General features: G+C 71.6%; 103 protein-coding genes and 3 pseudogenes (2 of these 106 cut by a window edge). 60 read left to right on the forward strand and 46 right to left on the reverse strand.

All coding sequences use genetic code 11. The annotated features are described in order from the left end of the window. The 3 genes from F4556_RS21955 to F4556_RS21965 all read right to left on the reverse strand — a co-directional run. A protein-coding gene (locus F4556_RS21955) for a hypothetical protein (protein ID WP_184918752.1) crosses the window boundary here: on the reverse strand, positions 1–96 show its beginning. Its footprint begins 192 nt before the window's first position; the window shows 96 of its 288 coding nt (coding positions 1–96); it begins with the start codon at positions 94–96; its stop codon lies beyond the left edge, outside the window. 176 nt (positions 97–272) lie between these two features. Then, entirely contained in the window at positions 273–1,481 is a 1,209-nt protein-coding gene (locus F4556_RS21960; RefSeq protein WP_184915846.1) for an IS701 family transposase, read from the reverse strand. Positions 1,482–1,584: 103 nt separating this feature from the next. Further along, entirely contained in the window at positions 1,585–2,169 is a 585-nt protein-coding gene (locus tag F4556_RS21965; RefSeq protein WP_184918754.1) for a hypothetical protein, read from the reverse strand. Between the two features lie 278 nt (positions 2,170–2,447). Between F4556_RS21965 and F4556_RS21970 the strand changes: the two genes are divergently transcribed. Beyond that, positions 2,448–4,382: a DUF8189 domain-containing protein gene (locus F4556_RS21970; RefSeq protein WP_184918756.1), complete on the forward strand. Its 1,935-nt coding sequence runs from the start codon at positions 2,448–2,450 to the stop codon at positions 4,380–4,382. Positions 4,383–4,478: 96 nt separating this feature from the next. Here the strand turns inward: F4556_RS21970 and F4556_RS21975 are convergent, their stop codons facing one another. Beyond that, positions 4,479–5,597, reverse strand: coding sequence for a glycoside hydrolase family protein (locus F4556_RS21975; RefSeq protein WP_184918759.1), 1,119 nt, complete (start codon positions 5,595–5,597; stop codon positions 4,479–4,481). Positions 5,598–5,728: 131 nt separating this feature from the next. Next, positions 5,729–6,946 (reverse strand): MFS transporter, encoded by a 1,218-nt coding sequence (locus F4556_RS21980; protein ID WP_376775736.1) that lies wholly within the window; start codon positions 6,944–6,946, stop codon positions 5,729–5,731. A 94-nt stretch (positions 6,947–7,040) separates the two neighbouring features. Here F4556_RS21980 and F4556_RS21985 point away from each other — a divergent pair, with 94 nt between their 5' ends. From F4556_RS21985 to F4556_RS22005, 5 genes are all read left to right on the forward strand, one after another. After that, the gene (locus F4556_RS21985; RefSeq protein ID WP_313069239.1) at positions 7,041–7,490 is read left to right on the forward strand and encodes a MarR family winged helix-turn-helix transcriptional regulator; all 450 of its coding nucleotides are present in this window, start codon (positions 7,041–7,043) and stop codon (positions 7,488–7,490) included. A 170-nt stretch (positions 7,491–7,660) separates the two neighbouring features. After that, positions 7,661–8,623 (forward strand): polysaccharide deacetylase family protein, encoded by a 963-nt coding sequence (locus F4556_RS21990; RefSeq protein ID WP_184918763.1) that lies wholly within the window; start codon positions 7,661–7,663, stop codon positions 8,621–8,623. A gap of 15 nt (positions 8,624–8,638) precedes the next feature. Further along, entirely contained in the window at positions 8,639–9,664 is a 1,026-nt protein-coding gene (locus tag F4556_RS21995) for a GNAT family N-acetyltransferase (protein WP_184918765.1), read from the forward strand. Between the two features lie 103 nt (positions 9,665–9,767). Beyond that, positions 9,768–10,928 (forward strand): adenosine deaminase, encoded by a 1,161-nt coding sequence (locus F4556_RS22000; RefSeq protein ID WP_184918768.1) that lies wholly within the window; start codon positions 9,768–9,770, stop codon positions 10,926–10,928. A gap of 209 nt (positions 10,929–11,137) precedes the next feature. Further along, the gene (locus tag F4556_RS22005) at positions 11,138–11,605 is read left to right on the forward strand and encodes a hypothetical protein (RefSeq protein WP_184918770.1); all 468 of its coding nucleotides are present in this window, start codon (positions 11,138–11,140) and stop codon (positions 11,603–11,605) included. Between the two features lie 97 nt (positions 11,606–11,702). On the opposite strand, the gene F4556_RS22010 is transcribed toward F4556_RS22005, so the two are convergent. The 5 genes from F4556_RS22010 to F4556_RS22030 form a co-directional block, all read right to left on the reverse strand. Next, entirely contained in the window at positions 11,703–11,885 is a 183-nt protein-coding gene (locus F4556_RS22010) for a PspC domain-containing protein (protein WP_184918772.1), read from the reverse strand. Between the two features lie 186 nt (positions 11,886–12,071). After that, positions 12,072–12,635 carry a VanZ family protein gene (locus F4556_RS22015; protein WP_184918774.1) on the reverse strand — a complete coding sequence of 188 codons (564 nt, stop codon included), beginning with the start codon at positions 12,633–12,635 and terminating at the stop codon, positions 12,072–12,074. A 49-nt stretch (positions 12,636–12,684) separates the two neighbouring features. Beyond that, the gene (locus F4556_RS22020) at positions 12,685–13,014 is read right to left on the reverse strand and encodes a hypothetical protein (protein WP_184918776.1); all 330 of its coding nucleotides are present in this window, start codon (positions 13,012–13,014) and stop codon (positions 12,685–12,687) included. After that, on the reverse strand, positions 13,011–14,507 hold the full coding sequence (locus F4556_RS22025; RefSeq protein ID WP_184918778.1) for an ATP-binding protein: 1,497 nt from the start codon (positions 14,505–14,507) through the stop codon (positions 13,011–13,013). The genes F4556_RS22020 and F4556_RS22025 overlap by 4 nt, the downstream gene beginning before the upstream one ends. Positions 14,508–14,539: 32 nt before the next feature. Continuing rightward, a complete protein-coding gene (locus F4556_RS22030; protein ID WP_184918780.1) occupies positions 14,540–15,217 on the reverse strand; it encodes a response regulator in 678 nt (225 codons plus the stop codon). Between the two features lie 235 nt (positions 15,218–15,452). On the opposite strand from F4556_RS22030, the gene F4556_RS22035 reads away from it, so the two are divergent. Next, positions 15,453–16,361 carry a SigE family RNA polymerase sigma factor gene (locus F4556_RS22035; RefSeq protein ID WP_184918782.1) on the forward strand — a complete coding sequence of 303 codons (909 nt, stop codon included), beginning with the start codon at positions 15,453–15,455 and terminating at the stop codon, positions 16,359–16,361. A gap of 159 nt (positions 16,362–16,520) precedes the next feature. Here the strand turns inward: F4556_RS22035 and F4556_RS22040 are convergent, their stop codons facing one another. The 7 genes from F4556_RS22040 to F4556_RS22070 form a co-directional block, all read right to left on the reverse strand. Next, complete coding sequence (locus tag F4556_RS22040; protein ID WP_184924948.1) at positions 16,521–17,144, reverse strand: ATP-binding protein; 624 nt, start codon at positions 17,142–17,144, stop codon at positions 16,521–16,523. 64 nt (positions 17,145–17,208) lie between these two features. Next, positions 17,209–17,601, reverse strand: coding sequence for a hypothetical protein (locus F4556_RS22045; RefSeq protein ID WP_184918784.1), 393 nt, complete (start codon positions 17,599–17,601; stop codon positions 17,209–17,211). Between the two features lie 212 nt (positions 17,602–17,813). Next, positions 17,814–18,710, reverse strand: a complete 897-nt coding sequence (locus F4556_RS22050) for an aldehyde dehydrogenase family protein (RefSeq protein WP_184918787.1) — start codon at positions 18,708–18,710, stop codon at positions 17,814–17,816. Beyond that, positions 18,703–20,202 (reverse strand): aldehyde dehydrogenase family protein, encoded by a 1,500-nt coding sequence (locus F4556_RS22055; protein WP_246511061.1) that lies wholly within the window; start codon positions 20,200–20,202, stop codon positions 18,703–18,705. Before F4556_RS22055 ends, F4556_RS22050 begins: the two co-directional genes overlap by 8 nt. Positions 20,203–20,207: 5 nt before the next feature. Further along, positions 20,208–21,194, reverse strand: coding sequence for a deoxyribose-phosphate aldolase (gene deoC, locus F4556_RS22060; protein WP_184918789.1), 987 nt, complete (start codon positions 21,192–21,194; stop codon positions 20,208–20,210). 480 nt (positions 21,195–21,674) lie between these two features. Further along, positions 21,675–23,561, reverse strand: a complete 1,887-nt coding sequence (locus F4556_RS22065) for a S1 family peptidase (protein ID WP_184918791.1) — start codon at positions 23,559–23,561, stop codon at positions 21,675–21,677. 58 nt (positions 23,562–23,619) lie between these two features. Further along, entirely contained in the window at positions 23,620–24,078 is a 459-nt protein-coding gene (locus tag F4556_RS22070; RefSeq protein WP_184918793.1) for a hypothetical protein, read from the reverse strand. Between the two features lie 330 nt (positions 24,079–24,408). Here F4556_RS22070 and F4556_RS22075 point away from each other — a divergent pair, with 330 nt between their 5' ends. From F4556_RS22075 to F4556_RS22115, 10 genes are all read left to right on the forward strand, one after another. Then, on the forward strand, positions 24,409–28,098 hold the full coding sequence (locus tag F4556_RS22075; protein WP_184918795.1) for an ALF repeat-containing protein: 3,690 nt from the start codon (positions 24,409–24,411) through the stop codon (positions 28,096–28,098). Then, complete coding sequence (locus F4556_RS22080) at positions 28,089–28,988, forward strand: hypothetical protein (RefSeq protein WP_184918797.1); 900 nt, start codon at positions 28,089–28,091, stop codon at positions 28,986–28,988. The genes F4556_RS22075 and F4556_RS22080 overlap by 10 nt, the downstream gene beginning before the upstream one ends. Before the next feature lie 481 nt (positions 28,989–29,469). Next, entirely contained in the window at positions 29,470–29,784 is a 315-nt protein-coding gene (locus F4556_RS38425) for a transposase family protein (protein ID WP_313069240.1), read from the forward strand. Continuing rightward, positions 29,781–30,482: an ISAs1 family transposase gene (locus tag F4556_RS22085; protein ID WP_246511063.1), complete on the forward strand. Its 702-nt coding sequence runs from the start codon at positions 29,781–29,783 to the stop codon at positions 30,480–30,482. Before F4556_RS38425 ends, F4556_RS22085 begins: the two co-directional genes overlap by 4 nt. A gap of 304 nt (positions 30,483–30,786) precedes the next feature. Beyond that, positions 30,787–31,065, forward strand: coding sequence for an IS3 family transposase (locus tag F4556_RS39750; protein ID WP_376775796.1), 279 nt, complete (start codon positions 30,787–30,789; stop codon positions 31,063–31,065). A 128-nt stretch (positions 31,066–31,193) separates the two neighbouring features. Beyond that, a complete protein-coding gene (locus F4556_RS22095) occupies positions 31,194–31,814 on the forward strand; it encodes a TetR/AcrR family transcriptional regulator (RefSeq protein ID WP_313068476.1) in 621 nt (206 codons plus the stop codon). After that, positions 31,814–32,533 carry a leucine-rich repeat domain-containing protein gene (locus F4556_RS22100; protein ID WP_184918801.1) on the forward strand — a complete coding sequence of 240 codons (720 nt, stop codon included), beginning with the start codon at positions 31,814–31,816 and terminating at the stop codon, positions 32,531–32,533. Before F4556_RS22095 ends, F4556_RS22100 begins: the two co-directional genes overlap by 1 nt. A 59-nt stretch (positions 32,534–32,592) precedes the next feature. After that, entirely contained in the window at positions 32,593–33,324 is a 732-nt protein-coding gene (locus F4556_RS22105) for an ABC transporter ATP-binding protein (RefSeq protein WP_184918803.1), read from the forward strand. Next, on the forward strand, positions 33,321–34,058 hold the full coding sequence (locus tag F4556_RS22110) for an ABC transporter permease (protein ID WP_184918805.1): 738 nt from the start codon (positions 33,321–33,323) through the stop codon (positions 34,056–34,058). Before F4556_RS22105 ends, F4556_RS22110 begins: the two co-directional genes overlap by 4 nt. A gap of 81 nt (positions 34,059–34,139) precedes the next feature. After that, positions 34,140–34,820 carry a PH domain-containing protein gene (locus F4556_RS22115; RefSeq protein ID WP_184918807.1) on the forward strand — a complete coding sequence of 227 codons (681 nt, stop codon included), beginning with the start codon at positions 34,140–34,142 and terminating at the stop codon, positions 34,818–34,820. Between the two features lie 64 nt (positions 34,821–34,884). On the opposite strand, the gene F4556_RS22120 is transcribed toward F4556_RS22115, so the two are convergent. From F4556_RS22120 to F4556_RS22130, 3 genes are all read right to left on the reverse strand, one after another. Further along, the gene (locus F4556_RS22120; RefSeq protein ID WP_184918809.1) at positions 34,885–36,570 is read right to left on the reverse strand and encodes a phospho-sugar mutase; all 1,686 of its coding nucleotides are present in this window, start codon (positions 36,568–36,570) and stop codon (positions 34,885–34,887) included. A gap of 103 nt (positions 36,571–36,673) precedes the next feature. Further along, positions 36,674–37,495, reverse strand: a complete 822-nt coding sequence (locus F4556_RS22125; RefSeq protein ID WP_184918811.1) for a purine-nucleoside phosphorylase — start codon at positions 37,493–37,495, stop codon at positions 36,674–36,676. A 140-nt stretch (positions 37,496–37,635) separates the two neighbouring features. Next, entirely contained in the window at positions 37,636–38,073 is a 438-nt protein-coding gene (locus tag F4556_RS22130) for a gamma-glutamylcyclotransferase family protein (RefSeq protein WP_184918813.1), read from the reverse strand. Positions 38,074–38,233: 160 nt separating this feature from the next. Here F4556_RS22130 and F4556_RS22135 point away from each other — a divergent pair, with 160 nt between their 5' ends. Together F4556_RS22135 and F4556_RS22140 are read left to right on the forward strand one after the other, a co-directional pair. After that, on the forward strand, positions 38,234–39,688 hold the full coding sequence (locus F4556_RS22135) for an NAD(P)H-quinone dehydrogenase (protein WP_184918815.1): 1,455 nt from the start codon (positions 38,234–38,236) through the stop codon (positions 39,686–39,688). Between the two features lie 187 nt (positions 39,689–39,875). Beyond that, a complete protein-coding gene (locus tag F4556_RS22140; RefSeq protein ID WP_184918817.1) occupies positions 39,876–40,802 on the forward strand; it encodes a DeoR/GlpR family DNA-binding transcription regulator in 927 nt (308 codons plus the stop codon). Positions 40,803–40,953: 151 nt separating this feature from the next. Here F4556_RS22140 and F4556_RS22145 read toward each other — a convergent pair whose 3' ends face one another. Both F4556_RS22145 and F4556_RS22150 read right to left on the reverse strand, forming a co-directional pair. Beyond that, positions 40,954–42,729 carry an acetyl/propionyl/methylcrotonyl-CoA carboxylase subunit alpha gene (locus F4556_RS22145; RefSeq protein WP_184918819.1) on the reverse strand — a complete coding sequence of 592 codons (1,776 nt, stop codon included), beginning with the start codon at positions 42,727–42,729 and terminating at the stop codon, positions 40,954–40,956. 237 nt (positions 42,730–42,966) lie between these two features. Then, positions 42,967–43,695 carry a hypothetical protein gene (locus F4556_RS22150; RefSeq protein ID WP_184918821.1) on the reverse strand — a complete coding sequence of 243 codons (729 nt, stop codon included), beginning with the start codon at positions 43,693–43,695 and terminating at the stop codon, positions 42,967–42,969. Between the two features lie 269 nt (positions 43,696–43,964). On the opposite strand from F4556_RS22150, the gene F4556_RS22155 reads away from it, so the two are divergent. Continuing rightward, positions 43,965–44,705 carry an alpha/beta hydrolase family protein gene (locus tag F4556_RS22155; protein ID WP_184918823.1) on the forward strand — a complete coding sequence of 247 codons (741 nt, stop codon included), beginning with the start codon at positions 43,965–43,967 and terminating at the stop codon, positions 44,703–44,705. Here F4556_RS22155 and F4556_RS22160 read toward each other — a convergent pair. The 4 genes from F4556_RS22160 to F4556_RS22170 form a co-directional block, all read right to left on the reverse strand. Beyond that, positions 44,702–45,298, reverse strand: a complete 597-nt coding sequence (locus tag F4556_RS22160) for a nucleoside triphosphate pyrophosphatase (RefSeq protein WP_184918825.1) — start codon at positions 45,296–45,298, stop codon at positions 44,702–44,704. The two genes, F4556_RS22155 and F4556_RS22160, sit on opposite strands and share 4 nt — an antisense overlap. Before the next feature lie 169 nt (positions 45,299–45,467). Next, positions 45,468–45,593: a morphogenic membrane protein MmpB gene (gene mmpB / locus F4556_RS39755; RefSeq protein ID WP_376775737.1), complete on the reverse strand. Its 126-nt coding sequence runs from the start codon at positions 45,591–45,593 to the stop codon at positions 45,468–45,470. A gap of 53 nt (positions 45,594–45,646) precedes the next feature. Next, on the reverse strand, positions 45,647–45,868 hold the full coding sequence (locus tag F4556_RS22165; RefSeq protein WP_057240907.1) for an acyl-CoA carboxylase subunit epsilon: 222 nt from the start codon (positions 45,866–45,868) through the stop codon (positions 45,647–45,649). Between the two features lie 25 nt (positions 45,869–45,893). Then, the gene (locus F4556_RS22170) at positions 45,894–47,486 is read right to left on the reverse strand and encodes an acyl-CoA carboxylase subunit beta (protein ID WP_184918827.1); all 1,593 of its coding nucleotides are present in this window, start codon (positions 47,484–47,486) and stop codon (positions 45,894–45,896) included. A 274-nt stretch (positions 47,487–47,760) separates the two neighbouring features. Between F4556_RS22170 and F4556_RS22175 the strand changes: the two genes are divergently transcribed. The 5 genes and pseudogenes from F4556_RS22175 (at position 47,761) to F4556_RS22195 (ending at position 52,799) form a co-directional block, all read left to right on the forward strand. Then, positions 47,761–48,195: a nuclear transport factor 2 family protein gene (locus F4556_RS22175; RefSeq protein ID WP_184918829.1), complete on the forward strand. Its 435-nt coding sequence runs from the start codon at positions 47,761–47,763 to the stop codon at positions 48,193–48,195. A 70-nt stretch (positions 48,196–48,265) separates the two neighbouring features. Continuing rightward, entirely contained in the window at positions 48,266–49,126 is an 861-nt protein-coding gene (locus F4556_RS22180) for a biotin--[acetyl-CoA-carboxylase] ligase (RefSeq protein WP_184924957.1), read from the forward strand. A gap of 133 nt (positions 49,127–49,259) precedes the next feature. Beyond that, complete coding sequence (locus F4556_RS22185; protein ID WP_184918831.1) at positions 49,260–50,369, forward strand: adenylate/guanylate cyclase domain-containing protein; 1,110 nt, start codon at positions 49,260–49,262, stop codon at positions 50,367–50,369. Between the two features lie 161 nt (positions 50,370–50,530). Then, a pseudogene (locus F4556_RS38430) lies at positions 50,531–51,754 on the forward strand (GGDEF domain-containing protein); the annotation flags it as partial. 736 nt (positions 51,755–52,490) lie between these two features. Continuing rightward, positions 52,491–52,799, forward strand: coding sequence for a hypothetical protein (locus F4556_RS22195; RefSeq protein ID WP_184918833.1), 309 nt, complete (start codon positions 52,491–52,493; stop codon positions 52,797–52,799). Positions 52,800–52,806: 7 nt separating this feature from the next. Here the strand turns inward: F4556_RS22195 and F4556_RS22200 are convergent, their stop codons facing one another. Next, positions 52,807–53,400, reverse strand: a complete 594-nt coding sequence (locus F4556_RS22200) for a TetR/AcrR family transcriptional regulator (protein ID WP_184918834.1) — start codon at positions 53,398–53,400, stop codon at positions 52,807–52,809. Positions 53,401–53,517: 117 nt separating this feature from the next. On the opposite strand from F4556_RS22200, the gene F4556_RS22205 reads away from it, so the two are divergent. Beyond that, a complete protein-coding gene (locus F4556_RS22205; protein ID WP_184924963.1) occupies positions 53,518–54,696 on the forward strand; it encodes a macrolide family glycosyltransferase in 1,179 nt (392 codons plus the stop codon). A gap of 13 nt (positions 54,697–54,709) precedes the next feature. Here F4556_RS22205 and F4556_RS22210 read toward each other — a convergent pair whose 3' ends face one another. Continuing rightward, positions 54,710–55,579 carry a MurR/RpiR family transcriptional regulator gene (locus F4556_RS22210; protein ID WP_184918836.1) on the reverse strand — a complete coding sequence of 290 codons (870 nt, stop codon included), beginning with the start codon at positions 55,577–55,579 and terminating at the stop codon, positions 54,710–54,712. Positions 55,580–55,771: 192 nt separating this feature from the next. On the opposite strand from F4556_RS22210, the gene F4556_RS22215 reads away from it, so the two are divergent. Beyond that, positions 55,772–56,164: a hypothetical protein gene (locus F4556_RS22215; RefSeq protein ID WP_246511064.1), complete on the forward strand. Its 393-nt coding sequence runs from the start codon at positions 55,772–55,774 to the stop codon at positions 56,162–56,164. Between the two features lie 30 nt (positions 56,165–56,194). Here the strand turns inward: F4556_RS22215 and hutH are convergent, their stop codons facing one another. Continuing rightward, a complete protein-coding gene (gene hutH, locus F4556_RS22220) occupies positions 56,195–57,769 on the reverse strand; it encodes a histidine ammonia-lyase (protein WP_184924966.1) in 1,575 nt (524 codons plus the stop codon). Positions 57,770–57,811: 42 nt separating this feature from the next. Next, positions 57,812–58,771 (reverse strand): GlxA family transcriptional regulator, encoded by a 960-nt coding sequence (locus F4556_RS22225; protein ID WP_184918840.1) that lies wholly within the window; start codon positions 58,769–58,771, stop codon positions 57,812–57,814. 81 nt (positions 58,772–58,852) lie between these two features. Here F4556_RS22225 and F4556_RS22230 point away from each other — a divergent pair, with 81 nt between their 5' ends. Beyond that, positions 58,853–59,443 carry an MBL fold metallo-hydrolase gene (locus F4556_RS22230; protein WP_184918842.1) on the forward strand — a complete coding sequence of 197 codons (591 nt, stop codon included), beginning with the start codon at positions 58,853–58,855 and terminating at the stop codon, positions 59,441–59,443. On the opposite strand, the pseudogene F4556_RS22235 reads toward F4556_RS22230, so the two are convergent. Continuing rightward, positions 59,440–60,107: pseudogene (locus F4556_RS22235) on the reverse strand (response regulator). The gene F4556_RS22230 and the pseudogene F4556_RS22235 overlap by 4 nt on opposite strands. Next, positions 60,104–61,264 (reverse strand): sensor histidine kinase, encoded by a 1,161-nt coding sequence (locus F4556_RS22240; protein WP_184918844.1) that lies wholly within the window; start codon positions 61,262–61,264, stop codon positions 60,104–60,106. The pseudogene F4556_RS22235 and the gene F4556_RS22240 overlap by 4 nt, the downstream one beginning before the upstream one ends. A gap of 237 nt (positions 61,265–61,501) precedes the next feature. Here F4556_RS22240 and F4556_RS22245 point away from each other — a divergent pair, with 237 nt between their 5' ends. From F4556_RS22245 to hutI, 7 genes are all read left to right on the forward strand, one after another. Continuing rightward, entirely contained in the window at positions 61,502–63,691 is a 2,190-nt protein-coding gene (locus tag F4556_RS22245; RefSeq protein ID WP_184918847.1) for an MMPL family transporter, read from the forward strand. A gap of 64 nt (positions 63,692–63,755) precedes the next feature. Continuing rightward, positions 63,756–64,571, forward strand: a complete 816-nt coding sequence (fdhD, locus tag F4556_RS22250) for a formate dehydrogenase accessory sulfurtransferase FdhD (RefSeq protein ID WP_184918849.1) — start codon at positions 63,756–63,758, stop codon at positions 64,569–64,571. Positions 64,572–64,671: 100 nt separating this feature from the next. Next, the gene (locus F4556_RS22255) at positions 64,672–65,004 is read left to right on the forward strand and encodes a hypothetical protein (RefSeq protein ID WP_184918851.1); all 333 of its coding nucleotides are present in this window, start codon (positions 64,672–64,674) and stop codon (positions 65,002–65,004) included. Positions 65,005–65,105: 101 nt separating this feature from the next. Beyond that, positions 65,106–66,776 (forward strand): urocanate hydratase, encoded by a 1,671-nt coding sequence (hutU, locus tag F4556_RS22260; RefSeq protein ID WP_184918853.1) that lies wholly within the window; start codon positions 65,106–65,108, stop codon positions 66,774–66,776. Between the two features lie 11 nt (positions 66,777–66,787). Next, positions 66,788–67,972 carry an allantoate amidohydrolase gene (locus F4556_RS22265; protein WP_184924969.1) on the forward strand — a complete coding sequence of 395 codons (1,185 nt, stop codon included), beginning with the start codon at positions 66,788–66,790 and terminating at the stop codon, positions 67,970–67,972. Continuing rightward, positions 67,963–69,312: a formimidoylglutamate deiminase gene (locus F4556_RS22270; protein ID WP_184918855.1), complete on the forward strand. Its 1,350-nt coding sequence runs from the start codon at positions 67,963–67,965 to the stop codon at positions 69,310–69,312. Before F4556_RS22265 ends, F4556_RS22270 begins: the two co-directional genes overlap by 10 nt. A 208-nt stretch (positions 69,313–69,520) precedes the next feature. Next, positions 69,521–70,672, forward strand: coding sequence for an imidazolonepropionase (gene hutI, locus F4556_RS22275; RefSeq protein WP_184918857.1), 1,152 nt, complete (start codon positions 69,521–69,523; stop codon positions 70,670–70,672). Between the two features lie 52 nt (positions 70,673–70,724). Here the strand turns inward: hutI and F4556_RS22280 are convergent, their stop codons facing one another. Further along, positions 70,725–72,233: a peptide MFS transporter gene (locus F4556_RS22280; protein WP_184918859.1), complete on the reverse strand. Its 1,509-nt coding sequence runs from the start codon at positions 72,231–72,233 to the stop codon at positions 70,725–70,727. Between the two features lie 641 nt (positions 72,234–72,874). Here F4556_RS22280 and F4556_RS22285 point away from each other — a divergent pair. Together F4556_RS22285 and F4556_RS22290 are read left to right on the forward strand one after the other, a co-directional pair. Continuing rightward, a complete protein-coding gene (locus tag F4556_RS22285; RefSeq protein ID WP_184918861.1) occupies positions 72,875–73,549 on the forward strand; it encodes a response regulator transcription factor in 675 nt (224 codons plus the stop codon). Between the two features lie 16 nt (positions 73,550–73,565). Further along, positions 73,566–74,810 carry a sensor histidine kinase gene (locus tag F4556_RS22290; RefSeq protein WP_184918863.1) on the forward strand — a complete coding sequence of 415 codons (1,245 nt, stop codon included), beginning with the start codon at positions 73,566–73,568 and terminating at the stop codon, positions 74,808–74,810. Positions 74,811–74,822: 12 nt separating this feature from the next. Here the strand turns inward: F4556_RS22290 and F4556_RS22295 are convergent, their stop codons facing one another. Then, a complete protein-coding gene (locus F4556_RS22295) occupies positions 74,823–75,338 on the reverse strand; it encodes a GtrA family protein (RefSeq protein ID WP_184918865.1) in 516 nt (171 codons plus the stop codon). A gap of 235 nt (positions 75,339–75,573) precedes the next feature. Here F4556_RS22295 and F4556_RS22300 point away from each other — a divergent pair, with 235 nt between their 5' ends. From F4556_RS22300 to F4556_RS22310, 3 genes are read left to right on the forward strand one after another with little or no spacing between them, the layout of a single operon-like run. Continuing rightward, positions 75,574–76,692, forward strand: coding sequence for a 5-(carboxyamino)imidazole ribonucleotide synthase (locus tag F4556_RS22300; protein WP_221503671.1), 1,119 nt, complete (start codon positions 75,574–75,576; stop codon positions 76,690–76,692). Further along, positions 76,689–77,213: a 5-(carboxyamino)imidazole ribonucleotide mutase gene (purE, locus tag F4556_RS22305; RefSeq protein ID WP_184918869.1), complete on the forward strand. Its 525-nt coding sequence runs from the start codon at positions 76,689–76,691 to the stop codon at positions 77,211–77,213. The genes F4556_RS22300 and purE overlap by 4 nt, the downstream gene beginning before the upstream one ends. A gap of 4 nt (positions 77,214–77,217) precedes the next feature. Beyond that, complete coding sequence (locus tag F4556_RS22310; protein ID WP_221503672.1) at positions 77,218–78,150, forward strand: TAXI family TRAP transporter solute-binding subunit; 933 nt, start codon at positions 77,218–77,220, stop codon at positions 78,148–78,150. Here the strand turns inward: F4556_RS22310 and F4556_RS22315 are convergent. From F4556_RS22315 to F4556_RS22325, 3 genes are read right to left on the reverse strand one after another with little or no spacing between them, the layout of a single operon-like run. Next, positions 78,144–79,478 carry a sensor histidine kinase gene (locus F4556_RS22315; protein ID WP_184918871.1) on the reverse strand — a complete coding sequence of 445 codons (1,335 nt, stop codon included), beginning with the start codon at positions 79,476–79,478 and terminating at the stop codon, positions 78,144–78,146. The genes F4556_RS22310 and F4556_RS22315 overlap by 7 nt on opposite strands. Beyond that, the gene (locus F4556_RS22320; RefSeq protein ID WP_184918873.1) at positions 79,478–80,140 is read right to left on the reverse strand and encodes a response regulator transcription factor; all 663 of its coding nucleotides are present in this window, start codon (positions 80,138–80,140) and stop codon (positions 79,478–79,480) included. The genes F4556_RS22315 and F4556_RS22320 overlap by 1 nt, the downstream gene beginning before the upstream one ends. A 9-nt stretch (positions 80,141–80,149) precedes the next feature. After that, positions 80,150–81,451, reverse strand: coding sequence for an MFS transporter (locus tag F4556_RS22325; protein ID WP_221503673.1), 1,302 nt, complete (start codon positions 81,449–81,451; stop codon positions 80,150–80,152). A gap of 125 nt (positions 81,452–81,576) precedes the next feature. On the opposite strand from F4556_RS22325, the gene F4556_RS22330 reads away from it, so the two are divergent. Together F4556_RS22330 and F4556_RS22335 are read left to right on the forward strand one after the other, a co-directional pair. Beyond that, on the forward strand, positions 81,577–82,752 hold the full coding sequence (locus F4556_RS22330) for a dipeptidase (protein ID WP_184918877.1): 1,176 nt from the start codon (positions 81,577–81,579) through the stop codon (positions 82,750–82,752). A 34-nt stretch (positions 82,753–82,786) separates the two neighbouring features. Beyond that, positions 82,787–83,593: a DUF1028 domain-containing protein gene (locus tag F4556_RS22335; protein WP_184918878.1), complete on the forward strand. Its 807-nt coding sequence runs from the start codon at positions 82,787–82,789 to the stop codon at positions 83,591–83,593. An 83-nt stretch (positions 83,594–83,676) separates the two neighbouring features. Here F4556_RS22335 and F4556_RS22340 read toward each other — a convergent pair whose 3' ends face one another. Both F4556_RS22340 and F4556_RS22345 read right to left on the reverse strand, forming a co-directional pair. Continuing rightward, the gene (locus tag F4556_RS22340; RefSeq protein ID WP_184918879.1) at positions 83,677–84,078 is read right to left on the reverse strand and encodes a CoA-binding protein; all 402 of its coding nucleotides are present in this window, start codon (positions 84,076–84,078) and stop codon (positions 83,677–83,679) included. Positions 84,079–84,107: 29 nt separating this feature from the next. After that, positions 84,108–85,451: a UDP-glucose dehydrogenase family protein gene (locus F4556_RS22345; RefSeq protein WP_184918880.1), complete on the reverse strand. Its 1,344-nt coding sequence runs from the start codon at positions 85,449–85,451 to the stop codon at positions 84,108–84,110. 156 nt (positions 85,452–85,607) lie between these two features. Between F4556_RS22345 and F4556_RS22350 the strand changes: the two genes are divergently transcribed. Both F4556_RS22350 and F4556_RS22355 read left to right on the forward strand, forming a co-directional pair. Next, on the forward strand, positions 85,608–86,735 hold the full coding sequence (locus F4556_RS22350) for an LCP family protein (protein WP_184918881.1): 1,128 nt from the start codon (positions 85,608–85,610) through the stop codon (positions 86,733–86,735). Positions 86,736–86,848: 113 nt separating this feature from the next. Then, positions 86,849–88,012, forward strand: a complete 1,164-nt coding sequence (locus tag F4556_RS22355; RefSeq protein ID WP_184918882.1) for an acyl-CoA dehydrogenase family protein — start codon at positions 86,849–86,851, stop codon at positions 88,010–88,012. A gap of 2 nt (positions 88,013–88,014) precedes the next feature. Here the strand turns inward: F4556_RS22355 and F4556_RS22360 are convergent, their stop codons facing one another. Then, positions 88,015–88,488, reverse strand: a complete 474-nt coding sequence (locus tag F4556_RS22360; RefSeq protein WP_184918883.1) for a serine O-acetyltransferase — start codon at positions 88,486–88,488, stop codon at positions 88,015–88,017. Between the two features lie 151 nt (positions 88,489–88,639). Here F4556_RS22360 and F4556_RS22365 point away from each other — a divergent pair, with 151 nt between their 5' ends. Continuing rightward, positions 88,640–89,236: a hypothetical protein gene (locus F4556_RS22365; RefSeq protein ID WP_184918884.1), complete on the forward strand. Its 597-nt coding sequence runs from the start codon at positions 88,640–88,642 to the stop codon at positions 89,234–89,236. A 2-nt stretch (positions 89,237–89,238) separates the two neighbouring features. Here F4556_RS22365 and F4556_RS22370 read toward each other — a convergent pair whose 3' ends face one another. Next, complete coding sequence (locus F4556_RS22370; RefSeq protein ID WP_184918886.1) at positions 89,239–90,303, reverse strand: LCP family protein; 1,065 nt, start codon at positions 90,301–90,303, stop codon at positions 89,239–89,241. Positions 90,304–90,390: 87 nt separating this feature from the next. Next, complete coding sequence (locus F4556_RS22375; RefSeq protein WP_184918888.1) at positions 90,391–91,740, reverse strand: LCP family protein; 1,350 nt, start codon at positions 91,738–91,740, stop codon at positions 90,391–90,393. Between the two features lie 322 nt (positions 91,741–92,062). Between F4556_RS22375 and ssuE the strand changes: the two genes are divergently transcribed. The 3 genes from ssuE (at position 92,063) to F4556_RS22390 (ending at position 96,308) form a co-directional block, all read left to right on the forward strand. Then, complete coding sequence (gene ssuE / locus F4556_RS22380; RefSeq protein WP_184918890.1) at positions 92,063–92,617, forward strand: NADPH-dependent FMN reductase; 555 nt, start codon at positions 92,063–92,065, stop codon at positions 92,615–92,617. Positions 92,618–92,922: 305 nt separating this feature from the next. Beyond that, positions 92,923–93,711: an ABC transporter ATP-binding protein gene (locus F4556_RS22385; RefSeq protein WP_184918892.1), complete on the forward strand. Its 789-nt coding sequence runs from the start codon at positions 92,923–92,925 to the stop codon at positions 93,709–93,711. A 17-nt stretch (positions 93,712–93,728) separates the two neighbouring features. Beyond that, a complete protein-coding gene (locus F4556_RS22390) occupies positions 93,729–96,308 on the forward strand; it encodes an ABC transporter permease (RefSeq protein WP_184918894.1) in 2,580 nt (859 codons plus the stop codon). 74 nt (positions 96,309–96,382) lie between these two features. On the opposite strand, the gene F4556_RS22395 is transcribed toward F4556_RS22390, so the two are convergent. After that, positions 96,383–96,946, reverse strand: a complete 564-nt coding sequence (locus F4556_RS22395) for an EF-hand domain-containing protein (protein WP_184918895.1) — start codon at positions 96,944–96,946, stop codon at positions 96,383–96,385. Between the two features lie 149 nt (positions 96,947–97,095). Here F4556_RS22395 and F4556_RS39895 point away from each other — a divergent pair. Further along, positions 97,096–97,173: pseudogene (locus F4556_RS39895) on the forward strand (helix-turn-helix domain-containing protein); the annotation flags it as partial. A 3-nt stretch (positions 97,174–97,176) separates the two neighbouring features. Further along, positions 97,177–97,887 carry an RNA-guided endonuclease InsQ/TnpB family protein gene (locus F4556_RS22400; protein WP_512699294.1) on the forward strand — a complete coding sequence of 237 codons (711 nt, stop codon included), beginning with the start codon at positions 97,177–97,179 and terminating at the stop codon, positions 97,885–97,887. A 91-nt stretch (positions 97,888–97,978) separates the two neighbouring features. Here F4556_RS22400 and F4556_RS22405 read toward each other — a convergent pair whose 3' ends face one another. Then, the gene (locus tag F4556_RS22405; protein ID WP_184918899.1) at positions 97,979–98,659 is read right to left on the reverse strand and encodes an alpha/beta fold hydrolase; all 681 of its coding nucleotides are present in this window, start codon (positions 98,657–98,659) and stop codon (positions 97,979–97,981) included. A gap of 109 nt (positions 98,660–98,768) precedes the next feature. Here F4556_RS22405 and F4556_RS22410 point away from each other — a divergent pair, with 109 nt between their 5' ends. The 4 genes from F4556_RS22410 to F4556_RS22425 all read left to right on the forward strand — a co-directional run bounded on the left by F4556_RS22410 (position 98,769) and on the right by F4556_RS22425 (position 104,527). Continuing rightward, the gene (locus tag F4556_RS22410; RefSeq protein WP_184918901.1) at positions 98,769–99,314 is read left to right on the forward strand and encodes a Uma2 family endonuclease; all 546 of its coding nucleotides are present in this window, start codon (positions 98,769–98,771) and stop codon (positions 99,312–99,314) included. Positions 99,315–99,519: 205 nt separating this feature from the next. Then, positions 99,520–101,343: an asparagine synthase (glutamine-hydrolyzing) gene (asnB, locus tag F4556_RS22415; RefSeq protein WP_184918903.1), complete on the forward strand. Its 1,824-nt coding sequence runs from the start codon at positions 99,520–99,522 to the stop codon at positions 101,341–101,343. A 64-nt stretch (positions 101,344–101,407) separates the two neighbouring features. Further along, entirely contained in the window at positions 101,408–102,628 is a 1,221-nt protein-coding gene (locus F4556_RS22420; RefSeq protein WP_184918905.1) for an acetyl-CoA C-acyltransferase, read from the forward strand. A 51-nt stretch (positions 102,629–102,679) separates the two neighbouring features. Further along, complete coding sequence (locus F4556_RS22425) at positions 102,680–104,527, forward strand: hypothetical protein (RefSeq protein ID WP_184918907.1); 1,848 nt, start codon at positions 102,680–102,682, stop codon at positions 104,525–104,527. On the opposite strand, the gene F4556_RS22430 is transcribed toward F4556_RS22425, so the two are convergent. Continuing rightward, entirely contained in the window at positions 104,524–105,996 is a 1,473-nt protein-coding gene (locus tag F4556_RS22430) for an LCP family protein (protein WP_184918909.1), read from the reverse strand. The genes F4556_RS22425 and F4556_RS22430 overlap by 4 nt on opposite strands. Positions 105,997–106,148: 152 nt before the next feature. Between F4556_RS22430 and F4556_RS22435 the strand changes: the two genes are divergently transcribed. Both F4556_RS22435 and F4556_RS22440 read left to right on the forward strand, forming a co-directional pair. Beyond that, complete coding sequence (locus tag F4556_RS22435) at positions 106,149–107,189, forward strand: glycosyltransferase family 2 protein (protein WP_184918911.1); 1,041 nt, start codon at positions 106,149–106,151, stop codon at positions 107,187–107,189. Between the two features lie 37 nt (positions 107,190–107,226). Beyond that, positions 107,227–107,829, forward strand: coding sequence for an acyltransferase (locus F4556_RS22440; protein WP_184918913.1), 603 nt, complete (start codon positions 107,227–107,229; stop codon positions 107,827–107,829). 12 nt (positions 107,830–107,841) lie between these two features. Here the strand turns inward: F4556_RS22440 and F4556_RS22445 are convergent, their stop codons facing one another. Continuing rightward, on the reverse strand, positions 107,842–108,885 hold the full coding sequence (locus F4556_RS22445) for a peptidoglycan recognition protein family protein (protein WP_184918915.1): 1,044 nt from the start codon (positions 108,883–108,885) through the stop codon (positions 107,842–107,844). 101 nt (positions 108,886–108,986) lie between these two features. On the opposite strand from F4556_RS22445, the gene F4556_RS22450 reads away from it, so the two are divergent. The 4 genes from F4556_RS22450 to F4556_RS22465 all read left to right on the forward strand — a co-directional run. Further along, positions 108,987–109,778, forward strand: a complete 792-nt coding sequence (locus tag F4556_RS22450) for a TIGR03089 family protein (protein ID WP_184918917.1) — start codon at positions 108,987–108,989, stop codon at positions 109,776–109,778. Positions 109,779–109,815: 37 nt separating this feature from the next. Next, positions 109,816–111,108, forward strand: a complete 1,293-nt coding sequence (locus F4556_RS22455) for an LCP family protein (RefSeq protein ID WP_184918919.1) — start codon at positions 109,816–109,818, stop codon at positions 111,106–111,108. Between the two features lie 133 nt (positions 111,109–111,241). Beyond that, positions 111,242–112,957 (forward strand): LCP family protein, encoded by a 1,716-nt coding sequence (locus F4556_RS22460; RefSeq protein WP_184918921.1) that lies wholly within the window; start codon positions 111,242–111,244, stop codon positions 112,955–112,957. A 141-nt stretch (positions 112,958–113,098) separates the two neighbouring features. Further along, positions 113,099–114,029, forward strand: the 5' portion of a protein-coding gene (locus tag F4556_RS22465) for an LCP family protein (protein WP_184918923.1). 647 nt of this gene lie beyond the right edge of the window; the window shows 931 of its 1,578 coding nt (coding positions 1–931); its start codon is at positions 113,099–113,101; the stop codon falls past the right edge of the window.

Consider the following 114,029-nt stretch of genomic DNA (forward strand, 5'->3'; position numbering starts at 1 on the left):
CGGCAGGATCGACAGCGCCTTCTGCCAGGTCTCGAGCCCTTCGAGCGGGTTCTTCCGGGGCAGCTTGGGCTCGGCGGAGCGGGACAACTTGGACAAGACGATTCCTCGGGGTCGGCCGGGTCGGCCCTCCGATCGGAGGGCCGGACGCAGCCTAGTAGTGCTTTGTTAGGTGGTGTCGTAGGGCTGCCAGGGGGTGGGTTGTCGGCAGGTGGGGCAGTGGCCGGTCCAGGTGGCGATGAGGTGCTGGAGGAGGTCCAGGGTCTGATAGAAGGTCAGGCCCTGGACAGGGCTTTTGGGTGGGTGCGCTGTTCGGTGAGGAAGAGGTGGGCGGCGCTGACGAGGGTGACGTGGCGGTGCCAGCCAGTGAAGGAGCGGCCCTCGAAGTGGTCCAGGCCCAGACGGGTCTTCAGCTCCCGGTAGTCGTGTTCGATCCGCCAGCGTGACTTGGCGAGGCGGACGAGGTCCTTGGCGGGGATGTCGGCAGGCAGGTTGGAGATCCAGTACTTCACCGGCTCCCTCTCGCCGTCGGGCCACTGCGCGATCAGCCAGGTGAGCGGGATCGTGCCGTCGGCGGCGGGCTTGGGACGCCGTCCGGCCAGGCGGACTTTCAGCAGGACGAAGTGCGAACTCATCGCCGCCTTCGAGCCCTTGCGCCAGGTGATGCTCCGCCCGGCTCGGCGCCCGGCGGCGAGCGCGTGCTCACGCAAGGCCAGTGGACGGGTGCGGTAGCGGGGCAGCGGCCGCGGGCCCAGACCGCCATAGGCCGGCTGATGGGGTTCCTCGTCCTGGCGGTAGGCGGTCATCTCGCCCTTGGCCTGCAGCACATAAGCCAGCGAGCGGTCCTCGAGACCGCGGCGGAAATCGGCGTTCGCGCCGTAGGCGGCATCCGCGACCACCACCGCGGGTCGCAGCCCCGTGCCGGCGAGCTCGTCCAGCATGTCCAACGCCAGGCGCCATTTCGGCTGGTGGCGCACGTCGTCGGGGATGCGGCACGCCGCCCGCCGGGCTTCGGCCTGGGGCCCGTCCCAGGACTGGGGCAGGAACAGACGCCAGGACAGCGGACAGGAGGCGGTGTCGGAGACGGCGTGGACACTGACCCCGATCTGGCAGTTGCCGACCTTTCCCAACGTCCCCGAGTACTGCCTGGCCACCCCGGGCGAGGCGGTGCCGTCCTTGGGGAAGCCGGTGTCGTCCACCGCCCACACCTCGGGCCGCACCGCCCGGACCGCTCGCCACGCCAGCCGCAGACCCACCTCGCGGGCCGACCAGGTCGAGGAGGTCATGAACTGCTGCAACCGCTGATGGTCCACCCCAAGGCGTTCGGCCATCGGCTGCATTGACTTGCGCCGGCCCTCCAGCAACAGCCCCCGCAGATACAGACCGCCCTTGGCCCGCTGGTCACAACGGGCCAAGGGCACGAACATCTCAGCCGCGAACTCCTCCAACCGGCCCCGCCACACCGCAAGTTCCCCAGCCCTCATACAGGCAGAGAACTACCAACCCCCAGACCTGGCAAGACACCTAACAAAGCACTACTAGGGGGTTGTCCCGTAACTGCCGGCCCCGACAAGGCGCCCTCGGTCGTCAGCCATCCGTCTGGTCGGAGTCAGGGTCGAGCACTGTGAACAGGCCGTCGGCCTCCGCCGTCTCCAGCGGAAGAGTGCCGGGGGTGCCGCGGAGGGTGAGGCTGTGGGTGCCTGGCTCGGCGTCGAGGGCCACGGTGGAACGGAACAGCAAGCGGATCACGCCTGGCTGCCTGATACCGCCGCCGAACCAGTTCGCGATCTGTGCGGCGTAGTTGGTGCTGCACCTGGTCGGCGTGGAGCCGCTCAGCACCATGCAACCGTCAGTGACATCCCACAGCCCCGTGTCAGCCTTCAAAGACAGGACGGAACCCGCCCTGGGGTCCTCGGTCTGCGGTACGCCCTCCGGAGGGACCGTCATCGTCAGGATGACGTCGACCGACTCGCCTGGCGCCGCAGACAGTGTCGACAACGTCGCGGACACGTGCTCGGTCACCAGGAAGGGCAGCGCGGCACGGGCGGGTGCGGGTGCGGCGGCAGCGGGCAGCGTGCCGAAGGCGAGCAGCACCGGCATCGCGGCGGCAGCAGCCCGCCGCGCCAGACGGGTACGCCAAGGCCGAGAACCTGTGGGGAGCGCTTCGGGCATACGAGACCTCCGGAGAGCGGGCGGCGCGCACGCGCCTACGGCCCCCCTCGAGCACCACACACAGTAGCCAGCAGTGACGAAAAGCAGCGGATTTGGCGCTGGTGGCCCCGGCCCGGTCACCCGCACGGCGTCGGTACCTGCCACGAAGACTCTGATGGTTCGTCAATTGGCTTTCCTCGTGGATAAATGTGCCAGGGTCGCTTCGGATGATCTGCCCCGCAGAGCGTTAGCCTCCTTCTGGTCCGACCGCAGTCGAGTTCGTTCAGAGGGGAGTCCACATGGTCATCGGACGACGGCGATTCCTCGCATCCTTCGCGGCCACCGCCCTCGCCTTGCCCGTCCTGGCCGAGGGGGCCGCGACCCGTACGGGCACGGCCGTGAGCGCGGCCGGAGTCCTCGGTCCCGGGCCACTGTTCATGCAAGTCGTCGCGCACGAGGACGACGACATCCTGTTCATGAACCCTGACCTGTCCAACGCGATCGCCAACGGCACGCCGTCCGTCACGGTCTTCGTCACCGCGGGGAACGTGACCGGTGACCCCTGCCCCGCGTACTGCTGGGACACCGAAGGCGAGCCGCTGCGCACCCGGAACCGGCAGATGGGTGCCGTCAACGCCTACTCCCGGATGGCTGGGGTGGGAGACACCGCCCCGACGACCGACGAGGTCGGACTCTGGACGGCCGAGGCGTGGATGCTCGCGGGCAAGCAGGTCGAACGGTTCGTCCTCAAGGGACGGCCGGTGCACCTGATCTTCCTCAACCTGCACGACACCCAGCTCGACGAGGTCCAGGCCGGCGGCACCGACACCACGGTCGTCCCGGACGGCAGCCCGTTGTCCGGACCGTCGACCTACACGGCCGAGGACGTCATCGAGGTGCTGCGGCAGTTGATGGTGGCGTACCAACCGACCGTCCTTCGGCTCCAGGACGAGAACCCCGACAGCCGCTACTCGGGCGAACACTCGGACCACATCGCCGCCGCGACGTTCGCCGGTGAGGCGGCCCGTCAGTACAGCGGCTCGTTGATCGAGATCGCCTACCGGAACTACAACATCGGCGACTGCCCGGTGAACCTGGACCCGGCGACGACCGGGGACAAGAGCCTGTACTTCTCCGAGTACGCCAGCCACGACCACTCGGGGATCCTCAACGCCTCATGGTTCTCACGGATGTACTACCGCTGGTCGCGGGGCACCTCGTGGGCCGGGCTGAACGCGGACGGCCGTCCGCAGGTCTTCGTCGTCCGGGCCGGCGCCCTGTGGACCCATTGGCGGTGGGGGGACGGCAACTGGGGCGGCCCGCAGCGGCTGGCCGACCCGGGCGGCCGGTTGGCTTCGGGAATTGCGGTCGGCAACAACGCCGACGGGCGGCTGGAGGTCTTCGCTCACCGCCTGACCGACCATCACATCATCTCCCTGGCACAGGACACACCCAATGGCGGGTGGCGGAACGCCTGGACCGACCACGGCAGCCCCAGTGCCGCGTCCGGCAGGCCGGACCAGGTCGGCGTGCCCGTTGTGGCCAACGACCAGGACGGGCGACTGGAGATCTTCGTCAAGAACGGCGCAGGCGGGGTCAGCTGTACCTGGCAGACGGCCCCGAGCGGTGGGTGGGTGGGGACGTGGGCGGACCTGGGTGGCTCCGACGTCCAGGACCCGGTCACCGCGATCCGCAACGGTGTCGGGGCGATCGAGGTGTTCGCCAGCACCCGTACCGGCGTCCTCGGCTGGTGGCAGGGGGCCCCGAACAGCACCATCTACGGCCCGGGCCCCGTTCCGGGCGCTCGGCCGGCGAGCCCGCCCAAGGCCGCGCTGGACCAGGACGGCCGTATCGAACTCGCCTACCGCGAGGTCGGCACCGGCGCGATGCTGGTCAGCTACCAGATCCGGCCTGGCGGTTCATGGGTCCAGGCCCCGGTCTCCCTCGGCGGGGACGGGGGCGTGGGCGAGCCGGCGGCAGCCACCCTCGGCGGACGGGTCGTCCTGTTCGAACGGAACCGTGGCGGCGGCGTGAGCACCACCGCCCAGAGCGCCCCGAACTCCAACTACACCGGCTGGCGGGACCTCGGCGGCACCGTCCTCGACTTCCCGGCCGCGATCACCGACGGCGCCGGTGTCCTCCACGTGTTCGCCATCGGCACGGACGGCCAGGTCTACTACCGCACGAGCACGACGGCCACCGGCTTCGACGACTGGCGGGTCCTGCCGACCTGACCTCCGGTGGCGCGGATGCGCGCGTCCCGGGCGAGCGAGCTGCCCGCCCGGGGAGTGCGTGCCCTGGACGCTCACGACCCTGGTGAGGCACTCGGCTCACCGAGCGTCGCCCCGTCGGCCGTGTTGGCCGGCGCTGCGCTGGTCGGTGCAGTGGAAGTCCGCGAACGGCGGGTGCCAGAGCCCGCCGTCTCCAGCGGTGCCACGCGGCGGCTGGTAGGTGAGCGGTTCGAAGTGCAACCCGGCCCTCGTCTCGTTGGCTTCCCCGGTCCACAGGTCGATCCCCTGCCAGGCTTGCCCGTCCACCACGGAGACCGTCCGGGGCTGCCCGCCGCAGGAGGTGGCCGAGATGTCGCGTCGCCCGCGCTCCGGCGCCCCGGCCACCGCCAGGCTGACCGGGGCGGACCACGGCCCGAGCGGGCCGTCCGCCGTCATGTAGCCGGTCGCGGTGCCGGAGCAGTAGCCGCAGATCGGATCGCTGTAGGTGCCGAACCAACTGTGAGTGGCCGGTTCGTACCAGATGCCCGGCGCCTCCACCCCGTCCAGCTCGGCCAGGTGGGCGGCGCCGCGCCCGGCGCTGCCGGTGCCCCAGTGGTCGATCTGCTCGACGGACAGCGTGGAGTCCGGCATGGTGCACGCCACGACCAAGGAGCGGCTCGTGGCGTCGACGGCCAGCCCGAAGTCCCCGTTGCCGTAGCAGCTGTACAGCGGGGGTTTGCGGTAGGAGCCGTACGGTGCCCCGGCGGTCGGCCCGCACGGCCCTGCCGGTGAGTTGCACCCCATGACGTTGTACGCGTTGGCCCAATTGCGGTTGTAGTCCGACGGCGAGTTGAACCACAGCACCCACACGCCGTCGTCGGCTCCCCAGCCCGAGCGCTTGACCATGCGCGGGTTGAAGCAGCCTGCGCTCACGCACTCCTGCTGCCAGCTGAGACCCGAGTAGGGGTCCGTCGAGTCCGGGGGGAACAGCAGCCGCGGCGGCGACCACGGCCCGTCGGGACTGGGCGCGGTGGACACCCCGAATCCGCACCAGGGCGCCCGGGCGTCCAGCCAACGGAAGCCGCAGCCGTACTCGGTGCCGTAGAGGTAGTAGGTCGAGCCGTCCTTGAGCACCATGCCGTCGTGGAGGTCGATCGACTTGATCGTCACCGGCATCGGCACCACCGCCCGTGCGTCGGGGGCCGGGAGCACGGCCGAGAGCGCAGCGAGGAATGCCACCAGCCAGACCTGGAACCGCATGAGGAATCGTCTTTGCGCGGATGCTGTGGTCATCTGACCATTGAATGGAGGCCACTCGGAGAGGCGTGCCGATTAGGCCGGTGACGGGCGTGTCCGCTCAGCCTGGGGGCCTAGGCCGGGACGCCCACTCGGACCGGGGCGGCCCGGCGCTCCAGGGCGGCGGAGAGCACGGCCAGCAGCAGGGCCGAGCCGGTGAGCGCGGCACCGACCAGGTTCGGCGCGGTGTAGCCGTAGCCGGCCGTGATGACCACGCCGCCGAGCCAGGCGGCGAGGGCGTTGCCGAGGTTGAAGGCGCCGATGTTGACGGCTGAGGCCAGGGTCGGGGCCTGGGCGGTCTGGTCCAGCACCCGCTTCTGCAGCGGGGGGACGGTGGCGAAGCCGAAGGCGCCGAGCAGGGGCACGGTCACGATGGCCGCGAGCTGGTTGTGCGCGGTGAAGGTGAACGCCAGCAGGGTGAGGCTGAGCAGCCCGAGCGAGAGGTACAGCAGCGGCATCAGGGCCCGGTCCGCGAACCGGCCGCCGACCAGGTTGCCGATCACCATGCCGAGGCCGAACAGGACCAGCAGCCAGGTGACCGAGGAGTCGGAGAAGCCCGCCGGGCCGGTCATCATCGGGGCGATGTAGGTGATGGCGGCGAACACGCCGCCGAAGCCGAGCACGGTCATCGCCATCGCCAGGCCGACCTGGACGTTGCGGAACGCGGACAGCTCCTGCCGGAGCCGGGCGGCCACCCGGGGGCGCGGCAGCTCGGGGACGAGCAGGGCGATCGCGGCCACCCCGGCCACGCCGACGGCCGCGACCAGGGCGAAGGTGACCCGCCAGCCGAGCTGCTGGCCGATCAGGGTGCCGAGCGGGACACCGACCACGTTGGCCACGGTGAGGCCGGTGAACATGGTGGCGATCGCCCCGGCCTTGCGGTCGGGGGCGACCAGCTCGGCGGCGATCACCGCGCCGATGCCGAAGAAGGCGCCGTGCGCGAGCGAGGTCACCACCCGTCCGGCCAGCAGCAGTTCGAAGCCGGGCGTGACGGCGGAGAGCAGGTTGCCGAGCACGAACACGCCCATCAGCAGCATCAGCATCCGCTTGCGCGGGATCCGGGTGCCGACCGCGGTGAGCAGCGGGGCACCGACCACCACGCCGAGCGCGTAGCCGGTGACCAGGATGCCGGCGGTCGGGACGGAGACGTCGAAGTCGGTGGCGATCAGCGGGAGCAGCCCGGTGATCACGAACTCGGTGGTGCCGATGCCGAAGGCACCGATGGCGAGCGCCAGCAGGGCCGGCAGGCTGCTGCGCGAGGTCTTCGCGGTGGTTGCGGGAGCTGATTGCATGCTTCGACAATAAATGCACACGCTGGATACTTGCAAACGCGGGATATCTCGCGGAGTCGCTATCCTGGACCCCGAGAGGCAGGAGGCCCCAGTGGTGCAGAGCGGTGAGCAGACGGTGCGACGCGGACTCGCGCAGGGCTGGGGGGCGCTCGCGGCGCTGTACGGACGGATCGACGCCCGGCTGGAGCGCGAGCTGCAGGCGGCGCACGGGCTGAGCGTGCGCGAGTACACGCTGCTGGACGTGCTGAGCCGTCAGCACCCGGGCGAGGGTGGCCACTTGAGGATGGGTGAGGTCGCCGAGGCGGTGGTGCTCAGTCAGAGCGCGACCACCCGGCTGGTCTCCCGGCTGGAGGACCGCGGCCTGCTGGCCCGCTATCTGTGCCCGACCGACCGCCGGGGCATCTACACCGACGTCTCCCCGGCCGGTCTCGAACTGCTCGAACAGGCCCGCCCCACCAACGGCGCCGCGCTCGACGCGGTGCTCACCGAGGCGGCGGAGCGGCCGGAACTCGCCCCGCTGGTCGCGGTGGTCCGGGGTCGGTAGCGCAGCGGTCCGGTCGGGCTTGGGCCGGTTCGTTCGCGCACCTCGGCGGTGGTGTCTGAATCCGGCCAGGCGCAGGTCAACTTCCTGAACTTATACCGCTCTTTACCAAATTGAGGGATATTGATTGGGGGCTGCAGGCACGGCTGCAAGGGATTGAACCGGGGGGAAACGTGTCGGAGCAGGACACGGCCGCGCGCGTCGCCGGCGGTGCGCCGGGTGAGGCCCGGCGGGGGCGGCTGGACCGGCTGTTGAGGCGTTCGCCGCTCCAGCCCCTGTTCCGGGCCCGGGCCGCGCGTCGGCTCTCGGTGCTCGCCTATCACGGGGTGGACGACCTGCCGAGCTTCACCGCCCAGATGGAGCGGTTGGTCAGGGGTGCCACCCCGGTCTCGCTCGGCGCCGTCGAACGGGCCGTCACCGAAGGGCGTCCGCTGCCGCCGCGCAGCGTGCTGGTCACCTTCGACGACGGCGACCGTACGCTGCTCACCCGGGGGCTGCCGGTGCTGGCCCGGCTCGGGGTGCCGGCCGCCGCCTTCGTGGTGGCCGAACTCATCGACGGGGACCAGCCGTTCTGGTGGCGCGAGGCGGCCGAGCTGGCCGCCCTGGGCGGCATCGCCGGTGCGCTGGCCGGGTTGCCGGCGGATGCGGTGGTGGGCCGGCTCAAACTGCTGCCGGACGTCGAACGGCGGGGCGCCATCGAGGAGTTGCGGGCCACCGCAGCTCGCCCGGCGGTCCGTCAGCGGCAGCTGTCCGCCCTGGAGTTGACGGACCTGGTGGCCGCCGGGGTGGCGGTCGGCAACCACACCCTCGGGCACCCCTGCCTCGACCGCTGCGAGCCGGCGGTGGTGCGCGCCGAGATCGAGCGGGCGCACCGGCTGCTGACCGGCTGGCTGGGGGCGCGGCCGACCGCGTTCGCCTATCCCAACGGCAACTTCGACGCCGGGGCCGACGCGGTGCTGCGCGAGCTGGGCTACCGGCTGGGCTTCCTGTTCGACCACCGGCAGGACGCGCTGCTGCCGCCACATCCCTTGCGGATCAGCCGACTTCGGGTGAACTCCGACACCAGCCGGGCCAGGTTCGACACAATCCTGTCGGGGCTGCACCCGGCCGTGCACCGGCTACGGGGCGGTTGCTGAGCCGAGGGGGCGGGCATGGTCGAGCGGTACACGCCGGAGCAGTTGACGCCGGAACTGGTGGACGGCTGGCGGGAGTTGGTGGCCGAGCTGGGGGAGCGCGGGTCCTGGTTCCTGACCCCCGACTGGGTGCTGTCCTGGTGGGAGACGCTGGGCGGACGCCGCCCGGCCGAGATCGTGGTCTGGCGCGGGTCGGACGGCGCGGTGGAGGCCGTACTGCCGCTGATCCGGACCAGGCTGCGGCTGCACCCGCGGCTCCCGTTCACGGTCGGCTGCCGGACGGCGCTCGGCGCCGGGCCCGGCGCCGCCGACCACGGCGGGTTCGCGGTCCGGCCGGGCCGGACCGACGAGGTCCGGGCCTGGCTGACCGAGCTGGCCCGGCGCGAGACGCTCTGGTTCCCCGACGTCGACCCGCTGCTCGGCGAGCTGCTGCCGGCCGCCCGGCGCGAGGTGGCCCGGCAGTCCTGCCCCCGGGCCGACCTGGGCGGGGGCGTCGAGTCGCTGGGCTCCCGGCAGTTCCGGGCCGACCTGCGGCGGTACGGGCGCAAGCTCGCCGCCGCCGGGGTGACCTTCCGCTGGGTGCCGCCCGGCGAGGCGGCGCCCGGGCTGCTCGACACCGTGGTGCGGCTGCACCGGCTCCGCCGGGACGCGCTGGGCCGGGGCACCACCTTCGACGGGCAGCGGCTGCCGCTGCACACCCGGCTGCTGGAGCGCGCGCGGCCGGACGCCGGGCCCGCCTTCCTGCTGGCCGAGCACGAGGGCGAGGTGATCGGCGGGCTGTACGGCTTCCTGTGGGGCGACACCTTCGCCTACTACCAGATCGGCTGGGACCCGGCCTGGGCGCCGCTGCGGCTCGGCACCGCGATCATCGCCGAGGCCGTCCGGGCCTGCGCGGAGCGGAAGTTGGCCACCTTCGACTTCCTGCGCGGCACCGAGCCGTACAAGTACCGGTTCGACGCGGCCGACCGCGCGGACCGGAGCTGGCTGGTCCCGCACGGGCTGTCCGGCGCGCTGCTCGGGCTCAAGTACCGGGTGAAGGGCTGACCGGTCGGCAGAGGGGGCCGACCGGCCCAATGAGGTGGTCCCCGACGGGGGAATGTGTTGATCCGCATGGTGAATCTACGCGCGTAGGGGCTACACTCCCGCAATGGAGAAGCAGATCCCTGTCACCGCGGGCAGCACAGGCCCCCGCATCCCCGACGCCGACCAGATCGCCCGCGCCCCGAAGGTGCTCCTGCACGACCACCTCGACGGCGGGCTGCGCCCGGAGACCATCGTCGAGCTGGCCGCGGCCTGCGGTTACGAGGGTCTCCCCACCACCGACCCGGCCAAGCTCGGCCTCTGGTTCCGGGAGGCGGCCGACTCCGGCTCGCTGGTCCGGTACCTGGAGACCTTCGCGCACACCTGCGCCGTGATGCAGACCCGCGAGGCGCTGGTCAAGGTCGCCGCCGACTGCGCCGAGGACCTGGCCGCCGACGGCGTGGTCTACGCCGAGGTCCGGTACGCCCCGGAGCAGCACCTGGAGGCGGGCCTGACCCTCGACCAGGTGGTCGAGGCGGTGAACGAGGGCTTCCGCCTCGGCGAGGCCAACGCCCGCGCGGCGGGCCACCGGATCCGGGTCGGCACCCTGCTCACCGCGATGCGGCACGCCGCCCGCTCGCAGGAGATCGCCGAGCTGGCCAACCGCTACCGGGACCAGGGCGTGGTCGGCTTCGACATCGCCGGCGCCGAGGCGGGGCACCCGCCGACCCGGCACCAGGGCGCCTTCGACTACCTCAAGGGCGAGAACAACCACTTCACCATCCACGCCGGTGAGGCCTTCGGTCTGCCGTCGATCTGGGAGGCCCTGCAGTGCTGCGGCGCCGACCGGCTCGGCCACGGCGTCCGGATCATCGACGACATCACGGTCAACGAGGACGGCACCGTCGAGCTCGGCCGGCTGGCCGCGTACGTGCGCGACAAGCGGGTCCCGCTGGAGATGTGCCCGACCTCCAACCTGCAGACGGCGGCGGCGACTTCGTACGCCGAGCACCCGATCGGGCTGCTCAGCCGGCTCAAGTTCCGGGTCACCGTGAACACCGACAACCGGCTGATGAGCGGCACCAGCATGAGCCAGGAGTTCGGCCACCTGGTGGACGCCTTCGGCTACACCCTGGGTGACATGGAGTGGTTCACGGTGAACGCGATGAAGTCCGCGTTCCTGCCCTTCGACGAGCGGCTCGCGATGATCAACGACGTGATCAAGCCCGGCTATGCCGAGCTGAAGGCGGAGTGGCTGTTCAGCGCGGGTGCGGGCGTCGGCGCCTGACGGCGGCTGACGCCTGGTCGGATGGACGCGAGGTCTTCGCCGTGGCCTCGCGTTCATCTGACTATTCATCCGAGTGAGTTACGTGCCTTTGATCTGCACGCGACGTTGTCACTACGGTGTGCCAGTCAGAGCTGACACGGCGTAGCGGTGGGCCTTTTCGGACGCCCGCCCGCGACGTCGGCCACCGACGAGGACACGAGGACCAACTCATGAAGCAGGCCACTCTGAAGGCTGCCGGGACCGCTGCGCTCGGCGTCGCGCTCGCGGCTGCGGCTGCCGGTTCCGCCTCCGCCGCCACGCCCGGTGGGCTCGGTCTCCCGACCGGAGCGCTCGCCCACTCCGGTGCGCTGACCGGAGCGGCCACCAGCACCGTCAGCCAGCTGCCCGCCACCGCGCCGGTGACCGAGGCGGTCGGCAACCTCAACCCGGACGTGGCAGGCCCGGTGGCGCAGGCCCCGGAGTCCGCCCAGCCGATGACCGCGCCGGTCACCGAGCAGACCGCCCCGATGACCGACGACGCGACCGCCCCGGTCGCCGAGGCCGCCACCCCGCGCGGCCTGCCGCTCCCGGTGCCCGGTGCGGAGGGTCTGACCCAGGCGCCCGGCGTCAGCACCGTGACCGGCGCGCTCGGCGGCGGCCTCCCCGGCGGCAGCAGCCTGCCGGGCCTGGGCGGCTGACCCGTCCCACCCCGAACGGCCGAAGGGCCGCCTCCCCGCACGCGGCGGGGGAGGCGGCCCTTCGGGCTGTCCGGGCGTCCCGGTGGGGACGGCTCGGTCACGGCTCCTGAGGGAGGATCAGCCAGAGCGCGAGGTAGATGAGGAACTGCGGGCCGGGCAGCAGGCACGAGGCCAGGAAGATGATCCGGACCGTCCAGGGGGTCAGCCCGAAGCGCTTGGCGATCCCGGCGCAGACGCCGGCGATGACGCGGTTGTGTCGGGGGCGGGCAAGTGCGCTCATGGTCAGCTCCGGTTGCGGTTGCCCGGGCCGGTCTCTCCGGTGGGCATGTATCCATCCTCGGTGCCGCGGGCCGCGGAATCCTCCGCCCGGATGCCGATCCCGGCCCTGGGTTTCTCACCGCTCCGGGGTAGTCGCGGCTCAGGGTTCCCGTCGGGGTAACCCCTGACGGCCGCCGCCGGGGGAGGCTCAGCGCTGCGCGGAACTGCCGCGCGGTGCGAGCGAGTTGAGCGGTGCGCGGAGCCGGTAGCCGGCCCGGGCGCGGGCCGGGCGGGGGCCGGAGCGCCCGGTCAGCCGGGCCCGGGCGAACGGGACGACGGCGAGGTGGCAGGCGGCCACGCCGAGGACGCCGAGCACGATGTTGTCCACGTTCAGGACGTGTCCGGGCGCCCAGCCCTTGAGGATCTCCAGGCCGGTGGCGATCAGGGCCGAGCAGCCCGCCGTCCGCAGCACCGAGGGCAGCCAGCGGACCCGCAGCCGGCCGTCGGCCAGCGGCAGCAGGACGCCCAGCGGCGCCAGCGGCAGCAGCCCGCCGAGCAGTTGCAGCAGCCCGTCCCGGCCGCCGGCCGAGAAGGCCAGCCGCACCGAGGCGAACGGCGTCAGATTGGCCGGGGAGGTCCAGCCGACCGCGAGCGGCCGCAGGATCAGCCACCCGATCAGTCCGAGATAGCCGGCCAGCAGCAGGATGCCCAGCAGCCGCAGCCGGGGCGACACCTCCGGCGCGGGTTGCGAGGGGTTCGCCTGGTCCGTCACACCGGCAGGGACGCGAGCTGGTGCGGGGACGGTTCCCGGGCTACCGCTGTCAGGGACAGGCGGTCCCGCTCGGGGAGGCGCTGCTCGGCGAGGCGCTGAACAGCACCGCGGGCGACTTCGACGCCACACCCGGCGTCGGCCGAACGGACGGCACCAAAGTGGACGTCGGCCGGGCGGACGGCGCCACGGTGGGCGGCGCGCTCGGCAGCTCCGGGGTCGGCTCGGCCGCCTCCGGCACCCGGACCGGGGTCGGGCAGGCGGTCCGGCTGGCGGGCGCGCCCGCGTCCACCGGGACGGCGGTGGGCCGGATGCCGCACCCGACGGCGGTGGTCAGCGCGGCGCCCAGCAGGGCGGCGGTCAACAGGCGGCGTACCGTCACTTCGGGCCCTCCTGGCTGGTCGGCGCGGGCTGGGTGAGCGGCAGGGTGAGGGTGAAGACCGCGCCGGTCGGTCCGTTCGCCGCGGTGATCGAGCCGCCGTGGATCTGGGCGTTGGCCATCGCGATCGACAGGCCGAGCCCGCTGCCCTCGGACCTGGCCCGGCCCTTGTCGGCCTTGTAGAACCGGTCGAAGACGTGCGGCAGCACGTCCTCCGGGATACCGGGGCCGCTGTCCGAGACCTCGACCACCACGGTCTCGTCGATCTGACGGACCTTCACCCGGACCGGTGAGCCGCCGTGCTTGAGCGCGTTGCCGATCAGGTTGGCGAAGACCACGTCCAGGCGCCGGGGGTCGACCACGGCCAGCACCCCGCGCGGGGCGTCCAGCTCGACCGCGTCGTACCAGGCCCGGCCGTCGATGCAGGACATGATCAGGTCGGCGATGTCCACCTCGTCGGCGACCAGCTTCGCGGTGCCCGCGTCGAACCTGGTCACCTCCATCAGGTTCTCCACCAGGTCGGACAGCCGCCGGGTCTCGCTCACCACCAGCCGGACGGCGGGCGCGATCATCGGGTCCAGCGACTCCGCCTCGTCCTCCAGGATGTCGGTCACGGCGGTCATCGCGGTCAGCGGCGTCCGCAGTTCGTGCGACATGTCGGCGACGAACCGGCGGCTCTGCGCCTCCCGCGCGCTCAGCTCGGCCACCTGGCCGGAGAGCGACTCCGCGGTCCGGTTGAAGGTCCGGGCCAGCTCGGCCAGTTCGTCCGCGCCCTCGACCTCGAGCCGGGTGTCCAGGTGCCCTTCGCCGAGCTGCCTGGCCGCCTCGCCGAGCCGCTTCACCGGCCGCAGCACGGTGGCCGCGGCGGCCTGCGCGATCAGCGCGGAGCCGATCAGCGCGAGCAGGGTGGCGATCGCCAGCGACCAGCCGAGGGTGTTCAGGTCGGCCCGCTCGTTCTCGAGCGACTTGAACATGTACGCCGTCGGCCCGGTCGGCACCACCCGGGTGCCACCGATCAGGTAGGGACCCGGCAGGTTCGCCCGCTGCCAGTAGAGGTGGTAGGCGTACGCGTTGCCAGGGCCGACCTCGCGCGGGCCGTCGACCGCACTGCGCAGCGCGGCCGGGAGCTGCGCCGCGGTGAACCTGCTCGGGTCCGAGGAGGCCACGCAGTCGGGCAGCTCGGGGGCCACCACGACCACCTCGTAGCTCAGCCCGGAGCTGGCCACCTGGGAGGCCAGGTACGCCAGTTGGTTGCAGCTCGGGTCGAGCGGCAGGGCCGAGACGTTCCGGCTCAGCGAGTTCCGGAAGTCGTTCAGTGCGGTGTCCTGGGCGCGCTTGAGCACCGCGTCCCGGTTCAGCCAGTAGGCGATCCCGGAGGCGGAGACCGCGGTGGTCAGCGCGACCACCGCGAAGACCGCGATCAGCCGGACCCGGAGCGAGCGCAGGTGCCGCCCCCGCCCCGGGCGCGGACGGGGCGGGATCTTGAGGTCAGTCAACGGAGCAGCTCACCATCGTCAGGCATCAGGCATCAGGCCGGCGGGTCGAGCCGGTAGCCGACCCCGCGCACGGTACGGATCAGGGTCGGGGCGGACGGTACGTCCTCGACCTTGGCCCGCAGCCGCTGCACGCAGGCGTCCACCAGCCGGGAGTCGCCGAGGTAGTCGTGCTCCCAGACCAGCCGGAGCAGCTGCTGCCGGGACAGCGCCTGGCCCGGACGGCGGCTCAGCTCCAGCAGCAACCGCAGCTCGGTGGGCGTGAGTTGGAGGTCCTCGCCGTCCTTGGTGACGGTCATCGCGGAGCGGTCGATCACCACGCTGCCGTACGCCGAGGAGTCGGAGCTCTCCCGTTCGCCGCGCCGCAGCACGGCCCGGATCCGGGCGTCCAGCACCCGGGGCTGGACCGGCTTGACCACGTAGTCGTCCGCGCCCGACTCCAGGCCGACCACCACGTCGATGTCGTCCGAGCGGGCGGTGAGCAGGATGATCGGCAGCTGGTCGGTGCGCCGGATCCGGCGGCACACCTCGAAACCGTCGATGCCGGGCAGCATCACGTCGAGCACGATCAGGTCGGGACGCTGCTCCTTGAAGAGCTTCAGGCCGTCCTCGCCCGAGGCAGCGGCGGCCACGCGGTGGCCCTGGCGGGTGAGAGCGAGTTCGAGGCCGGTCCGGATGGCGTCGTCGTCCTCGATCAGAAGGAGGAAAGGCACGGGCTCATTCTGGCCCAAGCGGGGCCACTGTTCACCCACCAGGTCCAGTCCCGCAGTTCCTCTGCAACCGGAACCCCGGGTTCTGGCGTCCAGGCTTCGAAGGTCGAAGGTCCCGCGCCTGTGACAGCCCTGTGACAGTCGGCGGACACCCCCATCACAACGGACCGGCAGGATTTTCCTTGTCGCCGCAGTACCGGGCGGCAGAACCGCAGGTACCGACCCATGGGGGTGCACGATGAACGCCACGCTCAAGACCCGCAGCAACGCGGCCGTCCACAACGCGCGTTCGTCTCGCACGCACTTCGAGGTACGGACCGACGAGACCTCCGGTGCCGTGATCGTACGGGGGTGCGCACACAGCACCGGATCCCGCCGCCTCGGTGGCGGGAGCAGGGGGGAGCTGTTCGGGATCGGTCGCATGGGGAGTGCGGCCGACTCCGCCTCGACCATGACGCTGCGGGGAGTCCTTCCCGTCCGCGTCGAGGGTCGGGAGAACACGGGGGGAACGGGGGAGGGCCTGTCCGGTACCGGCTCGGGGGAGCCGGCCGGACGGGAGGCCGCAGGCGCGACGCTGCTGAGGCTCGCGCCGGCCGCCGACGACCAGGCGGTCGTTCCGAACGACAACACCGCCGAGTTCACCGCGTACGTCCGGGAGCGCCGGGCCTCGCTGTACGCCACCGCGTACCACCTGACCGGCGACCGCTACGAGGCCGAGGACCTGCTGCAGAGCGCGCTGTTCTCGACCTACCGGGCCTGGGACCGGATCACCGACAAGGCCGCGGTCGGGGGCTACCTCCGCCGCACCATGACCAACCTGCACATCTCCGCCTGGCGCCGCCGCAAGGTCGCCGAGTACCCGACCGAGGAGCTGCCGGAGACGGTCGGCGACACCGACGCGATGGGCGGCACCGAGCTGCGCGCCGTGCTCTGGCAGGCGCTGGCCAAGCTGCCGGAGAACCAGCGGACCATGCTGGTGCTCCGCTACTACGAGGGCCGCACCGACCCGGAGATCGCCGACATCCTGAGCATCAGCGTCGGCACGGTGAAGAGCAGCATCTGGCGCGCCCTGCGCCGCCTGCGCGAGGACGACCAGCTGAACCGCACCGGGGACACCGTCTTCGCGTTCGGCGAGCTGGTCGCGTAACAGGACTCCCGTCGGGGGACGGGACAGGTCGCGGAAGTACGGCGGGCCGCTCGGGGGAGCGCACGCCGCAGGGACGTGACCGACCAGGAAGGGCCCGGTGCCGGGGAGCGGCTCCGGGCCCTTCCGTCTGTCCACTGCCGACGGGCCGAAAGAGAGGGCCTAGGCTGGCTGCGGCTGCCGTCCGGCCACCGCGCCGATCAGCCGGGCGGCCTCGGGACCGGCGCAGGCGTACGCGCCGAGCTCGACCTGCCGGGCCACGATGCCGCGCTCGGCCCGCATCAGCCGCCAGCCGCGCCGCAGCAGGTACGGGACGGACTTGCGGGCCTCCCGGACGTCCCGGCGGAACCGCCGCCAGGCGGTGGTCAGCGGGCGGTTGCGCAGGCAGACCGCCGCGCCGAGCAAGCCCTCGGCCGCGCACTGCCCGACCAGTTCGGCGGCGAATATCCCCTCGGCGATGAAGGCCGGGGCGCCCGCCAGGTCGAGCACGTGGGTGCCGGCCCGGCCGTTGGCCGGGATCGAGTACACCGGCACCTCGGCCCGGCCGGTGCCGGCCAGCTGCCGGATCGCGGCCAGCGCCTGCTCGCGGTGCCAGGAGAGCGGCGAGTCCCAGTCGGTGCCGTCGCCGTCCGGCAGCAGCGGCAGCGTCGGGTCGTCGCCGTCCTTGTAGAAGTCGTCGAGCTGGAGCACCGGCAGGCCGGTCCGCTCCGCCAGCGAGGACTTCCCCGATCCGGACGGCCCGGACAGCAGGACGACCAGGGCGGGTGCCGTCGGGGCGGGGTTCATGGGGGAGTCACTCACGAGACACCAGTCTGACGCATCGAGGGGCGATGCCGAAACAGACAGGACGTCAGCTTCTGTCGCCGATCCCCAGTGCCAGCGCGGGCAGGTAGCTGCTGTGCACCTGGATGTGCACCATGTCACCCTCGGCCGGGCGGTAGAGCTTGGCCGCCCAGTCCTGGTCGTGCCACGCCTCCGGCTCCGGGTCGAGCAGTTTGCCGCCGACCGGGAAGAGCAGGTACGGGTACGCCCGGGAGCCGAACGCCGCCTCGGCCTGCCCGGGCGTGAACAGCAGGCTCCCGTTGGTGTACTCGCCCGGCCAGCCGGCCCGGTCGGAGCGCACCGCACAGGGCAGTCTGGTCTGCTTCCCGGCCCGCAGCCGGCGCAGCGCCCGGCGCGCCCGCAGGGCGCGCAGCGGGCCGTCGGTCACCAGTACGGCCAGATCGGCCGCTATCTCCCACACAGTGCCCCTCCCAAGGTCCACTCCGGACCCTACCGACGCAGGTCAGCCCCGGTGCACCCCCGATCGGCGGGTCTTCCGGGCGGGCCGGGAAAGGTTGACGGGCCCGCGCAAGGGGGGGAGATGCGCGGGCCCGTCTGTGGCACGTCCGGGCCCCGGGGGGGGGGTAGGGCACTGGGGACGGCCAGTCTGTGTGGAGTTTTCCCGACGAAGGGTCAGATACCCATCGGGTGCCAGACCGTCTTGGTCTCCAGGAACGAGAGTAGCCGCTCCGTTCCCGGCGCATTGGTCCAGTCCAACGACGCCTGGTCAGCCGCCGGGCGGATGACTCGCTTCAGAGTATCCGCGGCGAGCACCTCCAGCTCGACCGCCGCGCCGGGGCCTTCGGCCGCGATCGCGCCGGCCAGGTCAAGACCGTTGACGTCCTGGTGCGAGGCGAGCGTCGGGGCGATGTCGGCGGTCTTCCCGGAGATCAGGTTGACCACGCCGCCCGGCAGGTCCGAGGTGGCCAGCACCTCGCCCAGCGAGAGCGCGGGCAGCGGCGCGTCGGCGGCGGCCGCGACCACCACGGTGTTGCCCGCCGCGATCGCCGGGGCGATCACCGAGACCAGCCCGAGGAAGGAGAAGCCGGTGCCGGACTGCGGCGCGACCACGCCGATCACCCCGGACGGCTCCGGGGTGGAGAGGTTGAAGAACGGCCCGGCCACCGGGTTGGAACTGCCCGCGATCTGGGCCACCTTGTCGGTCCAGCCCGCGTACCAGACCCAGCGGTCGATCGCGGCGTCCACCAGCGCGGCGGCCTTCTTGTTGCCGATGCCCTCGGCGAGCGCCACCTCGGCGGCGAACTGCTCGCGCCGGCCCTGCAGCATCTCGGCGACCCGGTAGAGCACCTGGCCGCGGTTGTACGCGGTGGTGCCGGCCCAGCCCTTGACCGCGGCGCGGGCGGCCTGCACCGCGTCCCGGGTGTCCTTACGGGTGCCGAGCGGGGCGTTGGCCAGCCACTGGCCCTTGGAGTCGGACACCTCGTACACCCGCCCGCTCTCGGAGCGCGGGAACTTCCCGCCGACGTACAGCTTGTAGGTCTTGAAGACGCTCAGGGTGGTCTCAGACATCGAGGTACGCCTCCAGGCCGTGGCGGCCGCCCTCGCGGCCGTAGCCCGACTCCTTGTAGCCGCCGAACGGCGAGGTCGGGTCGAACTTGTTGAAGGTGTTGGCCCAGACCACACCGGCCTTGAGCTGGTTCGCCATCCAGAGGATCCGCGAGCCCTTCTCGGTCCAGATGCCCGCCGACAGGCCGTAGGGGGTGTTGTTGGCCTTCTCGACCGCCTCGGTGGGCGTGCGGAAGGTCAGCACCGAGAGCACCGGGCCGAAGATCTCCTCGCGGGCGATCCGGTGGGCCTGCGAGACACCGGTGAACAGGGTCGGCCGGAACCAGTAACCGGCGCCCGGGAGTTCGCACTCCGGGGCCCAGCGCTCGGCGCCCTCGGCCTCGCCCGCCGCCGACAGCTCGGTGATCCGCGCGAGCTGCGCGGCCGAGTTGATGGCGCCGATGTCGGTGTTCTTGTCCAGCGGGTCGCCGACCCGCAGGGTGCCCATCCGGCGCTTCAGCGCGTCCAGCAGCTCGTCCTGGATCGACTCCTGGACCAGCAGGCGGGAGCCCGCGCAGCAGACGTGACCCTGGTTGAAGAAGATGCCGTTCACGATGCCCTCGACCGCCTGGTCGATCGGCGCGTCGTCGAAGACGATGTTCGCGGCCTTGCCGCCGAGCTCCAGCGAGAGCTTCTTCCGGCTGCCCGCGAGCTGCCGGGCGATCGACCGGCCGACCGGGGTCGAGCCGGTGAAGGCGACCTTGTTGACGTCCGGGTGCGCGGTCAGCGCGGCGCCGGTGCGGCCGTCACCGGTGACGATGTTGACGACACCCTTGGGCAGACCGGCCTGGCGGCAGATCTCGGCGAACCGCAGCGCGGTCAGCGGGGTGGTCTCGGCCGGCTTCAGCACCACGGTGTTGCCGGTGGCCAGGGCGGGCGCGATCTTCCACGCCAGCATCAGCAGCGGGAAGTTCCACGGGATGACCTGGCCGGCCACGCCGAGCGGCTTCGGGTTGGCGCCGTAGCCCGCGAAGTCGAGCTTGTCGGCCCAGCCCGCGTAGTAGAAGAAGTGCGCGGCGACCAGCGGGAGGTCGACGTCCCGGGTCTCCCGGATCGGCTTGCCGTTGTCGATCGACTCCAGCACCGCCAGCTCGCGCGAGCGCTCCTGGATGATCCGGGCGATCCGGAACAGGTACTTGGCCCGCTCGCTGCCCGGCAGCGCCGACCAGTCGGTGAACGCCTTGCGGGCGGCGGTGACCGCGCGCTCGACGTCCTCGTCGGTGCCCTGCGCGAACTCCGCCAGCACCTGCTCGGTGGCCGGGTTGACGGTCTTCAGCGCCTCGCTGCCGGAGGAGTCGACGAACTCGCCGCCGATGAAGTGGCCGTACGAGGTCGCGATCTCACCGGCGGCGGCCGGGGACTCCGGCGCCGGGGCGTACGTGAACAGGCCGCCCTTGGGGGCCTCGGCCTGCTGGTTCTGGGCCTGCTTGTTCTCTGCCTGCTTGTTCTTGGCCATGGGGATCAGTCCACCGTCACGTAGTCGGGACCGGAGTACCGGCCGGTGGTCAGCTTCTGACGCTGCATCAGCAGGTCGTTGAGCAGGCTGGAGGCACCGAAGCGGAACCAGTGCGGGGACAGCCAGTCGTCGCCGAGCGTCTCGTTGACCATCACCAGGTACTTCATGGCGTCCTTGGTGGTCTTGATGCCACCGGCCGGCTTCACGCCGATCTGGATGCCGGTCTGCTGCTTGAAGTCGCGGACGGCCTCGAGCATCAGCAGGGTGACCGGGGGAGTCGCGTTGACGGCGACCTTGCCGGTGGAGGTCTTGATGAAGTCGGCGCCCGCCAGCATCGCCAGCCAGGAGGCGCGGCGCACGTTGTCGTACGTCTGCAGCTCGCCGGTCTCGAAGATCACCTTGAGGTGGGCGGAGGTGCCGTCGGCACGCTTGCATGCCTGCTTCACGGCGGTGATCTCGTTGAAGACGTCCAGGTACCGGCCGGAGAGGAAGGCCCCCCGGTCGATCACCATGTCGATCTCGTTGGCCCCGGCGGCCACCGCGTCGGCGGTGTCGGCCAGCTTCACCGGCAGCGCGGCACGCCCGGCCGGGAAGGCGGTGGCCACCGAGGCCACCTGGATGTCGGTGCCCGCGAGGGCGGCCTTGGCGGTGGCGACCATGTCCGGGTAGACGCAGATCGCGGCGACCCGGGGGGCGGTCGGGTCGGTCGGGTCGGGGTTCCGGCCCTTGGTGCAGAGGGCGCGCACCTTGCCGAAGGTGTCCGCACCTTCCAGCGTGGTCAGGTCGATCATCGAGATCGCCAGGTCGATGGCATACGCCTTCGCCGTGGTCTTGATCGATCGAGTACCGAGGGTGGCGGCGCGGGCTTCCAGGCCGACGGCGTCGACGCCGGGCAGGCCGTGCAGGAAACGGCGGAGCGAGGCCTCGGACGCCGCAACGTCCTGAAGGCCGCCGCCCGCAGCGCCGGGGGCATTGGCTGCAACAGTGGACATGGTCACAAGAGCAGCATATCTACGCGCGTAGCGATACGCTAGGCCCGGCCGCTTTCGATGCTGGACCGATACCTGTTGGTGTGGGCAGGGTCTGCCTTCACGACCGATGCGAATAGCCGTCCGTTGATTTCGCCGGACACGGCGGGGAGGTGCTCGAAGAAGATGCCGCCTTGTCTGTTTTGGGCGTTCAGGTCTATCCCAGCCTCGTTGTGTCACCGCAGTGATCGGCTGAGCATGTGCCCGTGATCTCGCTTTCGACGGTTCCCGGGGGCGGAGCAGGGGTCGGTAGGGCTGCCCCACGTCCCAGCCTCACCGACCACACACAAACGTTCGTACAGTTCGCCCCGGTCCACGTGAACGACGGAGGCTAGGGTGAGTAGCCAGCCACGCCGAGTGCCAATCGGTTGGCGTGGCTTGTCAGAGGTGCGAGCCGTGGTGTGGCGCGGATTGCGCGCCACACCACAGCTCGACCGCTGCTGGTTAGGCCTTGGTGAAGTAGCCGTACATGTCGGCGATGGCGTGGGTGTATCCGCTGCCGTTGTAGAGGTCGACCTGGTTGTCCTGGCCGGTGGGTACGGCGGCGTGGATGGACAGGGTCGCGCCTGCGGAGAAGTTGAGGTTGCTGGTAGCAGGGCGCGTGGTGCCGTGCGGGTAGAGGGTGAAGTAGCCGGCGGTTTCGGCCTGGACGGTGGCGACGGTGAAGATCGCGGCGTTGGCTCCGGCCGGGACACCAGTGATACCGACAACCTGCCCGAGGGTCATGGCGGTGCCCGGGTTCTCACGGGTGTCGAGCAGGCGCAGGGGGTTCAGAGGCTGGTAGACGCTCTCGCCGGTGGGGCTGTAGTCGCCGAAGATGTCGAGGATGGCGTCGGCGTTGCCACCGGTGTTGTTGAAGATGGTGACCTTGCCGTTCGCGCCGATCGGCACGATGACCTGGTTGGAGATGGTCTGCCCAGCACTGAAGTTGACGTTCGACGTCGAGGGACGGGTACCGCCGGTGGGGTAAACGATGAAGACACCACCGCTGGTGGCGCCGGTCACAGTCAGGTTGAGGACCGCGGCCTTGGCGTCGGCGGGAACGCCGTTGACGCCGGCGACCTGCACGTCGATGGAGCCCATCGGTGCCAGGGTCTTGACGGGGCTGCGGGTGTCGAGCAGCCGGGTCGGCGTGCGGGGAGTGAACTTGTTGGCGGACTGGGGGCTGTAGTAGCCGAAGATGTCGACGATGGCGTCGATTTCCTGGGTGGTGGACCACAGGTAGACGGTGCCGTCCGGGTTGACCGGGACGGTCACGAGGTTGGGGACTACCTGCCCGGCGTTGAAGTTGATCACCGAGCTGGTGGGGCGGCTGTTCTTGTCGGCCTGGACCGACAGGAACCCGTTGTTGTTGGGGTTGATCGCGGTGACGTTGAGGACGACCGCGGTGGTGCCCGCGGGCACCTTGACGGGACTGGTGCTGTTCGGGCCGAGCTTGAGTTCCTTCACACCGCCGCCCTGATTGGCCTCCCAGGTCCGCGGGCTGAGGGTCCGGGTGTCCAGCACACGGGTGGAGGAGAGCGGCGTGAACTTGGAAGTCGCGTACTGGACGCCGAGCTGGTGCAGCCACGGACCAAGGTCATCCGTACGGGTCTCGACCGCGCCGGTGCGAGTCTCCGTGCTGGTGTAGCAACCTCCCTGCCAGGAACGGCTGTTGAGTGCAGCCAGTTCGACCCGGCCGTTCTTCGTCCGGAACGCCGGGCCGCCGGCGTCACCCTGGCAGATCGCGGAGGTAGTGCCGGCCATCGGGCTGAGGTCGAGGGTAGTGGCGGTTGACGCGCCGACGGTGAAGTCGTCGGCGTGCAGCTGGTTGGGCACCCACTGGTCCTTGGTGCGGCCGTAACCGGTGACCTTCAGGGTCTCGCCGAGAGTGGGCGCGGTGGTGGAGAGTGTGATGGGCGCGATGCCGGTGGCGGGCCTGGCGAGCTTGGCCAGCACAAGGTCGCGGTCAGTGCGAGGGACCAGTTCAGTCACAGTCGTGATGTGCCCGGCCGCGGAGGTGAGATCAGCGCGGCCTACAGTGACAGTGACCGCTCCCTTGGGCGCGCCGGCAGGGACCGTGACGCCCTTGGAGGGGTCGGTGACGAAGCAACTGGCTGCGGTGATGATCCAGCTGGGGTCGACGAGGGCGCCGGTGCAGGCGCGCTTGTCGGCGTCGTTGTTGGTGCCGCCGGTGTCTATGTCGAGCTTGGCAGTAAACGAGAAATTAGCTGGAGTTTCACCACTGACGGCGCTCGCTGGGCTGCCGGAGCCGGCGGTCAGTGCGCCTGTGGCGACTGCGGATGCGAGGAGAGCGGCTTTCCACGCGGGACGTGACTTCTTGTTGAACATGTACCTGAGCCTCTGAGAGCGGCCAATATCGTTTCGAATTAGCAGAATTGACAAGACGTCAGCCGGTGATGCGGATCCCGACCACGGACGTAACGGACCCAGTCTCGGTGCCCTCCGCAATGCTCCGGTACTCGCCGGGGGCGATTTTGTAGTCCGTCGGGTCAGTAGCATTCGTGGGCTTCACGTCAGCAGTGAACGGGTGATCAGCGCTCTCCAGGCCCCACACTCTGTCGATCTCCATGGTCAGGTATCCGGTCTTGCCACTGACCTGGAAGCAGACGTGCCCGTTTCGACGCCAGATCTTGATCTGCTGTTCTGCACTTCCGCACGTGGCCAGCGTGATGTGACCGTCGCCCTTGAGGAGAGTAATTCCCCTCTCCTGGAGGATCTTTGCCGCACCAGGGTATTCAAAGGATTCAACCGCGTACGGGGGCGACGTCGCGGGGTCCGGTGGAGCAGTGGCATCGGCGGACGCCAGTGCCGGTACGCCGACGAGGGCCAAGAGCGTGCTACCCAACGCGGCAATGGTGAGCTTACGTATGCGTGATGTCATGGATTGTCCGTTTGTCAGGCGGAGTGCACTAAATGTATGTGCTCCGGCGGGTCCCACTGGCAAGATGTGGAAGAATTTACCTGGGACTGGACTTCGTGCGCCAACCCGATCTGACAGATGCCGATCGCATCCGAATGGGGTGGGCTGGTCCTCTGGCTGTGGCTATGCTTGTCGCCATCAATATTGACTTGGGCGGCGCGAGTTTGTCCTACAGTGGGTGGGTTTCAGTTGATAGATAGATCATGGCCGGATAGCTCCGCGAAGGGGGCATTTTGGCGACTACACGCACTCTGCTTGAATCTTCTGCCCCTTGCGCTCTTCCTGGGCCTGATGGCGGCTGTGTCGCCCGCGCGAGCCGAGGGTGCCGCAGTTGTAAGCCCGCTGGCTTACCGGGCGCTGGCAGTTGAGGCGTGGAAGGCGGGGGGGTCGGACCTCAGGGCTGCTGCGGAGGTCGCGCTGGTTGGCTCTGACGACGACGTGAAGTATTTCGTCGAACAGATCGCCAAGAATGCGGCATTTGAGGACAATCAGGTCGCCGCTGCCAGGATCGCCAGCGTGGGCGGGCGAGGGCTGCAGGAGGCAGTCCGAAAGGCGCTGGCAGGGGGCCCCGCTGAGCTGGAGACCTTTCTGACGAGCGGCTGGCAGGCCCCAGCGGAGGAAGACCAGCAAGTACAGATCGCCCGGATCATCAGCACCGGAGGCCGGGGAGTCCAGGAAGCGGGACGTGCTGCGCTAGGAGGGGTTCCCAATGATCTCAGACGGTTCCTGACCGAAGGCCAGTACATTCAGCGAAACGAGGACGAGCAGGTACAGCTCGCCAGGATTCTCAGCGTCGGCGGACCTGCGGTTCAGAAGGCTGGCCGGATCGCCCTGAACGGTTCAGCAGACGACATCCGAGAATTCCTGAAGGTCGGCCAGCACGTGGCACGCGCTCGCGACCAGGAATACGAGACGGTCGCCCAACTCGCCGCGCAAGCTCGCGAGGCAGGTCGTCAGGCTACTGCAGAGTCGGACGCCGCCAAGGATGCTTCCGCCCGGGCGGTCGCAGCAGCCCAGATGGCGAAAGCTGCTGCACTGAAGGCCGCTGACGAAGCAGCAGCAGCAAAGAACGATGTGCAGCATGCTGCCTCTGCAGCCAAGCGGGCAGCGGAAGCAGCGAGCCAGGCTGCTACGGCCGCCCAACAGGCCATCGGAGCAGCCAGGAGCGCCAACAACGCGGCCGGAGTGGCCGCCAGCGCCGCTGCCGGGGCCGCCTCCGCTGCGGCTGGAGCAGCCAATGCTGCTTCCCGAGCCCGGAACGCGGCAGCTGACGCTGCCACCGATGCGGGCAAGGCCCACAAAGCAGCGCAGGCAGCGAACGACGCGGACCAGGCAGCAGATGGGGCTGAGACAGCTGCGAAGGCCGCAGGCGAGGCAGGCATCGCCGCAAAGGCCGCAGGCGAGGCAGCGCAGGCCGCTGTCGACGCTGGGGTGAACGCTGACGCAGCTAGCACTGCAGCCGATCAGGCTGGCACCTACGCGGGACAGGCTGGTGTGCAGTCCACCGAGGCCGCCGATGCGGCTGCTACCGCCCGCCGCCACGCTAAGGAAGCCACCCGCGCTGCAGGCGCCGCCAAGAAGCTCGCGGAGAAAGCCGCAGCCGCTGCGGTCGAATCCCGGGACAAGGCCACCTCGGCCGCCGGCCACGCACGTTCGGCGGCAGCGGCGGCAAGAGAAGCCGCCGCACACGCCGGTGACGCCGCAACTGCTGCCGCTCAGGCCACCGACCACGCCAACAAGGCCAAGAGCGCTGCCGACGCGGCGACTGCCGCAGTCGCACAGGCGAAGGCGACACACGAACTGGCCAGCCAAGTAGAGGCAGAAGGGCGTCTCGCCCGGACCAATGAGGGGATCGAGCGGGCCAAGGACCTCCAATCTCAGCAGGACAAGGGTACAGCCGCTCAGACCCGAGCAGCCCAGCAGAGAAAGGACCTCGAAGCCGAGGCCCAGCGCCTTGCCCAAGAGGCTGCTCAGCCCGGCGCGGACCCGAAGGATGCGGCCACGAAGGGACGCAAGGTCGCCGTGCTGGCGATGAAAACCCGCGGTTCGTGGAGCCGCACCGCCGCTGAGATGACTCTCGCCAGCTCTGATGGCGCGGTAGTCGAGTACGTGCGCACGGGCTGGGCTCGCGCTGCCAAGCAAGATGAGCGCAGCCGCGTCGAGGCGCTAGCCCAGGGAGCAGTGTCGAGCAAGATCCGCCTCGCGGCCTTGCAGGCTCTCCGCGGTGATGCCGCAAGTGTCACTGCATTCCTGAGCAGCGGCCAGTACGAGGCCGTTGCGGATGATCTCGCCGTCAGCATCGCGCGGATCATTTCCACTGGAGGCCCCGGTGTCCGGGCGGCCGGCAAGGCTGCGCTGGACTCGGGTTCGGTCGACAGGTACCGGACATTCCTTGTCACCGAACAGTTCGTCCAGCGTACCGAGGACGAGCGAGTTCTCGCAGCCAAGCTGATCGACAGTGGTGGATCCGAGGTCAAGGACGCGGCCCGAATTGCCATCGAAAGCCCAGGCGATCTGCTGCACGCCTTCATCCAGGCAGGCCAGTACCAGGCCAAGCGGAAAGATCTGCTGACGGCGACTCACCAGGCACAGATCGAGCAGCTGATCGCCGAGGCATCAGGCATCGCCGCCACCGCCCAGCGCGAGGCTGCAGAGGCCGCAGTGGCCGCCGCGACTGCCCGCAAGGCCAGGGAAGAAGCCGACGCCTACGCCCTGCAAGCCCAGACCTCGGCAGCTGATGCTCGGCGCTATGCAGACGATGCCAACACATACGCGAACAAGGCCGAAGTCTCCGCCGCCAGCGCGGCACAATCTGCCAGCACCGCACGCCAGGCTCAGGATGATGCCGAACAGGCCCTAGCCAATGCCATCAGCTCGGCAACCCAGGCCAAGAACTCAGCATCCACAGCCCAGACCGATGCCGACGAAGCCCGCGATGTCAGCACCAAGGCCCGTGAATCCGCTGAAGCCGCAGGGCAGGACAAGGAGAACGCCAATGCTGCGGCCCTTCGCGCCTACTACACCGCGATAGCCAAGGAGGAGGAAGAGAAGCAGGCAGCGCGGGAGAAGCAGGAAGCTATCGAGCGGGAGAAAGTCGCCGCCGAGAAGAAGAAGCAGGAAGAAGGCTGGGTCCCCGACTGGATCAAGGAATCCGCCAACTGGCTGACGAACACTGCCGACACTGCTGCAGGCATCGGACTCGCCATCATCACCAGTGGCGACGTCTGGGTAAGCGCTTTCGAGACCGGTGTCGGCCTCGCGTTCATGGGCATAGGAACGATGGGCGACGTAGCCGGAGGCGCCCTGTGCATCTCCGGATTCGGATGCGTGGTCGGAGCCCCGGCCGTTGCCGCGAGCACCGCCCTGATCGTCAGCGGAGCATATCTTAGCGTCGCTGGCGCCAATAATCTGGGCAAGAGCCTCAACACAGCACTTCGAGACGCAAGCGAGAACAACGGCTCTAGGTTTGCGGGCGACAGTCCTAGGGTGTCGTCCGGGCCGCCGTGGCCGGTCAGTGAATCCGTTCGAGGAACCGCCAAGGGGCGATCACTGGACGTTCCGAATAAGCGACACACGGTATCCGGAGCAAGGACTGGTAGGCCTGTGGAGAAGAATACAATGATCCTAAAGGGCAATGAGGGGGCTGTTCGAGACGATATTATTGATATAGCAGAAGGGCGTGCGGAATTTCTTGAAGATCAGCAAGTGTACAAGACTCCTAGTGGGCGTACCTACGGAGTTGAGTCCACGGGGAGAACTTTCCCGGTATCTGGTCCGGGGCTTGTTGAAATGGATCGAAATGAATACGTGGCACTGCAGGCGATAGCAAAGGTTGGTGGGGATATGCAAAAATTTGCTGATGCCTACGGAAGGGTGCCCCGCCTCATGGAAAATCCGAAGGCGATAGAGAAGGCCCTGGCTGTCTATAATGGGACATGGCGATGATGTACAATATCATTGCAGTCGAGGGGGTGAGCTGGGATCGACTGCAGCTCACCCTGGGGGACCTGTTCTCCGTTCCGGTGGGCGATGTTGAAGTAGTGAACTCCGGTGAATTCGAAGACAGGAACTTGGGGGCGAGGGTTAGCTGCGAATATCAGCGCCTAAGTGGTGATGTCTCGTGGGCGCTCGATATTTATGCCACTAATGAGGTCCAGTCGCAGCCGACTGAGCCTGCACTTGCCGCGGGACTCGCGGGGTGGCTTCGGCAAACATTCCTATTCCCTGATGCTGGGATTCGCCCAAGCTCGTACTGGGCTGCCACTGCAGATGGAAGAATGGTCCGTGCACGAGTGTTTGAATCCGATACTGAGGATTTTTTCATCCGTGTCGATGCCATCGAAGAGCCTGTCTCCGGCCTGGCTCATGTTCCCATCGAAAGAATACCTGAGGTGATCCGCGATTCTTTTGTACCTTCTCCTTTGGTCGATAGCTTTGCGGCTTGGTTGAAGGGGTGCGAAGAAATGTACCCGGATTCAGATGGGGTCAAGGAAAGTGGGGAGCATCTATTTGTCGGTAGTCTCCGTGCGTGGGAGATGATGACCGTTCGGATTTCACAGGGATGGCCACCGTCCGCATGGTATCCGGCTGAATTTTATCGAGAGGATCTCGACAATAGAGACTCTCTTTGTCAAATTTCAAATGACCTTCCTGCTGCTATTTCTAAGGCTTTCCTGGATGTGCTCAATCGCATCGATGGGGAATTTATTCGACTTACGGTCGATGATGGCGGCGTGGCACTAGATACAGAAATGGAAATACTAGACCCTGCGCCACCAGTGCGGAATTGGTGGTGGAGGAGGCGCCCAATTGAGCTGCCCTGGAATAGTAGTTAATAAATCATTGCCTCGAAGGATATTGCGGCGTTTCGATAAGTGGCGCTAGGTCCTTTGGTGGGGGAATTGTGGCCCGCTGGATATGTCTGGCGGGCTGCAAGGCGATTCCTGAAGAGTGCTTCCGACTGTTCTGGTCGCCTGCACGCTAGCTTCTTTCGGCCGGGTGGGCGAAGGTCTGTAGAGAGTTGTTGCGCCAGTGAGTCGCGCTCCAGTGGCGTTTCAACGTCCGGTGATCATTTGAGCCCGCCGGTCACAGCGGTGCGTGGAGTCTGGCCGCCCGTCACGAACCGATCGAAGCTCCGGTTGGACGGGGTGACCTTGCCCAGTCGCCCCGAACCGCCGGAGCTTCGATGTGCCGGCAGTCTGCCACCGTCTGCCTGATCAAGTCGCCCGCGCTGGGCAGTGTGGCGGGATTGCCGCTGGCGGACCGGTCGCGGGTGCTGCCTGACCCGCGTCAACGTCGAGGGGTGCGTCACCGTTGGTGGCGGTGCTGCTAGTTGCCGCCTCGGCTGTGGTGGCCGGCGCGCGCTCGTATGCGGCCATCGGCCAGTGGTCCGCGAACGCTCCGCAGCATGCCCTGGCCCGCCTGGGCGCCCGGGTCGTGGGGGTTTTGGGCATGCGCGTCGCACCGAGCGCCGCCACGATCCGGCGGATCGTCAGCTTGGTCTGCCCCGGTGGCCTGGCCGACCTGACCGGCGCCCATCCAGCGGGATCGGGCTCGATCGCAGTGGACGGCAAGGCTGCCCGCGGCTCCCGGCACGGCACCTGCTTGCAGGTCATCTTTTGGCCGCGATGACCGGCGACGGCCGAACCGTCACCCAACTGCGTGTCCCCAGCAAGACCAATGAGATCACCTGTTTCACCGCGATGCTGGCGCCCTACGATCTGGCCGGGGTCACGGTCACGGCCGACGGCCTGCACACCCAGCGCGCCCACGTGCGCCTCCTCGTCGAGGAGAAGAAGGCCCACTACCTGCTGGTCGTCAAGGCCAACCAGCCGGAACTGCACCGCACGCTAAGGTCGTTGCCGTGGAAGGACGTCACCGCACGTCGTTACGACCGCGAGGCCAGCTACGGCCGCCGCGAGACCCGCGTGACCAGGGCCGTCACCGGCCTCGGTCTGGACTTTCCCCACGCCGTCCAGGCAGCACGCATCCTGCGCTATCGCACCGACCTCAAGGCCGGCACCGTCAGCCGCCAGATCCTCTACGCGATTTCGGACCTGACCTCGCAGCAGGCCTCGCCCCAGCGACTCGGCACGCTCGCCAGGTCGCAGTGGACCATCGAGAACAGGCTGCACTTCGTCCCCGACACCGCCTTCGCCGAGGACGCCTCGAAGATCCGCACCGGCCACGGCCCCGAGAACATGGCAACCATCCGCAACTTGGCGATCAACACGCTTCGGCAGCAAGGGCACTGCAACATCGCCGCCGGCCCCCGGCAAGCCTCCCATAAGCCGTTCACACGCCCGCGCGACCTCCTGGGCATCGCTTGACCAGCACACTGACGAGATCATCGGACTTCGCAACGGCCCTGTCGCGCGCTCGCGTACTGCTGCTGCGGCTTCAGGCCGGGCGCCGACGCGGCGAAGCGCGAAGATCGGCGTGGGCAGGTCCAGGAGTTGGAACTGGAGGAGAAGATCCTGCGGAAGGAGGCCGCGTGTTTTGCCAAGAAGATGGGTCGATGACTTGCCGCTGGCGGTTCATCTCCGAGTTCCGTGACCTGTACGGAGTACAGCGGATGTGCCGTGTGCCGTGTGCCGTGTGCCGTGTGCCGTGTGCTGGGTGCTGGGTGTCTCGGTGTCCGGGTACTACCGGGGGATCGCCGCGGCGGCCGCACGGGCTGCACGGAGGGCGGCTGACCAGGCTCTGGCCGAGCGGAGCGAGGAGATTCACGAGGAGTCGAACGGCCCTACGGGTGTTCCCGGGGCCGCGCGGGAGTTGCGGGAGCGGCACGGTGTGGTGAACCACAAGCGGGTGGCACGGCTGATTCGCGAGCGCGGGCTGGCTGGCATTTGCGGCGCAAGGTGCGGACCGCAGTCGCGGACAGGAGCGTGCTGCTGGCGCGGGATCGGGTAGGCGCGTGGTCGCGGCTGCAGCGTCGGGCGTGCGCTGGTACGGCGACGTCACGCACCTACCGGCCGGCGGGGCGTGGATGCTGCAGCCTGGCTCACTCGGAAGGGTTGTCGCCTGGTGACAATGGCCTGGTGACTTCAGCAGAGCAGCCAGCAACCCCCGCCCCCCGCAAGCGGACCGGCCGTCGCCCCGGCTCGGCCGACACCCGCCGTACCGTGCTGGAGGCGGCCCGCGCCGAGTTCGCCGCGCGCGGGTACGAGAAGGCGAGCATGCGGGCGATCGCCCGGGCGGCCGGGGTGGATGCGGCGCTGCTGCACCACTACTTCGGCAGCAAGGACCAGCTCTTCCTGGCCGCGCTGGAGTTGCCGGTCGATCCGCGGGCCGTGGTGGAGCACGCCCTGGCCGGCGACCGGGCCACCGTCGGCGAGCGGGTGGCGGGCTTCGTGCTCACGCTTTGGGAGCAGCCCGGGGTGCTGGACCGGATGCTCGCGCTGATCCGGGCGGCGGCCACCACCGAGCAGGTGGCGCAGCTGATGCGCGGCTTCGTGACGGCCGAGCTGATCACCCGGATCGCCGCCGAACTGGACGTGGAGCAGCCCGAACTCCGGGCCGAGCTGATGTTCTCCCAGGTCGTCGGCCTGGCGATGGCCCGGTACGTGGTGAAGGTCGAGCCGCTCGCCTCCGCCACCCGGGAGGAACTGCTGCCCCTGCTCGCCCCCACCTTCCAGAACTACCTGACGGCAGGCGCCTGATGGAGCCGACCCTCAACTACTGGCGCCGCCCGCTCGACACCGTCCCGGACGAGGTCTGGCGCCACCCGGGCCTGCGTGTACTGATCCTGGCGGACACCGGGCTGACCTCCCTCCCGCCCGAGATCGGCGACCTCCGGCAGCTGCGCACCCTCGACCTCGGCCACAACCGCCTCACCGAACTCCCCGCCAAACTCGGCGACTTGACCGCCCTCACCGATTTCCTCTACCTGCACGACAACCACCTCACCGCCCTCCCACCCTCCCTCTCCCGGCTGACCGCCCTCCGCTACCTCAACGTCTCCGACAACCGGCTCACCCAACTCCCGCCCACCGTCGGCGACCTGACGGCCCTTCTCGAACTCCGCGCCCAGAACAACCGGTTGACCACCCTCCCGCCCGCCGTCGGCAAGCTCCGCTCCCTGCGCGAACTCTGGCTGCGCGGCAACGCCCTCGCCCAACTGCCGGACTCCGTGGCCGAATTGTCCGAGCTGCGCCATCTCGACCTGCGGGAGAACGCCCTCCCCGCCGTCCCCGCATCGCTGGCCGCGCTGCCCCGGCTGCGCCACCTCGACCTCCGCTCCAACCGGCTCCGCAGCCTGCCGGACTGGCTCCCCGCCATGCCCGCCCTGGAGAAGCTGGACCTGCGCTGGAACGACGTACAGCCGTCGACGCCCCTGCTGGCCGAACTCACCCGCCGCGGCTGCGTCGTCCTGCACTGACCCGCACCGCCCACTCCCAACTCCTTGACGAGTGCCGCACTGCGCGCAAAACTCATCACATGATGAATTCTGCGGCGGGCCCCGCGCCCGCCATCCGGATCAGCGGCCTCACCGTCGCCCGCGGCGGTCACCCCGTCCTGCACGGCCTCGACCTGGACGTCCCGGTCGGATCGGTGACCGGCCTGCTCGGGCCGAGCGGCTGCGGCAAGACCACCCTGCTGCGGTCGATCGTCGGCGTGCAGCGGATCTCGGACGGCCGGGTCGAGGTGCTCGGCGAACCGGCCGGGAGCGCCGGGCTCCGGCACCGGATCGGCTATCTGACCCAGGCCCCGTCCGTCTACGGCGACCTCACCGTCACCGAGAACCTGCGCTACTTCGCCGCCGTGCTCGGCGCCCCGGCCACCGACCCGGACCGGGTGATCGAGGCGGTCGGCCTGACCGCCCACCGGGACCAACGCGCGGCCCGCCTCTCCGGCGGCCAGCGGGCCCGGGTCTCGCTCGCCGCCGCGCTGCTCGGCACCCCCGAACTACTCGTCCTGGACGAGCCCACGGTCGGCCTCGACCCGGTGCTCCGCCGCGACCTCTGGCAGCTCTTCTGCGAACTCGCCGACGCGGGCAGCACCCTGCTGGTCTCCAGCCACGTGATGGACGAGGCGGTGCGCTGCGACCGCCTGCTGCTGATGCGCGACGGCCGCCTGCTCGCCGCCGACACCCCCGCCGGCCTGCTGGCCCGTACCGGCGCCGCCGACGTGGACGCCGCCTTCCTCAGCCTGGTCGGGAGCACCTCGTGAACCTCCGCCGCACCCTGGCCACCGCCCGCCGCGTGCTGGCCCAACTCCGGCACGACCCACGGACCCTGGCGATGCTGCTGGTGGTGCCCTGCCTGCTGCTCACCCTGCTCCGGTACATGTTCGACGGGCAGCCCCAGGTCTTCGACCAGGTCGGCGGCGCGCTGCTGGGCATCTTCCCGCTGCTGGTGATGTTCCTGGTCACCTCGGTCGCGATGCTCCGGGAGCGGACCAGCGGCACCCTGGAACGCCTGCTCACCATGCCGCTCGGCAAGCTCGACCTGCTGCTCGGCTACGCGATCGCCTTCGGCGTGGTCGCCCTGGTCCAGGCCGCGCTGGCCTCCGCCCTCACCCTCGGCCTGCTCGGCCTCGACATCCAGGGCCCGACCTGGCTGGTCTTCGCGGTCGCGGTCGGCGACGGGCTGCTCGGCATGGCGCTCGGCCTGCTGGTCTCCGCGTTCGCCGAGACCGAGTTCCAGGCGGTCCAGTTCCTCCCGGCGGTGATCCTGCCGCAGCTGCTGCTCTGCGGCCTGTTCGTCCCCCGCGAGGCGATGGCCCCCGTGCTCCGCTGGATCTCGGACGTCCTCCCGCTCTCGTACGCGGTCGACGCGATGGACCACCTCACCACCAGCCCCGAGGTGACCGGCGCCGTGGTCCGCGACCTGGCCGTGATCGGCGGCTGCGTGCTGCTCGCCCTCACCCTCGGCGCGGCCACCTTGCGCCGCCGTACGGCCTGACGGGTCGTCGGTTCCCCGACGCCGGGCAGAGCGGCCGCTCCTCCCGGCGTCGGGTGTGAGGGATGGTGCAGAATCGGCCCCATGACCGATTCCGACGGCACGCCCGACCCGGGCAGCCCCGCCTCTGAGCTCAAGTACGCCGACCGCGTCTACCGCTCCGTTCCCGGCGTCATCTCCGGCGTGCTGCTGCTGGCCGTGGCCGGCTGGCTGATCATCGACGCGATGCTGACCGGCACCGGCCGGACGCCCTGGATCGCCCTGGCCACCGCCCCGGTGTTCGTCTTCCCGGTGATCGCCTACACGATCCGGCCGACGGTGCTCGCGAACGACGCCCGGCTGCTGGTCCGCAACCCGTTCCGGACCGTGCACGCCCCCTGGGCCTCGGTCGAGGGCCTGCGGGCCGGGTACTCCGTGGAGCTCTTCGCCGGCGGCAAGAAGTACCAGGTCTGGGCCGTCCCGGTGTCCCTCCGGGCCCGCAAGAAGGCCACCCGCGCGGCCACCCGCGCCGCAGCCGCCGACGACCCCCGCGCCTCCCGCACCGCCGGCCTGGTCAACCCGATGCGCTCCGCCAAGGCCGGCCAGCCCGACCCCACCAAGGCCTGGTCCGACCAGGTGGTCAACACCCTCCTCGAGATCGCCGAACGCAACGCCACCAACCCCGCCGCCGCCGGCCCGGTCGTGGTCCGCTGGTGCTGGTGGATCATCGCCCCCGCCGTGCTCGGCCTGGTCACCCTCGTCACCCTGATCATCGCCACGAACTGACCGAACACGCACCTGTGCCCGGCACCCACACACGGGGAGCCGGGCACAGTCGTGTCACGGGCCGTCAGATGCCGGCCGCAGCCGCCAGGTCGCGCTTGATCGCGGCGAGCAGCTCCGCCGCCCGCGCCCGGGCGTCCGCGAGGTCGGCCGCCGTGGCGACCGGGAGGACGACCTCGAGGTAGCACTTGAGCTTGGGCTCGGTGCCCGAGGGGCGGACCACGATGCGGGCGGCGGTGACCTCGGAGCCGGTCAGGTAGTAGCGGAGGCCGTCGGTCGGCGGCAGCTCGGCGGAACCGGCCGTCAGGTCGTCCGCGCGGGTGACGCGCAGCCCGGCCAGCAGCGTCGGAGGCTGGTCGCGCAGGCGCTGCATGGCGGCGGAGATCAGCGCGAGGTCGTCCACCCGGACCGAGAGCTGGTCGGTGGCGTGCAGGCCGTGCTCCAGCGCGAGGTCGTCGAGCAGGTCGGTCAGGGTGCGGCCGGACTGCTTGAGGGTGGCGGCGAGTTCGGCGACCAGCAGGGCGGCGGTGATGCCGTCCTTGTCGCGGACGCCCTCGGGGTCGACCGAGTAGCCGAGCGCCTCCTCGTAGCCGTACCGCAGGCCCTCGGCCCGGGAGAGCCACTTGAAGCCGGTCAGCGTCTCGGCGTAGCCGAGGCCCGCCGCCGCCGCGATCCGGCCGAGCAGGGTGGAGGAGACGATGGTGGTGGCGAAGACGCCGGTGGCCCGCTTGGCGACCAGGGCGGAGCCGAGCAGCGCGCCCACCTCGTCGCCGCGCAGCATCCGCCAGCCGCCGTTGTCCGCGACGGCGACGGCGCAGCGGTCCGCGTCCGGGTCGTTGGCGATCACGATGTCGGGCCCGACCGAGGCGGCGGTGCGGAACGCGAGGTCCATCGCGCCCGGCTCCTCCGGGTTGGGGAAGGAGACGGTGGGGAAGTCCGGGTCGGGCTCGGCCTGTTCGGCCACCACGGTCGGGGCGGGGAAGCCGGCCTGCTTGAAGGCGGCCACCAGGGTGTCCCGGCCGACGCCGTGCATCGGGGTGTAGACCACGTCGAGGTCGCGGGCCCCGGCCGGGTCGACCACGGTGACGGCGCGGTCCAGGTACGCCTCGACGACGTCGTCGCCGAGCACCTCCCAGCCGCCGTCGGCCAGCGGCACCTGGTCCAGCGAGACGATCGCGTCGATCTCGGCGGCGATGCCCGCGTCGGCGGGCGGGACGATCTGCGAGCCGTCGCCCAGGTAGACCTTGTAGCCGTTGTCCTGCGGCGGGTTGTGGCTGGCGGTCACGGTGACCCCGGCGGCCGCGCCCAGGTGGCGGACGGCGAAGGCCAGCACCGGGGTGGGCAGCGCGCGGGGCAGCAGGGCGGCGCGCAGCCCGGCGCCGACCACCACGGCGGCGGTGTCGCGGGCGAAGTCGTACGACTTGTGCCGGGCGTCGTAGCCGATCACCACGAGGTCGCCGAGCTGTTCGGCCTTCACGTACGCGACCAGGCCGGCGGCGGCCCGGATCACCACGGCGCGGTTCATCCGCATCGGGCCCGCGCCCAGCTCGCCGCGGAGCCCGGCGGTGCCGAACTGGAGCCGGTCGCTGAAGCGTTCGGCCAGCCGGGACCAGGCGATCCGCTCGCCGGCCTCGGGCTCGCCCTCGGCGGCGGCCAGCAGCGCGGTGAGCTCCGCCCGGGTCTGCGGGTCCGGGTCCTCGGCGAGCCAGGTCCGGGCGCGCGCGAGCAGATCGGTGGTCGGTGCCTGGGACATTGCTGCCAGCTCCCTCTGAGGGTGAGTGGGACAAAGAGACGGAGCCGCCTCCCCGGACAACGGGTCGACGGCTCCGGACTACTGATTCTGCGTCAGGTGACGGTCAGATCCGCTCAAGGACCTTCGCCAGCAGCGCGCCCATCCGCTCGGCGCTGGCCTTGCCGGCCTCCAGCACCTCTTCGTGGTTGAGCGGCTCGCCGGTGATGCCGGCCGCCAGGTTGGTGACCAGCGAGATGCCCAGCACCTCGGCGCCGGCCTCGCGGGCGGCGATCGCCTCCAGCGTGGTGGACATGCCGACCAGCTCGCCGCCGATCGCCCGGACCATGCCGATCTCGGCCGGGGTCTCGTAGTGCGGGCCGCGGAACTGCACGTAGACGGCCTCGTCGAGGGAGGAGTCCACCTCGCGGCAGAGCTCGCGCAGCCGCTTGGAGTACAGGTCGGTGAGGTCGACGAAGTTGGCGCCGACGATCGGGGAGTCCGCGGTGAGGTTGATGTGGTCGCTGATCAGCACCGGCTGACCGGGCACCCAGCCCTCGCGCAGACCACCGCAGCCGTTGGTCAGCACCACGGTCTCGACGCCCGCCGCGACGGCGGTGCGGACACCGTGCACCACGGTGGCCACGCCGTGACCCTCGTAGTAGTGGTTGCGGCCGAGGAAGATCAGCGCGCGCTTGTCGCCGATCTTCACCGAGCGGATCTTGCCCGAGTGGCCGGCCACGGCCGGGGCCGGGAAGCCGGGCAGGTCGGTGACCGGGAACTCAGCCACGGTCTCGCCGAGGGCGTCGGCAGCCGGCACCCAGCCGGAGCCCATCACCAGGGCGACGTCGTGGCGCTCGGCACCGGTCAGCTCACGCAGACGCGCGGCGGCCGCCTGGGCGGCGGCGTAGGGGTCGGCGGAGACGTTGGACTGAGGAGATGCGTTCACGTCACCGAGAATAGACGGCAATCGCCTACGCGCGTAGACATACCCGGCGAACCATGCCGGATCGTTACCCGGATGACCTAGAGACCCAAACGAACACCCGCTACGGGCCGCCCTGTTCGGATGGTCCTACAAGTCGGTCGTCAGCAGGGCCGTCGTCGCAGGTCCAGCACGTAGTCGTGCGGCGCGCCCGCGCTCTCCGCCGCGTCCGCGATCATGCCCAGGTAGCGGGCGGCGGGCAGCCCGCCCTCCCAGTCGTTCAGCACGTACGTCCAGACCGGGATGTCCCCGTCCAGGGTGTGCGCCCGCAGCCGGATCTTCCGGTAGATGCCGAGCTGCACGCCCTCCCAGCGGTCGAGCCCGTCCTCGTCCATCGGCGCGACGTCGTAGAGCGAGACGAAGACCTGCTCCTTCTCGTCCTCCACCACGGTGGCCAGCGAACCCTCCCAGCCCAGCTGCTCGCCGCCGAAGGTCATCCGCCAGCCGTCCAGCCACCCGGTGCCGCGCAGCGGCGAGTGGGGGGCGCGGCGGCTCATCTGCCGGGCGTCGAGGTTCGTGGCGTACGCGGCGTAGAGGGGCATGGGCGCCACCATACGGGAGAGCGGCGCTCGCGAGGGAGCGGGTACGGAGCTTCTGACGGTCCGTCCGAACACGCATTCCGGACAGTTCACGACCGGCTCCGATCGGAGCTGAGCACAATGCAACGCCCCCGGCGTGGCGCCGGTCTCGGCGTACGGGACAATGGTGCCTGTGACTCGGATCGTGATCATCGGTGGCGGACCCGGCGGATATGAGGCGGCCCTCGTGGCCGCCCAGCTCGGCGCGGAGGTGACCGTTGTCGACCGCGACGGTCTGGGCGGATCGGCGGTGCTGACGGACTGCGTGCCGTCCAAGACCCTGATCGCGACGGCGGAGGTGATGACCACCTTCGACAGCTCGTACGAGGAGCTGGGCATCATCGTCGCGGACGACACCCCGCCGATCGAGGGATCGGCCCGGGTGGTCGGGGTCGACCTCGGCAAGGTCAACCGACGGGTGAAGCGCCTCGCCATCGCCCAGTCGCACGACATCACCCAGTCGGTCACCCGGGCGGGCGTCACCGTGCTGCGCGGCAAGGGCCGGCTCGGCGCCGGCGGCCAGGCGGCGGACGGCTCCCGCGAGGTGATCGTGGACGGTGCCGACGGCTCGACCGAGACGCTCCGGGCCGACGCCGTGCTGATCGCCACCGGCGTGCACCCGCGCGAGCTCCCGGACGCCCAGCCGGACGGCGAGCGGATCCTGAACTGGACCCAGGTCTACGAGCTGGAGGAGCTGCCCCGCGAGCTGATCGTGGTCGGCTCGGGCGTCACCGGCGCCGAGTTCGCCGGTGCGTACCAGGCGCTCGGCTCCAAGGTCACCCTGGTCTCCTCCCGCGACCGGGTGCTGCCGGGCGAGGACCCGGACGCCGCCGAGGTGCTCGAAGAGGTCTTCCGCCGGCGCGGCATGAACGTGATGTCCCGCTCGCGGGCCGAGAGCGCCAAGCGGATCGGCGACCGGGTCGAGGTCACCCTCGCCGACGGCACCGCGATCGAGGGCACCCACTGTCTGATGGCGGTCGGCTCGATCCCCAACACCGCAGGGCTCGGTCTGGAGGAGGCCGGGGTCAAGCTCAACGACTGGGGCCAGATCCAGGTCGACCGGGTCTCCCGGACCAGCGCCCCCGGCGTGTACGCGGCCGGTGACTGCACCGGTGTCTTCATGCTCGCCTCGGTCGCCGCGATGCAGGGCCGGATCGCGATGTACCACGTGCTCGGCGACGCGGTGCAGCCGCTGAACCTGAAGACGGTGGCCTCCAACGTCTTCACCGACCCGGAGATCGCCACGGTCGGCTACACCGCCACCGACGTCTCCTGCGGGAAGATGGACGCGGTCGAGGTCAAGCTCCCGCTCCGGGGCAACCCGCGGGCCAAGATGCAGGGCATCCGGGACGGCTTCGTGAAGCTGTTCGCCCGCCCTGGCACCGGCATCGTGGTCGGTGGTGTGGTGGTCGCGCCGCGCGCCAGCGAACTCATCCATTCGATCTCGCTCGCCGTGGACAACAACTTGACGGTCGAACAGGTGGCCGGTGCCTTCACCGTCTACCCGTCACTCTCCGGCTCCACCGCCGAGGCCGCCCGCCAGCTGCACATCCGCAAGCGCGAGGACTCGGACTCCTGAGCTGCGGAACCTAGTTGAGGCGGTCGCCGATGGCGGCCGCCTCTGCCGTCTCACCCGCCCGGCCGAGCGTGACCGCCGGTAGCTGACGGCGCGTATTGTACGGTCGCACGCTGCTCCGAGGTGAGCATTTCCCGATACCAGCTGCAAACGCCTGAAAGCAGACGGTCATTCAGTTACCGTCGGTTCTGTGTTTGCTGCAGAACGTCGCCAGTTGATCCTCGAAATGGTGCGCGCCAACGGAGCGGTATCGCTCCGCGAGTTGGCCCGCGTCGTCCAGACCTCCGAAGTCACCGTACGTCGGGACGTACGGGCGCTGGAGGCCGAAGGGCTGCTCGACCGCCGGCACGGCGGCGCGGTGCTCCCCGGCGGCTTCAGCAGGGAGCCCGGCTATCCGCAGAAGACCCATCTCGCGGCCGCCGAGAAGAGCGCGATCGCCGATCTCGCCGCCTCGATGGTCGAGGAGGGGGACGCCGTGGTGGTCGGCGCGGGCACCACCACCCAGGAGTTGGCCCGTCGGCTGGCCCGGGTGCCGGGCCTGACGGTGGTCACCAACTCGCTGCTGGTCGCCCAGGCGCTGGCCCACGCCAACCGGGTGGAGGTGGTGATGACCGGCGGTACGCTGCGCGGTTCCAACTACGCCCTGGTGGGCAGCGGGGCGGAGCAGTCGCTGCACGGGCTGCGGGTCTCCAAGGCCTTCATCTCCGGCAGTGGTCTGACCGCCGAGCGCGGGCTCTCCACCACCAACATGCTCTCCGCGAGCGTGGACCGGGCACTGGTGCAGTCGGCCACCGAGGTCATCGTCCTCGCCGACCACACCAAGCTCGGCGCGGACACCATGTTCCAGACCGTCCCGACCGAGGCGATCACCCGCCTGGTGACGGACGAACAGGCCGCCGGGACCGACCCGACGGCCCGCGAGCTGGACGCGCTCGCCGACTGCGGCGTGCAGATCTCGATCGCCCCGCTCGGCTCCCCGGCCGAGCCCCCCGTCCACCAGCAGTCCGCCCCGGTCAACGCGGCCCCCCGACGCCCGGCCCCCCTGCCCGGCCAGCGCCGACCGGCCCACCAACTCCCGGGCCGGCTGACCGAACTGAGCGCCCCTCGTGGGCGGTGAACGGTCAGGGGCTCGGGGAACTGCGACGCCGGCCTCGTGAAAGGTGATCCGTCCGTGCGTGGTCAGGCACTTTGCATTTTGACCCGCACGCCAGATCTCGTCGCCGTTCCCCGAGCCCCTGGACCGTAAATGGCCGAGCCCGGTTCTAGGCTCAGTCCTTGATCTCGCAGAGCACCGCGCCACTGCTCACGCTGCCACCGACCTCGGCCTTGAGGCCGGTGACGGTGCCCGCCTTGTGGGCGTTGAGCGGCTGCTCCATCTTCATCGCCTCCAGGACCACGATCAGCTCGCCCTCGGCGACCACCTGGCCCTCCTCGACGGCGACCTTGACGATGGTGCCCTGCATCGGCGAGGCCAGCGTGTCACCGCTGGCCGCCGCGCCGGCCTTCTTGGCGCCGACCCGGCGCTTGGCCTTGCCGGTGGCCGAGGCGCCGGCCGCCGGTGCGGAGGAGACCCCGAGCGAGGAGGGCAGCGAGACCTCGATCCGCTTGCCGCCGACCTCGACCACCACGGTCTCCCGCTGGTCGGCCTCGTCCGCGTCCGCGCCACCGCCGGTGAAGGCCGGGATGGTGTTGGCGAACTCGGTCTCGATCCACCGGGTGAAGACCGTGAACGGGCCCTCGCCGCCGTGCACCTCGGGCGCGAACGCCGGGTCGGTGACGACCGCCTGGTGGAACGGGATGGCGGTGGCCATGCCCTCGACCTTGAACTCCGACAGCGCCCGGGCCGCGCGCTGCAGCGCCTGCTTGCGGGTGGCGCCGGTGACGATCAGCTTGGCCAGCAGCGAGTCCCAGGCGGGGCCGATGACCGAGCCGGTCTCGACGCCCGCGTCCAGCCGGACACCGGGGCCGGACGGCGGCGCGAACAGGGTCACGGTGCCGGGCGCCGGGAGGAAGTTGCGGCCCGGGTCCTCGCCGTTGATGCGGAACTCCAGCGAGTGGCCGCGGATCTCCGGGTCGTCGTACCCGAGCTCCTCGCCGTCGGCGATCCGGAACATCTCGCGGACCAGGTCGATCCCGGTGACCTCCTCGGAGACCGGGTGCTCCACCTGGAGGCGGGTGTTGACCTCCAGGAAGGAGATCAGCCCGTCCTGGGAGACCAGGAACTCGCAGGTGCCGGCGCCGACGTAGCCCGCCTCGCGGAGGATCGCCTTGGAGGCCCGGTACAGCTCCGCGTTCTGCTCGTCCGTCAGGAACGGCGCGGGCGCCTCCTCGACCAGCTTCTGGTGCCGGCGCTGGAGCGAGCAGTCACGGGTGGAGACGACCACCACGTTGCCGTGCTGGTCGGCCAGGCACTGGGTCTCCACGTGCCGCGGGTTGTCCAGGTACTGCTCGACGAAGCACTCGCCGCGACCGAAGGCGGCGACCGCCTCGCGGACCGCCGACTCGTACAGCTCGGGGATCTCCTCCAGCGTGCGGGCGACCTTGAGGCCGCGGCCGCCGCCGCCGAACGCCGCCTTGATGGCGACCGGCAGACCGTGCTCGCGGGCGAACACCACGACCTCGTCGGCACCCTGGACCGGCTCCGGCGTACCGGCCACCAGCGGGGCACCGGCGCGCTGGGCGACGTGACGGGCGGTCACCTTGTCGCCGAGGTCGCGGATCGCCTGCGGCGGCGGGCCGATCCAGGTCAGGCCCGCGTCGATCACGGCCTGCGCGAAGTCCGCGTTCTCGGACAGGAAGCCGTAACCGGGGTGGATCGCGTCCGCCCCGGAGTCCGCGGCCGCCTGGAGCACCTTGCCGATGTCCAGGTAGCTGGTACCGGGGGTGTCGCCGCCGAGCGCGTACGCCTCGTCGGCCGCACGGACGTGGAGGGCGTCCCGGTCCGGCTCGGCGTAGACGGCGACGCTGGCGATACCGGCATCCGAGCAGGCCCGGGCGACTCGGACGGCGATTTCGCCACGGTTGGCGATGAGCACCTTGCGCACGTTTGGCTCCCTTCTTGAACCTCGTTGAGTTTATGGATTGCAAGGGTGTACCGGCGAGTAGCCCCAGGTGGTGAGCTTGCCCACACGGAGCGTGACGCGTATTCGTGATCACCCGGATACGGAGCGGCATGCGCCGCTGGTGGCGACGTTACGCGGTCGGCCTATAGCGGACCCGAAGCCGCCCGGGGACGCTCCGGGCGCGCCGTGGCCTTCACCACATCACCTGCACCGTCCGCCTCATCCGGCCGTCGCGAACGCTTTGGCCGTGACGTCCGACGCGAGTTCCACCACGTCGGGTCCGTACACGTGTGGGTTGATGACCCGGAGCACCAGGGCGAAGGCGCCGTCCCGGCCGTACCGGCGGGCCAGCTGCCGGTGGTTGGCGGTCAGGTAGCGCACCGCGGCGTGGTTGGAGGTCGCGGTCTGACCCGCGATCAGGAACACCGGGCGGCTGCCCTCGGCGGCGTGCACCCGGGCCAGCAGGACGTACGCCTTCGGTATCTCGTCGTCGTGTTCGTGGCGGAACAGTTCGTCGCCCGCCATGATGGTGTCGCTGTAGGTCCGCCCCGGTTCCGTGACGAAGCCCGCCCCGGGCAGCCAGTTCCGCAGGTGGGCGGCGGTCCGCTCGTTGCTGTCGGGGCCGCCGAGGCAGAACTCGGCCTTGCCGCCCAGCCCCTGGCGGACCTGGTCGTGCGCGACGATGTCGGCCTGCGCGCCGCACTCCTTGACCAGCGCGGCCAACTCCATCAGCGCGTACACGTCGTTGCGCGAGACGCTCTTCGAACTGGCAGCCGGGGACTGCCGGTTGACCACCAGCAGGCACTCGGTGCCGCCGGGCATGCCGAAGAACTCCCGCACCCGGCCGAGCCGTCGGCGACGGCGCACGGTCTGGGCGAGCCAGCCGAGACCGGCGCTGATGGCGCTGGCCAGCAGGCCGAGCACCAGGTTGAGCAGGCTGTCGATCATCGCGCCGTCCCTTCCTGGTTCCGCTCCGATCCGGCGACCGCGCCAGCCTAGCGGCCGGGCCCATCCGGTGAGGGTGGCTCAGGGCAACAGATGTACGGGTCAGGATCTGTTCGGATCAGCACGACGGAAGTGGAGGCGGAGGATCCGGTTCGGCCGGTGTCCAACCGTGATGGTCTGGACCATTGACGACGATTCCCGTCGATCCCTAGCGTTTCGGGCGACGGTCGCCACCCGGTGCCCGTCGTCAACTCGACGGGGGAGTCGAAGAGATGAAGCTACGTACGGTCGTGCCCGCGGTCGGCGGACTGGCCGCAGTGCTGCTGCTCGCGGGCTGCGGCAGCGACGGCCCGGCCGCGGCCGCGCCCAGCCCGAGCGCCTCCACCTACGGCTGCCTGGAGCAGACCAGGGCCGACAAGGGGTCGTTCGGACTCGACAGCGTGGCCAAGCGGGACGCCTACTACCAGGACTCGGACGCCGGAAAGGCCAAGGTCGCGGTGGTGTTCTCGCACGAGAACGGGGCCACGCTCTGCGACTGGATCCCGTTCGTCGAGGACTTCACCAAGGCCGGCTACGCCACCCTGGCCTACACCTCGGCCGGTGACCTGCCGCTGGACATCGAGGCGGCGGCCAAGTACCTCAAGGGCAAGGGTGTCGAGAAGGTGGTCCTGGTGGGCGCCTCCAAGGGCGGCACCGGCTCGCTGGCGGCCGCCGCGACGCCCGGCGGTTCGCTCCCGGTGGCGGCCGTGGTGACCCTCAGCTCGCCCACCAACTTCGGCAGTTGGGCCGGGGTGGCGGCGATCGCCAAGATCAAGGCACCGCTGTTCATCGCCGCCCAGGAGGGTGACCAGCCGTTCGCGGAGAACGCCGCCGAACTGGCCGCGGCGGCCACCGCACCGGTCAAGGAGCTGAAGATCTACCAGGGCACCAGTCACGGCGCCCGGCTGCTCCCGCAGGGCACCGCCAAGGCCGACCTGCTCGCCTTCCTGGCGAAGAACGCACCGAGCAGTTAGCTCCAGAGGTCGGTGATCCGGACGTCGAGGTCGGCCAGCAGGCGTCGCAGCAGCGGCAGCGACAGGCCGATCACGTTGCCCGGGTCGCCGTCGATGCCGTCGATGAACGGCGCCGAGCGGCCGTCCAGGGTGAACGCCCCCGCCACGTGCAGGGGTTCGCCCGAGGCGATGTAGGCGGCCAGCTCGGCGTCGTCCGGGGTGCCGAACCGGACGGTGGTCGAGGCGGTCGCCGAGGACTCCTTGCCGGTCACGGTGTCGATCACGCAGTGGCCGGTCCGCAGGATGCCCTCGCGGCCACGCATCGCCTGCCAGCGGGCCAGCGCGTCGGCCGGGTCGGTGGGCTTGCCGAGCGCCTGCCCGTCCAGCTCCAGCACCGAGTCGCACCCGATCACGAGCTGACCCTCGGTCAACTCCCCGGCCACCGCCCGGGCCTTGGCCTCGGCCAGCACCAACGCGAGCTCGGCCGGGGTCGGCGCGTCGATCGCGTCCTCGTCCACCCCGCTCACGATCACCTGCGGGTCGAGGCCCGCCTGACGCAGCAGCCCGAGCCGGGCGGGGGAGGCGGAGGCGAGGACCACTACACGTTCACTCATACGCACCACCTTAACCAGGCACTACCCAGGGGCTCGGGGAACTGCGACGCCGACCCTTGCAAGGTGGTCCGTGCGTAGGTGGTCAGGCACTTTCGCAGTGACCCGAGCGCCAGATCTCCTCGCAGTTCCCCGAGCCCCTGGACCGTAGCCCCGGAGCGCCTGCCAAGGGTCAGAGCATCAGGAGGACCGCCATCACCAAGGCGATCGCCGCCAGCACCGGCCCGGCCCGTCGCAGCATTCGCTGTACGCGACGGGCCTCGGCCGATGTTTCGTCCCGGGGGTCTGACCAGAGCACCTTCTCAGGGTGCGCCGCCGACCACCCGGAACGCTTGAGTACGGATACTCAACTCAGCCCGCCCACCCGGACGTGCGCCAGACGTTCAAGCCGGGCTTCGGCGTGTGCCGCATCCGCCGTGCCCGGTCGTTCCAGGCCGAGGCCGGGCCACCACCCGCGCGGCGGGCCGCCTCCGCGGCGGCCTGTGCGGCGGCGGCCCGGGCTGAGACCACCGCCAGGACGGTGGCCAGCTCCTCGGGGGTCGGCTGCCCGTGCAGCACCTGAATCGGAGTCATAGCTCAATCATCTCCCCGTGAACGCCTAGAGCGGAATGTTGCCGTGCTTCTTCGGCGGCAGGACCTCGCGCTTGCCGCGCAGCGCCCGCAGCCCCCGGACGATGTGCCGGCGGGTCTCGCTCGGCGCGATCACCGCGTCCACGTAGCCGCGTTCGGCGGCCAGGTACGGGTTGAGCAGGGTGTCCTCGTACTCGGCGACCAGCTCGGCGCGGCGGGCGTCGACGTCCTCGCCGGCCTTGGCCGCCTCGGCCAGCTCGCGGCGGTAGACGATGTTCGCGGCGCCCTGGGCGCCCATCACGGCGATCTGCGCGGTCGGCCAGGCCAGGTTGAGGTCGGCGCCGAGGTGCTTGGAGCCCATCACGTCGTACGCGCCGCCGAAGGCCTTGCGGGTGATCACGGTGATCATCGGGACGGTCGCCTCGGCGTACGCGAAGATCAGCTTGGCGCCGCGCCGGATGATGCCGTTCCACTCCTGCTCGGTGCCGGGCAGGAAGCCGGGCACGTCGACGAAGGTGATCACCGGGATGTTGAAGGCGTCGCAGGTGCGGATGAACCGGGCGGCCTTCTCGCTGGCGTTGATGTCCAGGCAGCCGGCCAGGTCCATCGGCTGGTTGCCGACCACGCCGACCGGGTGGCCCTCGACCCGGCCGAAGCCGGTCAGGATGTTGCCGGCGTAGAGCGACTGGGTCTCCAGGAACTCGCCGTCGTCGAGGACGTGCTCGATCACCTTGTGCATGTCGTACGGCTGGTTCGCCGAGTCCGGCACCAGGGTGTCGAGTTCGAGGTCCTCGTCGGTGACCGCGAGGTCGGCCTCCTCGGGGAAGGCCGGCGGCTCGGAGAGGTTGTTGGAGGGCAGGTACGAGAGCAGGCTCTTGACGTACTCGATCGCCTCCTTCTCGTCCGCCGCGAGGTAGTGGGCGTTGCCGGACTTGGCGTTGTGGGTGCGGGCGCCGCCCAGCTCCTCCATGCCGACGTCCTCGCCGGTGACGGTCTTGATCACGTCCGGGCCGGTGATGAACATGTGCGAGGTCTGGTCGGCCATCACCACGAAGTCGGTGATCGCGGGGGAGTAGACCGCGCCGCCCGCGCACGGGCCCATGATCAGCGAGATCTGCGGGATGACGCCCGAGGCGTGCACGTTGCGGCGGAAGATCTCGCCGTACAGGCCGAGCGAGACCACGCCCTCCTGGATCCGGGCGCCGCCGGAGTCGTTGATGCCGATCACCGGGCAGCCGGTCTTCAGCGCGAAGTCCATCACCTTGACGATCTTCTCGCCGAACACCTCGCCGAGCGAGCCGCCGAAGACGGTGAAGTCCTGGGCGAAGACGGCGATCTGACGGCCGTCCACGGTGCCGTAGCCGGTCACCACGCCGTCGCCGTACGGCCGGTTCTTCTCCTGGCCGAAGTTGACCGAGCGGTGCCGGGCGAACTCGTCGAACTCCACGAAGGAGTCCTCGTCCAGCAGCTCCTGGACCCGCTCACGGGCCGTCAGCTTGCCCTTGGCGTGCTGCTTCTCGACGGCGGCCGCCGAGCCGGAGTGCACGGCCTCGTCGATCCTGCGGCGCAGGTCGGCGAGCTTGCCGGCAGTGGTGTGCGGGTCGTGCGACGCCTCGGTCATCCGGTCGGCTCTCCCTGATCCATCGGCCGCTCCCGGTGCATGACTGCGTGAGGGCAGGTGCGGCGTTGCGAACTACCGCTGGGTAGCGTAGCCAGCCCGGGGCCGTTCCGGTTATGGCCAGCGACACAGTGCAGTCGGGCGTGTTTCTGCGGCAGCATGGTGCGGCCCACGGCCGGTCGCCTGGCCCGGATCTCCCATGTAACCCCTATTCACCGTTGTAACGGTTAGAGTAGGGGTTGTCCGGTCATTCCCGCGCGACCAGTGAGGATCCGTCATGTCCGCTGTCCGGCCCCCGCTTCCGCCGTTCACCGCCGAGAGCGCCGCCGCCAAGGTGCAGGCGGCCGAGGACGCCTGGAACTCCCGCGATCCGGAGCGGGTGGCGCTGGCGTACACACCCGACTCGGCCTGGCGCAACCGCGACGAGTTCCTCACCGGCCGCGAGGAGATCGTCGAGTTCCTCACCCGGAAGTGGGCCAAGGAGGAGGAGTACGCGCTGCGCAAGGAGCTGTGGGCGTACACCGGCAACCGGATCTCGGTGCGTTTCACCTACGAGTGGCGCGACAAGGCCGGCCAGTGGTGGCGCAGCCACGGCAACGAGCAGTGGGAGTTCGCCGAGGACGGCCTGATGCGCCGTCGGGAGGCGAGCATCAACGACCAGCCGATCGCCGAGGCGGACCGCAGCATCTTCGGGCCCCGCGAGACCCCTTGACCGGAAGGCCGGTCGGTACGCTGGCCCGGTGACCGAGAGCGCCGAGAATCCCCGCCCCCGCCGCAGTGGACTGCGTGGCTTCGGCCACGACGGGCCCTCCCCCTGGACCGACCTGGAGCGGCCGCCGCTCGACCAGGCGGCACTGCGGCGGGACCTGCTGACCCCGGGCGGGCTGTGGACGGCGCTGGACGTGCTGGCCGGCACCGGTTCGACCAACACCGATCTGGCGGCCCGGGCCAAGCTGGGTGCCGCCGAGGGTGCGGTGCTGGTGGCCGAGGAGCAGACGGCCGGCCGGGGCCGGCTGGAGCGGCAGTGGTCGGCGCCCGCGCGCTCGGGGCTCTTCCTCTCGCTGCTGCTGCGGCCGAAGGACGTCCCGATGGAGCGGTACGGCTGGCTGCCGATCCTGGTCGGGGTGGCGGCCGCGGCCACCCTGAGCCGGGTCGCCGGGGTGGACACCGGCCTGAAGTGGCCGAACGACCTGCAGGTCACCGTGGGCGGCGCCGAGCGCAAGCTCGGCGGCATCCTGACCGAGCTGAGCGACGGTGCGGTGGTGGTCGGACTCGGCGTCAACGTCTCGCTGCGCGAGGAGGAGCTGCCGGTGCCGACCGCGACCTCGCTGGTGCTGGCCGGGGCCGAGGTGACCGACCGGGAGACCCTGCTGCGCTCGCTGCTGCGCGAGTTCGCCGAGCTGTACGGCGAGTGGGTGGCCGCCGCGGGCGACCCGCAGGCGAGCGGGCTGCTGCCCGCGTACACCGCCCGCTGCACCACCCTGGGCCGCCCGGTGAAGGTCCAACTGCCGGGTGACCGCGAGCTGTTGGGCGAGGCGGTGGCGATCGACGGGGACGGCAGGCTGGTGGTCAGGTCGGCCGACGGCACCCGCCACCCGGTGGCGGCCGGGGACGTCGTGCACGTACGACCGCAGCAGGCCTGAATCCGTCCACGAGCCGGACGGCTCCCGAGCGGATGCCCCGGATCGGGGGATTCCGTGCGACGATTCCACCTGGCAGCGGTGTGAGGCGCACCACTACCCGCGTGGTGGTCGGTCGCCCCTGGACAGTCAGGACATGAGGCAAGTGCGGCAACCGCACGGGGACGGACCGGTGGTACACGAAGACGGCGGTGGCGAGGAGCCGGACCACGACGGCCGGACGGTCGCGCTGGACCTGGAGCGCCTGATCCTCGACGCGCCGCGCAGATACACGCCGTACCAGGCCGCCCGTGCCGCCGACGTCCCGATGGAGCTGGCCACCCGGTTCTGGCGCGCGATGGGCTTCCCCGACATCGGCCAGTCCCGCGCCCTCACCGACGGCGACGTGATCGCGCTCCGCCGGCTGGCCGGTCTGGTCGAGTCCGGACTGCTCAGCGAGTCGATGGCGATCCAGGTGGCCCGCTCCACCGGCCAGACCACCGCCCGGCTGGCGGGCTGGCAGATGGACACCTTCCTGGACAACCTGACCCAGGCGGTCGAGCCCGGCCTGACCAGGGCCGAGGTGGCCTACCCACTGGTCGAGCTGCTGCTGCCGGAGCTGGAGCAGTTCCTGGTGTACGTCTGGCGGCGTCAACTCGCCGCCGTCACCGGGCGGGTGGTGCAGGCCGCCGAGGACACCGAGATCACCAGCGGTCGGCTCGCGGTCGGATTCGCGGATCTGGTCGGCTTCACCCGGCTGTCCCGGCGGCTGGAGGAGGAGGAGCTCGGCGAGCTGGTGGAGAGCTTCGAGAACACCTGCTCCGACCTGATCGCGGGTCACGGCGGCCGGGTGGTGAAGACCCTCGGCGACGAGATCCTGTACGTCTCGGAGGACCCGGCCACCGCCGCCGAGATCGCGCTCAGCCTGGTCGAGGCGCTGGCCGACGAGGAGAACATCCCGGCGCTGCGGGTCGGGATGGCCTTCGGCACCGTGACCTCCCGGATGGGCGATGTCTTCGGCACCACGGTCAACCTGGCCAGCCGGCTCACCTCGATCGCGCCCAAGGACGCCGTACTGCTGGACGGCGAGCTCGCGGCCGCGCTGGAGGGCAGCGGCGCCGCCGAGCCCTCCGGGGAGCCGGACGGCACCGAGCTGGCCGGGCCGCACCGCTTCCATCTGCAGCCGATGTGGCGCCGTCCGGTCCGCGGTCTGGGGCTGGTTGAGCCATGGCTGCTCACCCGGATCGGGCGCACCCACCTGCCGTAACACGGGGGGCCCGGTAGTTGATTCGCCCGGCCTCGCCCCGACAGAGCTCAAACAAAGCTCCGACAAAACGGACAAAGTCTTAACAAAGCGTCATAACCTTGGTGCAGAGCGGGCAGGTCAATCTGCACCAGGGACGAGGCGAGCCGGTGAGCGAGGCGACCATGGCGGAGTGCGTACAGGCACCGTCGACGGACCGGCGGTTGCGCGCGGTGGTCGAACTGGCCCAGGACATGGCGGGGGCGCTGACCCCGCTGGAAGCGGTCCGGGCCGCCGCCGTCCGGGCCACCACCGCGCTGGGCGCGACGATGGCCGCCGTCTCGGTCTGGGACCGCGAGTCCGGCCGGCTGCGGGTGCTGGTCAACCACGGTGACCTGGCGGCGGGGGAGGAGGAGCTCCCCGAGGACGAGTCGTACCCGGTGGCGGACTTCCCGGAGATCGTCACCTACCTGGAGGAGCACTGGACCACCGGCCGCCTCCCGCGCGCCTGGGTGCAGACCGCCGAGAACGTCGAACCGCACGCCTCGCACGCGCACCCCGGCGCGGGCGCGTTCTGCCAGCAGCGCGCCGCCGGACTGCGCCGGCGCGGCCGGGAGTGCTGCCTGGTCGCGCCGATCGTGCTGCACGGCCAGGCCTGGGGCGAGCTCTACCTGGCCCGGACGGTCGGCCTGGACGTCTTCAGCGACTCCGACGCCGAGTACGCCACCCTGCTGGCCGCCCAGATCTCGGCCGGTCTGGCCGCCACCGAACGCCTCGCCGACCTGCGCCGACTCGCCTTCACCGACCCGCTCACCGGTCTGGCCAACCGCCGCGCGGTGGACGCCCGGCTGGAGGGTGCCCTGCAGGCGCACAACCGGGACGGCACCGTGGTCTCGCTGGTGGTCTGCGACGTCAACGGCCTCAAGCGGGTCAACGACCGGCTCGGCCACGAGGTCGGCGACCGGCTGCTGGAACGCTTCGCCCACCAGCTCTCGCTGGCCGCCGCCCGACTGCCCGGATCGCTCGCCGCCCGGCTCGGCGGCGACGAGTTCTGCCTGCTCGCGGAGGGCCAGAAGGCCGACGAGGTGGTCGCGGTGGCCGAGGAGCTGTGCGCCCGGGCGCTCCAGCTGGCCGACGGCGAAGGCGTCGCCTGCGGGGTCGCCTCCACCGGCGACTCGATCGGCCCGGTGACCACCCCCGACCGGCTGTTCCGGCTCGCCGACGCCGCGCAGTACCGGGCCAAGGGCGCCAGGGCCGCCCACCCCGTGGTGGCCGGCCGCAGCCACGGCCCCGGCTTCTCGCCCGACCCCACCGTGCTGCTCGCCGACGCCGCCGATCCGCACCACCGCGCGGACGGCCGCCCGCGCCCGGGCCGGATCGGCGCCGCCGACCGCCGCCGGTTCCGCGGCGCCGCGCACAGCGCCGACCCGGGCCAGCTGCTCAACGTGGTGCTCGGCGCCCTCGACGCCAGCGGGGCCGGCCGGGCGAGTCACCCCGCCGACACCCTCAGCCGGCTCGCCGTGGTCGCCGAGACCTCCGCCCGGCTGCTGGACGCGGTCGGCTGGTGGATCTCGTACGTGCCGCCGGGCTCGCAGTTCATGCGCACCTCCCGGCACGCCGTGTACCGGATGACCAGCGGCCCGACCAGCACCGGGGCGGAGACCCAGCGGGCCCAGATCGAGGCGCCCGACGCGGTCTTCGACCTCGGCCACTACCCGCTCACCCGGCGGACGGTGCGCGGCGGCGCGTTCGCGTTGCGGGCCGGGGCGGCCGGGAACGACCCGGCCGAGGAGGCGATGATGATGGTCAGCGGCTACAAGGCGATGGTCGCGGCGGGCGGCGGCAACGCGGCGGGCGGCTGGCTGCTCGAACTCTTCGCGGACGAAGCCACCCTGCCGTTCGGTCAGATCGCCCCCGCCCTCCGCTCGCTGGTCGCGGTGGCCCTGGCCGGGCCCGCCTCGCCGCCGCCGTGAGCCCGGCCGGGGCTGGTGGTCACAGCTCCGGTACAAGGCTGTCGCGCTGCGGCACAAGGCTGTCGCGTCGGCCCGGCCTCTGCCACAGTGGGCGGAACGCCGGCCGGAGGGGCCTGGGCGGGAACGAGGTACGGGGAACATGCGGACACGACTGGCTGCCACACTGCTCACCATGACGCTCGCCTTCGGCGGGCTGACCGCTGCCACCGCCACGGCCAGCGCCGCGAGCGCGCAGCCGCGGAACAGCGTCACCCTGACGGCCGTTCAGGGCGCGCAGCCGAGCGACGCCGTACTGGTGGTCGCCACCCCCGCCCTGACCAAGACCGTGGCGACCACGGAGCTGGCCAAGTCGAAGAGCAAGAAGAAGAAGGGCCTGTCCGTCGTCGCCATCCTGATCATCCTGGTGCTGCTCGGCCTGCTGGTCGCCGCGGTGATCCTGGTGGTGCTGGCGATGAAGCGACGCGGCAACGACCGGCACTGACCACCCGTCAGGGACGGAGTGCCCGCAGGACGAGCTCGACCAGCCGGTCCGCGTACCCGTGGTCGAGCGGGCCGAGCCCGTGCAGCCAGCGGTAGTACATCGGGCCGTAGAGCAGCTCGACGGCCAGGTCGGGATCGGCGTCGGCGGCGAGCTGCCCGGCCGTCCGGGCGGCCCGCAGGCGCTGCCTGGTGACCTCCAGCAGTGGGCCGAGCAGCCGCTCGCGGTACTCGTCCAGCAGCTTCGGATCGGTCAGCACCTCGGCGGCCAGGGCGCGGCCCGCGCTGCCGAGGAACGGTGAGGCGAGCTCGTCGGCGGTGCCCCGGAGCAGCGTCCTGAGGTCGGCGGCCACGTCCCCCGTGTCGGGGAGGGCGAGGCTGCCGGCCTCGTTCGCGTTCCCGGCCAGCAGGGCGTCGAACACCACCGCGCCCTTGGACGGCCACCACCGGTAGATGGTCTGCTTGCCGACCCCGGCCCGGGCGGCGATCGCCTCGATGGTGAGCCTGGCGTACCCGAGCTCGGTGACCAGCTCGGCGGCGGCGGTCAGGATCGCCTGCCGGGAGCGCTCGCTGCGGCGGGCCGGGTCCGGGGTCCTCGAAGTCATGCGGGCGATGCTATCAGTCTGACGATACGAAACGTCTCGTCTTGACAGTCCCTCGGATGTGCCGCATGGTGATCGAGCGAGACGGACCGTCTCGTCTTGACTCTCTGGAGGACCGCGATGACCCGCCGCCCCGCCCATATCGCCATGGTCTCGATCCCGGCCCACGGCCACGTCAACCCCAGCCTGGAGGTGATCCGCGAGCTGGTCGCCCGCGGCCACCGGGTCAGCTACGCCAACGACCCCGCCTTCGCCGGACCGATCGAGGGCACCGGCGCCACCCTGGTCCCGTACCGCACCACCCTCCCGCTCACCGGCGAGGACGCCGACTGGCCGGAGGACCCGGTCAAGGTGCAGGAGTACTTCCTCCGGGACGCCGAGGCGATGCTGCCGGTCCTGCGGGACGCCTTCGACCGGGACCGCCCCGACCTCTTCCTCTACGACATCGCCGGCTGCCCGGCCCGCGTGCTCGCCGAGAACTGGGACGTGCCGATCCTCCAGCTCTCCCCGACCTTCGTCGCCTGGGACGGGTACGAGGACGACTTCTCCGAGCTGTACGACGCGATCCGCACCGACGGGCACGAGTACACGGCCGGGTTCACCCGCTGGCTGGCCGAGAACGGCATCACCGGCATCGACCCGCTGGACTTCCTCGGCAAGCCCACCCGCTCGCTCGCCCTGATCCCGCGCGCCCTGCAGCCGAACGCCGACCGGGTCGACCCCGAGCGCTACACCTTCGTCGGCCCCTGCCTCGGCGACCGCTCGGAGCAGGGGAGTTGGGCCCGTCCGGCGGACGCCGAGCGGGTGCTGCTGATCTCCCTCGGCTCCGCCTACACCGACCAGCCCGACTTCTACCGCGCCTGCCTGCGCGCCTTCGGCGACCTGCCGGGCTGGCACGTCGTGCTCCAGATCGGCAAGCAGGTCCGGGCCGCCGACCTCGGCCCGGTCCCGGCCAACGTCGAGGTGCACTCCTGGGTGCCCCAACTGGCTGTGCTGGAACAGGCGGACGCCTTCGTCACGCACGCCGGGATGGGCGGTGCCACCGAGGGCCTGTACTGCGGTGTCCCGATGATCGCCGTCCCGCAGGGCGCCGACCAGTTCGCCAACGCCGACCGGCTGGTCGGACTCGGCGTCGGCCGCCGCCTGGACACCGACGCACCGTCAGACGCTCTCCGCGCGGCCCTGCTCGACCTCACCGCCGACCCGGCGGTGGCCGAGCGGCTCGCCGCGATCCGGCACGAACTCCGCACCATGGGCGGCACCGCCCACACCGCCGACCTGATCGAGGCGGCGCTCTGACCGGGGCGGCGTGCTAGTCGAGGAAGAGGCCGCGCGCGGCGGCCGACTGCTCGATCGACTCCAGCCGGGCCTCGGCGCCGGGGATGAAGTCGCACATGGTCTGCAGCAGCGCCCGCCCGAGCATCATCGGCGCACAGGCGGTGTCGAAGACCAGCCCGGTGCCGACGGCGGCCGGCAGCAGCAGGTCGGAGAGCTTCGCCACCGGCGCGAACGCGCTGTCGGCCACCGTCAGCACGGTCAGCCCGTGGTCCCGCGCCACCGTCAGAGCCTCCATCAGCTCCTTGGGGTAGCGCGGCAGTGCGAAGCAGAGCAGGGCCGAGGCCCCGGCCGCGACCGCCTGTTCCAGCCGGTCGGCGAGCATCGAGCCGCCCTCGTCGAGCAGCCGGATGTCGGGGTGCACCTTGGCGGCGAAGTACGCGAAGCCCCGGGCCTGCGCGGACGCGGCCCGCAGGCCGAGGACCGGCAGCGGCCTGGAGGCGGCCAGCAGCCGGGCGGCCCGGACGATCGGTTCGGGGTCGGCGAGCAGCTCGGCGAGGTGGCGCAGGTGGGCGATCTCGGCGAGTACGGCCTGCTGGTGCTCGTTGCGGACCACGTCGGCGTGCGACTCGGGGGCGGCCGGTTCGCCCGCGCCGAGTTCGCGGAGCTGCTTGCGCAGGGCCGGGTAGCCGTCGAAGCCGAGGGCGACCGCGAAGCGGGTGACCGAGGGCTGGCTGACCCCGGCCAGTTCGGCCACCTCGACGCTGGAGAGGAACGGGGCCTCGGCGGCGTGCTTGACCAGGGAGTGGGCGATCCGGCGCTGAGTCGGAGTCAGGCGGTGCCCCTCGAACAGCTGGAGCAGCCGGGCGGAGGGGCCGACCGTACCCGTGTCGTCCGTGTCGGTCATCAGCGGTTCCTCCGGGCGGCTCGGGCGGTGCTCCGGACGACTGTGCAGCAGTCCCGGGGCACGGGCAACGAGGTATCGAACAGTGGGACGGGGCGGGCGCCCTCGGGGTGACCCTGATTTACCCCTGACGTGTCCCGGAAACCGCAAGCCCGAAGTGGACCTCGTGGTGGCCGGGACGACAGGATGGGCGGTATGAACAGTCGCCAGGACGATCTGAAGCAGGACCTCGACGCGGCCCTGCAGACCCGCAAGGAGCTCGGCAAGGAGTACGAGACGGAGATCGTCGACTCCTTTCTGACCCGGCTCGACTCGCGGATCGACGCCCAGGTCGACCAGCGGGTGGCGGACCGGCTGGCCCAGCACGGTGTGGAGGGCGGGCGGCGCGGCGGCCGGGGCCTGACGGGTGCCGGACGGCTGCCGCTCATTTCGTTGGGCCTGGCCATTCCGCTCACCGCCATCTCGGCCGGCGAGCACCTGCCCGGGATGCTGGTCTGCTGGGCGGGCATCGTCGGGGTCAACTTCGCCGCCGTCTTCGCCGGCCGCGGGGAGCGGAACAACCGCCCGAGCCGGAGCGACTGGCACTGACGTCCAGTCACCCCGGCCCAGGGGTGCGTACTACGCCAGCGGGCCGGTGACCCGCTCGACCGCGGTGACCAGCTCGCCCGAGGCGACCAGGGCGGCGGCGGCCTCCAGGTCGGGGGAGAGGAAGCGGTCGCGGCCGGCGCCGCCGACCCCGGCCGCGCGGGCGGTGGCCACAGCGGCGGCGGTGGCGGGGGCCAGCGGGCCGCTGCCGTTGTCGACCCGGATCTCCAGCGCGCGGGCCGAGGCGGTCAGCTCGACGGCCAGGATGCGGCCGAGGTTCTCCACCGACTGGCGCAGCTTGCGGGCGGCGGACCAGCCCATCGAGACGTGGTCCTCCTGCATCGCGGAGGACGGGATCGAGTCCACCGAGGCCGGGACGGCGAGCCGCTTGTTCTCGCTGACCAGGGCGGCCTGGGTGTACTGAGCGATCATCAGACCGGAGTCCACGCCCGGGTCGTCGGCCAGGAAGGCCGGCAGGCCGTGCGAGCGGGCCTTGTCCAGCAGCCGGTCGGTGCGGCGCTCGGAGATCGAGCCCAGGTCGGCGGCGGCGATGGCGAGGAAGTCGAGCACGTACGCGACCGGGGCGCCGTGGAAGTTGCCGTTCGACTCCACCCGGCCGTCGGGCAGCACCACCGGGTTGTCGACCGAGGCGGCCAGCTCGCGGGAGGCGACCAGCTGGGCGTGCGCCAGGGTGTCCCGGCCGGCGCCCGCGACCTGCGGGGCGCAGCGGATCGAGTACGCGTCCTGGACCCGGGGCGCGTCGTCCTGGTGATGCCCCGTCAGGGCGGAGCCCTTGAGCACGGCGAGCATGTTGGCGGCGGACAGCGCCTGGCCCGGGTGCGGGCGGATCGGGCCGTGCAGCTCGGGGGCGAGCACCTTGTCGGTGCCGAGCAGCGCCTCCAGCGACATCGCGGCGGTGATGTCGGCGGTGGTGAACAGGCGGGCCAGGTCGGCCAGCGCCATCACCAGCATGCCGAGCATGCCGTCGGTGCCGTTGATGAGGGCCAGGCCCTCCTTCTCCAGCAGCTCGACCCGCTCGATGCCGGCCTCGGCGAGCAGCTCGCCGGCGTCCCGCTCGACGCCGTCCGGGCCGAACGCGGTGCCCTCGCCCATCAGCGCGAGCGCGCAGTGCGACAGCGGGGCCAGGTCGCCGGAGCAGCCGAGCGAGCCGAACTCCCGGACCACGGGGGTGATGCCGGCGTTCAGCATGGCGGCCATGTTCTGGGCCACCAGCGGGCGGACGCCGGTGCGGCCGGAGGCCAGCGTCTTCATCCGCAGGAAGATCAGCGCGCGGACCACCTCGCGCTCCACCACCGGGCCCATGCCGGCGGCGTGCGAGCGCACCAGCGAGCGCTGGAGCTGGGCCCGCAGCTCGGGGCTGATGTGCCGGACGGCGAGTGCACCGAAGCCGGTCGAGATGCCGTACACCGGGCGCGGCTCGGCGGCCAGCGCGTCGATCCTGGCCCGGGCGGTGGCCATCTCGGCGAGCGCGTCGGGGCCGATCTCGACCCGGGCGTTGCCGCGCGCGACGGCGATCACGTCCTCCGCACTGACGTCGGCCTTGCCGACCAGGACCAGCGGAGCGTCGGGGTCCACAGCACTGTGCATATCCATATACACAATCACACCAGGTGAATGAAGATATGACAACTAGGGTGCGGACACCTGGGCGAACGCGCGCCGGTACGAGCGCGGCGGCACGCCCCGGCGGCGGACGAACTGTTCGCGCAGCACGGCGGCGCTCCGGTAGCCGACCTGACGGGCGATCTCCTCGACCGGCAGGTTCGTGGTCTCCAGCAGTTCCTCGGCCCGGCCGAGCCGCAGGTTGAGCAGCCAGGAGTGCGGGGTGGTGCCGGTGGCGGCGGCGAACCGCCGGGCGAAGGACCGGCGGCTCATCAGGGCCCGGCGGGCCAGCTCGGTCACCGGCAGCGGCTGGTCGAGATGGGCCCGGGCCCAGTCGAGCACCTCGGCGAGCCGGTCGTCGTGGCAGTCCTCGGGAGCGGGGGTGGCCACGTACTGGGCCTGCCCGCCGGCCCGGTGCGAGGGCAGCACCAGGTCCCGGGCGATCGCGTTGGCCGTCGCGGCGCCGTGCTCGCGCCGGAGCAGGTGCAGGCAGAGGTCGAAGCCGGCGGCCGCGCCCGCGCCGGTGACCACCGGGCCCTCGTCCACGTACAGGGCGGCGGAGTCGACCTCGACGGCCGGGTACTGACGGGCCAGCAGATCGGCGAACCGCCAGTGGGTGGTGGCCCGGCGGCCGTCGAGCAGCCCGGCGGCCGCCAGGGCGAAGGCGCCGACGCAGTGGCTGGCGACCAGGGCGCCGCGCCGGTGGGCGGCTGACAGGGCGTCGAGTACGGCGGGCGCCGGCGGGGTGCGGAAGTCCGCCCAGGGCAGGGTGAGGACCAGGTCGGCCTCGGCCAGCCGGTCCAGGCCGTGCCCGACCAGGAGCGGCAGCCCGGTGTCGGTCCTGACCGGCCCTGGGCGGTCGGTGCAGAGCGCGAAGTCGAAGGCGGGCAGGCCGTTCCCGCGCGGGTCGAACACCTCGGCGACGATGCCCGCCGCCAGGATGCCGACACCGGCCGGGGCGTAGGCGGCGACGGTCAGGAAGGACATGCGGGGAGTCTGGCACGAAACCCGCGATCAGCGGCAGGAAGGCCACTCGTACCGGCCGGGCCCGCCCGGAAGACTCGAGCCATGACAGACGCACCGCTCGGCCGCAGCGCCCAGTACACGATCCTGACCACCGGCTACACCCTCTCCACCGGCCCCGGCGTGGCCGCCACGGTCTCCTACCTGCGGGACGGCGACCGGCACGTGATCGTCGACCCGGGCATGGTGGCGAGCCGGGACCGCATCCTCGGTCCGCTGGCCGAGCTGGGGCTCGGCCCCGACGACATCACCGACGTGGTGCTCAGCCACCACCACCCGGACAACACCATGAACGTCGGCCTGTTCGGCCTGGCCCGGGTGCACGACCACAAGGCGGTCTACCAGGGCGACCAGTGGACCGACCGGGACGCCGAGGGCTACGAGCTCACCCCGTCCCTGCGGCTGATCCGCACCCCCGGCCACAGCCCCGAGGACATCACCCTGCTGGCCGGCACCCCCGAGGGTGTGGTGGCCTTCGTCGGCGACCTCTGGTGGCGGCCGAACGGCCCGGTGGAGGACCCGGTCGCACCGGACCACGACCGGCACCGCGGCGCCCGGCAGCGGGTGCTGGCCGCCGCCGACGTGCTCGTCCCCGGCCACGGCGCCCCGTTCAAGGCGGCGGACGCACTGCTTTAGGGCTGCTCCGCCGCGCGGACCAGGCCCGATTCGTAGGCCGCGATGACCGCCTGGGCGCGGTCCCGGACGGCGAGCTTGTCGAAGATGCAGGTGATGTGGTTCTTCACCGTCGAGAGGCTGATCTCCAGGGCCCGGGCGATCCCCGCGTTGTCCAGGCCGGTGGCGATCAGCCGCCACACCTCGACCTCGCGCGGGGTGAGACCGCCCAGGTCGACGGGAACGGGGCGGGCAGCGCCGGGTGTCCGGACGTAGGTGGAGATCAGCCGGGTGAGCAGGCGCGGCGCGACGACGGCCTCGCCGGCGTGCACGGTGCGGATCGCCGCCGCCAGGTCCTCCGGGGAGCTGTCCTTGGGCAGGAATCCGTAGGCTCCGGCGCGCAGGGCGCCCACACGTACTCGTCCATGTCGAAGGTGCTGAGGGCCAGCACCCGGCAGTCGGGCACGGCGGTGGCGAGCTCCCCGGTCGCGGCGACCCCGTCGAGGACGGGCATCCGGATGTCCATCACCGCCACGTCGGGGCGCAGTTGACGGGCGAGGCTGACCGCCTGGGCGCCGTTCTCCGCCTCGCCCACCACCTCGAAGGACGGGTCGGGGGAGAGGATCAGCGCCAGGCCGCGCCGGACCAGCGGCTGGTCGTCCACGATCAGCACCCTGATCGGCGTCACCGGTGTGCCTCCTCGGCGGTCAGCGGCAGTTCGGCCAGCACGCCGAACCCGCCGTCGGGCCGCGGGCCGACGGTGAGCGTCCCGCCGTGCAGGGCGACCCGCTCGCGCATCCCGATCAGGCCGTAGCCGCCCGGGCCCGCCGGTGGCGGGGCCTCCCCGCCGTCGTCCCGCACCTCGACGGTGACGCCGTCCTGGCGGTACGTCAGCCGTACGGAAGCGTGGGCGGTGCCCGCGTACTTGCGGGTGTTGGTCAGGGCCTCCTGGACGATCCGGAACACCGTGAGACCGACGGTCGGCGGCAGCGGACGGACCGGCCCGTGGACCCCGAACTCGGTCGGCAGCCCGCCGAGTCGGGACTCGGCCACCAGGCGGTCGAGGTCCTCGGCGCCGGGCTGGGGGAGCGCGGGCGTGCTCTCCGGTTCGTCGTCGGTCCGCAGGACGTCGAGGAGTTGGCGCATCTCGCGGAGCGCGAGCCGCCCGGAGGACTCCAGGGTGACCAGGGCCTCCCGGGCCACCTCGGGGTCGGCGAGATTGGCCCGGGCGCCGCCGGCCATCAGCTGCATGGTGGTGATGTGGTGGGCCACGATGTCGTGCAACTCCCGTGCGATGCGCCGCCGTTCGTCGGCCACCGCACGGTCGGCGAGCAGCCCGCGGTGGGTCGCCAGCTCCCGCTGCCGGTGGTTGACCACCAGGGCGCCGCCGACCACGATCGCGGTGGAGAGCAGCGGGCTGACGGCCTCCCCCCAGGACGGGATCCGGCCGCTGCTCTGGCTCAGCAGCGTCACCGCCACCGTCGTGACGGCGGCGACCGCCGTCACCCGGCCGGGGCGGGTCCGGGCGACCGTGTACAGGGCGACCATCAGGACGGCCCCGAAGTGACCGGGCAGCGGCGCGACCAGCGAGGCCGTCGCGTCGAGGGCCAGCACGGCGGCGAGCGCCGCCACCGGGTGGCTGCGCCGGGCCAGCAGCGGCAGCGCGGCCACCGCGAGCAGCAGGAAGCCGGCCGCGTTCACGTCGTACCGGCTGTCGGGGGAGTCGAAGAACACGTAGCTGAGCAGGTTCAGCGCGCAGGCCCCGCCGGTGATCAGCGCGTCGTTGCGGGACCACGGCTGCTCGGCGCGGTCGGTCCGCGGTGGCTCCCCGGCGGTGCTGGGCATGTCGGTCCCCTTCGGTGTCCGTCCTGACAGCCTCGCACAGCGATCAAGGCGTCCGACCGGACGGTGGACCTGGATCGGGACCAGGACCCTGCTCCTGGTCGGAGGCCCGGGGAGGACCCAGGGCCCCGGCCCGGATCCTCCGCTGCCCCGACGCCCGACGGCCCCCACCGGTGATGGTCTGGAGACCGGCCGGGAACCCCGGCGTCCGTACCCGACTTCGTCCGCCGGAGGACCACCGTGATCCGCGCCCTGACCGGATGCTCCATCAGAAACCCGTGGAAGGTGATCGCCCTCTGGGCGGTGCTCGGGCTCGCCCTGACGGCCCTGGCCCCGACCTTGATGGCCCGGGTGACGCAGCATCAGACCGGGGACTTCCTGCCCCGCGGCTACGACTCGGCCGCCGCGCTGCGGATCGCCGAGGAGCAGTTCGGGATCGACCCGAACGCCAGCACCGTGACGGTGCTGGTCGCCCGCTCCGACGGCGGGGCGCTCGGCGCCGCCGACCAGCAGCGGATCGAGGCCGAGGCGGCGAAGCTGGCCCAGCGCCGGGTGGTCATGCCCCGGGAGGACGACGTCCCGGCGTTCCTGGTCCCCGACAGCTCCCAGACGCCCCGGATCGCCCCGGCGATGACGGCGCCCGACCGGAGTTTCGAGCTGCTCTCCGTCCAGCTCACCGGCAACCCGGCCGACCAGGGGGTCCAGGGCGTCTACCGGACCTTCCGGGACGCGGCCCGGACGCAGTTCGCCGAGGCCGGGATGCGCACCGGCTTCACCGGGTCGCTCGCCGACACGGTCGACACCGCCGACGCCAACGAGACCGCCACGAAGGTCGGCGGCGCCCTGGTCACGGGGCTGATCGTGCTGCTCAACGTGCTGGTGTTCCGCAGCGTGCTGGCCGCCCTGCTGCCGCTGCTCGCGGTCGCCGTGATCGGCGGCGCGGCGGCGGGTGCCGTCGCGGGCACCGCGATGCTCACCGGGCGCGAGCTCGACCCGGGCACCCCGGGGCTGATCAACGTGGTGCTGCTCGGCATCGGCATCGACTACCTGCTGTTCCTGCTGTTCCGCTTCCGCGAGCAGCTGCGCGCCCGGCCCGAACAGCCGGCCCGGGAGGCGGCGGCCGAGGTCGCCGGCCGGGTGGGCACCGCGATCACCTCGGCGGCGCTGACCATCGTGGCCGCGTTCGCCACGCTTGGGGTCGCGACCTTCGGGCAGTTCCGCTCGCTCGGTCCGGCGATCGCCGTCGCGGTCCTGGTGATGCTGCTCGGCAGCCTCACCCTGATGCCGGCGTTGCTCGCCGCCGCCGGGCGCAAGATGTTCTGGCCGTCCCGGAGCCTGCGCCGCGAGCCGGCCGGGGGCCGTACCGCCCGCTTCGGCGCGCTGGTCGCCCGGCGGCCGCTGACCGCGCTGGCCGTCTCCGTCGCCCTGCTCGTCGCGCTGGCCGCCGGGCTGACCGGCATCCGGATGGACTACGGCCGGGGCGACTCCGGTGCCCGGACCGCCGCCGCGGCCACCGCCGCCGAGATCGCCCGGGCGCTGCCGGCCGGGGTGTCGGACCCGACCAGCGTCTTCGTCACCAGCACGGACGGCGGCACCCTCGGCACCGACCGGCTGGCCGGCCTCGCCCGCGCGCTCGCCGCGGTCGACGGCGTCGGCCAGGTCGCCCCGACCGTGCTGAACGGGGACCACCGGGCCGCCCGGATCGACCTCTACCCGACCGCCGACCCGCAGAGCCAGCGGGCCCGCGACCTGGCCTCGGGACCGATCCGGGCGGCCGTCGCCCGGCACACCCCTGCCGGGACGTCGGCCCACGTGGGCGGGACGGCGGCGATCCTCGCCGACGTGTCGACCGCCGTCGACCACGACCTCAGGATCGTGTTCCCGGTCGCGGCCGCGCTGATCGCGCTGATCCTGCTGCTGCTCCTGCGCAGCCTGCTCGCACCGCTGGTCCTGATGCTCGCCGTCGGGCTCGGCTTCGCCGCCACCCTCGGCGCCGCCACGCTGCTGTTCCAGCACGGCCTGGGCCGCCCGGGCGTCAGCTTCACCCTGCCGCTGGTGCTGTTCCTGTTCGTGGTGGCCCTGGGCACCGACTACAACATCCTGATCGCCGACCGGATCCGGGAGGAGATGCGGCAGCCGGGCCCGGCCCGGGCCGCCGTGGCCCGCGCCGTACGGCACACCGCACCGGCCATCGCGACGGCCGGACTGGTGCTGGCCGGCTCCTTCGCCTCGCTCGCCACCACGCCGGGCAGCGAACAAGTCGCGTTCGCGATGGCGCTCGGCATCATGCTCTCCGCGCTGGTGCTGGCCCTGGTGGTGGTCCCCGCCTTCGCCGCGCTGCTCGGCCGGGCCCTCTGGTGGCCGGTCCGCCCGCGGCCCGCCCGGCACTCTGTACCGGCCCCGGAGGCCGACCGGGTCTCGGTGCACTGAGGCCCGGCGCGGAGTCGTAGCCTGGCAGGCGGTGGCCGGTCGGCCGTGAAAGGGGTACGGACGGATGGCACGGGCGACGGTACGGCGGCGGGTGTTGCGGCTGCGCGGGGACGAGCGCGGCGAGCGGGCGGACGCGCTGGCGGCGGAGGAGCCGCTGGAGATCCGGGTCGGCGGCGAGGCGCTGACCGTGACCATGCGCACCCCGGGGCACGACTTCGACCTGGTGGCCGGCTTCCTGGTCGGTGAGGGGATGCTGCACACGGCGGCCGAGCTGGCCGCGCTGCGGTACTGCGCCGGGACCGACGCGGACGGGCTGAACACCTACAACGTGGTGGACGCCACCCTGCGCGGCGGCCGCCCGGCGCTGACGACCCATCGGAACCTGCTGACCACCAGCGCCTGCGGCCTGTGCGGCCGGGACACCGTCGAGGCGGTCCGCACCCACGTCCGCTGGCCGGTCGGGGCGGACCAGGTCCGGGTGTCGCCGCGCGTGCTGTACGGGCTGCCGGACCAACTCCGGGCGGCGCAGCGGGCGTTCGACTCGACCGGCGGCCTGCACGCGGCCGGGCTGTTCACGGCGGAGGGCGAGCTGCTCTGCGTCCGGGAGGACGTCGGGCGGCACAACGCGGTCGACAAGGTGGTGGGCTGGGCGCTCCGCGAGGACCGGCTGCCGCTGGCCGGGCACCTGCTGCTGGTGAGCGGGCGGGCCTCGTTCGAGCTGACCCAGAAGGCGGCGCTGGCGGGCATCCCGGTGCTGGCCGCCGTCTCGGCCCCGTCCTCGCTGGCGGTGGACCTGGCGGAGGAGCTCGGCCTGACCCTGGTCGGCTTCCTGCGCGGCGAGGGTGCCAACGTCTACACCGGAGCCGACCGGTTGGCCTGATCCTGCAACAGCTTGGTGTCGTCCGGTTGTTGACTGTCCGTGAGCGGGCATCCCGTCAGGGAGGCCCTGACCTCAGGGCCGAACGGGGGTCTGCTCAGCCATGCGCGTGATCCACGAGATGAAACTGGTCGGCCGCCTCGCCTCGGGCGCCGACGAGTGGTCCTGCCCCACCTGCGGCCGCCGGATCGCTCTCCGCCAACCGCCCCAGCCCGAGCTCACCATTCTGGAGGAGGGCGACGAGACCGCCGTGCACGTCGGCGTGATCAACCCGGGCCCGGCCGCCTCGGCCGCCGCCGAGAAGTACGGCCTGGGCCCGATCCAGGAGATCCCCCGCCCGCCGAAACCCGTCGACCCCGAGACCCCGCACGCCGACGACCGCGCCTGGCTCGCCGACATCGGCATCAGCTGGGACGGCGGCGACGCGGCGGCCTGAAGAGCGCAATGCCACGCCGTTCCTCTGGCCGCCGTCCGAGTGATTGGATATATTCAGTCCAACAGACTTTGAATGAATCCATCCGCAAGGAGACCGTGAGCATGGTGCAGCAGCAGGGCAGTGGTCCGCGCGAGGTGCGCGCGGCGCGTGGGACGCAGCTGACGACGCAGGGCTGGCAGCAGGAGGCCGCCCTGCGGATGCTCATGAACAACCTCGACCCGGAGGTGGCCGAGCACCCCTCCAAGCTGGTGGTCTACGGCGGCACCGGCAAGGCGGCCCGGGACTGGCGCTCGTACGACGCGATGGTGCGCACGCTGCAGACGCTCAAGCAGGACGAGACCATGCTGGTCCAGTCCGGGCGGCCGGTCGGTGTGATGCAGACGCACGAGTGGGCGCCCCGGGTGCTGATCGCCAACTCCAACCTGGTCGGCGACTGGGCCAACTGGGAGGAGTTCCGCCGGCTGGAGAACCTCGGGCTCACCATGTACGGCCAGATGACGGCCGGCTCCTGGATCTACATCGGTACCCAGGGCATCCTGCAGGGCACGTACGAGACCTTCGGCGCGGTGGCCGCGAAGAAGTTCAACGACACCCTCGAAGGCACCATCACCCTCACCGCCGGTCTCGGCGGCATGGGTGGCGCCCAGCCGCTGGCCGTCACCATGAACGGTGGCGTGGCGATCTGTATCGACTGTGACCCGTCCCGGATCGCCCGCCGGATCGAGCACCGCTACCTGGACGTGGAGGCGAAGAACCTCAGCCACGCGCTGGAGCTGGCCACCGCCGCCCGGGACAAGAAGCAGCCGCTGTCGATCGGCCTGCTGGGCAACGCGGCCGAGCTGTTCCCGCAGCTGCTCGCGATGGACGCGCCGATCGACATCGTCACCGACCAGACCAGCGCGCACGACCCGCTGGCCTACCTGCCGATCGGCGTCGACTTCGACGACATGGCGGACTACGCGGCGGCCAAGCCGGCCGAGTTCACCCAGCGCTCGCGCGAGTCGATGGCCAAGCACGTCGAGGCGATGGTCGGCTTCCAGGACCGTGGCGCCGAGGTCTTCGACTACGGCAACTCGATCCGTGGCGAGGCCCAACTCGCGGGCTACGACCGCGCGTTCGCCTTCCCGGGCTTCGTCCCGGCGTACATCCGGCCGCTGTTCTGCGAGGGCAAGGGCCCGTTCCGCTGGGCCGCGCTCTCGGGTGACGCGCAGGACATCTACAAGACCGACAAGGCCGTGCTCGACCTCTTCCCGGAGAACGAGTCGCTGCACCGCTGGATCAAGATGGCCCAGGAGAAGGTGCACTTCCAGGGCCTCCCGGCGCGGATCTGCTGGCTCGGCTACGGCGAGCGCGACAAGGCCGGTGAGCGGTTCAACGACATGGTGGCGAGCGGCGAGCTGTCCGCGCCGATCGTGATCGGCCGCGACCACCTGGACTGCGGCTCGGTGGCCTCCCCGTACCGGGAGACCGAGGCGATGCTGGACGGCTCCGACGCGATCGCCGACTGGCCGCTGCTGAACGCCATGGTCAACGTCGCCTCCGGCGCCTCCTGGGTCTCCATCCACCACGGCGGCGGCGTCGGCATCGGCCGCTCGATCCACGCCGGTCAGGTCACGGTCGCCGACGGCACCCCGCTGGCGGGCGAGAAGATCCGCCGGGTGCTCACCAACGACCCGGGCATGGGCGTGATCCGGCACGTGGACGCCGGGTACGACCGTGCGGTCGAGGTCGCCGACGAGCGTGGTGTCCGCGTCCCGATGGGTGAGCTGTGACCTTCGAAGAGATGTGGGCGGAGCTGCTCCCCGTGGGCCGCTCCGCCTCCTCCGGGGGCTACCGCCGGCACGCCTGGAACTCGGCCGACGCCGAGTGCCGGGCCTGGTTCGAGCAGCAGGCCACCAACCGTGGCCTGGCCTACGAGCTGGACCGCAACGGCAACCAGTGGGCCTGGCTGGGTGATCCTCGGGGTGACGGCGCGATCGTCACCGGCTCGCACCTGGACTCCGTCCCGGACGGCGGCGCCTTCGACGGCCCGCTCGGGGTGGTCTCCTCCTTCGCCGCCCTGGACGAACTCCGGGACAGGGGGACGGAGTTCACCCGCCCGCTGGCGATCGTCAACTTCGGCGACGAGGAGGGCGCCCGGTTCGGCGTGGCCTGCATCGGCTCCCGGCTGAGCGCCGGGGTGCTCGGTCGCGAGCAGGCGTACGAGCTGCGCGACGCCGACGGTGTCCGGCTGCCCGACGCGATGGAGCGGGCGGGGTACGACCCGGCCGCGATCGGCGCGGACGACGACCGGCTGCGCCGGATCGGCGCCTTCGTCGAGCTGCACGTCGAGCAGGGCCGGTACCTGACGGAGGATCAGCCGATCGGGGTGGCCAGTGCGATCTGGCCGCACGGCCGCTGGCGGTTCGACTTCCACGGCGAGGCCAACCACGCCGGGACCACCCGGATCGAGGACCGCCGCGACCCGATGCTGACCTTCGCCGACACCGTCCTGTCGGCTCGTCAGCAGGCCGAACTGGCCGGGGCACTGGCCACCTTCGGCAAGGTCGCGGTGGAGCCGAACGGCACCAACGCGATCGCCTCGCTGATCCGCGGCTGGCTGGACTCCCGGGCGGCCGACGAGACCGTGCTGACCGAACTGGTCGAGCGGATCCGGCAGTCCGCGCTGCGGCGCGGCGAGCAGGACGGCGTCCGGGTCGAGCTGACCCGCGAGTCGTACACCCCGGTGGTCGACTTCGACGGACCGCTGCGCGACCGGCTGGCCAAGCGCCTGGGTGGCGTACCGGTGCTGCCGACCGGAGCGGGACACGACGCCGGGATCCTGGCATCGGCCGTCCCGACCGCCATGCTGTTCGTACGTAACCCGAGCGGGGTCTCGCACTCCCCGGCCGAGTACGCCGAGCAGGCCGACTGCCTGGCCGGAGTGACCGCGCTCGCCGACGTCCTGGAGGATCTGGCGTGTCAGTGACCACCTACTGGGCGGAGTACGCCTGGCTGCCGCACGTCAACGGTCCGGCGGTCGAGCGGGACGTGCTGATCTCGGTGGCGGACGGCCGGATCACGGCGGTCGCGCCGGACAGCGGGCCCTGCCCGCCCGGCGCGGTCCGGCTGACCGGGCTGCTGCTGCCCGGCCAGGCGAACGCCCACTCGCACGCCTTCCACCGCGCGCTCCGGGGCAGCGTCCAGGTCGGCTCCGGCACCTTCTGGACCTGGCGGGACACCATGTACCGGTTCGCCGGTGCGCTCGACCCGGACAGCTACCTGGCGCTGGCCACCGCGGTCTACGCCGAGATGGCGCTCGCCGGGATCACCAGCGTGGGCGAGTTCCACTACCTGCACCACGCCCCCGGCGGCGGCCGGTACGCCGACCCGAACGCGATGGGCCACGCCCTGATCGAGGCGGCGGCCCGGGCCGGCATCCGGATCACCCTGCTGGACACCTGCTACCTCTCGTCCGGCTTCGGCGCCGAACCGACCCGGCACCAACTCCGGTTCAGCGACGGCGACTCGGACGCCTGGGCGGAACGGGTCAGCGCCCTCAAGCCGGCCGAACACGCCCGGATCGGTGCCGCCGTGCACTCCGTCCGGGCCGTCCCCGCCGCGCAGTTGAGCACCGTCGCCCAGTGGGCCACCGCAGCGGACGCCCAACTGCACGTCCACCTCTCGGAGCAGACCGCCGAGAACGACGCCTGCCTCACCGCCCACGGCGTCACCCCGACCAGGCTGCTCGCCGACCACGGCGTGCTCGGGCCGCGCACCTCCGCGGTGCACGCGACCCACCTGACGGACCAGGACATCCAGCTGCTCTCGGACTCCTCGACCAACATCTGCATGTGTCCCACCACCGAACGCGACCTCGCGGACGGCATCGGGCCCGCCCGGCGGCTGGCCGGCGCGGGCTGCCCGATCACCCTCGGCAGCGACAGCCACGCGGTGATCGACCCGTTTGAGGAGGCCCGGGCCCTGGAGCTGGACGAACGCCTGCGCACCCGCACCCGCGGCCACTGGACGGCGAACGCCCTGCTCCGCGCGGGCAGCGAGGACGGCCACGCCTCGCTCGGCTGGCCCGAGGCGGGCCGGATCGAGGCCGGCGCCCTGGCCGACTTCACCGTGCTGGCCCTCGACTCGGTCCGCACCGCCGGGCCGCCGCCGGAACTCGGCGCCGAGACGGCCGTCTTCGCCGCCTCCGCCGCCGACGTCCGCCACGTGGTGGTCGGCGGCCGCCACATCGTCAAGGACGGGCACCACCAACTCGTCCCCGACGTCGCGACCGCCCTGAGCACGACAATCGCCGCCCTCCGGTCCTAGACTGCGAAGCGTGTGCCCGAGAGGGGCTGATCCTCTCGGGCACACCCTTTCGCGGCCCCGGACGTCAGCCACCAGGGGCTCGGGGAACTGCGACGCCGACCCCAGGAGCGTTCAACGTACGTACCGGGTCAGGCACTTTGCATTTTGACCCGCACGCCAGATCTCCTCGCAGTTCCCCGAGCCCCTGGACCGTAGAAAGGCCCGCTCTGTGAGCACGCTCATCACCAACCTCGGTTCCCTGGTCACCAACGACCCCAGCCTGGGCACCCTCACTGACGCCGCCGTGGTGATCGACGGAGACCGGATCGCCTGGGTCGGTGCGGCCGCCGCCGCCCCGCAGGCCGACGCCCGCTTCGACGCCGAGGGCCGGGCGATGATCCCCGGCTTCGTCGATTCGCATGCCCACCTGGTCTTCGCCGGTGACCGCACCGCCGAGTTCAACGCCCGGATGAGCGGCCAGTCCTACACCGCCGGCGGTATCAGGACCACCGTCGCCGCCACCCGCGCCGCGACCGACGCCGAGCTGGAGGCGAACCTCACCCGCTTCATCGGCGAGGCGCTCCGCCAGGGCACCACCACCATCGAGTGCAAGTCGGGCTACGGCCTGACCACCGAGGACGAGGCGCGTGCTCTGCGGATCGCCGCCGCGCACACCCCGGAGACCACCTACCTCGGCGCCCACGTGGTCGCGCCGGAGTTCAAGGAGGACCCGGCGGGCTACGTCGAGCTGGTGACCGGCGAGATGCTGGACGCCTGTGCCCCGCACGCCCGTTGGGTGGACGTGTTCTGCGAGCAGGGCGCCTTCGACGGTGACCAGGCCCGGGCGATCCTTACCGCCGGGGCGAAGCGCGGGCTGATCCCGCGGGTGCACGCCAACCAGCTGCACCACGGCCCGGGCGTCCAGCTCGCGGTCGAGCTGGGGGCGGCCTCGGCCGACCACTGCACCCACCTGACCGACGCCGACGTGGACGCGCTGGCGAACGGCGAGACCGTCGCCACGCTGCTCCCCGGCGCGGAGTTCTCCACCCGGGCGAAGTACCCGGACGCCCGCCGCCTGCTGGACGCGGGCGTCACCGTCGCGCTCTCCACCGACTGCAACCCGGGCTCCAGCTTCACCAGTTCGATGGCCTTCTGCATCGCGGTCGCGGTCCGCGAGATGGGCATGACCCCGGACGAGGCGGTGTACGCCGCCACCGCCGGCGGCGCGCGCGCTCTGCGCCGGACGGACGTCGGCCTGGTGGCACCCGGCGCGCGGGCCGACCTGCTGCTGCTGGACGCGCCGTCCGCCGTGCACCTGGCCTACCGTCCGGGCGTCCCGCTCACCGCCGCCGTCTGGCAGGACGGCGTCCGCAAGGTCTGAACACACGTCAGCGGGCCGGTAGGGCACCGGCCCGCTGACGCTTGAGCAGAAGTCAGTGCACGTCGCCCATCAGCTTCACGACCTTCTTCCGGTACATCAGCAGCGCCACCCCGGCCAGCACGGCCAGCAGGCCCTGGGAGGCGAAGTACCAGGTGCTGCCCGTGGAGTCGCCGACCAGCAGCTGGATGATCGAGGCGGTGCAGTCGCCCGCCGTGACGGCGAGGAACCAGATGCCCATCATCTGGCTGGCGTACTTGGCGGGCGCCAGCTTGGTGGTGACGGAGAGTCCGACCGGGGAGAGGGTCAGCTCGCCGACGGTCTGGATGAAGTAGACCAGGGCCAGCCAAAGCGGGGTGACCTTGGCGCCACCGGTGGCGGCGGCCATCGCCAGCATCATCACCAGGAACGAGCCGCCGATCATCAGCAGGCCGAAGGCGAACTTCACCGTGGTGGACGGGTTTCGCCGGCGTCGGTCCAGCCAGATCCAGAGCCAGGCGAAGACCGGGGCCAGCGCCATGATGTAGAGCGGGTTCAGCGACTGGAACCAGCTGCTCGGGAACTCGAAGCCGAACACCGAGAGATCGGTGTTGTCCTTCGCGAACAGGTTCAGCGTCGAGCCGGACTGGTCGTAGATCATCCAGAACACGGCGGCCGCCACGAAGAACCAGACGTACCCGTTCATCTTGGACTTCTCGTCGGCGGTCAGGTCCTTGTCCCGGCGCAGCCGGGCGAAGTAGACCACCGGGATCACGATGCCGGCGATGGAGAGCGGCCAGATCAGCCAGTCGATGCTCAGGCTGCCGGTCAGCGCGACCACCGCGTAGAACACCACGGCGGCGGCCAGCCAGAGGGCGGCCTTGCGGAGCACGGCCCGCTTCTCCTCGGCGCCCATCGGCGCGGCGACCACGCTGCTGCGCTCGCTCAGGTGGCGGCTGCCGAGCAGGTACTGGACCAGGCCGATCGCCATGCCGACGCCGGCCAGCGCGAAGCCGAGGTGCCAGCTGACCTTCTCGCCGACCGTGCCGATCACCAGCGGGGCGACGAAGGCACCGAGATTGATGCCCATGTAGAAGATGGTGAAGCCACCGTCGCGGCGCGGGTCGTTGGGGCCGTCGTAGAGGTGGCCGACCATGGTGGAGATGTTGGCCTTGAGCAGACCGGAGCCGATCGCGATCAGGCCGAGCCCGGCGAAGAAGGTCGCCTCGGGCGGCAGGGCCAGCGCGAAGTGGCCGAGCATGATGATGCCGCCGCCGATCGCGACGGTCTTCCGGGCGCCGAGGAAGCGGTCCGCGATCCAGCCGCCGGGCAGGGCGAGCAGGTAGACCATGGCGTTGTAGACGCTGTAGACGGCGGCCGCCGTGGCGGCCTGCATGCCGAGCCCGCCCTTGGAGACCTCGGCGGCCATGTAGAGCACCAGCAGGGCGCGCATCCCGTAGAAGCTGAACCGCTCCCACATCTCCGTCATGAAGAGGGTGGCGAGTCCGCGGGGGTGCCCGAAGAAGGTGGGGCCGCTGCTGGTCGGGCTCGGCGCGGTGCCGACGTCCAGAGTTGTTGACGCCATGAGTGGGGGTTCCTTGTGGCGGCGGGGGCAGGGACCAGAACACTCTACGTCGCTGTTTCAGTGGCTATCAGGGGACAAGGCCCCATTTAGGCCCAATGCCCGGGCAAAGAGAAACGCCATCGGATGGCATGGATCGATGGTCCCGGTGAAGTACGTCCTTGAAAACGCAGCCGTCGCGACCGAATCTCTCGCCCATCACATGATCAGTCCGAAAATCCCACCCGGGCGCCGAGGGCCCGCCCCGCTCACGCTCTGTGAACTAGTTCACAGCCCCCATCAGCCGCTTGATCCGGCTCGCGGCCAGCCAGATCGCCACCCCGCAGACCGCCGATCAGCACCGCCCGGCGGGCACCCCAGAGCCGGTCGGCGATCCAGCCGCCGGGGCGAGCCCGCGCGGGTGACCGAAGAAGGCGTGCTCGTCCCCCGGCGGCATCCCCGACGCGGAGTACGGCTCCGACTCGTCCCGCAGTACCGCCTCGCCGGCCACCCGTACCTCCCGCGTCCGCTGGCCCTCTGCCGGCCCACGCTACGAGCCGACGGGCCGTCAGGCGCCCCGGCGGTGCCCCGGTTGCGCCGTCCGGGCCGTCCCGGGCGGCCGAAGCCCCTGAACGACGTGTCGCACTCGGACTACCATCTGCCACATGACCTGTGTGCTGCTGGCCGAGGACGACCCGGCGATCTCCGAACCGCTGGCCCGTGCGCTCCGACGGGAGGGCTACGAGGTGCTCGTCCGCGAGGAGGGCCCCGGGGCGCTCGCGGCCGGACTCACCGAGGACGTCGACCTGATCGTGCTCGACCTCGGCCTGCCCGAGATGGACGGTCTCGAGGTGGCCCGCCGGCTCCGCGCCGAGGGCCGGACCTGCCCGGTGCTGGTGCTCACCGCCCGGGCCGACGAGGTGGACACTGTGGTCGGCCTGGACGCCGGGGCGGACGACTACGTCACCAAGCCGTTCCGGCTGGCCGAGCTGCTGGCCCGGGTCCGGGCCCTGCTCCGGCGCGGCAACGTGGACCAGCTGACCACCGGCGCGCACGGCGTGAAGATCGACATCGAGTCGCACCGCGCCTGGCTGGGTGAGGAGGAGCTGACCCTCTCCGCCAAGGAGTTCGAGCTGCTCCGGGTGCTGGTCCGGGACGCCGGCCGGGTGGTCACCCGGGAGGAGATCATGCGGCAGGTCTGGGACACCACCTGGTGGACCTCGACCAAGACCCTGGACATGCACATCTCCTGGCTGCGCAAGAAGCTCGGCGACGACGCGGCCAACCCGCGCTACATCTCCACCGTCCGCGGCGTCGGCTTCCGCTTCGAGAAGAACTGATCAGGGGTCAGCCCGCGTGAAACGCCGGATGATCAACTCGCTGCTCGGCGTGGTCCTGGTGATGGTGGTGGTGTTCTGCGTCCCGATCGCGCTGATCGAGAAGCAGTCCATCGTGAACGCCGCCGACGCCCGGGTGGACGCCCAGGCGGTCCGGGTGCTCGGCCTGGTGGAGAGCCGGCTCGCGGCGCAGGAGCCGATCACCGGGGAGAAGTTCACCGCCCAGCTCCCCGAGGGCGGCTACGTCACCATCGCGGTGCCCGGGCAGCCGGTGCTGGCGATCGGTACCCCGCCGGGGCCGCCGGTGCTGAGCGCCACCGAGTCCGGCGCCGACGGCGAGACGGTCACCGTGGTGCAGTCCCGCGGCGGGGTGGACCACGAGATCGCCAACATGCTGCTGCTGCTCGGCGTGGTCGCGCTGCTCGCGGTCCAGGCGGCGGTGGCGCTCGCGGTCTGGCAGGCCAAGCGGCTGGCCCGGCCGCTGGTCGACCTGGCCGAGACCGCCGAGCGGCTCGGCTCCGGCGACCCGCGGCCCCGGGACCGCCGGTACGGCGTCCCCGAGCTGGACCGGGTGGCCGAGGTGCTGGACGCCAGCGCCGAGCGGATCGCCCGGATGCTCTCCGCCGAGCGCCGGCTCTCCGCCGACGCCTCGCACCAGCTCCGCACCCCGCTCACCGCGCTCTCGATGCGGCTGGAGGAGATCAACACACTGGCGAGCGAGCCGGACACCGTGAAGGAGGAGTCCACCATCGCGCTCCAGCAGGTGGAACGGCTCACCGACGTGGTGCAGCGGCTGCTCACCAACCAGCGCGACCCGCGCAGCCCCACGGCGGTGGTCTTCGAGCTGGACGAGGTGGTCAAGCAGCAGCTGGCCGAGTGGAGCCCGACCATGCGCGGCACCGGCCGCACCCTGCGGGTCGAGGGCCTGCGCGAGGTCCGGGTGCTGGGCACGCCGGGGATGGTGGCCCAGGTGCTGGCCACCCTGATCGAGAACTCGCTGATGCACGGCGCCGGGACGGTCATCGTCCGGGCCAGGCCGTCCGGCCGTTCGGTGGTGGTCGAGGTGCAGGACGAGGGCCCCGGCGTACCGACCGAGCTGGGCAACCGGGTCTTCGAACGGGCCGTCAGCGGCCGCAACTCCACCGGCATCGGCCTCGCGGTGGCCCGGGACCTGGCCGAGGCGGACGGGGCGCGGCTGGAGCTGCTCTCGCTCCAGCCGCCGGTCTTCGCGCTCTTCCTCACCCGGGCGGACGAGGAGAACTGAGACCGGGTCAGCTCACTTGGCGTACTGCGGCTGCAGCGCGGCCTCGGCGGGCGCCGGGACGGTGGCGGGCTCGGCCAGCTCGGGCAGCGCCTTGAAGACCCAGGTGCGGTACGAGAAGAATCGGAAGACCGTACCGGCGGCCAGGCCGACCACGTTCTTGGCGATCAGCTGCTCGGCGTGCGAGGAGTAGCCCAGCACGTGCACCGAGAAGGCCAGGATGCCGTTCTCGATCAGCATGCCGATCCCGCTGAAGATCAGGAAGAGGGTGATCTCGCGCTTGCGGGACGCGGCGTCGCGGTCGGCGTACAGCCAGTACCGGTAGCCGATGTAGTTGGTGCCGATCGCGACCGCAGTGGCGATGAAACCGGCCAGCGAGCCGATCACACCGGGCGTCTGGAGGCAGACCCAGAAGACCCCGGCGTTGACCACCACACCGACCAGACCGATGACCGCGAAGCCGGTCACCTCCCGGGAGAGGCTGCGGAGCTTCTGCGTCAGCGAGGCCTTCGGGCCGGTCGTGCTCGTCATCCGCGGGTCTCCAGTGTGTGCCGACGAAACGTTGCTCGCGTGGGCTGCTTCGCAAGCACATCATCCGACAGTGTGCTTCGGGCCCGGCCATCCAGGCTACTCGCTCCCGTCGGACCCTCCGTCGCGCTCCGTCCGTCCCGCCCCACCGGCGACGGCTGGTGCACCGCCCCCGACCGGCCCGGATATCCTGGGCAGCGTGACTTTCGCGGGCAATGCAAATTTTCCAGTGGTGGGCATGATCGGCGGCGGCCAGCTCGCCCGGATGGCGCACCAGGCGGGCATCCCGCTGGGGATCCGCTTCCGGCTCCTCGCCGACACCCCTCAGGACTCCGCCGCACAGGTGGTCTCCGACGTGGTGCTCGGTGACTACCGGGACCTCGACACCCTGCGCCGCTTCGCGGCCGGGTGCGACGTGATCACCTTCGACCACGAGCACGTGCCGACCGAGCACCTGCGCGCCCTGCAGGCCGACGGCATCGCCGTCCGCCCGGGCCCGGAGGCCCTGGTCAATGCCCAGGACAAGGGTGTGATGCGGGCCAAGCTGGACTCGATCGGCGTGCCCTGCCCCCGGCACCGGCTGGTCGCCGACCCGGCCGACGTGACCGCCTTCGCGAACGAGGGCGACGGCTACCCGGTCGTACTGAAGACGGTGCGCGGCGGCTACGACGGCAAGGGCGTCTGGGTCGTCGACGACGAGACCCAGGCGCAGGCCCCGTTCCTCGCGGGTGTGCCGGTGCTGGCCGAGGAGAAGGTCGACTTCCTCCGTGAGCTGGCCGCCAACGTGGTCCGCTCGCCCAGCGGCCAGGCGGTCGCCTACCCGGTGGTGGAGAGCGTCCAGGAGAACGGCGTCTGCGCCGAGGTCACCGCCCCCGCGCCCGAGCTCGACCCCGCGCTCTCCGACGAGGCCCAGCAGCTGGCCCTGCGGATCGCCGGCGAGCTGGACATCACCGGCCACCTCGCGGTCGAGCTGTTCCAGACCCGGGACGGCCGGATCCTGGTCAACGAGCTGGCCATGCGGCCGCACAACTCCGGCCACTGGACCCAGGACGGCGCCGTCACCTCGCAGTTCGAGAACCACCTGCGGGCCGTCCTCGACCTCCCGCTCGGCGACCCGCGCCCGCGCGCCAAGTGGACCGTGATGGTCAACGTGCTCGGCGGCGACTACCCGGACATGTACCACGCCTTCCTGCACTGCATGGCCCGCGACCCCGGCCTGCGGATCCACATGTACGGGAAGGACGTGAAGCCCGGCCGCAAGGTCGGCCACGTCAACGTCTTCGGGGACGACCTCGAAGACGTCCGCGAGCGCGCCCGTCACGCGGCCGCCTACCTGCGAGGAACGATCACCGAATGACTCAGCCCGTTATCGGCATCGTCATGGGCTCCGACTCCGACTGGCCCGTGATGGAGGCCGCCGCCCAGGCGCTCGACGAGTTCGAGATCCCGTACGAGGTCGACGTGATGTCCGCGCACCGGATGCCGCGCGAGATGATCGCGTACGGCGAGCAGGCGCACACCCGGGGCCTGAAGGCGATCATCGCGGGCGCGGGCGGCGCCGCCCACCTGCCGGGCATGCTCGCCTCGGTCACCCCGCTGCCGGTGATCGGCGTGCCGGTGCCGCTGCGCTACCTGGACGGCATGGACAGCCTGCTGTCGATCGTTCAGATGCCCGCCGGGGTGCCGGTCGCCACCGTCTCGGTCGCCGGGGCCCGCAACGCCGGGCTGCTGGCGGTCCGGATCGTGGCCGCCTTCGACCCCGAGCTGACCGAGAAGATGACCGAGTTCCAGGCCGAGCTGAACAGCCAGGCCACCGAGAAGGGCAAGAAGCTGCGCGCCAAGGTGGCGGGCTCCAGCTCCTTCGGTTTCGGTAAGTAAGACGTTGTTACTGTCACGCCGGGCGGCCCTCGCGCTGGGGGCCGCCGCGGTGCTGACGGGATGTTCGGCGCCCGCGCCGCGCGGGGTGCTGCGGCTGGCGGCCGGCCCCGAGGGCGGGCCGTACCAGACCTTCGGCCGGCGGCTCGCCGAGGAGATCGGGCAGGCCCACCCCGGCCTGACCGTCGAGGTGCTGGCGACGGCCGCGAGCGTGCGCAACCTGCGGCTGATCGGCGAGGGCGGGGCCGAGCTGGGGCTGACCCTGGCCGACAGCGCGGCCGACGCGGTGGCCGGGCGGGGGACCTTCGGCCGGCCGGTCACGGTGACCGCGATCGCCCGGCTGTACCTCAACTACCTGCACCTGGTGGTCCCTTCGGACCGGCCGGTGTCGAGCGTCGGTGAGCTGACCGGACGCAGGTACTCGCTGGGCGCGACCGGATCCGGCACCGCCGTGGTGGCCGAACGGGTGCTGACCGCCGCCGGGTTGAGCACCGCGGGTGCCCAACTGCTCGGCCCGGCCGAGTCGGTGGCGGCGCTGCGGGCCGGGGAACTGGACGCGTTCTTCTGGTCCGGCGGCGTGCCGACCCGGGCGATCACCGAGCTGGCCGAGCGGCTGCCGGTCCGGCTGGTCCCGCTGGCGGCGCAGGCGGCCGCGCTGCGGGTCGCGTACGGGCCGGTGTACGAGAACGTCTCGATCCCGCTCGGCGCCTACCGCCAGCCGGGGCCGACCCCGACCGTCGGCACCCCGAGCTACCTGGTCTGCGCCGCCGGGCTCGACCCGGAGATCGTGCGGGCCGTCACCGAGGTGCTGTTCCGCCGCCGGGACCACCTGCAGACCCCGGACGCGCCGGGCGGGCGGCTGGACGAGCGGTACGCGATCGGCACCGGCACCGTCCCGCTGCACCCGGGCGCGGCCGAGTACTACCGCTCGGTCTACTGAGCGAGCGTCAACTCGACCACCAGGCCCGACGGTTGGTTCGGCAGCAGGGCGAGCGTGCCGCCGCAGCCGCGGGCCAGTTCGACCGCGATGGCGAGCCCCAGGCCGCTGCCGGTGACGTTGCGCTGCTCCGGCGCCCGCCAGAACCGGCCGAGCGCCGCCCGGCGGCCGGTCTCGTCCAGCCCGGGGCCGTCGTCGGCGATCCGCAGCACCCGGCCGGTCAGCGAGACCTCGACCCGGCCACCGGGCGGGACGAACTTCGCCGCGTTGTCGAGCGCGATGTCGGCGATCCGGGCCACGGCGGCGGGCAGCGGCTCCGGGTCCGGCACGTGCACGGTGAGGGTCAGGCCCTTGGCGGCGTACAGCTCCTGCCAGCCCGTCAGCCGGGCGAGCAGCCGGTCGGCCGGCAGGGTCTCCGGCAGCCCGGCGTCGGCCTCCACCCGGGCGAGCGTCAGCAGGTCCTCCAACAGGGCCTCCAGCCGGTCGAGTTCGGCCAGCGCTTGCTGCCACTCGGGGTGTCCCTCGGCGGTCAGGAACGGCTCCAGGTTCTCCAGTCGCAGCGAGAGCACGGTGAGCGGGGTGCGCAGTTCGTGCGAGGCGTCCGCGACGAAGGCGCGCTGGCGTTCCACGGCGACCGAGATGGCGTCCGCCATGGCGTTGAACCGCTCCTCCAGGCGGCGCAGTTCGACCGGGCCGCGTACGGTGCCGATCCGGGCGCCGAGCCGTCCCGCGGCGATCTCCCGGGTGGTGCGGTCGAGTTCGCCGACCGGCCGGAGCACCCAGCCGGTCAGCCTGCGGGCGGCGACCAGCGAGCAGAGCAGCGCCAGTACCGAGCCGACCGCCAGCGCGCCCCAGACCACGGCCACCGAGCGACGGGCCGCCGCAGTGGACACCCGCAGCACCACCACCCCGGACACCTGGTCGTCCCGCCCGGCCGGTTCGGCGACCAGCACCGAGGCCGGGCCGAACGGGGTGAGCAGCGGCAGCCCGTCGGTGGTCCGGCCGGACAGCGCCCGCCCGGCCGCCCCGCCCCCGTCCACCCGGTCCCCGCCGACCGGGGTGCCCGCGATCAACTGCCCGTCCCGGTCCCGGATCTCCACCGCCGTGCCGTACAGCTCCGCGTACCGGGCCACCTCCGCCGCCAGCCCGGACGGGCCGCCCTCGCGCAGCGCCCGGTCGGTGAGCTCGGCGAACCGGGTGGCGTCCGCCCGGCGGGCGAGCAGCAGCTGCCCGGTCCGGTGCGAGGACCAGGCCAGCGCGAGCGGGACCGCCAGCGCCGCCACCAGGCAGCCGATCAGCAGGAGCTGGACCACCAGCAGCCGACGCTGCATCAGCCGGTGCCGAGCCGGTAGCCGGTGGCCCGGAGCGTCTCGACCAGCCGCGGGCGGCCGGTCTTGGAGCGGATACCGGCGATGTGCACGTCCAGCGAGCGGGAGGCCGACAGCTGGACGTCGCCCCAGAGTTCGTCCAGGATCTCCTCCCGGCCGCGCACCACGCCGGGCTCGCGGGCGAGCACGGCCAGCACGTCGAACTCCCGGCGGGTGAGCGCGACCGGCTCCCCGGCCACGGTGACCCGCCGGGTCTCCAGGTCGATCCGGACGTCGCCGATCTGCGCCACCCGGCCGGTCACCGCCAGCGGCCGGGTGCCGCGCCGGACCACGGCGGCCATCCTGGCGGCCAGTTCGGCGGTCCGGAACGGCTTGGCCAGGTAGTCGTCGGCGCCCGAGCGCAGGCCGCGCAGGATGTCCCGCTCCTCGGTCCTGGCGGTCAGCACGATCACCGGCACGCTGGACACCCGGCGCAGTCGGCGCAGCAGTTCGAGCCCGTCCAGGTCGGGCAGGCCCAGATCGAGCAGCACGAACTCGCAGGTGTCCTTCAGCCGGAACGCGTCGTCCGCCCGCCCGGCCCGGACCACCTGGTGGCCGTGCCGGGCGAGCGCCGGGACCAGGGCGGCGGCAAGACGGTCGTCGTCCTCGACCAGAAGCACGCGCATGCGCCCACCCTAGGCGGGGACCGCCGCCTTGGTGGCCGGTCGGCTGCCCTCGGTGAGCTCGTTGTCCCTGGTCTCACGCATCGTCAGGTAGACCACCAGGGAGACCGCCGCCAGCGCGGAGACGTACCAGTAGTAGCCCGACTCGACGCCCGCGTCCTTGAACCAGAGCGCCACGTACTCGGCCGTGCCGCCGAACAGCGCGTTGGCCAGCGCGTACGGCAGCGCCACCCCGAGCGCCCGGATCTGGGTCGGGAACAGCTCGGCCTTCACCACGGCGTTGATCGAGGTGTAGCCGGTGACGATGACCAGCGCGGTCACCGCGAGCAGCAGCGCCCCGCCGAAGCTGCCGGTGTGCGAGAGCGTGGTCATCAGCGGCACCGTGCCGAAGGTGGCGCCGACCCCGAAGGTGATCAGCAGTGGTCGGCGGCCGATCCGGTCGGAGAGCGAACCGGCCAGCGGCTGCAGCAGCATGAAGACGGTCAGCGCGCAGAAGCTGACCAAGGCGGCGTCGTTCTTGCTCAGCCCGACGGTGTTGGAGAGGTACTTGGTCAGGTAGGTGGTGTAGGTGTAGTACGCCACCGTGCCGCCCATGGTCAGCGCCATCACCAGGGCGAACTCCCGCTTGTGCGCCAGCAGTCGGCGCAGCGTGCCGCGTTCGGTCTCCGTGCCCTCGAGCTCCGTGTACGCCTCGGTCTCCACCAGGTTGCGCCGCAGCCAGAACACCACCGCCGCGCCGAGCGCCCCCGCGACGAACGGGATCCGCCAGCCGTACGAGTGCAGGTCGGCCGTGGTCATGGTGTGCTGGAGCACGATCTGCAGCCCCAGGCCGAGCAGTTGACCGAAGGTCATCGAGACGTACTGGAAGCTGGAGACGAAGCCGCGGCGGCCGGGGGTGGACGCCTCGGTCAGGTAGGTGGCGCTGGCCGCGTACTCGCCGCCGACCGACAGGCCCTGCAGCAGCCGGGCGATCAGCAGCACCACGGCGCCCGCGTAGCCGACCTGCTCGTACGTCGGGGCGATCGCGATCAGCAGGGCGCTGACCGACATCAGCGACACGGTCAGGGTCAGCGCCGCCTTCCGGCCGCGCCGGTCCGCGTACCGGCCGAGCAGCCAGCCGCCGACCGGGCGCATGAAGAAGCCGACCGCGAAGATGCCCGCGGTGTTGAGGAGTTGGGCGGTCGGATTGCCGTGCGGGAAGAACGCCGAGGCGAAGTAGGTGGCGAAGCTGGCGTAGACGAACCAGTCGTACCACTCGACCAGATTGCCGACCGAGCCGCCGATCACGGCCTTCCAGGGTGTCGCTGACTTCATGGGGTCGCTCCCGGGTGGGTGGAGGGTTCCGCTGTGCCTCGCAGCGTCCATCAGGGTGAGCGGACCGGCCCAGAGCGTCGGCAGAGAACTAACCTCCGGTTAACAGAGGCGGTAGAACTGAAGGTATGACTACCGAACTGCTGGCCCGAGCTCGTGAGCTTCTCCGAACCGCACCCGTGGTGGACGGTCACAACGACCTGCCGTGGGCGATGCGTGCCCAGGTGGGGTACGACCTCGACGCCGTGGACCTGACGACCGATCAGCGATCCCGGCTGCACACCGACTTCGGCCGGCTCCGGGAAGGCGGGGTCGGCGCGCAGTTCTGGTCGGTGTACGTGCGCTCCGACTACGCGGGCGACCAGGCCGTCAGCGCCACCCTGGAGCAGATCGACTTCGTCCGGACGCTGACCGAGCGCTACCCGGACCACCTGCGGCTCGCGCTCACCGCCGAGGACATGGAGACGGCGCGGCGCGAGGGCCGGATCGCCTCGCTGATGGGCGCCGAGGGCGGACACTCGATCAACTCCTCGATGGCCACCCTGCGCGTGCTCCACGAGCTCGGCGTCCGCTATCTGACGCTCACCCACAACGACAACGTGCCGTGGGCCGACTCGGCCACCGACAAGCCCGAGCACGGCGGCCTGACCGAGTTCGGCGAGGAGGTGGTGCGGGAGATGAACCGGCTCGGCATGCTGGTCGACCTCTCGCACGTCTCCGCCGACACCATGCGGGACGCCCTGCGGGTCACCGAGGCGCCGGTGATCTTCTCGCACTCCTCGGCCCGGGGGGTCTGCGACCACCCGCGCAACATCCCCGACGACGTGCTGGCCCAGCTGGCCGCCAACGGGGGCGTCGCGATGGTCACCTTCGTGCCCAAGTTCATCCTGCCCGCCGCGATCGAGTGGACCGTCGACGCCGATCAGAACATGCGGGCGCACGGCTTCCACCCGTTGGAGACCACCCCCGAGGCGATGGCCGTGCAGCACGCCTTCGAGGCCGCCCACCCCCGCCCGGTCGCCACCGTGGCCACCGTCGCCGACCACCTCGACCACATGCGGCAGCTGGCCGGGATCGACCACCTCGGCATCGGCGGCGACTTCGACGGCACCGCCTTCACCCCGGCCGGCCTGGACGACGTCGCCGGCTACCCGCACCTGATCGCCGAACTGCTCGGCCGGGGCTGGTCGGAGACCGACCTGGCGAAGCTCACCTGGCACAACGCGGTCCGGGTGCTGCGGCACGCGGAGGCGGTGGCCCGCGACCTGCGGGCCGTCCGGCGGCCCTCGATCGCCACTCTCTAGGCATGGCCACGACGAGCGGCTATCGTCCCTGCGCGTGACCTTTTCCGTAGTGGCCCGTTCGGGCAGCGCCGTCGGTGTCGCGGTGGCCAGCAAGTTCCTCGCCGCAGGCGCGGTCGTCCCGGCCGCCGAGGCGGAGGTCGGCGCGCTGGCCACCCAGGCGATGGCCAACTTCGCCTACCGGCCGCAGGGCCTCACCCTGCTCCGCACCGGCGTCGCCCCCGCCGACGTGGTGGCCGGCCTGACCGCCGCCGACCCGGGCCGGGCGGACCGTCAGCTCGGCGTGGTCGGCTGCTCCGGCGACGGCGCGACCTACACCGGGGCGGACTGCCTGGACTGGGCGGGCGGCGTCGCGGGCCCCGGCTACGCGATCCAGGGCAACATCCTGACCGGGCCCGAGGTGGTCGAGGCGATGGAGTCCGCCTGGCTGGGCGGAGCCGAACTCCCGTTCGCAGAGCGGCTGGTGGCCACGTTGGCGGCCGGTGACGCAGCGGGCGGCGACAGCCGGGGCCGGCAGAGCGCCGCCCTGTACATAGCCGACCGGGGCGCCGGCTACGGCGGCCTCAGCGACACCGCGTACGACCTCCGGGTGGACGACCACCCCGACCCGGTCACCGAGCTCGCCCGCCTGCTGGCCGGCCACGAGATCCTCTTCGGCACCCCCGACCCGGCCACCCTGCTCGCCCTCACCGGCACCCTGGCCACCGAGGTCGCCGCCCTCCTCACGGCCGTCGGCCACCCCACCCTGGACCGCTGGGCCGGCGTGGAGAACCTGGAGGGGCGCCTCGTCCCGGGGTTCATCGACCCCCTGGTCCTGGAGCACCTGCGCACGAAGGCCCAGTAGATGCGAAAGTGCCCGACCAGTTACGTACGTTGAACGCTCCTGAGGTCGGCGTCGCAGTTCCCCGAGCCCCTGGTGGTCGCTCCTCAGAGGCGCGGCAGCTCGATCGCCGGGCAGCGGTCCATGACCATGTCCAGGCCGGCCGCCGTGGTGCGGGCGTACGCCTCCTGGTCGATCACGTCGAGCTGGAACCAGACCGCCTTGGCCCCCTTGGCGACCGCCTGGTCGGCGACCGCCCCGGCCAGCGCCGAGTTCACGAAGACGTCCACCACGTCCACCGCGAACGGGATGTCCGCGAGCGTGGCGTAGCCCGGTTCGCCGAGCACCGTCTCGGCCTTGGGGTGCACGGGCACGACCCGCTTGCCGGCCCGCTGCAGCACCCGGGCCACCCCGTACGCGGCCCGGGCGGTGTTGTTGGACAGCCCGACCACCGCCCAGGTGTCGCCGCTGTCCTGGAGGATCTTCCGCACCGTCGTGTCGTCGCTCATACCGGCTGCAACTCCGCGCCGGACAGCGGCTATTCCACCGTCGGGCGGCCCATCGCGCGGTAGCTCCAGCCGGCCGCGCGCCACTTGGCGTCGTCCAGGATGTTCCGTCCGTCCAGGATCCGGCGTTCGGCGACCACGGTGCCCAGGACGGCCGGGTCGAGGTCGCGGAACTCCTGCCACTCGGTCAGGTGCAGGACGACGTGGGCGCCCTCGGCCGCCTCCAGGGGGGAGTCGGCGTAGGTGAGGCCGGGGAACATCTTGCGGGCGTTGTCCATCGCCTTGGGGTCGTAGACCGAGACCTGGGCGCCCTGGAGCTGGATCTGTGCGGCGACGTTGAGTGCGGGGGAGTCCCGGATGTCGTCCGAGTTGGGCTTGAACGCGGCGCCGAGCACGGCGACCCGGCGGCCGAGGAAGCCGCCGCCGCACTGCTCGCGGGCGAGTTCGACCATTCGGGAGCGGCGGCGCATGTTGATCGAGTCGACCTCGCGCAGGAAGGTCAGCGCCTGGTCGGCGCCCAGTTCGCCGGCCCGGGCCATGAAGGCCCGGATGTCCTTGGGGAGGCAGCCGCCGCCGAAGCCGACGCCGGCGTTGAGGAACTTGCCGCCGATCCGCTCGTCGAAGGAGAGCGCCTTGCTGAGCTGGACCACGTCCGCGCCCGCGCTCTCGCAGACCTCGGCCATCGCGTTGATGAAGGAGATCTTGGTGGCCAGGAAGGAGTTGGCCGCGGCCTTGACCAGCTCCGCGGTGGCGAAGTCGGTCACCACGAACGGCACGCCTTCGGCGACCGGGGTCGCGTACACCTCGCGGAGCAGCGCCTCGGCCCGCTCGCTGCGGACCCCGACCACCAGCCGGTCGGGGTGCAGGGTGTCGCCGACGGCGAAGCCCTCGCGGAGGAACTCCGGGTTCCAGGCCAGCTCGGCGGCCGCGCCGACCGGGGCCAGCTCGGCCAGCCTGACGGCCAGTCGGTTGGCGCTGCCGACCGGCACGGTGGACTTGCCGACCACCAGGGTGGGGCGCTTGAGGTGCGGGGCGAGCGAGTCCAGCGCGGCGTCGACATAGGACATGTCGGCGGCGAACTCACCCTTCTTCTGCGGGGTGTTGGTGCAGAGGAAGTGCACGTCGCCGAAGTCGGCGACCTCCTCGTACGAGGTGGTGAAGCGCAGCCGGCCGGAGGAGCCGGGGTGCCCGGGCACGTGCTTGACCAGCAGTTCGGCCAGCCCGGGCTCGTACATCGGGATCTTCCCGGCGGCCAGGGTGGCGATCTTCTCCGGGTCGATGTCCAGGCCGAGCACCTCGAAACCGAGCTCCGCCATGCAGGCGGCGTGCGTCGCGCCGAGGTATCCGGTGCCGATCACCGTGATGCGGAGGGTCACGCGCTTCCCCTTTGGGTCGGTCTGCTCGGGTCGGGCAGTGACCGATGCTATCCGGCGGGGACCCTGCCGCGTAGCCGTCCGCCGAGAGGTAACGACTTCACCCTCCTCCTGCCGGTTCCGGCCCGGCGCGCTCCGGTCCGACCGGACAATGCCCGCATGAGCACCGAGGACGGGGCGGACTCCGCCGGACTGAGCATCTTCGCCGACCGGTCCGAGCAGGCCGGTCAGACCGAGGAGACCGCGGCGCCCGAGGCTCCGCCCAGGCCCCGGCGGCGCGGCCGCCGGCTGCTGCTGGCCGTCCTGCTGACGGTGCTGCTGATCACCGGCGGCTGCGCGGGAGCGGTGTACTGGACGGCCGAGCACTACGCCTCCTCGGTGGCCCGGATCCCGGGCGCGCTGCCCAGCCTCGCCGAGTCGGAGCGCCCCAAGCCGCTCTCCAACGCCGGCGTCACCTTCCTGCTGGTCGGCCTGGACGCCAGGACCGACCCGGGCGCACCCGCCAAGGCCCCGGTCTGGAAGGCGGGGGCGGCCCGCAGCGACACCATGATGCTGCTGCACCTCTCGGCGGACCGGAAGAACGCCTCGGTGATCTCGCTGGCCCGGGACACCTGGGTGGACGTCCCCGGCCACGGCAAGGCCAAGCTCAACGCGGCGTACTCGCTGGGCGGCCCGGCCCTGATGGTGCGCACCATTCAGGACCTCACGGGCATCCCGATCGACCACCTCGCGGTGGTGGACTGGAACGGCTTCCGGTCCCTGACCGACGCGGTCGGCGGGGTGGACATCACCATCCCCAAGGAGATCGAGGGCAAGGGCGAGGCCAGGCACTGGGCGGCCGGCACCCAGCACATGGACGGCGCGACCGCGCTGCTCTACGTCCGCGAGCGGTACGGCCTGCCCAACGGCGACCTGGACCGGACGAAGCGTCAGCAGAACTTCCTGCGCGCCCTGATGCAGCAGACCCTGACCTCCGGCACCCTGGGCAACCCCGGCAAGCTGACCGGTCTGCTCGGCTCGGTCGGCGAGGTGGTCAGCGTGGACGACAAGCTGAGCAACTCCGACCTGTACGACCTGGCCTGGAGCCTGCGCGGGTTGCGGGGTGACGGCGTGCGGTTCATGAACGCGCCGTTCGGCGGCTTCGGTGACGAGGGCGGCCAGTCGGTGGTCTACCTCGACCAGCGGGTGGCCAAGCAGCTCTGGGAGGCGGTCCGCAACGACCAGGTGCTGGAGTACCTGGCCCAGCACCCCGGCACCGGCGACACGCTGGAGGAGAACGTCCGCTGAGGCGGTGTCACTCCGGTGTCACGCATGTCACGTACGGGGTAGGCAGGGCGCGAGCCTAGAATTACGCTTACTTAACGGTAACTAACGTGGTCCGAATTCAAGGGGCGAGGCACATGGCGGGCAACTCCGGGGCGGATTTCGATCTCTTCCGGCTTTCCGAGGAGCACGAGATGCTCCGGGAGGCGGTGCGGTCGCTGGCGGAGGCGAAGATCGCCCCGTTCGCGGCGGAGGTGGACGAGCAGGGCCGGTTCCCGCAGGAGGCGCTGGACGCGTTGCAGGCCAATGAGCTGCACGCGGTGCACGTGCCGGAGGAGTACGGCGGTGCGGGTGCGGACGCGCTGGCGACGGTGATCGTGATCGAGGAGATCGCGCGGGTGTGCGCTTCGTCCTCGCTGATCCCGGCGGTCAACAAGCTGGGTTCGCTGCCGGTGCAGCTGTCGGGCTCGGAGGAGCTGAAGGCGAAGTACCTGGGTGCGCTGGCCCGGGGCGAGGGCATGTTCTCGTACTGCCTCTCGGAGCCGGACGCGGGTTCGGACGCGGCGGGGATGAAGACCCGCGCGGTGCGCGACGGCGACTTCTGGGTCCTCAACGGCGTGAAGCGCTGGATCACCAACGCGGGTGTCTCGGAGTTCTACACGGTGCTCGCCGTGACCGACCCGGAGCTGCGCACGAAGGGCATCTCGGCGTTCGTGGTGGAGAAGGGCGACGCGGGTGTGTCGTTCGGCGCGCCGGAGAAGAAGCTCGGGATCAAGGGCTCGCCGACCCGCGAGGTCTACTTCGACAACGTGCGGATCCCGGCGGACCGGATGATCGGCGCCGAGGGCACCGGTTTCGCGACCGCGATGAAGACCCTGGACCACACCCGGGTGACCATCGCGGCGCAGGCGGTGGGCATCGCGCAGGGCGCGCTGGACTACGCCAAGGGCTACGTGCGGGAGCGCAAGCAGTTCGGCAAGCCGATCGGTGACTTCCAGGGCGTGCAGTTCATGCTGGCCGACATGGCGATGAAGCTGGAGGCCGCCCGGCAGCTCACCTACGCGGCCGCCGCGAAGTCCCAGCGGGTCGACGCCGACCTGACGTTCTTCGGCGCGGCCGCCAAGTGCTTCGCCTCGGACGCCGCGATGGAGATCACCGTCGACGCCGTCCAGCTGCTCGGCGGTTACGGGTACACCCGTGACTACCCGCTGGAGCGGATGATGCGCGACGCCAAGATCACCCAGATCTACGAGGGCACCAACCAGATCCAGCGGATCGTGATGTCCCGCAACCTCCCGTAGCGTCAGCTGCCGTACAGGGCCCCGTCGGTGTGACCGGCGGGGCCCTCGCGCATGCCGATCCGGCGGGCGGGGACGCCGGCCCAGATCTCGTTCGGTCCGGTGGAGCCGGTGAGGACGGCGTTGGCGCCGATGATGCTGCCCGCGCCGACGGTGAGGATGCCGCTCTTGCAGACGATCTTGGCGCCCGCGCAGACCAGCACGCCGTCCTCCAGGACGATCCGGCGCATCGCGCTGCGCTGCTGCGGCACCCAGGGGTCGGCCCGGCCGATGGTGACGCCGTTGTAGAGGGTGACGTCCGCGCCGAGGGTGGTGTACGGGTGCAGCACGGTGCCGAAGCCGCGGTGGAAGACCCGCAGTCCGGGGCCGATCTCGGCGGCGGCCGGCACCTCCATCCCGTACAGCGCGAGGGCCTCCTGCACCAGGCGCCCGAACAGGCGGCTGCGGCGGCGGTAGATCAGAGCGGTCACCAGCGACATGGAGCACATTGTGACGGCTCCGGTACTGACGGTGGGTCAGCGGCGCGAAATTGTCCCGGTGCTGTCACAGGCGGGGGCGGGCGGTAACCGGGACGGCCGGCCGATCCGTATGCAGCGTTGACCTTGTCTTTTCGTACCGGGGGAACCTGCCATGAACGCTCGCCGCCTGCCCGTCGCCGTCGCCGTCCTCGCCACCGCCGTGCTGGCCCTGACCGCCTGCGGGCCGAAGGACCCGGCGCCCGCCTCCGGGCCCTCGCTGACCGCCACGGCCACGCCCGCCGCCACCGTCACGCCCACGGCCGGCGCGTCGGCCGGTGCCTCGGTCAAGCCGACCGCGGCTTCGAAGACCTCGCCCAAAGCGAGTGGCACCAAGGCGGCGGACTGCACGGCCAACGCGGCCCAGGTCGGCCGGGTGATCGAGGCCGCCGAGGTCGGGTACGCCACCCACGTCTGGATGAAGGCCAAGGAGACCAAGTTCGTCTGCGGCCCGGATGTCCCGGGGGAGAGCTACTTCGCCGCGACCGGGGCGGTGAAGGTCTTCGAGTTCAGCAACGACGTCAAGACCTACGTCCTCGCCGACCTGAAGGAGAAGCAGCTCCCGCTGAACGACTTCATGGCCCGGGCGGAGGCCTGCCTGACCAACGCGGCTTCGGTGAAGCTGCCGTACGGCTGCTACGGCAACCAGTTCGCCATCACGGTGGACCCGGCCGGCAAGATCAGCGCGATCCACCAGATGTACCGCGCCTGAGCTCAGGACGGGGCGGGCACCGGCCGGTCGTTCTGGATCTGCTCGAACAGCTCCTTGGAGGCGTTCGGGGCCCAGAGGATCGAGGACCCGGCCGGGGTCCGGTAGTCCTCGTCGGCGATCGGCACCGTGACGGTCCGGCCGCCGGCGCCCGCCACCTTGTCCATCTGCAGTCCGAACTGCGCCAGCGTCCAGAGCGAGCTGGCCTGATCCACCGTCAGGGCGCCGAGGGCGGCGCTCAGGAACGGGTACAGGACGAACGGGTTGAGCAGGGTGGACGGGCTGAGCACCTCCTTGGCCAGCGCCTGCAGGAACGCCTGCTGGTTGCCGATCCGGCTCAGGTCGGAGTTGGGCAGCGAGTACCGGGTGCGGACCAGCGCGAGGGCCTGGGTGCCGTTCAGGGTCTGGCAGCCGGCCGGCAGGTCGGCGCCGGACTTCGAGTCGACCACCGGCTGGTCCAGGCACATGGACACGCCGCCGAGCGAGTCCACGATGCTCACGATGCCGGTGAAGCCGACCTCGACGTAGTGGTCGATCCGGATGCCGGTGTTCTGCTCGACGGTCTGCACCAGCAGCTGTGGGCCACCCTGGGCGAAGGCCGCGTTGATCTTGTTCTTGCCGTGGCCGGGGATCGCCACGTAGCTGTCGCGCGGGATGCTCATCAGCACCGGGCCGTTGTCGCCCCGGTGCAGCACCATGATGGTGTCGGTGTTGATCCCCGACTCGCCGCCGACGTGCAGGTCCCGCTCCTGCTGCTCGGTCAGCCCGGCCCGGCTGTCCGAGCCGACCAGCAGCCAGTTGGTCCCGGGGCCGTCACCCGGGCGGCCGGACCAGTCGGCGATCGCGTCCACGTGCCGGATCTTCGCGTCGGCCCAGACGTAGCTGCCGACCGCCGTACCGACCAGGGCCAGCACCAGCAGTCCGACCGTCCAGCGGGTGACCCGCCACCAGTTCCGGCGCCGCCCGGGCGGCTTGACGGCCGGGCCCCCGCGCGGGTCCAGCGAGGGCGGCAGCGGGGGTTCGGAGCCGTACGTCCCCGGAGTGCCGCCGGACCGGCCAGTGCTGCTCATGCTTCCAGGGTGGGCGAGCGGCGCCCGGACGGCCGTTCCGTGTGGGCCGTCCGGGTGAGGCGGACTGACGACAGGTCAGATCTGACGTCACTTCACGTCCGGCACCGCGCTGTCGCTCTTGAAGGCGTCGAAGACCTGCTTGGCCTTGGTGGCGTCCCACTTCACCGCGGACTCGCCGGTGGAGGTGCGGAAGTCGGGGTTGGCGATCGGCACGGTCATCGACTTCCCCTCGCCGCCGGAGACCGAGCGCATCGCCAGGAAGAGCGAGCCGAGGTCGCCGAGGCCGGCGTCGTCGTCCACGATCAGGGTGCCCAGGCCGGAGCTGACCATCGGGTAGAAGGTGAACGGGTTCAGCAGGGTGCCCGGCGAGGCGGCCTGGCCGGCCAGCGCGGAGAGGAACTTCTGCTGGTTGCGCATCCGGCCCAGGTCCTGGTCGGCCATCTGGTGCCGCTGCCGGACGAAGGCCAGCGACTCCTTGCCGCTCAGCGACTGGCAGCCCGCCTTGAGGTTGAGCCCCGAGTCCTTGTCGGCGATCGCCTTGTCGATGCACATGTCCACGCCGCCGACCGAGTCCACGATCCCGACGAAGCCGGCGAAGCCGATCTCGGCGTAGTGGTCGATCCGGAGGCCGGTGTTGTGCTCGACGGTCTGCACCAGCAGCTTGCCGCCGCCGGTGTTGAAGGCCGCGTTGATCTTCGAGGTGGTGGCCGGGACGGCCTTGCCGCTCCCGTTGGTGTTGGGGTGCGCCGGGATCTGCACCCAGGAGTCGCGCGGGATGCTCATCAGGGTGTTCCCGTTGTCCCCGATGTGCAGCAGCATCATCGAGTCGCTGCGCTTGCCCACCGCGGAGCCGGTGTGCAGCGCGTCCTCGTCGGCATCGGACAGACCCTGCCGGCTGTCCGAACCGACGATCAGCCAGTTGGTGCCCTTCCCGGCCGGCGGTCTGCCGTCGTACGAGGCCAGCACGTTCTCGTGGTTGAGCTGGGAGTCGGCCCAGAAGTAGGTGCCGACGGCGGTCACCATCAGCGCGGCCAGCGTGCCGTAGATGCCGTACTTGATCTTCCGGCTGCGCGGCCATCGCGCATTGGCCGGCCGCGGCGCGGCGGGCGGGCGCGGCGGGCCGGACGGCCCGGCCGGTGCCGGCGGGCCGGGCGGTATCGGGGTGCCGGGGGTGCGCGACGGGGCGCCCGGGCCACGCGGGTTGAGCTCCGGCGGCAGGGCCGGACCGGCCTGCGGGGGCACGGGCTGGGCGACCGGAGCCGCCTGCGACGGCACGGCCGGGCGGTGCGGCGCCGGCGCACCAGGACCGCGCGGGTTCAGCCCGGGCGGCAGCGGGGGCTCGTCCCGGTACGGGTTGGGCCCGCCCTCCGAGCCGTACGACCCGTACGCGCCGCCGCCACTGCCGCCGCTCGGGCGGCCCTCCTGCCACGTGTTCATGTGGGAGAGGATGCCCGAAACCGCGGCCGAGCACCGCAGTGGGGTCTCCCACCAGGGCCCTTGTAGCAGAGTTGATGCACGTCCCGGACCGGTCGGCCGTATGTTCACGAGCTGGAACGAACCTTGACCCGTTCGAACGCCGCGTGGTCCCATGACGGCTATGGAGCAGCAACGGATTCTCACGCGGAGGCGGCACGTCGACCTGCTGCGCGTGTCCTGCTCCCTCTGTAGTGGCTGACCGCTCGCCACCTTCGTTTCCTCCCTCTTCTCGCGCACCGTCGCGCGGTCAGCCCTGCCCGCTTCCACTTTTCTGGGGTGCCTCATGGCCACCGTCCTGTCCGTCTCCGGCTCGCCCTCCGCCACCTCCCGCACCACCCGCCTGCTGCGTCACGTCGATGCCCGGCTGACCGGGCACGGCCACCGGGTGATCCCGCTGGAGGTGCGCAGCCTGCCGCCCGCCGCGCTGCTCTCCGCCGACACCAGTGACCCCCAACTCGCCCGCGCCATCGAGCTGTTCGCCGAGGCGGACGGTGTGGTGATCGGCACCCCGGTCTACAAGGCCGCGTACTCGGGACTGCTGAAGACCCTGCTGGACGTGCTGCCGCAGTACGCGCTCACCGGGAAGACGGTGCTGCCGCTGGCCACCGGCGGCTCGACCGCGCACGTGCTCGCGGTGGACTACGCGCTGCGGCCGGTGCTCTCCTCGATGGGGGCCGGGCACATCACCCAGGGCTGGTTCGTGCTGGACCGCCACATCGGCACTCGGGAGGACGGCTCGACGCTGATCGAGCGGGAGACCGAGGCGCTGCTCACGCCGGTGGTGGACGCCTTCGCGACCGCGCTGGTCCGGCAGGCCGAGCCGGCCCTGGTCGGCTGAGCTCCGGGCCGGCTCCGGGCCGATCGTCCGGCCGATCCTCGGCCGACCCCTGAGGCGGGCGGCGGGAACCCCTAGGGGGAGGGGGCCCGCAGCCCGTACATCGGTCGATGGTCGGCTTCCTCCCGGCGGATGACGATCCGTCCGGACGGCGCTCCTAACGTGGTTCTTACCTCGCCACTCCACTCAGCACCACCTGGAGGGTGGGGGCAGCCCCAGGGTGAAGACGGCAGACCGCACCATGTCCGAGGACGGGTGCGCTGCGAAATCCTGAGGCCGACGGGTGGACCACAATCGAGGAGACTCCAGTGACGACGGCAGCCAGCGCCGTGCAGGACCAGCAGCTTTCCGCCGGCCCCGAGGCCCCGGCCGCGGCCGCGCGGCAGGTGACCAAGGCGTACGGCGCGGGGGAGACCCGGGTCACCGCCCTCGATGCGGTGGACGTGGACATCCACCGTGGCCGGTTCACCGCGATCATGGGCCCCTCGGGCTCGGGCAAGTCCACCCTGATGCACTGCCTGGCGGGCCTGGACACGGTCTCCGAGGGCCGGATCTGGATCGGTGACACCGAGATCACCGGTCTGAAGGACCGTCAGCTCACCAAGCTGCGCCGGGACAAGATCGGCTTCATCTTCCAGTCCTTCAACCTGCTCCCCACGCTGAACGCGCTGGAGAACATCACGCTCCCGATGGACATCGCCGGCCGCAAGCCGGACGCCGCCTGGCTGGACACCGTGGTCTCCACCGTCGGCCTCGCCGACCGCCTCAAGCACCGGCCGACCCAGCTCTCCGGCGGCCAGCAGCAGCGCGTCGCGGTGGCCCGGGCGCTGGCCGCCCGTCCCGAGATCATCTTCGGCGACGAGCCCACCGGTAACCTCGACTCCCGCTCCGGCGCCGAGGTGCTCACCTTCCTGCGCCGCTCGGTCGACGAGCTGGGCCAGACCATCGTGATGGTCACCCACGACCCGGTCGCCGCCTCGTACGCCGACCGCGTGCTGTTCCTGGCGGACGGCCGCCTGGTGGACGAGATGCACGCCCCGACCGCCGATTCCGTCCTCGAGCGCATGCGTCGCTTCGACGGCAAGCGCACCAGCTGAGACGGGGTCAGAAACCGATGTTGCTCAAGACTTCGCTACGGAGCTTCTTCGCCCACAAGGGGCGGATGGCGCTCTCGCTCATCGCTGTGGTCCTCTCGGTCGCGTTCGTGTCCGGCACCCTGGTGTTCTCGAACACGGCGACCGCCACCTTCGACAAGCTGTTCGCCACCACCGCCTCCGACATCTCGGTCCGGCAGGCCGTCCCGGACGCCGCCGCCGACGCCGATGACGAGCAGGACGGCGGCCGCGGCAAGCCCCGCACCGTCCCGGTCGCCACCGAGCAGAAGATCGCCGCCCTGCCGGGCGTGAAGTCGGCGCGCGGTGAGGTCTCGGTCCAGAACGCGGTGCTGACCAACCCGCTCACCAACAAGGCGGTCGGCCCGACCTCCGGCGCCCCGACCATCACCGGCTCCTGGCACGACAACCAGAACATGCTGAAGATCACCTCCGGCAAGGCACCGGCCGGCGGCGGCCAGATCGTGCTGGACGCCGACACGGCCAAGAAGGCCGGCCTGGGGATCGACAGCAAGCTGCGGGTGATCACCGCCGCCGGTGACCGCGTCTTCACCATCTCCGGCATCGCCACCTTCCAGACCACCAACCCCGGCGCGGCGCTGGCCTTCCTGGACTTGCCGACCGCCCAGGAGCATCTGCTGGGCACGACCGCGCTCAGCACGGTCGAGGTGACCGGCGACGGCTCGAAGAGCAACGACGAGCTGAAGGCCGCCGCCCTGGCCACCCTCGGCGACGGGTACAAGGTGCTCACCGCCGCGGAGCAGAAGGCCGAGGGCAAGGCCGACATGGGCTTCCTCGACTACATGAAGTACGCGATGCTCGGCTTCGCCGGCATCTCGCTGCTGGTCGGCGGCTTCCTGATCATCAACACCTTCTCGATGCTGGTCGCCCAGCGCACCCGGGAGATCGGCCTGCTCCGGGCCATCGGCGGCAGCCGCAGCCAGGTCAACCGCTCGGTGCTGATCGAGGCCCTGATCCTCGGCGTGCTCGGCTCGACCCTCGGCCTGCTGGCCGGGATCGGCCTGGCCATCGGCCTGATCCAGCTGATGAAGGCGACCGGGATGAACCTGTCCTCCGCCGACCTGGAGATCGGCGCCAGCGTGCCGATCGCCTCGTACGCGGTGGGCGTGGTGATCACCGTGCTGGCCGCCTGGATCCCGGCCCGCCGAGCCTCCCGGATCTCGCCGATGGCCGCCCTGCGCGACCACGGCACGCCCAGCGAGGCCAAGGCCAACCGCATCCGGGCCGCGATCGGGGTGCTGCTCACGGCCGGCGGCGCGGCCCTGCTGGCCGCTGCGGCGGCCGCCTCGACCGCCTCGGCCGGTGGTCAACTGCTGGGCCTGGGCGTGGTGTTGAGCCTGGTCGGCCTGGTGGTGCTCGGCCCGCTGCTGTCCACCGCCGTGGTCCGGGTGCTCGGGGCGGTGCTGCCCGCGCTGTTCGGCCCGTCCGGCAAGCTGGCGCAGCGCAACGCCACCCGCAACCCGCGCCGTACCGGTGCCACCGCCGCGGCGCTGATGATCGGCCTGGCGCTGGTCACCGGAGCCTCGGTGGTCACCTCCTCGATGGTCTCCTCGGCCAACGACCAGATCGACCAGTCCGTGGGCGCCGACTACGTGGTCGCGTCCAGGACGAACGCCGATCTCACCCCCGCGATGGTGACGGCTGCTCAGGGCGCCCAGGGCCTCAAGCACCTGACGCTGCAGAAGAGCATCCCGGTGGCGTTCACCACCTCCGACGGCAAGCGCACCAAGGAGCACCTGGCGGCCGCCACGAAGACCTTCGTCGAGGACTTCAAGATCCCGGCGGAGTCCGGTTCGGCGGAGCAGGCCTTCGCGGTCGGTGGCGTGGCGGTCGGCAGCGAGTTCGCCAAGGAGCACGGCCTGAAGACCGGCGACCGGATCACGGCCGACTACGGCCAGGGCCACACCCAGGAGCTCACGGTCGGGCTGATCATCAAGGCCGGCAGCGACATGTTCAACGGGACGTTCGCCAACCTCGACACGGTCGCCAAGGCCATCCCGGCGGCGGACCTGCCAGCCGACAAGGCGATGTTCGCCAAGATCGTCGACGGGGCCGATCCGGCGAAGACGCTGGCCGCGCTGGAGGACTCCCTCAAGGCGTACCCGCAGCTCACCGTCACCGACAAGGCGGGCTACAAGGAGATCATCCAGAGCCAGGTCAACACCCTGCTCTACATGGTCTACGGCCTGCTCGGCCTGGCGATCGTGGTCGCCGTCCTGGGCGTCGTCAACACCCTCGCCCTCTCGGTGGTCGAGCGGACCAGGGAGATCGGTCTGCTCCGCGCGATCGGCCTGTCCCGCCGTCAGCTCCGCCGGATGATCCGCCTGGAGTCCGTGGTGATCGCCATCTTCGGCGCCCTCCTCGGCACCGGCCTCGGCCTCGCCTGGGGCGTCACCTCCCAGCAGGTGCTGGCGGGCTCGGGGATCAGCCTGCTGACCATCCCGGTCGGCACCATCGTGGCCATCCTGTTCGCCTCCGCCGTGGTCGGCCTGCTGGCCGCCCTGCTCCCGGCCTTCCGGGCCGGCCGGATGAACGTCCTGGCGGCCATCGCCACGGACTGACGCACCACCGGCAGGACACGACGGAGGGGCCGCCCACGGGGGAGCGGCCCCTCCGTCGCTGCTGTGACGGTGGGTCAGTTCAGCGCGTCGCCGAACAGGTGGTTGCCGACCTGATCCGGGTCGGTGCTGGTGTAGAAGCCCCGGAACGCCGACAGCACCTCAGACTCGGAGAGCACCCCGTTCCGGTCGGTGTCCAGCTTCTCGAAGGCGAACCGCGCCGCCGCCTCGGACGAGCCGAACGCCCGCTGGAAGTCCCAGAACTCGTCCGCCGAGATCGTCCCGTCGTCGTTCCGGTCCATCAGCCGGAAGACCGCCAGCGCCATCGGCCGCAGCACGTCGTCGAACGCCCCCGGCGCCTCCGCCAGCAGCCGCATCCCGGCCCGGTACTCGTGCCGCTGGATCTTCCGGTCCCGGTTGGTGTCCAGATCCGCGACCAGTGCCCGCCACCACCCCTGGGACGCCGTCAGCATCGCGACCGCCTTCGGTGAGTCGAAGTCCTGACCCGAGGCGGAGATCGTCCGAGCGGCGAGCCCGAGCACGTCCGAGGCGTCGATCAGCCCGTTCCGGTCCAGGTCGATCTGTCCGAAGTTCAGGTCGATCTTCCGGTCGAGTGCATCGGGGCTGGCTGCGATGGTCATCGGGGACCTCCGGGGAAACCCCCGGTTTGAGCCGGGGGAGGGAACGGATTGCCTGCGGAGCAGGTCGGGGAGCGGTGTTTCGCCGTCAGGGCGAACCGTCGTGCGGGTGCCCGCAGGTGGTTGTCAGTGCCCGCCGCCAGGTTGATCGTGTGCATCTTCGGTACTCGTATCGTAGCTATCCGACGGTGGGTCAGCGGCGGTCGCTGGGCCGTACGTTCGGGTGCACACGGGTGGTGTTCATCGACAACCCGCGCTTCCTGCGCAAGGCCGAGAAGCGGTTGAAGACCTTGCAGCGGGCACTGTCGCGTAAGGCGAAGGGGTCGAAGAACCGGGCGAAGGCCCGCCGCAAGGTCGCCAAGGCGCACGCCAAGGTGGCCGACACCCGCAACGACTGGCTGCACAAGCAGACGACCAGGATCATCCGCGAGAACCAAGCGGTGTACCTGGAGGATCTGAACGTGCGCGGCCTGGCCCGCACCCGCCTGGCCAAGTCCGTCCACGGCGCCGGATGGTCGACCTTCCGCCGACTCCTGGAAGAGAAAGCCGCCAGGTACGGACGGCACGTCGGCATCATCGGCCGGTACGAACCCACGTCGCAGGTGTGCTCCACCTGCGGAGTTCCGGACGGTCCCAAGCCCCTGAACGTCCGCACGTGGAAGTGCGGCGCGTGCGGTACCTCTCATGACCGTGACCTCAATGCTGCTCGGAACATCCTGGCCGCCGGACGGGCGGACAGGCTAAACGCCTGCGGAGGGCCGGTAGGACCCGGCGTGGCGATCCCACGCCAGGCACGGCCCGTTGAAACAGGAACCCACCGGAACGCCCGCCGCACAGGGCGCAAGCCCCGCGCCGCAGGCGCGGCCGGAATCCCCGCGCATCAGCGCGGAGAGGATGTCAAACCGTGTTCCTTCATCCTGGGCCGGTTGCGTGGGCGAGCCTAGGGAGCGGCAGCGACCAGCGGCAACAGGCGCCGCACCGGATGCACCAATCGGCAGCCGATCGGACAAACCGCGCACCAGTGTTGTGCTGCTCTCACGTCAAGAACGTTGCGACTGCCTCCGTGAACGCTTCCGGCTCGGCGCTGTGGATCAGATGCCCGGCAGGGATGGTGACGACCCGTCCGCCGGGGATGCGGCGGGCCAGCTCGGCGACACCCTCCTGCGACAGGTGACTGCGCGGGCCGCCCGCGAGCACGAGGGTCTCGGCGGTGATCCGGTCGAGCCGCTCCAGCCAGGCCGGATCAGGCGTGTCGAGTTGCCTCCGGACCGCCAGCACCATCTCCCAGTCGAAGGTCAGCGCCCCCTCCGGCCTGGTCGGAGCGGTCGGCTGACGGGGACGCGGAGCCGGAACGTCCTCCAGGACCAGCCGGTTCACGCGCTGCGGATGCTCCTCGGCGAAGAGGTAGGCCACCACCCCACCCATCGAGTGCCCGATCACGTCGACCCGGTCGACACCCACGGCGGCCAGGAAGCCGAGCACGTCGTCCCGCATGAGTTCCAGGGAGTACCGCCCCGGCCAATCGCTCCGGCCGTGCCCCCGAAGGTCGAGGGCGTACACCCGCCGGCTCACGGCGAGCGCGGGCGCCACCGTGTCCCAGTCCGTGGCGTCCTCGCCCAGAGCGTGCAGCAGGAGAAGTGGCGGAGCATCCACCGGCCCTGAGACCTGACAGGCCAGCCGGATCCCGCCCACGTCAACCAAACGGTGCTCAGTCATGTCCGGACGATACGCGGCACGGCCCACCACCCGAGCGAGGTTCACCGGCGGCGGAACCGCCCTGGGGGCTGGAATGTGTCGAGCCGTCGTGCCGACTACGTCGAGGCCCATGAATCCCGAGCGCTTCGCACTCCTCGAAGAGGTCCGCAGGAGTCTGCCCGATGGGTTCAAGGCCGAGCTCTCCGGCGACATCATCGTCATGACGGTCAGTCCGTCCGGCATCCACCAACGCAACCTCCTGACGGTCCGTCGCCAGTTCGACGCCCACACCCCGGACGGACTGCTGCCGAGCGAGAACACCGACCTCGTCTCGCCCAACGCCGGCAAGAGCCGGAACCCGGACCTGACGTACCTTCCGGAAGGCGTCCTGGAGACCACCGACAACCAGGTCCCCGCCGAAGCGGCAGCGATCGCGGTCGAGCTGGTCTCACCCTCCAACCCGGAGAACGACTGGGTGGGCAAGGTCCGGGACTACCCGCTGATGGGCATCCCGCTCTACCTGCTGATCGACGCCCGCCAGAAGACCGTCACGCTGTTCAGCCGCCCCGACGGCACGAAGTACCACCGCCGGGAGGACGTCGACTTCGGTGAGACCCTCCGGATCCCCGAGCCCTTCGACTTCGAGCTGCTCACCACCGGCCTGCTGCCGTACTGAGGGGCCGTCGGTCCTGCGTTCACGCGTCCGCTCCGGTACTTCACCCGGTAGGGCAGTGACCTGGTCGTCCCTTGATCGTTCCAGTGGTGGTGGCCGGTGCACGAGCCCGGCCACGGACTTCGCCACGCGTGCAGCATTCGCGCGGCCGAGGCGAGGTCCCGGATCGCATGGTCGGCCCCCGTGAGGGGCAGGGGGAGCCGCGACGGTGTGCGGGCTGGTTGGTTATGTCGGTTTCGCCGGACGGGTTCCCCGGGCGACCGGGGGCACCACGCTGAAGGAGATGACCGAGACCCTGGCCTGCCGGGGACCTGACGCGTCGGCCGCCTGGACCGAGGGCCCGGCCGGGCTCGGGCACACCCGGCTGGCCACCGTCGACCTGGTCGGTGGCCGGCAGCCGCTGGTGCTGACCCGCGGCGGACGTACGGCGCTGGCGGTGGTGTTCACCGGCGAGGTCTACAACCACGCCTCGTTGCGGGCGGAACTGACCGCGCTCGGACACCGGTTCAGGACCCGCAGCGACAGCGAGGTGGTGCTGCGGGCCGTCGACGCCTGGGGTGAGCAGGCGCCCACCCGGTTCGAGGGCATGTTCGCCTACGCCGCCTGGGAGCCGGGCCCCCGGCGGCTGACGCTGGTCCGCGACCGGCTCGGCATCAAGCCGTTGTGCTGGGCGGAGCTCGACGACGGGCTGGTGTTCGGCTCCGAGCCCAAGGCGGTGCTGGAGCATCCCGCGGTGACGACGCGGCTGGATCTGGACGGGCTGCGGGAGCTGCTGCTGTCCGCCCACCCGATGATCAAGACCCCCGGCCGCAGCGCCTTCGCCGGGCTCCGCGAGGTGGCACCGGGCACACTCGTCGTCCGCACACCCGAGGGAACCCGCACCCGCCGCTACTGGTCGCTGACCCCGGCCGAACACCCGGACGACCTGCCCACCACCGTGGCACACGTGCGGCACCTGCTGGACGAGGCCGTCACCGGGCAGCTCGCGGCCGACGTCCCGGTGAGCGTCCTGCTGTCCGGCGGACTGGACTCCAGCGCCATCGCCGCGCTGGCCCGCCCCGCGGCCGGAACCCTGCACACGCTGTCGGTGGACCTGGGCGCCCATGCCTCGGGTCAGGACGCCATGGGACGCGACCCGGACGAGCCGTACGCCGAGCTGATGGTGCGCCACCTTGGCACCGAACACCGCCGGGTGCCGCTGACCGCCCACTCGCTCGCCGACCCCGCCCGGCGCGCCCAGGTCGGGCGCCTGCGCGACGCGCTGAGCCTGGGGGACTTCGACACCTCGCTGTTCCAGCTGTTCCGCGCGGTCCGCGAGCACTTCCCGGTCACCCTGGCCGGCGACGGGGCCGACGAACTCTTCGGCGGATATCGCTGGTTCACCCCCGAGGCCGCAGCGGCAGAAACCTTTCCCTGGGACACCGTGCTGGACCGTGCCGACCTCACCCGGCTGCTCGACCCCGGCCTCGCCGCCGCACTCGACCTGCCCGCCCACCGCGCCGAACTCCACCGCACCGCCGCCGCCGAGCTCGAGCACCTGCCCGGCACCGCACCCGGCGAGGCCGCGCTGCGGCGCGACAGCTACCTCAACCTGACCCGGTTCCTGCCCTGCCTGCTGGACCGCGCCGACCGGCTGAGCATGGGGTGCGGCCTGGAGGTCCGGGTGCCGTTCCTGGACCACCGGCTGGTCGAGTACGTCTTCAACGCCCCGTGGGAGTTCAAGACCTTCGACGGCCGGGAGAAGAGCCTGCTGCGTGCCGCCGTCGCCGACCTGCTCCCCGCCCCGGTGCTGGCCCGCCGCAAGAGCCCCTACCCGATGGTCCGCGACCCCGCCTACCGAGCGGCACTTGTCAGCCAGGTCCGCCGACTCCTCGCCGACGGCGGCCCCGCGACCGACCTGCTGGATCCGGGCGCCGTCCGCAGCCTGCTGCTGGAGCCCGTCGGCCGGGACCGCTTCCCCCGCGAGGGACTGGAACTCGTCCTGGACCTGGACCAGTGGCTGCGCACCCACCGCCCCACCCTGCACCTCTGACGATCCGTCATCGAACCCCGTCGTCGAGCCCCACCCGCCACCGAGACCGCCCAGGAAGCCCGCCATGCAGCACGCCGTGATCACCGCCACCGTCCGCACGCCGATCGGACGCGCCCACAAGGGCGTCCTCGCCGGCGTCCGCCCCGACGACCTGCTGGCCGCCACCGTCGCGGAGGCCGTCGCCCGCGTCCCCGGCCTGGCGGCCGCGAGCGTGGACGACCTGATCGTCGGCTGTGCCCTGCCCGGTGGCGAGCAGGGCTTCAACATCGCCCGCATCGCCGCGTTCCTGCTCGGCTGGGACCACGTTCCCGGCGTCACCGTCAACCGGTTCTGCACCTCCTCCCTGCAGGCCGTGCGGATGGCCGCGCAGGCGGTCCGCTGCGGCGACGCCGAGGTGGTCGTCGCGGCCGGTGTCGAGTCGCAGTCCCGGCTGGCGCACGGCAGTTCGGACACCTGGCCCGGGACGGAGAACCCCGCCTTCCGGCAGGCCGCCGACCGCACAGCGCTCCGCTCGCTGCCCAACACCGCGCCCTGGGGTGACCCGCGCGCCCGCCAGGCGCTGCCCGACCCGTACATCCCGGTCGGCCTGGCCGCCGAGAACGTCGCCGACGTCTACGGCATCACCCGCACCCAGATGGACGCCTACGCCGCCCGCTCCCACCGGCTCACCCAGCAGGCGCTCGCCGGGGGTTTCCACTTCGGCGACATCGTCCCGGTGAAGGCCCCGGACGGCAGCACCGCCACGGCCGACGACTGCCCGCGGACCGGCGTCACCGTCGAGACCCTGGCCGCCCTCGCCCCGCGCTTCCGGCCGGACGGGCGCGTCACCGCCGGGAACAGCGCCCCGCTGTCCGACGGGGCCGCCGCGGTCGTCGTCATGTCCGAGGACTACGCCCGCACCCACGGTCACCTCCCGCTGGCCCGGATCCTGGGCACCGCGGTCTCGGCCGCCACCCCCGAGACCGAGGGGCCCGCTCCGGTCGCCGCCACCCGCTCCGTCCTCGCCCGGGCCGGCCTGTCCCTCGCGGACGTCGACACCGTCGCCGGCAACGAGCCGTTCGCCGCCCAGGTCCTGGCGTACTGCGCCGAACTCGGCCTGGACCCGGGGCGGATGAACACCCACGGCGGTTCGATCGCCCTCGGCGAACCGTACGGCGCGGCCGGTGCCCGGCTCACCGCCACCGCCCTGACCACCCTGCGCCACGACGATCACAGCACCGCCCTGATCAGCATCGTCGCCGCCGGCGGACAGGGCATGGCCATGCTCCTGGAACGCACCTCCTAGTCCGCAGGGGTGCGGGGTTGTCGTTCGTGCGCTGGTGAGATCATCTGCCGCATGCCCAGTACCGACCCGCCACTGCCCTCCGGCGTGCCCTTCACCGCCGTCGCGGCCGACCGGTGGCGTGCCGCTCGCGCCGCCCAGCGATGGGACAGCCGTTGGCTGGTGCTGCTCCCGCTCGGGCTCTGCCTGTTCGCCATGGTCAGGGCCGGGCTGCCCGCCGTCTGCAGCCCGGCCCAGCCGTGCGGGCAGGACTGGGCCGGTGACCTGGTGGCCGCCGCGCTGCTGGGCGAGGCCCTGGTGCTGCTGGCCCGGCCCCAGGGGCAGGTGCTCGTGCCGTACGCGCTGCTGCCGGTGGTCTGGTACCTGCCCGAGGGGCTGCCGGACGAGCCGAGTCGCTGGGCGGTCCTGATCGGGCAGGCGCTGCTGGCCTGGCTGCTGACCGTCGTCGAGGTCGGCCGCCGCCGGGCGCGGCAGCAGCTCGCCGACCTGATGGGGCCCGAGGTGCCGTACCCGTGGACGGCGGCGGGCGGGCCGTCCCCGTTCGCGGCCGACCCGGTCCGGGCGACCGGGCGGCGGGTGCTGGGGTGGCTGCTGCTCGGTACGGCCGTACTGCTGCTCGGCCTCGGGTTGTACCGGCAGGCCGCGAGCGACGAACGGGCCGCCGGGGCCCAGCTCGTCCAGGGCACCGTGCTCTCCTCGGACGACGTCGGCGACACCACGCTCAGGTACCGGCTGCCCGGCGACCAGGACGTCCGCTCCGCCGAACTGGAGGTCTGGTGGGACGCCGCCCCGCAGCCGGGCGACACCCTGCCGCTGCTGGCCGACGAGGACGGCTGGGTCCGGCTCGCGGGCGACCCGTACGACCCGACGGTCTGGCTGATGTCCGCGACGGTGGTCGGCGGGGTCGGGCTGATCGCGCTGGCCTCCGCCACCAGGGCGGTCCGGATCAGGCGCGGCTTCGACCGGCCGGGCGCGCCGGCGCTGCGGGTGCTCGCGTACCCGAGCGAAGACGCCGAAGCGGTCGGGCCGCTGTCCGGGGTACCGTTTTGGAGCCTGAGCGCCCAGGGGATCAGCTGCTGGCACGAGGGGGTCTGGGCCCGCAGTCCCGTGGTGGAGCACGACGAGGACGAGGACTTCGAGCATCCGGAGGGCCCGGTGGAGGCCCTGCTCTACCAGGCACCTGACGGAGCGTCCGCCCAACTGCTGGTCCGTCCCTGGACGGCCGGCGACTCCCCGGACATCAGCTGGCCTCCGGTCGACTGGCTGGCCGTGGTCTGCGCACCGGGCGTCCGACTGCTCGACCACCGGCCATCGGCACTCGAGCCCCCCACGCCCGCGCCCGCCGCACCCACCCCAGCCGGGCCGGTGCCGGCCGCTCGCTGGTCGATGCCCGGGCCGGTACGGCTGGCGTCCGGACCGGTGGCCGCGCTGCTGCTCGGCTTCGTGGTGGTCAGCCGGTCGGAGCACGGCTGGTGGGGTGGGCTGCTCCAGCCGCTCACGTTCGGGGTGTTCGCGTTCGTCGGTATGGTGGCCGCGCTCGGCTGGCAGGCGGGGGTCGACCGGCGCGGTGTCTGGGTGGCCACCGGGCTCACCTGCCGTCAGGTTGACTGGGAGGACGTGATCGGCGCCAACGCCAGGAACGGCCGGGTGACCATCCGGATCCGAGATGGTGACGAGATCGGGTTCGGGAACTGGCTCACCCGGTGGGTCGGCCCGCGGGGTTACCGGGCGGAGGAGCTGGCGTCCGCCGTCGCCCATGCGGCCGGGGCGGAGGAGTACCGGCCGACCGGGCAGGGGCCCGGCCCGCTGTCGCACCGTCAGCTGACGGTCAATCGGGCGGCTCTGGCGGCGTACCTGCTGCTCACCGTCGTGCTCTTCCTCAATGCCCACGGCTGGTTCTAGGGACAGCTGATCTCGGTGCCGGTGCTGGCGGTGACCGCCGGCGCCTGCGCGGAGGAGGAGGGAGCGGCGGGCGAAGGCGACGGCGGGGCGGCCACGCCGGTGACGCCCGTGTAGTCGGTGCCCGCGATGACCTGCATGGTGGCGCCGAGGCCCGGGGTGGGGACGAGTTCGGCGTGTGGGAGGGCGGCGGCCATGGTCTTGACCGACTCGTCCCAGCGCGGGTCGTAGCGGACGGTGGTGCGGGTGGTGGAGCCGCCGCCCGCGTTGGAGGGGGCGCCGGTGGTGGCGAAGCCGGCCTTGCGGAGGTCGGTGTCGACCCGGGCGCCGAGCCCTACGACGCCCGCGCCGTTGAGCACCTGGACGTGGATCTGACCGGGCGGCACGGTGACCGCGACCGGGGTGGAGGCAGTGGCGGCGGCGGGCCGGTCGGTGAGCGGCCGCCCCTCCCGGACGGCGGCGAACAGCGCCTTGGCCCCCGCGGCGTCCCACCGCACCGTCGAACCCCACCCCTCCACCTGGTAGTTGACGTCGCTCACCGGAACGGTGGTGAAGTCCGCCCGGGCGGGGGAGAGGTCCTTGAGCCGGGTGGCCAGCCGGAGCAGGTCCTCGGAGGAGAGGTCCTGGTCGGCCTTGACGGACTTGAGCACGGCGTCCGTCACCCGGGTGAGCTTCACCGGGTTGAGCAGGGTGCCGCTGCCGGTGGCCTGGTGCAGCAGCTGGGCCAGGAACTTCTGCTGACGCTGCATCCGCCCCAGGTCGGAGCTGCCGTCCAGGTGCCGGGCCCGGACGTACTTGAGCGCCCCGGCACCGTCCAGCCGGGTGGTCCCGGCGGGCAGGTCGAGGCCGGAGTACTCGTCCTTGAGCGGCCGGGAGCTGCACACCTCGACGCCGCCCAGCGCGTCCACGGTGGAGACGAAGGAGAGGAAGTTGATCTGGAGGTAGTGGTCGATCCGCAGGCCGGTGTTCTGCTCCACGGTGCGGACGGTGAGCGGGGCGCCGCCCATCCCGTACGCCGCGTTGATCTTGCCGTGGCCGTCCGGCACCTGCTTGCCGCTGAGGTCCTGGTGGGCCGGGATGGTGACGTAGGAGTCGCGCGGGATGCTGACCACGCTGGCCCGGCCGCCGTCCTCGGCGAGCTGGACGATCATCATCGTGTCGGTGCAGTGGCAGGACTCGCCGCCCGCGTGCAGCACGTTCTTCAGGGTGTCGGCGGGGATGCCCTCGCGGTCGTCGGTGCCGACCACCAGGAAAGTGGTCACCCCGTCGTCGGCGGGCCGGTCCTTCGTCCGGTCGAAGGCGTCCACCCGGCCGATCGCGTCGCCGACGCCGTCCAGCAGGGCCCGCCCCCCGCAGGAGGTGACCAGCACGGCGAGCGAGACGGCGCCCGCCAGCCAGCGACCCCAGCGGCGGCGCGGGGTGCGGGCCGGTGGGGTGCGTTCCGGCTCGGGGCGGTGGGCGGTGGGCGGCATCTCTCGGATGGTAGGCGGGTGCCCGGGTGGCCAGGCGGGGACGCGCCGACCGGGTACGCCGGACGCCGGGGTGGTCGATGAAACGTTCCTGCGGACTTCGCGCAGCAGACCGAACCTGACAAGGCCGGGCGGCCGCCGGTACGGTGGCCCCGATGAACACCAAGGCTGCTGAGGAGCTGCCGGCGGTCTCCGTGATCATGCCGGTGCTCAACGAGGAACGTCACCTGCGCACCGCCGTGCGGCACATCCTGGAACAGGACTACCCGGGCGAGCTGGAGGTGGTGATCGCCCTCGGCCCGTCCACCGACCGGACCGACGCGATCGCCGCCGAACTGGTCGCCGCGGACCCCCGGGTGCGCACCGTGCCCAACCCGACCGGCCGGACCCCCGCCGGGCTGAACGCCGCGATCCGCGGCTCCCGTCACCCGATAGTGGTACGGGTGGACGGGCACGGGCTGCTCACGCCCGGGTACATCACCACCGCCGTCCGGCTGCTCGGTGAGATGGACGCGGCCAACGTCGGCGGCATCATGCACGCCGAGGGCGAGACCGAGTGGGAGAACGCGGTCGCCGCCGCGATGACCTCGAAGATCGGCGTCGGCAACGCGGCCTTCCACACCGGCGGTCTGGCCGGTCCGGCCGAGACGGTCTACCTCGGGGTGTTCCGCCGCGAGGTGCTGGAGCGCCTCGGCGGCTACAACGAGGAGTTCATCCGGGCCCAGGACTGGGAGCTGAACTACCGGATCCGCCAGGACGGCGGCCTGATCTGGTTCACCCCCCAGCTCAAGGTGACCTACCGGCCCCGGCCGAGCGTCCGGGCACTGGCCAAGCAGTACAAGGACTACGGCCGCTGGCGCCGGGTGGTGACCCGCTACCACAAGGGCTCGGTCAACCTGCGCTACCTGGCCCCGCCGGCCGCCCTGCTCGGCGTGCTGAGCGGCCTGGTGCTCGGCGCCGCGCTGCACCCGGTCTTCTTCGTGCTGCCCGCCGGCTACCTGCTGGCAATCGCGGGCGGTTCGGTGCTGGAGGGGCGCGGCCTCACCGCCAAGGCCCGGCTCCAGCTCCCGGTGGCCCTCGCCACCATGCACCTGACCTGGGGCTTCGGCTTCCTGACCTCCCCGCGCAAGCTGGCCCGCCGGGTGATCGCCAGCACCGCGCCGGAGCCGATGAAGCCGGTCTCCGAATCCAAGTAGCCCACCCCGCGGTCCCCGTGGCGCTATCTTCGGCGCCATGGGGAACTCCGTACGGGTGGAACAGAGCGCCGACGTCGACCCGCGGGCGGTGATCGGGCCCGGCAGTACGGTCTGGCACCTGGCCCAGGTCCGTGAGGACGCGGTGATCGGCGCGGACTGCATCGTCGGCCGGGGCGCGTACGTCGGCCCCGGCGTCCGGATCGGTGACCGGGTCAAGCTGCAGAACCACGCCCTGGTCTACGAGCCCGCCGTCCTGGAGGACGGCGTCTTCGTCGGCCCGGCGGCCGTCCTCACCAACGACCTCTACCCGCGCTCGGTCGACCCCGACGGGAAGCTCAAGCGCGGCGACGACTGGCACGCCAAGGGCGTGACGCTCCGTCAGGGCTGCTCGATCGGCGGCCGCGCGGTGCTGGTCGCGGGCGTCACCGTGGGCCGCTGGGCGCTGGTCGCGGCGGGCGCCGTGGTGCACCGGGACGTCCCCGACTTCGCCCTGGTGGCCGGCGTCCCGGCCCGCCGGATCAAGTGGGTCGGCCGAGCGGGCGAACCCCTCACCGACGAGGGCAACGGCCGCTGGCGCTGCCCCCGCACCGGCGAGGGCTACCTGGAGATCAACGGCACCCTGCGCGAAGCGCGACCCTAGCGACCTGGCGGCCTAGCGCCCCTGCAGGTGGGCCGACCAGGTGCGGATGGCCGGGAGGCGCTGGTAGAGGGTGTTGCCCGGGCACTCGGTGTTGAAGGCGTCGCGGTGGCCGGAGACGGCGCGGAAGGTGGCGTTGGTGCCCTTCTTGAACTTGCTCCCGTCCGAGGCCGAGGTCAGGGTGACCGAGCCGTTGGCGTCCAAGCCGGTGAGGCCGAGCTTCCAGGCCGCGACCTTGGCGATCCCGTCGACCTGGGCCTGCGGGGCGGTCTCGGAGCTGTAGCGGCCGAGCGCGGCGACCCCGGCGGTGTCGGTGTTGAAGCCGAGTGTGTGGGCGCCCAGCACGGGTTGGGCCACCCCGCCGGCCCGGCCCTCGTAGATGGTGCCGCAGCGGTCGACCAGGAAGTTGTAGCCGATGTCCCGCCAGCCGCTGCTCTTCACGTGGTACTGGTAGATCGCCCGGATCACCTTGGGCGCGTCCGAGCAGGCGTAGTCGTTGGCGGTGTCGGTGTGGTGCACGAACACCGCCCGGACCGGCCCGGTGTAGCCGAAGCCGGGCTCCCGCAGGCTCTCGTCGGCACCCCAGCCCGCGCGGGTGACGATGCCCGGGCGCGGCCCCTCGTGGTCCACCGCCGGGAGTGCCCGGGCGGAGCTGCGGCCCGGGTCGACCAGTTCGGCCCGCAGCCCGCGCGGCAGGCTGCCGGTGACCCGGACCGCGACCCCGTCGCTGGGTCCGACCCAGAGCGGCGCGGTGGCACCCCGGCCGGCCCGTTCGGTGCCCTCGGGGTCGGGCCGGTCGTCCGCCTCGACGTCGAGCGGGCGCCAGTCGCTCCACACTCCGGCGACCGAGCGGACCTTCACCTGGACGGAGCCGTCGAGCACCGTCCCGGGGTCGTCCCAGCTCACCCCGACCAGGGAGAACGCGGCGGTGTCCCGCTCGGCCAGCCCACGCTGACTCGCCGTCAGCGGGAAGGTGCTGACGCCGCCGGAGGACTGGGCGTAAGCGGGTTGCGGGAGCAGGAGCAGGGAGCCGACGGCGGCGAGCAAGGAGAGGCGCATAGAACGGATATTGCGCCCATAACGGACCTGACGCCACGCCAGTTCGTCCGGTTGACCTCCCCTCCCGGGGCGCCGTCCGAGGTCGTAGGCTGGACTGCACCATGACTGCGCCCTTCGCTGCCGACGCCCGCACTCCCGCCGAGCTGCTGCACGCATACCTGCGCGCGGGAGCCCCCGACGCCGATCCGTCCCGCCCCCTGGTCACGTTCTACGACGACGCGACCGGCGAGCGGGTGGAACTCTCCGCCAAGACCTTCGACAACTGGGTGGCCAAGACCGCCAACCTGCTCCAGGACGAGCTGAACGCGGGCCCCGAGACCCGCGCCGCGCTGCTCCTCCCGGCCCACTGGCAGAGCGCCGTCTGGCTGCTCGCCTGCTGGTCGGTCGGGGTGACGGCGGTGCCGGGCGGGGACCCGGCCGACGCCGACCTGGTGATCAGCGGGCCGGACGGTCTGGACACCGCCAAGGACTGTTCCGGCGAGCGGGTGGCGCTGGCGCTCCGTCCGCTCGGCGGCCGGTTCCCCGAACGCCCCGACGGCTTCCTGGACTACGCCGCCGAAGTACCGGGCCAGGGCGACCGGTTCGCCCCGTACTCGCCGGTGGACCCGCTGGCCCCCGCGCTGGAGACGCTGGTGGACGGCCTGCCGCTGAAGCTGACGGGGGAACAGACCGTGGCGCTGGCCCGGGAGGGCGCGCTCCGGCTCGGCCTGGAGCCCGGCAGTCGGGTGCTCAGCACCTTCGGCTACGACGACTGGACCGGCCTGGAGGCCGGGCTGCTCGCCCCGCTGGCCGCCGGTGCCTCGGTGGTGCTCTGCCGGAACTCCGGTGAGCTGACGGAGGAGCAGTGGACGAAGCGGATCGAATCCGAACGGGTGACTCTGCGCCTGGGCTGACCCCGGCCGGGCGGCCATCGGGGTAGGCATCCCCGTCATGGCCGAGGACGATGACGACAGCGCACGCCCCCCGACCTCCCGAGGCGGGGGGCGTCGCCGGTTCCTGCTGATCACCGCCGCCGTGCTGGCCTTCTTCCTGCTGGCCGGGGGAACGCTGGCCTGGCTCGCCTACCGCAAGCTGGACGGCAACATCGGGACCGACGCCACCACCGGACGGCTGCTGGAGCACGACGCCTCCGAGCGGCCGGACCGCGGCCCGCTGCAGGCCGAGAACATCCTGCTGATCGGCAGCGACGACCGCAGCGGCGCCAACGCCGCGTACGGCTACGCGGGCGGCCGCCGCTCCGACACCACGATCCTGCTGCACCTCTCGGCGGACCGGCGGCACGCGACGGCGGTGAGCATCCCGCGGGACGCGATGGTCCGGGTGCCGGCCTGCGAACTCCCGGACGGGACGCGGACCCAGGCCCGCTTCATGCAGTTCAACTGGGCCTTCGAGGCGGGCGGCCCGGCCTGCACCATCCGCACCGTGGAGCGGCTCAGCGGCATCCGGGTGGACCACCACCTGATCCTGGACTTCACCGGCTTCAAGCAGATGGTGGACGCGGTCGGCGGGGTGGAGGTCTGCGTGCCCCGGGCGATCCACGACAAGGACGCCCAACTCGACCTGCCCGCCGGGCGGCAGACCCTCGGCGGCGAGCAGGCGCTCGGCTTCGTCCGGGTCCGGGAGACCCTGGGCGACGGCAGCGACACCCAGCGGATGGGGCGTCAGCAGCAGTTCCTCGCCTCGCTGATCCGCAAGGTGCAGTCGCAGGGGGTGCTGCTCAACCCGACCAGACTGTGGCCGCTGCTGGACGCCGCGACCTCCGCGATCACCGCCGACGAGGGGCTGAGCCGGGTCGGCGAGCTCTACGACCTGGCCCAGGACCTGCGCTCGATGCCCACCGAGAACGTGGTCTTCCTGACCACCCCGCGCCGCCCGTACCCCGGCAACTGGGACCGCGACCAGCTGGTCCAGCCGCAGACCGACCAGCTGTTCGCCGCGCTCCGGGCGGACCTGCCGGTCGCCGTCCAGCCGTACCAGGTCACGCCGTCACCCTCGCCGTCACCCTCGCGGACGCCGTCACCGTCACCGTCCGCCTGGGCCTCCACCTACGCCGGGCCGTTCGCTCCGGCGTACACGCCCTGGCCGAGCGCCGCCGCGGCGGAGGACGCCACCGTGGAGACACCCACCCCCGACGCCTCGTCAGCCTCCGCCGCCCCGCTGCCCACCACCAGCCCCACCCTGGAGGGCCGGACCGCCGACCAGGACTCCTGCGCGATGCACTGAGGCCCGGCGGCCGAAATGTGTAGGTTCAGTGCGCGCGGGTCGCGAACTTTGCCCGTTTTTAAGGCGGTTGTCCGCCATGACGCCGGTCACACTCCGGCCGGATCATGGCGGAAGCTCGTCTAGGGTGTCCGGGATGAACAGCGGACACCGGCACAGGGCGGACCTCGCGGATCAGAACCCGCCCGAGGTCGATCCGGCCGATCAGTGGGTGCTCGACCCGGCCACGGGCGAGTTCCGGCTGGACCTGGACGCGGTGCCCGCGCAGGTGCCCCGCCCCCGGGCGGCCGAGCACCCCCGGCGGGTGGCCGAGCCGCCGGCCGGTGGCCGGGCCGACCGGCGCCGGCAGGCGCACGGCGGGCAGGCACACGGCGGAAGGGCGCACGGCGGTAAGACGGCGAAGCCGAACGGAAAGCCGCGCGGCAGGCGACGGGCCCTCAAGTGGACCGCCGGGGTGGCCGCGCTGGTGCTGGTGGCCGGCTGCGGCGGCGCGTACTACGCGTACCAGCACTTCAACGGGAACCTCTCCTCGGTCGAGGTCAAGGTCGGCTCCGAGGCCGAGCGGCCGAAGGCGGCCACCGGGGCGCTGAACATCCTGGTGATCGGCACCGACAGTCGAAAGGGCCTGGGGCGCGACTACGGCGACGAGGGCAGCGAGGGCCACGCCGACACCACCCTGCTGTTCCACATCTCCAAGGACCGCACCAACGCGACCGTGCTGAGCATCCCGCGCGACCTGATGGTGCCGATCCCGGAGTGCGAGAACGCGGCCGGCAAGAAGATCCCGGGCTCGGCCCGGGGCATGTTCAACACCAGCCTGGGTCAGGACGGCCGCGATCCGGGCTGCACCTGGAAGACCGTCGAGAAGATGACGGGCATTCACGTCGACCACTTCGTGATGGTGGACTTCAACGCGGTCAAGACCCTCTCGACCGCCGTCGGCGGGGTGGAGGTCTGCGCGGCCAAGGACATCAACGACAAGGACTCGCACCTGAAGATGTCCAAGGGCAAGCACGTGGTGCAGGGCGAGGAGGCACTCGCCTTCGTCCGCACCCGGCACGCCGTGGGCCTCGGCGGGGACCTGACCCGGATCCCGCTCCAGCAGCAGTTCATCAGCTCGATGATCCGCAAGATCAAGAGCAGCGACACCCTGACCAGCCCGACCAAGCTGTGGAACCTCGCGGACGCCGCCACCAAGGCGCTCACCGTGGACTCCGCGATCAAGAGCGTGGACAAGCTCAAGGACCTGGCGCTCGACCTCTCCAAGGTGAACACCCAGAACATCACCTTCACCACGGTGCCGGTGCTGGACGACCCCAAGGACGAGAACCGGCTGGTCCTGAACGACAAGGACGCCACCCAGCTGTTCGCGATGGTCGCCGCCGACCGCTCGCTCACCCAGGTCGAGGGCGCCCCCGCCGAGACGCCGGCGGCGACGCCCACGGTGGCCCCGACGCCCACGCCGGCCGCACCGCAGGTGGACGCGGCCGCGGTCAAGGTGACGGTGCGGAACGGCACCGGGGCCGGTGGCCAGGCGGGCAAGGCCGTCACCGCCCTGGAGGGCAAGGGCTTCACCGGCGCGACCCCGGGCAAGGACGCCACCGCCGTCGCCACCAGCTCGATCAGCTACCCGCGCGGCAAGTCCGACCAGGCCGTCGCACTGGCGGCGGCGCTCGGGCTGCCCGCCGAGGTGGCCAAGGAGAGCAGCACGCTCGGGCCGAAGGACTCGCTGCAGGTGGTGCTCGGCAAGGACTTCACCACCCTGGGCAAGCCAGCCGCCCCGGTGCCCACCGAGGCCCCCAAGGACCTCCAACGCGTACAGGCCGACGACGTCAACGTGTGCGCCAAGTAACCGGGCGTTCGACGGACCGTCAGGCCATGCTCGCTCAAGCGTTCTGATTACGTAACAGGATTCGGGCCCGTGCTGTGATCTCGGGTAGGTTCCGAACAGGTGGCCTACGGGGGTCGACCACTTGAGCAGGGGGGCCTACCGATGACCGACGTCCAGACCCGCCCGACGGGTGGCCGGGCAGCCGACCGCCGGGCCGCCAGGAAAGTGCGCTCCGGACGCCGCCGCTGGCTGCGGATCACCGCGCTGGCGCTCGGCTTCGTCCTGGTCGCCGGCTGCGGCGCCGGCTACTGGTACTACCAGCACCTGAACGGCAACTTCCAGGCCGGCGAGCTCAACCTCAGCGACGTGACCGGCGCCAAGACCGCGCCGAACGCCGCCGGCCAGACCCCGCTGAACATCCTGCTGATCGGCACCGACAACCGCGGCTCGGCCGCCAACGTCGACCTCGGCGGCGGAGCCGACGACGCCAACCGGCCCGGGCTGGCGGACGTCCAGATGCTGCTGCACGTCTCGGCCGACCGCAGCAACGCCTCGCTGATCAGCATCCCGCGCGACACCCTGGTGGACATCCCGGCCTGCCACAGCGAGGACGGCAAGACCAACTACCCGGCGCTCAGGAAGACGATGATCAACGAGGCGCTGGCCCGGGGCGGCCCCGGCTGCCTGGTCGGCACCTGGCAGGCCCTCACCCAGGTGCACATCGACCACTACATGATGGTCGACTTCGCGGGCGTGGCCAGCATGGCCACCGCGGTCGGCGGGGTGCCGGTGTGCGTCAACATGAACCTCTGGGACCGGTACCAGAAGGGCATCGGCGGCACCGACCTCAAGCTCTCGAAGGGTACGCACTACCTCGAGGGCGCGGACGCGCTCAAGTGGCTGCGGGTCCGCGACGCCTGGGGCGACGACATCGGCCGCACCAAGGCCCAGCACATGTACCTCTCGGCGATGGTGCGGGAGTTGAAGGCCAAGGGCTCGCTCACCGACCCCGGCCGGCTGATGTCGCTGGCCGAGGCCGCCACCAAGTCGCTCAGTGTGGACAAGCCGCTGGCCGACATCCGCAAGCTGTACG

Source organism: Kitasatospora gansuensis (genome assembly GCF_014203705.1).
Taxonomy (GTDB): Bacteria; Actinomycetota; Actinomycetes; order Streptomycetales; family Streptomycetaceae; genus Kitasatospora; species Kitasatospora gansuensis.

Excerpts from the sequence above, each read along its gene's own strand:
- F4556_RS21960 (WP_184915846.1), bottom strand. The coding sequence starts at position 1,481 with ATGAGGGCTGGGGAACTTGCGGTGTGGCGGGGCCGGTTGGAGGAGTTC.
- F4556_RS21965 (WP_184918754.1), bottom strand. The coding sequence starts at position 2,169 with ATGCCCGAAGCGCTCCCCACAGGTTCTCGGCCTTGGCGTACCCGTCTG.
- F4556_RS21970 (WP_184918756.1), top strand. The coding sequence starts at position 2,448 with ATGGTCATCGGACGACGGCGATTCCTCGCATCCTTCGCGGCCACCGCC.
- F4556_RS21980 (WP_376775736.1), bottom strand. The coding sequence starts at position 6,946 with ATGCAATCAGCTCCCGCAACCACCGCGAAGACCTCGCGCAGCAGCCTG.
- F4556_RS21995 (WP_184918765.1), top strand. The coding sequence starts at position 8,639 with ATGGTCGAGCGGTACACGCCGGAGCAGTTGACGCCGGAACTGGTGGAC.
- F4556_RS22000 (WP_184918768.1), top strand. The coding sequence starts at position 9,768 with ATGGAGAAGCAGATCCCTGTCACCGCGGGCAGCACAGGCCCCCGCATC.
- F4556_RS22005 (WP_184918770.1), top strand. The coding sequence starts at position 11,138 with ATGAAGCAGGCCACTCTGAAGGCTGCCGGGACCGCTGCGCTCGGCGTC.
- F4556_RS22010 (WP_184918772.1), bottom strand. The coding sequence starts at position 11,885 with ATGAGCGCACTTGCCCGCCCCCGACACAACCGCGTCATCGCCGGCGTC.
- F4556_RS22035 (WP_184918782.1), top strand. The coding sequence starts at position 15,453 with ATGAACGCCACGCTCAAGACCCGCAGCAACGCGGCCGTCCACAACGCG.
- F4556_RS22040 (WP_184924948.1), bottom strand. The coding sequence starts at position 17,144 with ATGAACCCCGCCCCGACGGCACCCGCCCTGGTCGTCCTGCTGTCCGGG.
- F4556_RS22050 (WP_184918787.1), bottom strand. The coding sequence starts at position 18,710 with ATGTCTGAGACCACCCTGAGCGTCTTCAAGACCTACAAGCTGTACGTC.
- F4556_RS22055 (WP_246511061.1), bottom strand. The coding sequence starts at position 20,202 with ATGGCCAAGAACAAGCAGGCAGAGAACAAGCAGGCCCAGAACCAGCAG.
- deoC (WP_184918789.1), bottom strand. The coding sequence starts at position 21,194 with ATGTCCACTGTTGCAGCCAATGCCCCCGGCGCTGCGGGCGGCGGCCTT.
- F4556_RS22065 (WP_184918791.1), bottom strand. The coding sequence starts at position 23,561 with ATGTTCAACAAGAAGTCACGTCCCGCGTGGAAAGCCGCTCTCCTCGCA.
- F4556_RS22080 (WP_184918797.1), top strand. The coding sequence starts at position 28,089 with ATGGCGATGATGTACAATATCATTGCAGTCGAGGGGGTGAGCTGGGAT.
- F4556_RS22085 (WP_246511063.1), top strand. The coding sequence starts at position 29,781 with ATGACCGGCGACGGCCGAACCGTCACCCAACTGCGTGTCCCCAGCAAG.
- F4556_RS22100 (WP_184918801.1), top strand. The coding sequence starts at position 31,814 with ATGGAGCCGACCCTCAACTACTGGCGCCGCCCGCTCGACACCGTCCCG.
- F4556_RS22105 (WP_184918803.1), top strand. The coding sequence starts at position 32,593 with ATGATGAATTCTGCGGCGGGCCCCGCGCCCGCCATCCGGATCAGCGGC.
- F4556_RS22115 (WP_184918807.1), top strand. The coding sequence starts at position 34,140 with ATGACCGATTCCGACGGCACGCCCGACCCGGGCAGCCCCGCCTCTGAG.
- F4556_RS22120 (WP_184918809.1), bottom strand. The coding sequence starts at position 36,570 with ATGTCCCAGGCACCGACCACCGATCTGCTCGCGCGCGCCCGGACCTGG.
- F4556_RS22130 (WP_184918813.1), bottom strand. The coding sequence starts at position 38,073 with ATGCCCCTCTACGCCGCGTACGCCACGAACCTCGACGCCCGGCAGATG.
- F4556_RS22135 (WP_184918815.1), top strand. The coding sequence starts at position 38,234 with ATGGTGCCTGTGACTCGGATCGTGATCATCGGTGGCGGACCCGGCGGA.
- F4556_RS22150 (WP_184918821.1), bottom strand. The coding sequence starts at position 43,695 with ATGATCGACAGCCTGCTCAACCTGGTGCTCGGCCTGCTGGCCAGCGCC.
- F4556_RS22155 (WP_184918823.1), top strand. The coding sequence starts at position 43,965 with ATGAAGCTACGTACGGTCGTGCCCGCGGTCGGCGGACTGGCCGCAGTG.
- F4556_RS22160 (WP_184918825.1), bottom strand. The coding sequence starts at position 45,298 with ATGAGTGAACGTGTAGTGGTCCTCGCCTCCGCCTCCCCCGCCCGGCTC.
- F4556_RS22165 (WP_057240907.1), bottom strand. The coding sequence starts at position 45,868 with ATGACTCCGATTCAGGTGCTGCACGGGCAGCCGACCCCCGAGGAGCTG.
- F4556_RS22170 (WP_184918827.1), bottom strand. The coding sequence starts at position 47,486 with ATGACCGAGGCGTCGCACGACCCGCACACCACTGCCGGCAAGCTCGCC.
- F4556_RS22175 (WP_184918829.1), top strand. The coding sequence starts at position 47,761 with ATGTCCGCTGTCCGGCCCCCGCTTCCGCCGTTCACCGCCGAGAGCGCC.
- F4556_RS22185 (WP_184918831.1), top strand. The coding sequence starts at position 49,260 with ATGAGGCAAGTGCGGCAACCGCACGGGGACGGACCGGTGGTACACGAA.
- F4556_RS22195 (WP_184918833.1), top strand. The coding sequence starts at position 52,491 with ATGACGCTCGCCTTCGGCGGGCTGACCGCTGCCACCGCCACGGCCAGC.
- F4556_RS22200 (WP_184918834.1), bottom strand. The coding sequence starts at position 53,400 with ATGACTTCGAGGACCCCGGACCCGGCCCGCCGCAGCGAGCGCTCCCGG.
- F4556_RS22205 (WP_184924963.1), top strand. The coding sequence starts at position 53,518 with ATGACCCGCCGCCCCGCCCATATCGCCATGGTCTCGATCCCGGCCCAC.
- F4556_RS22210 (WP_184918836.1), bottom strand. The coding sequence starts at position 55,579 with ATGACCGACACGGACGACACGGGTACGGTCGGCCCCTCCGCCCGGCTG.
- F4556_RS22215 (WP_246511064.1), top strand. The coding sequence starts at position 55,772 with ATGAACAGTCGCCAGGACGATCTGAAGCAGGACCTCGACGCGGCCCTG.
- hutH (WP_184924966.1), bottom strand. The coding sequence starts at position 57,769 with ATGCACAGTGCTGTGGACCCCGACGCTCCGCTGGTCCTGGTCGGCAAG.
- F4556_RS22225 (WP_184918840.1), bottom strand. The coding sequence starts at position 58,771 with ATGTCCTTCCTGACCGTCGCCGCCTACGCCCCGGCCGGTGTCGGCATC.
- F4556_RS22230 (WP_184918842.1), top strand. The coding sequence starts at position 58,853 with ATGACAGACGCACCGCTCGGCCGCAGCGCCCAGTACACGATCCTGACC.
- F4556_RS22240 (WP_184918844.1), bottom strand. The coding sequence starts at position 61,264 with ATGCCCAGCACCGCCGGGGAGCCACCGCGGACCGACCGCGCCGAGCAG.
- fdhD (WP_184918849.1), top strand. The coding sequence starts at position 63,756 with ATGGCACGGGCGACGGTACGGCGGCGGGTGTTGCGGCTGCGCGGGGAC.
- F4556_RS22255 (WP_184918851.1), top strand. The coding sequence starts at position 64,672 with ATGCGCGTGATCCACGAGATGAAACTGGTCGGCCGCCTCGCCTCGGGC.
- hutU (WP_184918853.1), top strand. The coding sequence starts at position 65,106 with ATGGTGCAGCAGCAGGGCAGTGGTCCGCGCGAGGTGCGCGCGGCGCGT.
- F4556_RS22265 (WP_184924969.1), top strand. The coding sequence starts at position 66,788 with ATGTGGGCGGAGCTGCTCCCCGTGGGCCGCTCCGCCTCCTCCGGGGGC.
- F4556_RS22280 (WP_184918859.1), bottom strand. The coding sequence starts at position 72,233 with ATGGCGTCAACAACTCTGGACGTCGGCACCGCGCCGAGCCCGACCAGC.
- F4556_RS22285 (WP_184918861.1), top strand. The coding sequence starts at position 72,875 with ATGACCTGTGTGCTGCTGGCCGAGGACGACCCGGCGATCTCCGAACCG.
- F4556_RS22295 (WP_184918865.1), bottom strand. The coding sequence starts at position 75,338 with ATGACGAGCACGACCGGCCCGAAGGCCTCGCTGACGCAGAAGCTCCGC.
- F4556_RS22300 (WP_221503671.1), top strand. The coding sequence starts at position 75,574 with ATGATCGGCGGCGGCCAGCTCGCCCGGATGGCGCACCAGGCGGGCATC.
- purE (WP_184918869.1), top strand. The coding sequence starts at position 76,689 with ATGACTCAGCCCGTTATCGGCATCGTCATGGGCTCCGACTCCGACTGG.
- F4556_RS22315 (WP_184918871.1), bottom strand. The coding sequence starts at position 79,478 with ATGCAGCGTCGGCTGCTGGTGGTCCAGCTCCTGCTGATCGGCTGCCTG.
- F4556_RS22320 (WP_184918873.1), bottom strand. The coding sequence starts at position 80,140 with ATGCGCGTGCTTCTGGTCGAGGACGACGACCGTCTTGCCGCCGCCCTG.
- F4556_RS22325 (WP_221503673.1), bottom strand. The coding sequence starts at position 81,451 with ATGAAGTCAGCGACACCCTGGAAGGCCGTGATCGGCGGCTCGGTCGGC.
- F4556_RS22330 (WP_184918877.1), top strand. The coding sequence starts at position 81,577 with ATGACTACCGAACTGCTGGCCCGAGCTCGTGAGCTTCTCCGAACCGCA.
- F4556_RS22340 (WP_184918879.1), bottom strand. The coding sequence starts at position 84,078 with ATGAGCGACGACACGACGGTGCGGAAGATCCTCCAGGACAGCGGCGAC.
- F4556_RS22350 (WP_184918881.1), top strand. The coding sequence starts at position 85,608 with ATGAGCACCGAGGACGGGGCGGACTCCGCCGGACTGAGCATCTTCGCC.
- F4556_RS22355 (WP_184918882.1), top strand. The coding sequence starts at position 86,849 with ATGGCGGGCAACTCCGGGGCGGATTTCGATCTCTTCCGGCTTTCCGAG.
- F4556_RS22360 (WP_184918883.1), bottom strand. The coding sequence starts at position 88,488 with ATGTCGCTGGTGACCGCTCTGATCTACCGCCGCCGCAGCCGCCTGTTC.
- F4556_RS22365 (WP_184918884.1), top strand. The coding sequence starts at position 88,640 with ATGAACGCTCGCCGCCTGCCCGTCGCCGTCGCCGTCCTCGCCACCGCC.
- F4556_RS22370 (WP_184918886.1), bottom strand. The coding sequence starts at position 90,303 with ATGAGCAGCACTGGCCGGTCCGGCGGCACTCCGGGGACGTACGGCTCC.
- F4556_RS22375 (WP_184918888.1), bottom strand. The coding sequence starts at position 91,740 with ATGAACACGTGGCAGGAGGGCCGCCCGAGCGGCGGCAGTGGCGGCGGC.
- ssuE (WP_184918890.1), top strand. The coding sequence starts at position 92,063 with ATGGCCACCGTCCTGTCCGTCTCCGGCTCGCCCTCCGCCACCTCCCGC.
- F4556_RS22390 (WP_184918894.1), top strand. The coding sequence starts at position 93,729 with ATGTTGCTCAAGACTTCGCTACGGAGCTTCTTCGCCCACAAGGGGCGG.
- F4556_RS22395 (WP_184918895.1), bottom strand. The coding sequence starts at position 96,946 with ATGACCATCGCAGCCAGCCCCGATGCACTCGACCGGAAGATCGACCTG.
- F4556_RS22405 (WP_184918899.1), bottom strand. The coding sequence starts at position 98,659 with ATGACTGAGCACCGTTTGGTTGACGTGGGCGGGATCCGGCTGGCCTGT.
- F4556_RS22410 (WP_184918901.1), top strand. The coding sequence starts at position 98,769 with ATGAATCCCGAGCGCTTCGCACTCCTCGAAGAGGTCCGCAGGAGTCTG.
- F4556_RS22420 (WP_184918905.1), top strand. The coding sequence starts at position 101,408 with ATGCAGCACGCCGTGATCACCGCCACCGTCCGCACGCCGATCGGACGC.
- F4556_RS22425 (WP_184918907.1), top strand. The coding sequence starts at position 102,680 with ATGCCCAGTACCGACCCGCCACTGCCCTCCGGCGTGCCCTTCACCGCC.
- F4556_RS22430 (WP_184918909.1), bottom strand. The coding sequence starts at position 105,996 with ATGCCGCCCACCGCCCACCGCCCCGAGCCGGAACGCACCCCACCGGCC.
- F4556_RS22435 (WP_184918911.1), top strand. The coding sequence starts at position 106,149 with ATGAACACCAAGGCTGCTGAGGAGCTGCCGGCGGTCTCCGTGATCATG.
- F4556_RS22440 (WP_184918913.1), top strand. The coding sequence starts at position 107,227 with ATGGGGAACTCCGTACGGGTGGAACAGAGCGCCGACGTCGACCCGCGG.
- F4556_RS22445 (WP_184918915.1), bottom strand. The coding sequence starts at position 108,885 with ATGCGCCTCTCCTTGCTCGCCGCCGTCGGCTCCCTGCTCCTGCTCCCG.
- F4556_RS22450 (WP_184918917.1), top strand. The coding sequence starts at position 108,987 with ATGACTGCGCCCTTCGCTGCCGACGCCCGCACTCCCGCCGAGCTGCTG.
- F4556_RS22455 (WP_184918919.1), top strand. The coding sequence starts at position 109,816 with ATGGCCGAGGACGATGACGACAGCGCACGCCCCCCGACCTCCCGAGGC.
- F4556_RS22460 (WP_184918921.1), top strand. The coding sequence starts at position 111,242 with ATGAACAGCGGACACCGGCACAGGGCGGACCTCGCGGATCAGAACCCG.